This is a genomic window from Actinopolyspora xinjiangensis (assembly GCF_900104475.1).
In the GTDB taxonomy this organism is placed as follows: Bacteria; Actinomycetota; Actinomycetes; order Mycobacteriales; family Pseudonocardiaceae; genus Actinopolyspora; species Actinopolyspora xinjiangensis.
Genome location: NZ_FNJR01000009.1, coordinates 81,697 through 195,366, shown reverse-complemented (window position 1 = coordinate 195,366; position 113,670 = coordinate 81,697). Strand labels below are relative to the sequence as shown.

The 113,670-nt window shown below is 68.7% G+C and carries 106 protein-coding genes, 1 tRNA gene and 3 pseudogenes (1 of these 110 only partly in view); 52 read left to right on the top strand and 58 right to left on the bottom strand.

Features of this window, described 5'->3' with window-relative positions:
- Together BLQ75_RS15040 and BLQ75_RS15035 are read left to right on the top strand one after the other, a co-directional pair.
- Positions 1–582: the 3' portion of a hypothetical protein gene (locus BLQ75_RS15040; protein ID WP_139182993.1), read on the top strand. The gene continues 57 nt to the left of window position 1, outside the view; the window shows 582 of its 639 coding nt (coding positions 58–639); the start codon falls outside the window, past its left edge; it ends in the stop codon at positions 580–582.
- Positions 579–1,250, top strand: a complete 672-nt coding sequence (locus BLQ75_RS15035) for a hypothetical protein (protein WP_092602780.1) — start codon at positions 579–581, stop codon at positions 1,248–1,250. The genes BLQ75_RS15040 and BLQ75_RS15035 overlap by 4 nt, the downstream gene beginning before the upstream one ends.
- A 321-nt stretch (positions 1,251–1,571) precedes the next feature.
- On the opposite strand, the gene BLQ75_RS15030 is transcribed toward BLQ75_RS15035, so the two are convergent.
- Positions 1,572–1,967 (bottom strand): DUF2267 domain-containing protein, encoded by a 396-nt coding sequence (locus BLQ75_RS15030; protein ID WP_092602778.1) that lies wholly within the window; start codon positions 1,965–1,967, stop codon positions 1,572–1,574.
- A 258-nt stretch (positions 1,968–2,225) separates the two neighbouring features.
- On the opposite strand from BLQ75_RS15030, the gene BLQ75_RS15025 reads away from it, so the two are divergent.
- Positions 2,226–3,269 carry a baeRF2 domain-containing protein gene (locus tag BLQ75_RS15025; protein WP_211481385.1) on the top strand — a complete coding sequence of 348 codons (1,044 nt, stop codon included), beginning with the start codon at positions 2,226–2,228 and terminating at the stop codon, positions 3,267–3,269.
- A gap of 440 nt (positions 3,270–3,709) precedes the next feature.
- Here BLQ75_RS15025 and BLQ75_RS15020 read toward each other — a convergent pair whose 3' ends face one another.
- The 7 genes and pseudogenes from BLQ75_RS15020 to BLQ75_RS14990 form a co-directional block, all read right to left on the bottom strand.
- Entirely contained in the window at positions 3,710–5,509 is a 1,800-nt protein-coding gene (locus BLQ75_RS15020) for an IucA/IucC family protein (protein ID WP_092602776.1), read from the bottom strand.
- Positions 5,506–6,096: a GNAT family N-acetyltransferase gene (locus tag BLQ75_RS15015; protein WP_092602774.1), complete on the bottom strand. Its 591-nt coding sequence runs from the start codon at positions 6,094–6,096 to the stop codon at positions 5,506–5,508. Before BLQ75_RS15015 ends, BLQ75_RS15020 begins: the two co-directional genes overlap by 4 nt.
- On the bottom strand, positions 6,093–7,430 hold the full coding sequence (locus tag BLQ75_RS15010) for a lysine N(6)-hydroxylase/L-ornithine N(5)-oxygenase family protein (RefSeq protein WP_092602772.1): 1,338 nt from the start codon (positions 7,428–7,430) through the stop codon (positions 6,093–6,095). Before BLQ75_RS15010 ends, BLQ75_RS15015 begins: the two co-directional genes overlap by 4 nt.
- A gap of 212 nt (positions 7,431–7,642) precedes the next feature.
- Entirely contained in the window at positions 7,643–9,193 is a 1,551-nt protein-coding gene (locus BLQ75_RS15005) for a pyridoxal phosphate-dependent decarboxylase family protein (RefSeq protein ID WP_092602770.1), read from the bottom strand.
- Between the two features lie 495 nt (positions 9,194–9,688).
- The gene (locus BLQ75_RS15000; protein WP_092602768.1) at positions 9,689–11,569 is read right to left on the bottom strand and encodes a dynamin family protein; all 1,881 of its coding nucleotides are present in this window, start codon (positions 11,567–11,569) and stop codon (positions 9,689–9,691) included.
- Between the two features lie 180 nt (positions 11,570–11,749).
- A pseudogene (gene grpE, locus BLQ75_RS24725) lies at positions 11,750–12,034 on the bottom strand (nucleotide exchange factor GrpE); the annotation flags it as partial.
- A 261-nt stretch (positions 12,035–12,295) separates the two neighbouring features.
- Positions 12,296–13,840 carry a dynamin family protein gene (locus BLQ75_RS14990; RefSeq protein ID WP_211481384.1) on the bottom strand — a complete coding sequence of 515 codons (1,545 nt, stop codon included), beginning with the start codon at positions 13,838–13,840 and terminating at the stop codon, positions 12,296–12,298.
- Between the two features lie 221 nt (positions 13,841–14,061).
- Between BLQ75_RS14990 and BLQ75_RS14985 the strand changes: the two genes are divergently transcribed.
- The 12 genes from BLQ75_RS14985 (at position 14,062) to BLQ75_RS14930 (ending at position 27,648) form a co-directional block, all read left to right on the top strand.
- A complete protein-coding gene (locus BLQ75_RS14985) occupies positions 14,062–15,270 on the top strand; it encodes a sensor histidine kinase (protein ID WP_244515573.1) in 1,209 nt (402 codons plus the stop codon).
- An 81-nt stretch (positions 15,271–15,351) separates the two neighbouring features.
- Entirely contained in the window at positions 15,352–16,008 is a 657-nt protein-coding gene (locus tag BLQ75_RS14980) for a response regulator (RefSeq protein ID WP_092602764.1), read from the top strand.
- 127 nt (positions 16,009–16,135) lie between these two features.
- On the top strand, positions 16,136–17,386 hold the full coding sequence (locus tag BLQ75_RS14975; protein ID WP_092602762.1) for an NAD(P)/FAD-dependent oxidoreductase: 1,251 nt from the start codon (positions 16,136–16,138) through the stop codon (positions 17,384–17,386).
- A gap of 84 nt (positions 17,387–17,470) precedes the next feature.
- Positions 17,471–18,280, top strand: a complete 810-nt coding sequence (locus tag BLQ75_RS14970) for an HAD family hydrolase (protein WP_092602760.1) — start codon at positions 17,471–17,473, stop codon at positions 18,278–18,280.
- A 259-nt stretch (positions 18,281–18,539) separates the two neighbouring features.
- Positions 18,540–19,511, top strand: coding sequence for an ABC transporter ATP-binding protein (locus tag BLQ75_RS14965; RefSeq protein ID WP_092602758.1), 972 nt, complete (start codon positions 18,540–18,542; stop codon positions 19,509–19,511).
- Between the two features lie 298 nt (positions 19,512–19,809).
- A complete protein-coding gene (locus BLQ75_RS14960; RefSeq protein WP_092602756.1) occupies positions 19,810–20,565 on the top strand; it encodes an ABC transporter permease in 756 nt (251 codons plus the stop codon).
- 589 nt (positions 20,566–21,154) lie between these two features.
- Entirely contained in the window at positions 21,155–21,727 is a 573-nt protein-coding gene (locus BLQ75_RS14955) for a hypothetical protein (protein WP_244515572.1), read from the top strand.
- Positions 21,728–21,842: 115 nt separating this feature from the next.
- Positions 21,843–22,556 carry a tRNA (guanosine(46)-N7)-methyltransferase TrmB gene (gene trmB / locus BLQ75_RS14950; RefSeq protein ID WP_092602754.1) on the top strand — a complete coding sequence of 238 codons (714 nt, stop codon included), beginning with the start codon at positions 21,843–21,845 and terminating at the stop codon, positions 22,554–22,556.
- A 754-nt stretch (positions 22,557–23,310) separates the two neighbouring features.
- Complete coding sequence (locus BLQ75_RS14945; protein WP_244515570.1) at positions 23,311–25,128, top strand: sensor histidine kinase; 1,818 nt, start codon at positions 23,311–23,313, stop codon at positions 25,126–25,128.
- Positions 25,128–25,787, top strand: a complete 660-nt coding sequence (locus BLQ75_RS14940) for a response regulator (protein ID WP_092602750.1) — start codon at positions 25,128–25,130, stop codon at positions 25,785–25,787. Before BLQ75_RS14945 ends, BLQ75_RS14940 begins: the two co-directional genes overlap by 1 nt.
- A 184-nt stretch (positions 25,788–25,971) precedes the next feature.
- On the top strand, positions 25,972–26,217 hold the full coding sequence (locus BLQ75_RS14935) for a hypothetical protein (protein ID WP_092602748.1): 246 nt from the start codon (positions 25,972–25,974) through the stop codon (positions 26,215–26,217).
- Positions 26,218–26,316: 99 nt separating this feature from the next.
- Positions 26,317–27,648 carry an amidohydrolase family protein gene (locus tag BLQ75_RS14930; RefSeq protein WP_170837515.1) on the top strand — a complete coding sequence of 444 codons (1,332 nt, stop codon included), beginning with the start codon at positions 26,317–26,319 and terminating at the stop codon, positions 27,646–27,648.
- A gap of 192 nt (positions 27,649–27,840) precedes the next feature.
- On the opposite strand, the gene BLQ75_RS14925 is transcribed toward BLQ75_RS14930, so the two are convergent.
- The 3 genes from BLQ75_RS14925 to BLQ75_RS14915 form a co-directional block, all read right to left on the bottom strand.
- Complete coding sequence (locus BLQ75_RS14925) at positions 27,841–28,527, bottom strand: SDR family oxidoreductase (protein ID WP_092602746.1); 687 nt, start codon at positions 28,525–28,527, stop codon at positions 27,841–27,843.
- Between the two features lie 153 nt (positions 28,528–28,680).
- Positions 28,681–30,786: a PhoX family protein gene (locus BLQ75_RS14920; RefSeq protein WP_092602744.1), complete on the bottom strand. Its 2,106-nt coding sequence runs from the start codon at positions 30,784–30,786 to the stop codon at positions 28,681–28,683.
- A gap of 265 nt (positions 30,787–31,051) precedes the next feature.
- A complete protein-coding gene (locus BLQ75_RS14915) occupies positions 31,052–32,275 on the bottom strand; it encodes an MFS transporter (RefSeq protein ID WP_092602742.1) in 1,224 nt (407 codons plus the stop codon).
- A 243-nt stretch (positions 32,276–32,518) separates the two neighbouring features.
- Here BLQ75_RS14915 and BLQ75_RS14910 point away from each other — a divergent pair, with 243 nt between their 5' ends.
- On the top strand, positions 32,519–33,190 hold the full coding sequence (locus tag BLQ75_RS14910; RefSeq protein ID WP_244515566.1) for an HAD family hydrolase: 672 nt from the start codon (positions 32,519–32,521) through the stop codon (positions 33,188–33,190).
- Between the two features lie 84 nt (positions 33,191–33,274).
- Complete coding sequence (locus BLQ75_RS14905; protein WP_092602738.1) at positions 33,275–33,763, top strand: GNAT family N-acetyltransferase; 489 nt, start codon at positions 33,275–33,277, stop codon at positions 33,761–33,763.
- Here BLQ75_RS14905 and BLQ75_RS23525 read toward each other — a convergent pair.
- The 4 genes from BLQ75_RS23525 to BLQ75_RS14890 all read right to left on the bottom strand — a co-directional run bounded on the left by BLQ75_RS23525 (position 33,744) and on the right by BLQ75_RS14890 (position 36,427).
- Complete coding sequence (locus tag BLQ75_RS23525) at positions 33,744–33,905, bottom strand: hypothetical protein (protein WP_170837504.1); 162 nt, start codon at positions 33,903–33,905, stop codon at positions 33,744–33,746. The genes BLQ75_RS14905 and BLQ75_RS23525 overlap by 20 nt on opposite strands.
- Before the next feature lie 62 nt (positions 33,906–33,967).
- Positions 33,968–35,206, bottom strand: a complete 1,239-nt coding sequence (gene fxlM, locus BLQ75_RS14900; RefSeq protein WP_092602736.1) for a methyltransferase, FxLD system — start codon at positions 35,204–35,206, stop codon at positions 33,968–33,970.
- Positions 35,207–35,412: 206 nt separating this feature from the next.
- Positions 35,413–35,601, bottom strand: coding sequence for a hypothetical protein (locus tag BLQ75_RS14895; RefSeq protein WP_092602734.1), 189 nt, complete (start codon positions 35,599–35,601; stop codon positions 35,413–35,415).
- 502 nt (positions 35,602–36,103) lie between these two features.
- Positions 36,104–36,427: a hypothetical protein gene (locus BLQ75_RS14890; RefSeq protein ID WP_139182991.1), complete on the bottom strand. Its 324-nt coding sequence runs from the start codon at positions 36,425–36,427 to the stop codon at positions 36,104–36,106.
- Positions 36,428–36,940: 513 nt separating this feature from the next.
- On the opposite strand from BLQ75_RS14890, the gene BLQ75_RS14885 reads away from it, so the two are divergent.
- Together BLQ75_RS14885 and BLQ75_RS14880 are read left to right on the top strand one after the other, a co-directional pair.
- Positions 36,941–37,792, top strand: a complete 852-nt coding sequence (locus BLQ75_RS14885; protein WP_092602729.1) for a helix-turn-helix domain-containing protein — start codon at positions 36,941–36,943, stop codon at positions 37,790–37,792.
- Positions 37,793–37,803: 11 nt separating this feature from the next.
- Positions 37,804–38,013 (top strand): DUF397 domain-containing protein, encoded by a 210-nt coding sequence (locus BLQ75_RS14880; protein ID WP_092602727.1) that lies wholly within the window; start codon positions 37,804–37,806, stop codon positions 38,011–38,013.
- 614 nt (positions 38,014–38,627) lie between these two features.
- On the opposite strand, the gene BLQ75_RS23080 is transcribed toward BLQ75_RS14880, so the two are convergent.
- Entirely contained in the window at positions 38,628–39,077 is a 450-nt protein-coding gene (locus BLQ75_RS23080) for a hypothetical protein (protein WP_139182990.1), read from the bottom strand.
- An 814-nt stretch (positions 39,078–39,891) separates the two neighbouring features.
- On the opposite strand from BLQ75_RS23080, the gene BLQ75_RS14875 reads away from it, so the two are divergent.
- The 5 genes from BLQ75_RS14875 to BLQ75_RS14860 are packed head-to-tail and all read left to right on the top strand — an operon-like array spanning position 39,892 to position 42,209.
- A complete protein-coding gene (locus BLQ75_RS14875) occupies positions 39,892–40,257 on the top strand; it encodes a type VII secretion target (RefSeq protein ID WP_092602725.1) in 366 nt (121 codons plus the stop codon).
- 4 nt (positions 40,258–40,261) lie between these two features.
- Positions 40,262–40,735, top strand: a complete 474-nt coding sequence (locus BLQ75_RS24210; RefSeq protein ID WP_244515564.1) for a hypothetical protein — start codon at positions 40,262–40,264, stop codon at positions 40,733–40,735.
- Between the two features lie 45 nt (positions 40,736–40,780).
- Entirely contained in the window at positions 40,781–41,182 is a 402-nt protein-coding gene (locus BLQ75_RS24205) for a hypothetical protein (protein ID WP_244515562.1), read from the top strand.
- Positions 41,183–41,196: 14 nt separating this feature from the next.
- Positions 41,197–41,685, top strand: a complete 489-nt coding sequence (locus tag BLQ75_RS14865; protein WP_092602723.1) for a hypothetical protein — start codon at positions 41,197–41,199, stop codon at positions 41,683–41,685.
- The gene (locus tag BLQ75_RS14860) at positions 41,682–42,209 is read left to right on the top strand and encodes a DUF3558 family protein (protein ID WP_092602720.1); all 528 of its coding nucleotides are present in this window, start codon (positions 41,682–41,684) and stop codon (positions 42,207–42,209) included. The genes BLQ75_RS14865 and BLQ75_RS14860 overlap by 4 nt, the downstream gene beginning before the upstream one ends.
- 111 nt (positions 42,210–42,320) lie before the next feature.
- Here the strand turns inward: BLQ75_RS14860 and dnaB are convergent, their stop codons facing one another.
- The 6 genes from dnaB to BLQ75_RS14825 all read right to left on the bottom strand — a co-directional run bounded on the left by dnaB (position 42,321) and on the right by BLQ75_RS14825 (position 49,312).
- On the bottom strand, positions 42,321–45,563 hold the full coding sequence (dnaB, locus tag BLQ75_RS14855) for a replicative DNA helicase (RefSeq protein ID WP_092602718.1): 3,243 nt from the start codon (positions 45,561–45,563) through the stop codon (positions 42,321–42,323).
- Positions 45,564–46,092: 529 nt separating this feature from the next.
- Positions 46,093–46,545, bottom strand: a complete 453-nt coding sequence (gene rplI / locus BLQ75_RS14845; RefSeq protein ID WP_092602714.1) for a 50S ribosomal protein L9 — start codon at positions 46,543–46,545, stop codon at positions 46,093–46,095.
- Between the two features lie 197 nt (positions 46,546–46,742).
- Entirely contained in the window at positions 46,743–46,982 is a 240-nt protein-coding gene (rpsR, locus tag BLQ75_RS14840; RefSeq protein WP_043569921.1) for a 30S ribosomal protein S18, read from the bottom strand.
- A 180-nt stretch (positions 46,983–47,162) separates the two neighbouring features.
- On the bottom strand, positions 47,163–47,633 hold the full coding sequence (locus BLQ75_RS14835) for a single-stranded DNA-binding protein (RefSeq protein ID WP_092602712.1): 471 nt from the start codon (positions 47,631–47,633) through the stop codon (positions 47,163–47,165).
- A gap of 60 nt (positions 47,634–47,693) precedes the next feature.
- Entirely contained in the window at positions 47,694–48,065 is a 372-nt protein-coding gene (gene rpsF / locus BLQ75_RS14830; RefSeq protein ID WP_043569923.1) for a 30S ribosomal protein S6, read from the bottom strand.
- A gap of 242 nt (positions 48,066–48,307) precedes the next feature.
- Positions 48,308–49,312, bottom strand: a complete 1,005-nt coding sequence (locus BLQ75_RS14825) for a hypothetical protein (RefSeq protein ID WP_211481383.1) — start codon at positions 49,310–49,312, stop codon at positions 48,308–48,310.
- A gap of 549 nt (positions 49,313–49,861) precedes the next feature.
- Here BLQ75_RS14825 and BLQ75_RS14820 point away from each other — a divergent pair.
- Together BLQ75_RS14820 and BLQ75_RS14815 are read left to right on the top strand one after the other, a co-directional pair.
- Positions 49,862–50,620 (top strand): deoxyribonuclease IV, encoded by a 759-nt coding sequence (locus BLQ75_RS14820; protein ID WP_092602710.1) that lies wholly within the window; start codon positions 49,862–49,864, stop codon positions 50,618–50,620.
- Between the two features lie 186 nt (positions 50,621–50,806).
- The gene (locus tag BLQ75_RS14815) at positions 50,807–52,132 is read left to right on the top strand and encodes a glycosyltransferase family 87 protein (protein WP_139182996.1); all 1,326 of its coding nucleotides are present in this window, start codon (positions 50,807–50,809) and stop codon (positions 52,130–52,132) included.
- Here the strand turns inward: BLQ75_RS14815 and BLQ75_RS14810 are convergent.
- The gene (locus tag BLQ75_RS14810) at positions 52,059–53,612 is read right to left on the bottom strand and encodes a glycosyltransferase family 87 protein (protein WP_425286461.1); all 1,554 of its coding nucleotides are present in this window, start codon (positions 53,610–53,612) and stop codon (positions 52,059–52,061) included. The two genes, BLQ75_RS14815 and BLQ75_RS14810, sit on opposite strands and share 74 nt — an antisense overlap.
- Positions 53,613–53,941: 329 nt before the next feature.
- Positions 53,942–56,854: a transglycosylase domain-containing protein gene (locus BLQ75_RS14805; protein ID WP_244515590.1), complete on the bottom strand. Its 2,913-nt coding sequence runs from the start codon at positions 56,852–56,854 to the stop codon at positions 53,942–53,944.
- A gap of 264 nt (positions 56,855–57,118) precedes the next feature.
- Here BLQ75_RS14805 and BLQ75_RS23520 point away from each other — a divergent pair, with 264 nt between their 5' ends.
- Entirely contained in the window at positions 57,119–57,259 is a 141-nt protein-coding gene (locus BLQ75_RS23520) for a hypothetical protein (protein ID WP_170837503.1), read from the top strand.
- 316 nt (positions 57,260–57,575) lie between these two features.
- Here the strand turns inward: BLQ75_RS23520 and BLQ75_RS14795 are convergent, their stop codons facing one another.
- A complete protein-coding gene (locus tag BLQ75_RS14795; RefSeq protein WP_092602702.1) occupies positions 57,576–57,986 on the bottom strand; it encodes a DUF5318 family protein in 411 nt (136 codons plus the stop codon).
- A gap of 300 nt (positions 57,987–58,286) precedes the next feature.
- Here BLQ75_RS14795 and BLQ75_RS14790 point away from each other — a divergent pair, with 300 nt between their 5' ends.
- Both BLQ75_RS14790 and BLQ75_RS14785 read left to right on the top strand, forming a co-directional pair.
- Positions 58,287–58,874, top strand: a complete 588-nt coding sequence (locus tag BLQ75_RS14790) for a PadR family transcriptional regulator (RefSeq protein ID WP_043569926.1) — start codon at positions 58,287–58,289, stop codon at positions 58,872–58,874.
- A gap of 21 nt (positions 58,875–58,895) precedes the next feature.
- Positions 58,896–59,999: an inositol-3-phosphate synthase gene (locus BLQ75_RS14785; protein WP_092602700.1), complete on the top strand. Its 1,104-nt coding sequence runs from the start codon at positions 58,896–58,898 to the stop codon at positions 59,997–59,999.
- Positions 60,000–60,109: 110 nt separating this feature from the next.
- On the opposite strand, the gene BLQ75_RS14780 is transcribed toward BLQ75_RS14785, so the two are convergent.
- The 7 genes from BLQ75_RS14780 to BLQ75_RS14750 form a co-directional block, all read right to left on the bottom strand.
- Complete coding sequence (locus BLQ75_RS14780) at positions 60,110–61,627, bottom strand: hypothetical protein (RefSeq protein WP_139182988.1); 1,518 nt, start codon at positions 61,625–61,627, stop codon at positions 60,110–60,112.
- A 44-nt stretch (positions 61,628–61,671) separates the two neighbouring features.
- Entirely contained in the window at positions 61,672–62,424 is a 753-nt protein-coding gene (locus BLQ75_RS14775; protein WP_092602696.1) for a DUF3558 domain-containing protein, read from the bottom strand.
- A gap of 78 nt (positions 62,425–62,502) precedes the next feature.
- Positions 62,503–63,045 carry a DUF3558 family protein gene (locus tag BLQ75_RS14770; RefSeq protein ID WP_092602694.1) on the bottom strand — a complete coding sequence of 181 codons (543 nt, stop codon included), beginning with the start codon at positions 63,043–63,045 and terminating at the stop codon, positions 62,503–62,505.
- A gap of 1 nt (position 63,046) precedes the next feature.
- Positions 63,047–63,466 (bottom strand): hypothetical protein, encoded by a 420-nt coding sequence (locus tag BLQ75_RS14765; protein WP_092602692.1) that lies wholly within the window; start codon positions 63,464–63,466, stop codon positions 63,047–63,049.
- 28 nt (positions 63,467–63,494) lie between these two features.
- Positions 63,495–64,271 carry an ESX secretion-associated protein EspG gene (locus tag BLQ75_RS14760; protein ID WP_170837502.1) on the bottom strand — a complete coding sequence of 259 codons (777 nt, stop codon included), beginning with the start codon at positions 64,269–64,271 and terminating at the stop codon, positions 63,495–63,497.
- Between the two features lie 154 nt (positions 64,272–64,425).
- Positions 64,426–64,635 carry a DUF397 domain-containing protein gene (locus tag BLQ75_RS14755; protein ID WP_092602688.1) on the bottom strand — a complete coding sequence of 70 codons (210 nt, stop codon included), beginning with the start codon at positions 64,633–64,635 and terminating at the stop codon, positions 64,426–64,428.
- Positions 64,632–65,498: a helix-turn-helix domain-containing protein gene (locus BLQ75_RS14750; RefSeq protein ID WP_092602686.1), complete on the bottom strand. Its 867-nt coding sequence runs from the start codon at positions 65,496–65,498 to the stop codon at positions 64,632–64,634. Before BLQ75_RS14750 ends, BLQ75_RS14755 begins: the two co-directional genes overlap by 4 nt.
- Before the next feature lie 266 nt (positions 65,499–65,764).
- Between BLQ75_RS14750 and BLQ75_RS23515 the strand changes: the two genes are divergently transcribed.
- Positions 65,765–65,935 carry a hypothetical protein gene (locus BLQ75_RS23515; protein WP_170837501.1) on the top strand — a complete coding sequence of 57 codons (171 nt, stop codon included), beginning with the start codon at positions 65,765–65,767 and terminating at the stop codon, positions 65,933–65,935.
- Positions 65,936–66,040: 105 nt separating this feature from the next.
- On the opposite strand, the gene BLQ75_RS14745 is transcribed toward BLQ75_RS23515, so the two are convergent.
- From BLQ75_RS14745 to BLQ75_RS14735, 3 genes are all read right to left on the bottom strand, one after another.
- A complete protein-coding gene (locus BLQ75_RS14745; RefSeq protein ID WP_092602684.1) occupies positions 66,041–67,084 on the bottom strand; it encodes a glucose 1-dehydrogenase in 1,044 nt (347 codons plus the stop codon).
- Complete coding sequence (locus BLQ75_RS14740) at positions 67,081–68,958, bottom strand: glycoside hydrolase family 15 protein (RefSeq protein WP_092602682.1); 1,878 nt, start codon at positions 68,956–68,958, stop codon at positions 67,081–67,083. Before BLQ75_RS14740 ends, BLQ75_RS14745 begins: the two co-directional genes overlap by 4 nt.
- 187 nt (positions 68,959–69,145) lie before the next feature.
- Complete coding sequence (locus BLQ75_RS14735; protein WP_092602680.1) at positions 69,146–69,724, bottom strand: type VII secretion system-associated protein; 579 nt, start codon at positions 69,722–69,724, stop codon at positions 69,146–69,148.
- 355 nt (positions 69,725–70,079) lie between these two features.
- Between BLQ75_RS14735 and BLQ75_RS14730 the strand changes: the two genes are divergently transcribed.
- From BLQ75_RS14730 to BLQ75_RS14705, 6 genes are all read left to right on the top strand, one after another.
- Positions 70,080–70,511, top strand: coding sequence for a PRC-barrel domain-containing protein (locus BLQ75_RS14730; RefSeq protein WP_092602912.1), 432 nt, complete (start codon positions 70,080–70,082; stop codon positions 70,509–70,511).
- A 555-nt stretch (positions 70,512–71,066) separates the two neighbouring features.
- A complete protein-coding gene (locus tag BLQ75_RS14725; protein ID WP_092602678.1) occupies positions 71,067–71,834 on the top strand; it encodes a helix-turn-helix transcriptional regulator in 768 nt (255 codons plus the stop codon).
- Positions 71,835–71,915: 81 nt separating this feature from the next.
- A complete protein-coding gene (locus BLQ75_RS14720) occupies positions 71,916–72,326 on the top strand; it encodes a sterol carrier family protein (RefSeq protein ID WP_092602676.1) in 411 nt (136 codons plus the stop codon).
- Between the two features lie 90 nt (positions 72,327–72,416).
- Entirely contained in the window at positions 72,417–73,988 is a 1,572-nt protein-coding gene (gene purF, locus BLQ75_RS14715) for an amidophosphoribosyltransferase (RefSeq protein ID WP_092602674.1), read from the top strand.
- A gap of 165 nt (positions 73,989–74,153) precedes the next feature.
- Entirely contained in the window at positions 74,154–75,278 is a 1,125-nt protein-coding gene (purM, locus tag BLQ75_RS14710; RefSeq protein ID WP_092602671.1) for a phosphoribosylformylglycinamidine cyclo-ligase, read from the top strand.
- Between the two features lie 108 nt (positions 75,279–75,386).
- Entirely contained in the window at positions 75,387–75,839 is a 453-nt protein-coding gene (locus BLQ75_RS14705) for a DUF4396 domain-containing protein (RefSeq protein WP_092602669.1), read from the top strand.
- Between the two features lie 475 nt (positions 75,840–76,314).
- On the opposite strand, the gene BLQ75_RS14700 is transcribed toward BLQ75_RS14705, so the two are convergent.
- A complete protein-coding gene (locus BLQ75_RS14700; protein WP_043569951.1) occupies positions 76,315–76,494 on the bottom strand; it encodes a DUF3073 domain-containing protein in 180 nt (59 codons plus the stop codon).
- A 232-nt stretch (positions 76,495–76,726) separates the two neighbouring features.
- Between BLQ75_RS14700 and BLQ75_RS14695 the strand changes: the two genes are divergently transcribed.
- On the top strand, positions 76,727–77,611 hold the full coding sequence (locus tag BLQ75_RS14695) for a DUF8083 family protein (RefSeq protein WP_092602667.1): 885 nt from the start codon (positions 76,727–76,729) through the stop codon (positions 77,609–77,611).
- Positions 77,612–77,764: 153 nt separating this feature from the next.
- Here the strand turns inward: BLQ75_RS14695 and BLQ75_RS14690 are convergent, their stop codons facing one another.
- The 5 genes from BLQ75_RS14690 to BLQ75_RS14670 form a co-directional block, all read right to left on the bottom strand.
- Positions 77,765–78,733: an asparaginase gene (locus tag BLQ75_RS14690; protein ID WP_092602665.1), complete on the bottom strand. Its 969-nt coding sequence runs from the start codon at positions 78,731–78,733 to the stop codon at positions 77,765–77,767.
- Entirely contained in the window at positions 78,730–79,290 is a 561-nt protein-coding gene (locus BLQ75_RS14685; RefSeq protein WP_092602910.1) for an RsiG family protein, read from the bottom strand. Before BLQ75_RS14685 ends, BLQ75_RS14690 begins: the two co-directional genes overlap by 4 nt.
- A gap of 124 nt (positions 79,291–79,414) precedes the next feature.
- Positions 79,415–80,200 (bottom strand): 3-keto-5-aminohexanoate cleavage protein, encoded by a 786-nt coding sequence (locus BLQ75_RS14680; protein WP_092602663.1) that lies wholly within the window; start codon positions 80,198–80,200, stop codon positions 79,415–79,417.
- 217 nt (positions 80,201–80,417) lie between these two features.
- Complete coding sequence (gene ygfZ, locus BLQ75_RS14675) at positions 80,418–81,563, bottom strand: CAF17-like 4Fe-4S cluster assembly/insertion protein YgfZ (protein WP_170837500.1); 1,146 nt, start codon at positions 81,561–81,563, stop codon at positions 80,418–80,420.
- Positions 81,564–81,708: 145 nt separating this feature from the next.
- Positions 81,709–82,143: a Fur family transcriptional regulator gene (locus BLQ75_RS14670; protein WP_425286460.1), complete on the bottom strand. Its 435-nt coding sequence runs from the start codon at positions 82,141–82,143 to the stop codon at positions 81,709–81,711.
- A gap of 319 nt (positions 82,144–82,462) precedes the next feature.
- Between BLQ75_RS14670 and BLQ75_RS14665 the strand changes: the two genes are divergently transcribed.
- Positions 82,463–83,311 (top strand): aminodeoxychorismate lyase, encoded by an 849-nt coding sequence (locus BLQ75_RS14665; RefSeq protein WP_092602659.1) that lies wholly within the window; start codon positions 82,463–82,465, stop codon positions 83,309–83,311.
- A gap of 429 nt (positions 83,312–83,740) precedes the next feature.
- A complete protein-coding gene (locus tag BLQ75_RS14660) occupies positions 83,741–84,184 on the top strand; it encodes a hypothetical protein (RefSeq protein ID WP_139182987.1) in 444 nt (147 codons plus the stop codon).
- A 350-nt stretch (positions 84,185–84,534) separates the two neighbouring features.
- Here BLQ75_RS14660 and BLQ75_RS14655 read toward each other — a convergent pair whose 3' ends face one another.
- Entirely contained in the window at positions 84,535–85,209 is a 675-nt protein-coding gene (locus BLQ75_RS14655) for a heme-binding beta-barrel domain-containing protein (RefSeq protein ID WP_092602655.1), read from the bottom strand.
- Positions 85,210–85,519: 310 nt separating this feature from the next.
- On the opposite strand from BLQ75_RS14655, the gene BLQ75_RS14645 reads away from it, so the two are divergent.
- Positions 85,520–86,269, top strand: a complete 750-nt coding sequence (locus tag BLQ75_RS14645; protein WP_092602653.1) for a methyltransferase domain-containing protein — start codon at positions 85,520–85,522, stop codon at positions 86,267–86,269.
- A 225-nt stretch (positions 86,270–86,494) separates the two neighbouring features.
- Here the strand turns inward: BLQ75_RS14645 and BLQ75_RS14640 are convergent, their stop codons facing one another.
- The 6 genes from BLQ75_RS14640 to BLQ75_RS14620 all read right to left on the bottom strand — a co-directional run bounded on the left by BLQ75_RS14640 (position 86,495) and on the right by BLQ75_RS14620 (position 89,897).
- Positions 86,495–86,800 (bottom strand): DUF1416 domain-containing protein, encoded by a 306-nt coding sequence (locus BLQ75_RS14640; protein WP_043569968.1) that lies wholly within the window; start codon positions 86,798–86,800, stop codon positions 86,495–86,497.
- Complete coding sequence (locus BLQ75_RS14635; RefSeq protein ID WP_092602651.1) at positions 86,797–87,642, bottom strand: sulfurtransferase; 846 nt, start codon at positions 87,640–87,642, stop codon at positions 86,797–86,799. Before BLQ75_RS14635 ends, BLQ75_RS14640 begins: the two co-directional genes overlap by 4 nt.
- Positions 87,643–87,681: 39 nt before the next feature.
- Positions 87,682–88,131 carry a DUF4395 domain-containing protein gene (locus BLQ75_RS14630; protein WP_092602649.1) on the bottom strand — a complete coding sequence of 150 codons (450 nt, stop codon included), beginning with the start codon at positions 88,129–88,131 and terminating at the stop codon, positions 87,682–87,684.
- A 103-nt stretch (positions 88,132–88,234) separates the two neighbouring features.
- Positions 88,235–88,306, bottom strand: a complete 72-nt coding sequence (locus tag BLQ75_RS24720; protein WP_408626654.1) for a putative leader peptide — start codon at positions 88,304–88,306, stop codon at positions 88,235–88,237.
- A gap of 293 nt (positions 88,307–88,599) precedes the next feature.
- Entirely contained in the window at positions 88,600–89,106 is a 507-nt protein-coding gene (locus tag BLQ75_RS14625; protein WP_092602647.1) for a TlpA family protein disulfide reductase, read from the bottom strand.
- Complete coding sequence (locus BLQ75_RS14620) at positions 89,106–89,897, bottom strand: LmeA family phospholipid-binding protein (RefSeq protein ID WP_092602645.1); 792 nt, start codon at positions 89,895–89,897, stop codon at positions 89,106–89,108. The genes BLQ75_RS14625 and BLQ75_RS14620 overlap by 1 nt, the downstream gene beginning before the upstream one ends.
- Before the next feature lie 372 nt (positions 89,898–90,269).
- Here BLQ75_RS14620 and BLQ75_RS14615 point away from each other — a divergent pair, with 372 nt between their 5' ends.
- The gene (locus BLQ75_RS14615) at positions 90,270–91,106 is read left to right on the top strand and encodes a winged helix-turn-helix transcriptional regulator (protein WP_092602643.1); all 837 of its coding nucleotides are present in this window, start codon (positions 90,270–90,272) and stop codon (positions 91,104–91,106) included.
- Here the strand turns inward: BLQ75_RS14615 and BLQ75_RS14610 are convergent.
- A pseudogene (locus tag BLQ75_RS14610) lies at positions 91,005–92,246 on the bottom strand (APC family permease); the annotation flags it as partial. The gene BLQ75_RS14615 and the pseudogene BLQ75_RS14610 overlap by 102 nt on opposite strands.
- A 375-nt stretch (positions 92,247–92,621) precedes the next feature.
- Here BLQ75_RS14610 and mshD point away from each other — a divergent pair.
- The 5 genes from mshD to pstB all read left to right on the top strand — a co-directional run bounded on the left by mshD (position 92,622) and on the right by pstB (position 97,797).
- The gene (gene mshD / locus BLQ75_RS14605) at positions 92,622–93,584 is read left to right on the top strand and encodes a mycothiol synthase (RefSeq protein WP_092602905.1); all 963 of its coding nucleotides are present in this window, start codon (positions 92,622–92,624) and stop codon (positions 93,582–93,584) included.
- Between the two features lie 206 nt (positions 93,585–93,790).
- The gene (pstS, locus tag BLQ75_RS14600; protein WP_092602639.1) at positions 93,791–94,903 is read left to right on the top strand and encodes a phosphate ABC transporter substrate-binding protein PstS; all 1,113 of its coding nucleotides are present in this window, start codon (positions 93,791–93,793) and stop codon (positions 94,901–94,903) included.
- Between the two features lie 129 nt (positions 94,904–95,032).
- Complete coding sequence (pstC, locus tag BLQ75_RS14595) at positions 95,033–96,094, top strand: phosphate ABC transporter permease subunit PstC (protein ID WP_092602637.1); 1,062 nt, start codon at positions 95,033–95,035, stop codon at positions 96,092–96,094.
- Entirely contained in the window at positions 96,091–97,005 is a 915-nt protein-coding gene (gene pstA / locus BLQ75_RS14590) for a phosphate ABC transporter permease PstA (RefSeq protein ID WP_092602635.1), read from the top strand. The genes pstC and pstA overlap by 4 nt, the downstream gene beginning before the upstream one ends.
- A gap of 15 nt (positions 97,006–97,020) precedes the next feature.
- Complete coding sequence (gene pstB, locus BLQ75_RS14585) at positions 97,021–97,797, top strand: phosphate ABC transporter ATP-binding protein PstB (protein WP_092602633.1); 777 nt, start codon at positions 97,021–97,023, stop codon at positions 97,795–97,797.
- A 418-nt stretch (positions 97,798–98,215) separates the two neighbouring features.
- On the opposite strand, the gene BLQ75_RS14580 is transcribed toward pstB, so the two are convergent.
- From BLQ75_RS14580 to BLQ75_RS14550, 7 genes are all read right to left on the bottom strand, one after another.
- The gene (locus tag BLQ75_RS14580) at positions 98,216–99,073 is read right to left on the bottom strand and encodes a helix-turn-helix domain-containing protein (protein ID WP_092602631.1); all 858 of its coding nucleotides are present in this window, start codon (positions 99,071–99,073) and stop codon (positions 98,216–98,218) included.
- A gap of 172 nt (positions 99,074–99,245) precedes the next feature.
- The gene (phoU, locus tag BLQ75_RS14575) at positions 99,246–99,902 is read right to left on the bottom strand and encodes a phosphate signaling complex protein PhoU (RefSeq protein WP_092602629.1); all 657 of its coding nucleotides are present in this window, start codon (positions 99,900–99,902) and stop codon (positions 99,246–99,248) included.
- Between the two features lie 156 nt (positions 99,903–100,058).
- Complete coding sequence (locus BLQ75_RS14570; protein ID WP_244515557.1) at positions 100,059–102,083, bottom strand: LCP family protein; 2,025 nt, start codon at positions 102,081–102,083, stop codon at positions 100,059–100,061.
- 1,106 nt (positions 102,084–103,189) lie between these two features.
- Positions 103,190–104,068 carry a GGDEF domain-containing protein gene (locus BLQ75_RS14565; protein WP_092602625.1) on the bottom strand — a complete coding sequence of 293 codons (879 nt, stop codon included), beginning with the start codon at positions 104,066–104,068 and terminating at the stop codon, positions 103,190–103,192.
- 298 nt (positions 104,069–104,366) lie between these two features.
- The gene (locus BLQ75_RS14560) at positions 104,367–104,804 is read right to left on the bottom strand and encodes a hypothetical protein (RefSeq protein ID WP_244515555.1); all 438 of its coding nucleotides are present in this window, start codon (positions 104,802–104,804) and stop codon (positions 104,367–104,369) included.
- Positions 104,805–104,821: 17 nt separating this feature from the next.
- On the bottom strand, positions 104,822–105,967 hold the full coding sequence (gene dusB / locus BLQ75_RS14555; RefSeq protein ID WP_092602621.1) for a tRNA dihydrouridine synthase DusB: 1,146 nt from the start codon (positions 105,965–105,967) through the stop codon (positions 104,822–104,824).
- 175 nt (positions 105,968–106,142) lie between these two features.
- Positions 106,143–106,718, bottom strand: a complete 576-nt coding sequence (locus BLQ75_RS14550) for a superoxide dismutase family protein (RefSeq protein ID WP_092602619.1) — start codon at positions 106,716–106,718, stop codon at positions 106,143–106,145.
- A 146-nt stretch (positions 106,719–106,864) separates the two neighbouring features.
- Between BLQ75_RS14550 and BLQ75_RS14545 the strand changes: the two genes are divergently transcribed.
- From BLQ75_RS14545 to BLQ75_RS14525, 5 genes and pseudogenes are all read left to right on the top strand, one after another.
- Positions 106,865–107,821, top strand: coding sequence for a DMT family transporter (locus BLQ75_RS14545; RefSeq protein ID WP_092602617.1), 957 nt, complete (start codon positions 106,865–106,867; stop codon positions 107,819–107,821).
- 75 nt (positions 107,822–107,896) lie between these two features.
- Positions 107,897–107,972: transfer RNA gene (locus tag BLQ75_RS14540), tRNA-Lys, on the top strand.
- Positions 107,973–108,099: 127 nt separating this feature from the next.
- A pseudogene (locus BLQ75_RS14535) lies at positions 108,100–108,339 on the top strand (GntR family transcriptional regulator); the annotation flags it as partial.
- A gap of 186 nt (positions 108,340–108,525) precedes the next feature.
- Positions 108,526–109,302, top strand: coding sequence for an aminotransferase class IV family protein (locus BLQ75_RS14530; protein WP_092602613.1), 777 nt, complete (start codon positions 108,526–108,528; stop codon positions 109,300–109,302).
- 313 nt (positions 109,303–109,615) lie between these two features.
- Complete coding sequence (locus BLQ75_RS14525) at positions 109,616–110,308, top strand: formylglycine-generating enzyme family protein (protein ID WP_211481382.1); 693 nt, start codon at positions 109,616–109,618, stop codon at positions 110,306–110,308.
- A 266-nt stretch (positions 110,309–110,574) separates the two neighbouring features.
- Here BLQ75_RS14525 and BLQ75_RS14520 read toward each other — a convergent pair whose 3' ends face one another.
- Positions 110,575–111,126, bottom strand: coding sequence for a VanZ family protein (locus BLQ75_RS14520; protein ID WP_092602611.1), 552 nt, complete (start codon positions 111,124–111,126; stop codon positions 110,575–110,577).
- 1,369 nt (positions 111,127–112,495) lie between these two features.
- On the bottom strand, positions 112,496–112,687 hold the full coding sequence (locus tag BLQ75_RS14515) for a site-specific integrase (RefSeq protein WP_211481381.1): 192 nt from the start codon (positions 112,685–112,687) through the stop codon (positions 112,496–112,498).
- 97 nt (positions 112,688–112,784) lie between these two features.
- Here BLQ75_RS14515 and BLQ75_RS14510 point away from each other — a divergent pair, with 97 nt between their 5' ends.
- Positions 112,785–113,255, top strand: coding sequence for an NUDIX domain-containing protein (locus BLQ75_RS14510; protein WP_092602609.1), 471 nt, complete (start codon positions 112,785–112,787; stop codon positions 113,253–113,255).
- The last annotated feature ends 415 nt before the right edge of the window (positions 113,256–113,670 follow it).

Below are 113,670 nucleotides of genomic sequence, written 5' to 3'. Positions count from 1 at the left end.
GTACGCGATCGAGTTCGAAGGTGGGGAAGTGAATCCTGGAATGAGTACTTCGAAGTAGTATTATTTCGTTGGAAAAAATTCAAGCTGGATGACTTCAGTGGCCGTCAGGAGCTTGGTACTGTTCCAGTATGGTATCTGATTGGTTGGATACTGTTTATTGTGGTTCTGTTTCCTGTTCTACTCGTCTACGTTTGGGTTCGAGAGTTACTCGAAGCCATCGAGGTTATCGATGAAGCAGAGCACAAGGTCAAACCGGCGCCGGGCGTCATCGTCGTCTCCGGTTCGAAGAGCAATCCCGGTCCGACCTCGTTGATCGACACGGTGAAGCGCGCGCGGCGCCGGTTGTGGCTGGTGGTTTCCCGTTCGCGGGTGGCGGTGGTGGTGCTGAACGATCCGGAAAAGCCGCCGCGCGTGATCTGGCAGAGCGACGAGTCCGCTTCGGTCCGGTTCCACCACGCCTCGCAACAGAGCATCGAGGTCGCCTGGCCGGACGGCTGCCGGGCGTACTTCTGCCCCACGAGCGAGGAGCGCAAGCTCGTCACCCGTTTCGCCAACGCCACCCGGGACAGCGAACCACGATGACCGACACCACCCACACCACTGGCACCGCCGACACTCCCGACACCGCTCAGCGGGCGCCCCGCTACTCGCTCGTGCTGCCCGAGGGCTTCATCGAACTCCCCGGTGGGGAACCGACCGAGGAGAAGCTGCGCGCGCTCGCCTCGGCCGTGGCGGTCCGGTTCGGGCTCCCCGAGGACACCGAGATCGACCAGGGACTCGCCGGTACGGCGGCGATGCTGATGACGCTCGGCGCCTCAGCCGAGGCGGGCGGGGCCCACTACAACGCCGCCGCCGTCTTCCGCTCGGCCCGGGACGAGCGACGACCGTTGATGGTCGTGGTCAGCTGCTTCGTGTTCGATTCGCGGCGAACCACGCGGCACACGGCCGTCGCCGCGCTGGAGCAGTACTACGGCAACCAACCGGGCACGGAGGTCGAAGTGGTCGAGCTCCCGGCCGGTGAATCGGTCGTGACCCGTACCGCGACCCCCAGCACCATCGAGGTGGGCGAGGAGGCGGTCGAGGTGACCAACCACGCGGTCACGGCGTGGATTCCCGGTCCTGCCGTGTCGGAGATCCTCGGGGTTTCGGTCACCAGCAACAACACCGAGGACTGGGCCGACATCGTGGACCTGGCCCAGGGCGTGTTCGAGACGGTCGAATGGCTGCCCGACGAGGACGAAGCCGACTGAAGACACTTCACGGCGAGCGGCGCTTCCGTGTCGGGCGGGCCCGCGGTTCTCGGTCGGGGCATTCGCTGTGTGCGCCGTCGTCCGACGCCGGAACGCGAATTTCTCGCGAAATCTCCGGAACGTTGCCCCGACACCGGTATCGGGTTCCTCGCGAAGTGCGCGAGCCCCCAGCTGAGTAGGCGGTGGGCCATCGCTCCCACTCGACCGGACGCGATTTCTCGCGGAATCGCGGAGCGGGGGGTCGGTGCGGCTCCGCGAGCATCCCGGACGTGGGACGGGAGAGCCCGCGAGCGGTTCGGCGGTGCCGGGCGTTGCTGGGAGTCACTCGAAGAGTCCGGCGATGGACCCGGGCAGCTGAGCCACGGTGTCGCGCGTCTCCCCGGCGGGAGCCCACTGGCGCAGCGTGGTCAGCACCGCGCGGACCTGGTGCTCGGTCGTCTCCAGGTCGGTGGTGGCGATCTCGCCGCTGACGCGGTCCAGGAACTCGGTCTTGTCCAGTGAGCGGGCCTGGCCGCTGCGCTGTGAGAGCTCGTCGCGCAGTTCCTCGGGCAGTCCCTCCGCGAGTTCGTCCACCTGCCCCGCGCTGACGGCCTGGGCCAGCGTGGTCAGGGTGGCGCGGGCCACGCGGGAGGCTTCGTCCGAGGAGGACATGTCCGCGCGCTGCCGTACCTGTTCGGCGAAGGTGCGCATGGGTGCGCTCTGCCAGATCTCCGTCATCGGACCCCCTCTTCCGAATCGGATTCACCTCACGTGCCGGAGGGGCACGCGAAGACGCCTCTCAGGGATGGCCCTCATCGCGATGCCCACCCCGCCGCGCTCGGTAAACGTGATCTGGCTCACTTTGTGGCATCGTGTGGGTTTGCCGCGACGTGTGCGGGGCATGCACATGCCGACGGCTCTGATCGACGTGTGAGCACTTCTCGGGTGTCCGCACGCCGCTTCACCGGCAGGACGGTCCTTGGAGCTGATAGGGGGATGACGATGGACTTGACGCGGCTGCGCTCGGTCTACGAGAGCGAGGGACCGTTCGCCACGGTGTACCTGGAGGGACGTTCCCCCAGCGAGGAGGCGGGCGAGCAGCTGCGACTGCGGTGGCGCGACCTCCGGGAACAGTTGTCGGGAGCCGGAGCCGGTAGTGGGGTGCTGGACGCGCTCGAATCGAGCGTGCTGGGCGCCGAGCCCGGCGAGGAGCAGACCAACGGCCGCGTGCTGGTGGTGACCGAGGACGCCGGGGTGGTGCTCGCCGAACCGTGGGACGCGGCCCTGGGCGCGGGGGACGCGGCGTACTGGCGGCCCCTGCCGGAACTGGGGTCCTACGTGCGTGAGGCCTGCCGTTCGGTGCGGATGCTGGTGGCCATCGCCGACGAGCAGGGGGCGGTGCTGCGCCAGGAGGTGCTGGCACAGCAGCACCACCCCCGGGAGCTGGCGAGCGAGACCGTCGAGGGCAGCGCCGAGACCGGTACGCACAAACCCCGTGGTCAGGCCCTGTCGCACAAGCAGCTGCAGCGCCGTGCCGAGCAGGCCGTGGAGAGCAACGTCGAGGAGATCGTCTCGCGACTGAGCACCATCGAAGCCGAGTTCCGGCCCCGGTTGCTGGTGCTGGCCGGTGAGACGCAGGCGCGGAGCATGATCCGCGACAAACTTCCCGACAGGCTGGCCGAGCTTCGGGTGGATGCCGATCGCGGCGGTGACCAGGACGAGGCGGCCGAGCGGGCCCTGGCCGAACAGCTGCGCGAGGCGGCCGAGGCGGAGAGCACCCGCAACGCGCAGGAACGCGCCGAACAGCTCAGCGCGGGGCTGGCGCACGGGCAGGCCGTGCACGGTGACCGGGCGGTGGCGCGTGCCGCCGAGATGGGGGCGGTGGACACGCTGCTGCTGGAGTACGGCACCGGCACCGAGCGCGAGGCGTTCCTGCTCAAGGCCTGCGCCGAGACCGGTGCCCGGGTCGATCTGGTGGAGTCGGGCACCGGTCTCGCCGAGGGGGTCGGGGCCCTGCTGCGGTTCCCGGTCGACGGCTGACCCGTGGATCTGCCCTCCGGCTGGCCGGCCCTGTAGCTGGTCGCTCGGCGGAACCTCTCGCGGGCTCTCGCCGCGGCCAGGCCCGACATCGGGTAGGTACTACACAACGTTGGGCCTTCCTCGCGAGAGCCCCCCGAGAGAACCCGCGGCGGTGCCGACTGCGTGCTCGGTGGTACGCGGCTCGTGCCGCTTGCACGGGTGTGGCCGTGTGACCCCGGAACCCCGGCGATTTCTCGCGAAATCGCCGCCGCACTCCGAGGGCTCGTCGAGACGCCAGCGCGGCTGAGCAGGGTGCGTGTCCCCGGCGCGTGAGGCGGATGCATCGCAAGGCAGGGCCGCTCGCCGCGTAGGTCGTTACTCAAGAGTCGGCCCAACGCAGCGAGGCGCCGCCTCACGCACCGGCTAACCGGCCACCCGCGTGAGCTCCACTAAGACTCCGATCAGTCCCGTGCGGGAGCGTGGGGCGCGATCGGATTGTCCAGCATCCCCGCGATCTTCAGCGCGCTCGCCGGGTCCTGCAGGTTCACCATCTGCTGGTTGTTGCCGAGCTGCAGCCGGTTGAGGCAGGACAGCTCGTACCGCTCGGCGAACAGGTCGTACTCGCGGAACCGATCCCGCAGTTCGGGCGCGTCCGCCTCGTAGTCGGCCACGCACTCGGCCACCGTCCGCCAGAAGTCCCGCTCGTCCAGCAGCCCGTGCTCGTGCGTGATCGAGCACAGGAAGCGGAAGAAGCAGTCGAATATGTCGGTGAACAGCGAGAGTGCCCGCAGGTTCTCGGGAACCTCGGAGCGGATCCGCTCGATCTCGGCGGGCAGCTCGGTCTCCGGCTCGATAACCGCGACCTCCTCGCCGATGTCCTTGAGCAGCACCCGCTTCGGAACCCCGTCCTCCAGCACCAGGATGATGTTCTCGCCGTGCGGCATGAACACCACGCCGTAGGCGTAGAAGCAGTGCAGCAGCGGCCGCAGGTAGGCGTCCAGGTAGCGCCGCAGCCAGTCGGCCGGTGCCAGCCCCGAGCGGGAGATCAGCGTGCCCACCAGGGGTTCGCCGAACTCGTCCACGTGCAGCAGCGAGGCCATGGTGGCCGCGCGCTGCCCGTCCCGCAGCTTCGGCACCGGGCTCTCCCGCCAGAGCGCGGCCAGCATCTTGCGGTACGGCGAGTCCTTGGCCGCGGCCGTGTAGTACTCGTTGTGGTAGCCGACGGCGGCCAGTTCGCGCAGGATGTCGAATCCCGACTCGCGTAACAGCTCGTCACCGGAGATCAGTTCGCTCACCCAGTCGTTGATGGCCGGGGTGGCGCGCATGTACTCGGGGGAGAGTCCCCGCAGGAATCCCATGTTCAGCACCGAGATCGCCGTTTTGACGTAGTGCCGCTCCGGCGAGCTGGAGTTGAAGAACGTGCGGATGGATTGCTGCGGCAGGTAGTCGTCGTCGCCGCTGCCGAGGTGGACGAGGTTGCGGTTGGCGAACTCCGCCGCGAACGTCACGGGCAGCTTGTTGTCCCACTGCCAGGGATGCACCGGCACGAACAGGTAGTCCGCCGGGTCCAGTCCGAACTCGCTGATCCGCTTCTCGAACCGCTCGCGGGTCGATTCGTCCAGTTCGGACCGGACGAGCTCGTCGTAGTCCAGCCCAGCCGAGGCGCTGAAGCCGACCCGATCGCGGTGCGCGGCCAGCCACACCAGCCGCAGCGGCGCGCCCGCCTCCGGTGCGTACTTCGCGGACTCGGTGATGTCGAAGCCGATCCGGCCGCTGTTGGCCAGAAAGCACGGATGCCCCTCGGTCATGCCCGACTCGATCGCCTGGAACCCGGCGTCCAGCAGTTCACCCGAGCTCACCCGGGGTTTGGCGAGTTTGAACGCGTCGCTTTCCAGCGTGCTGCTGATCTCCTCCAGGTACACCGGCAGCAGCCCGTCGTGCAGCCCCAGCGTCTCGCGCAGCTCCAGGAAGAGTTCCATCGCGTCGAGCGGCAGTTCCGCGCCGTCGCGGTGCCGGGTGATGCTGTCGGCGTCGATCGACCAGTGCAGCAGGCTGCCGATCCTGGCCTCGAAGTGGTAGCGCACCCTGCCGTCGTCGCTGCTGACCACGTAGCGCCCCGCGCCGACCGGGGTGGGGGTCAGCAGTCGTTCGTGCGAGAGCTCGGCCAGTGCCTTGCGCACCAGCCGTCGGTTGACCACCCGCCAGTGCTCCGGAGTCAGGTGGGAAGCGGGTTCGTGCGTGCTGGTCCTTCCGGAATTCACCGTGATGCCTCCCTCTCGGTGGAACCCGCCTTCCCGCTCGCCAGGTAGGCGGCGCGGGTGCAGACGCTCAGCAGTGCCTTCTTCTCGGTCAGTGAGACGGTGTCGATCACTTCGAAGCCGACCTCCGCGTTCAGCGCGTGGACCGAGGTGTTGTTCACGTCGGGTTCGACGACCACGCGCCGCACCCCCGGGTCGGCGAACATCAGGTCCATCACCGTGGTCAGCACGGCCCTGGTGAAGCCGTGCACCGGCATGCCGGTGGGGGCGGCAAGGAAGTGCATCCCCACGTCGCCCCGCTCCACCCGGTAAAGCTCGGCCAGCTCGGAGCGGGCCGGGTCGTACCGCTCTATCAGGAAGGAGGGCACCCCGTTGTGCAGGCCGACGAACGCGTCGTTGCCCGGGGTCGCCTCGATGGTGCGGAACTGCCGTCGCACGTCGGCCGGTTCGGCGTCGAGCATCAGCCAGTACGCCGACTTGGGGTGGGTCAGCCAGCCGTGCAGCAGCTCGGTGTCCCGGTCGGGTTCCACGGGGCGCACGGCGAACTCGCCCAGCCGTTCGTCCGTGCGTTCGAACACGATCTCGCTCATGCCGCCGACTCCTCCTGCGCTGGTTCGGTCCGTGCCGGTGCGGTGTCCTGGGGTGCCGCGAACTCCTGGAAGGCGATCGAGCGCTCGATCGGGTAGTACTCCCGGCCGAGCATCCCCCGGATGATCCACGAGTTGCGGTAGGCGGCCATGCCGAGGTCGGGGGTGACGAAGCCGTGCGTGTGCAGCTCGGCGTTCTGCACGTAGATCTCGTCGCCGGTCGGGTCCACGCAGTAGCCGCGCCCCACGTCGAACCTCCCGGAGTCGTCCCAGATGATCCGGTGGCTGATCGGGTTCAGGAACTCCGGCACCCGGTAGCGGTAGCCGGTGGCGAACACGAGCCCGTCGGTTTCGAGGCTGAAGTCCTGCTGCTGCTCCCACTGCCGCAGCCGCAGCGTGTAGGTCCCGTCGACGGGGTCGTGCTCGGCCCCGGTCACCGTGGTGTTGGTCAGCAGCCTGGTCGGGCAGGGGCCCGCCACCCGTTTCAGGTAGAGCAGGTCGAAGATCTCGTCGACCAGTTCCGCGCTGATCCCCTTGTACAGGTTCCGCTGCTGCGACAGCAGCGACTCGCGGGTCCGCTCGGGCAGCGAGTGGAAGTAGTCGACGTACTCCGGGGAGGTCATCTCCAGCGTCAGCTTGGTGTACTCCAGCGGGAAGAACCTGGCCGAGCGGGTGATCCAGTTGAGCGTGTAGCCGTGCTGGTCGATCTCGCCGAGCAGGTCCCGGTATATCTCGGCCGCGCTCTGTCCACTGCCGACGATCGTGATGCTCGGTTTGCGCACCAGCTCGTCCCGGTTGTGCAGGTAGCGGGAGGCGTGCACGGCGTCGCCGCCGAGGTCGCGGCACGGCTCGGGGACGTGGGGCGGTGTGCCGGTGCCCAGCACCAGCCTGCGTGCCCGGTACGTCCCGGTCCGCCCGGTGGCCACCTCGGTGGTGTGCACGAGGTAGACGTCCTCGGAGTCGTCGTGGTCGATGCGGTCCACGCGGGTGCCGAACCGGACGTTGTCGAGTTTGCGCGCCGCCCAGCGGCAGTAGTCGTTGTACTCCACGCGCGGCGGGAACCAGTCGGCCCGGATGTAGAACGAGTAGAGCCTGCCCATCTCCTTGAGGTAGTTCAGGAAGGAGAACGGCGAGGTCGGGTCGGCCAGGCTGACGAGGTCGGCCAGGAACGGCGTCTGCAGGGTGGTCTCCTGCAGCATCATCCCGCCGTGCCACTCGAAGTCCGGCTTCTCGTCCAGGAACAGCCCGTCGAGTTCGGCGATGGGCTCGGTCAGGCAGGCCAGACCGAGGTTGAACGGGCCGACCCCGACGGCTATGAAGTCGTGCGTGGGGGGCATGGGTGTTTCCCTTCTCGGAGTTCGTGGCAGTGCTCGCGCGCGTGGTCGGGCGCCGTCACGTGGGCAGCCTCGCCGCGTCGCTCAGCTGGTCGGTGCTACCCGCGCGGCGAGCGGGTCCGCCTCAGCGGCGCAGCCGCCTCACAAACCGGTGTCACTCGGTCAGCGCGTGCCGCGCGCACGTGAGCGAATCGGGCTCTCGCGCGAGTTCCCGGTCAGCTCGCGCGGCGCTCGGTGCCCGCCTCGTGCGTCCCGCTCAGGTAGCGGTCGCCGTGCTCGACGATGAGCTCGCACACCTCGGCGACGTCGCGCAGCGTGGTGCGCGGGTTGAGCAGGGTGAACTTCAGGTAGGTGCTGCCGTCCACGACCGTCTCGGCCACCATCGCCGCACCCGAGCGGTGCAGCGCTTCGCGCGCGTGCAGGTTGACCCGGTCGCAGAGCTGTCCGTCGGCCTCGGCGAAGGGCACGTAGCGGAACACCAGCGCGCTCAGCTCCGGACGGTTGACCACTTCGAAGCGCGGGTCGGCGTGCAGCATCTCCCAGGTGCGCTCGGCCAGGTCCAGCACGTCGTCGAAGAGCCGCCCGAGCGTGTCCGGGCCCATGATCCGCAGGGTCAGCCACAGCTTGAGCGCGTCGAACCGCCTGGTGGTCTGGATGCTCTTGTCCACTTGGTTGGGGACCTGCTCGGTGACGTGGCGCTCCGGGTTCAGGTAGTCCGCGTGGTAGGTGACGTGCCGCAGCACGGACCCGTCCCGCACGAGCACCGCGCTGGAGCTGACCGGCTGGAAGAACGACTTGTGGTAGTCGACGATCACCGAGTCGGCCCGCTCGATCCCCTCCAGGCGCGCCCTCTCGCGGGAGACGAGCAGGCCGCAGCCGTAGGCCGCGTCCACGTGCAGCCACACGCCGAACCGCTCGCACAGCGCAGCGATCTCGGGAAGCGGGTCGATGCTGCCGAAGTCGGTGGTGCCCGCCGTGGCCACGACCGCCATCGGGACCGATCCGGCTTCCCGGCAGTCGCGGAGCCGCTCGTGCAGCTCGTCGCTCCGCATGCGGCGGTGCTCGTCGGTGGGCACCGTCAGCACCGAATCCGGCCCCATGCCCAGCAGTTTCGCCGCCTTGACGACGCTGAAGTGGCTGTCGGCCGAGGCGATGACGCGCAGCCGCGACAGCGCCGTGGCGCGGTCGGTGCCCGCGCCGTCCTCGTGGCCGTGCAGCGCCTGTTCCCTGGCCAGGAGCAGTCCCTGCAGGTTGGACTGGGTGCCGCCGCTGGTGAAGACTCCGTCGGCCTCCGAGCCGAAGCCGATGCGGGCCGCGGTCCAGTCGATCAGGCGACGTTCGATGAACGTGCCGCCCGCGCTCTGGTCCCAGGTGTCCAGCGAGGAGTTGACGGCCGAACCGATGGCCTCCGCCAGCAGCGCCGGGATCACGACCGGGCAGTTGAGGTGGGCCAGGTAGCGCGGGTGCTGGAAGTAGACGGCGTCGTGCAGGTAGACCCGTTCCAGCTCGTCGAGCGCGCTTTTGGTGTCGGGCAACGGTTCGTCCAGGTCGATGCGCCCGATGACCGGTGCGAGCTGTTCCGGTGCGACTCCGGTGGTGGGTTGGTGGTCCGGGTCCAGGAGCTCGCCGATCACCCGCTGTACCCCTTCGGTCACCGATTCGCGGTACTGCTCGGTGTTGTGTTCGTCCAGCAGGTACGACCTGGGGTCAGCGGACTCCGCCGGTGCCGATGCGGGCTTCTCGGCCTGTGGTGCGAGGAAACTCACGAACCGTCCTCCTCGGTGCTGGGTGTGGGTGCCGGATGGCTTGTGGGGGGCTGTGCGTCGCGACGGGGCGCCGGTGTCCTCTTCCGAGGACAGCCCACCGCTTCCGACGCACCGTGATCGCCGAATTAGGTTAGCCTAATTTTTCATGAACTTAGGCTAACCTATTTGTCGATCGCTGTGGCGTGAGTCCGTTCACGTCGGAGGTTCGGTCGGGTGGCGGTGTCGTCCTCGCGACGCCGGTGGACGTCGAACACCCGACACGGCCGGTTCGCGCTCCCGGAGAACGGGAAGAGGAGCCACGTCGGTCCCCTGTGGCCGCTCGGCCGTCTTCGCCCCGCCGAGCGAGTGGCGTCGATCTCTCGCGGAATCGCCGCGTGGCTGGGCGAGGACTCCGGTGTGCGTGGGTCGCTACCCGATGTCGGGCCTCCCGGAGCGAGCGCCGTGCGCGAGGTTCCGCTACCCGAGCCCCTGCCACACCGACCGGCGAAATTCTGGCTATCCGGAGCGGTCGCGCAGGCCGCGTATCCGCTCCAGCAGCCGCTCCACGTTGTCCCGACCGGCGAGGGCCTCCTCCAACCTGCGGTTGACCAGCTGCAACTGCCGGTTGCGCTCCGCGGAGTCCAGCTTCAGCGCCTGGTCCACCTCGCGGAGCTCGTTCTCTATCGTCTCCATCCGTTTGCTCAGCGCCTCGTCCAGCGCCAGTGACAGCTGCTGCTCGGCCTCGATGAGCTGCTCGGACACCAGCTGGTCCAGCGCCGAGCGCGCCTCCGCGATCGCGTCGCTGAGCCACTGCTTCATGTGCTGCTTGTCCGCGGCCCTCCTGCGCGTGCGGGCCATCCACCAGCCCGCCCCGAGACCCAGCACGATCGTCACCGGCAGCACCACGGGATTCAACGCCGCGACACCGAGCCCGGCCAGCGGCATGGCCGCCGCGCGCCCCACCCCCAGCCCGCCGGAGACCCCCATGAGGACCAGCAGTTTGTCCTCGGCGGTCGGCGGGCGGCTGTCCGGGGGCCGCAGCGCCACCGGGGAGCGGTCGCCCCGCGCGAACTGGCCGCGTATCACGTCGAGCTCTGACTCGCTGAACAACTCGGCCAGCGAGTTCCGGGCCACCTCGTCCAACCGTCCGGAGAGCAGGTTCGCCACCCGCGAGGAAACCAGTTGCAGCGCCGAGTCCACCTGACCGGGCAGCCGCGCCAGCCCGTCCCGGTCGGCCGCCTCGATCTCGCGGCGGAACCAGTTCTGCACCTCGCGCACCCGGTCGGTGACCTCGTGGCTGGTCTCCACCCGGGTCCGCTGAATTTGACCGCGCAGTTTGACCTGCCAACCGCGCGTGGAGGAGCGCCGTGCCGTGGCGAGCTCCTCCCGCCTGGCCCGCAGCGACTCGACCTCCCGCTCCCCGGCCGTCAGCGCCCGCTTCTCGCCCTCCAGTCTGGAGATCAGCTCGGCGAGCACTGTGGACATCCCGCGCATGGTGTTGGCCTCGCCGAGCATCGCCGAACGGCCCGCCACCAGCTGCCGCAGTGCGGAGCGCAGCTCCGCTACGCCGGAACGTTCCCGCAGCATCGCCGCGGTTCGCTCGTCCGGGGCGCGCTCCGCGAGTTCGGCCATCCGCGCCGAAACCGGGTATATCGGGATCTCGGCGAACCGGGGGGCGTGCTCGGCCAGCAGCTGCCGGTCCTCCTCCAGGATCCGGCGCCAGCCCCGGTGCCGGTCCGTCTTGGTCAGCACGAACAGGACGGTCTCCACGCGGTTGCTCACCTCGTGCAGGAAGTCCAGCTCACCCCGGCTGAACGGCGCGGAGGCATCGGCCACGAACAGCAGCGCCGTGGCCGATGCGGCGGCTTCGGCGGCCAGCTCGCCGTGCACCGCCTCCAGCCCGCCCACTCCCGGCGTGTCGACCACCGTCAGCTCGTGCAGCAGCTCCAGCGGGGCCTCGACCCTGACGTAGCGGGGCGGCAGCTCACCGGCGGGCAGCTCGCCCGCATCCGAGGACCAGTCGGGCAGCTCGTCGATCCCGAACCGCACCGGCTCCTGCTCGCCGGGGTAACACGCGTAACCGGCCCACTCCGCGCCGTGCTGGAACCACAGGTAGGTGGAGGTCGCCACATCCGCGTCCACAGGGGACAGATTCGGAGCGTCCAGCAGGGCGTTGACCAGTGAGCTCTTGCCCCGGTTGGTCTCGCCCACCGCGACCACTCCGGGGGTGGCGGTCCGGGAGCTCCTGATGCGCTCGATCCAGTCGGCCGCCTCGGCGTCCATCTCTCTGACCAGCGCGGACAGGTTCTCACGGGTTTGCTTGACCTGTGTGGGCAGTTGTGAGGCAGCGGCGGCGTCGGCGCCCGGCAGGTTCGCGATCGGAGAGTTCGTGTTCATGACGCGGTTCCTCGCAGCCCGTTCTCGTGCCCACCTCGGAGGTCCGGCCGGTCAGGCCGTGAACCCCGTCCCGTCCTCGGAGGCCTCCCCGCCGGAGGCGGATCCCCGACCCGACTGCCTCCGGAACTCGGCGGCGTCCCGGCTCCCCACCACTCCGTGCGGGTCTCCGCCGTCCAATCGGTACACCACCACGACGGGAGCACGCAGCATCCGCCCCCGGTCGGTGAACCCGAGGGCCTCGGTCTCGGCGATGACGCCGTCCAGGGCGCGGTCACCGGTGCCCACCGTGCCTCCCGCCTCGTGCCGGGCCGGGTCGAAGGTCTCTCCGTCGGGACGTAACGCGGTCACCCCGACCGCGCGCATCCCCTCCTCCAGCCGCTCGGCGACGCCCGCGCTGCGCGCGCGGTCGAGGGCGTACATGCACAGCTTGATCAGCGTCTCCCGCTCCGCCAGTGCCTGGTCCAGCGGGTCGACGAGCGCCTCGTCGCTCAAAATGGCCATAAGTGTCCCGAACTCGGTTGCGGCGTTTTCGACCCCCAGTTCGCAGCGGGGACCAGGTACGTGCCCCGCTGCCTGCGGGTTGGACGCGGCGGTACAGCGCCCGGTTCCACCGGGGCGGGGATTTTTCCCGGCGGACCGGTGGGACACGGGCACCGCTTCCCCGCGGGAAGAGAGCGGCCACTGGGAGCGCACGACCCGATGGGCGTGGCGGCACCCGGCGGGGTGCTAACGGCGGGCGCTCGGCCCGCCGCGCAGCTGCTGCCACAGCAGGAAGTAGGCCCGGTGCACCACGTGCGCCACCCGGCTCTGCGCCGGGGTCGAGCCCAGCGATGCGAACGAGCGCCACCAGTTCGCCCGCTCCAGCGCGAACTCGACCATCCGCTCCGGGGAACCGCCGAGCATGCCCAGCCGTTCGGCGGGATTGTCCGAGGACCCCAGCCGCAGCACCTCGTCGAGCAGGTCCGGCGGCAGCGTCACCTCCCCGGCGGAGACCAGCGTCAGCGCCTCCAGCAGCCGTAGCTGGTGGGCGTCCGGTTGTGCCAGCAGGGCCTCGACCGCGTCGTGTATCCGCCCGCGCTCAGCCGGGTCCCCGCTGCGCTGCGCCACCGCTGCCACCGAGGCCAGCCCCGCGGCGGCCTTGATGCCGTCGGCGCGGCTCCGAAAGATCGTGTCCAGCCCCCGCGAGATCTCGGAGAGCCCGGAGGCCTCGTGCAGCACCCGGCGCAGCTCACCCGCCGTGATCGCGGGGTCGGCGTCCATCGCCTCCAGCGCGCGGCGGACGCCGTACAGGTCCAGCAGTTCCAGCAGGCGGGTCCTGGTGCCGGAGGGAACGTCGCACTCCCAGCTGGTGAACAGGTCCGCCGAGATCAGCATGGTCTGCCTGGTCCCGGCGTCCAGTTCGGCCAGCCGTCGCAGCGCCTCGGCGTCGGAAGCGGTGAACACGCCCGTCTCGGCCGTCTCAGCGAGCAGCCCGATCACCGGGAGCACGTCGGCGACCCTCGGTCTCAGCTGCCGGGCCTGCCGCCGGGCCAGCAGCTCCGCCGAGTTCCACACCGTGCCGTCGCCCTCGCGCACCGACTCCGGTTCCACCGTGTCGACCTTGTTCAGCACCGCCAGCGCGTTCACCGGCCCCGCCGGGCGGTCGCCCGTCGCGGCGCCGAACGAGCTCAACGCGTGCCGATCGTCCGCCCGCACCGACTGGGTGACGACGTAGAGCACCGCCTCCGCCCCGGCCACCGCACTCCGCGAGACCGGGTCCAACCGGCCGTCCGGCTCGTCCTCGGCCCCGCCCAGCACCGCCTCGGTGCGGCTGACCGCGGAGTCGTCCGTCGAGCCCAGCCCCGGTGTGTCGATCACCGTCAGGTCGCGCAGCACATCGTTGGTCAGGTACACCTCCAGGTGCGAGACGCGCTCCCGCTCCACCCCCAGCTCGGCCGGGATCGCCCCTTCCGGGGTGAACGGCAGCGAGCGCCTGTCACCGTCCCGCAGCACCACCTCGACCCGGTCCACCGTGCCGTACCGGAAGCGGGTCACCACCCGGGTGCACTCGCCGACGTCGGTCGGCGCCACGTTGCGACCGATCATGGCGTTGACCAGCGTGGACTTGCCCGACTTGATCCTTCCCACCACCGCCAGCTGCAGCGGTTCCCCCAGGCGGTGCAGCACTTCGTCCAGCCCGTTCGCGGTGGTCGTCCCGACTCCGCCGCGCAGCTCGGTGCACAGCCGCGCCACCGCCCCCGACAGCGGGCCGCGGATTCGTCGCGTGGTCAATGGGCTCCTTCCGGTCGGGTGCGGGGGCGTCGTTCCGCCGGAACGGGTGGCCGCGTCGGACCGCTCCGTCCCACGATGTCCCCTCGTCGTCCAGGGGCGGAGCCGCACGGTCTCCGGGAAGACTCCGGTATCGCGGTCGATGAACTGCCCCTCGAGTATGACCTCGAATTCGACTCCGGAACGAGGCGAGCGTCCGCTCAACTGGCATAGCATCGGTGGACGTGCGGCGACTGAGTCTGTGGATGCGCGAGCACCCGAGCGTGGGCGACGTCTCGATCATGCTGTTGGTACTGCTGTTCGAGCTCGCGGCCGTGGTGCTGCACCAGGTCTCCACCCGGGCACCGCTGGGGCCCTGGGGGATGCTGGCCGGTGCGCTGCTGGTGTTGCCGTTGGCCCTGCGTCGCAACTTCCCCGTCCCGGTCTCCTGCTCGGTGCTGCTCGGTCTGGTGGTCCAACTGTTCGCGCAGGATCAGGGTCCCAGCCTCCTCCGTCCCGCCTCGTTGGCCGTGCTGATCATGGTCTACACCCTCGTCGCCTATGTCGGAAGGAGGGCGGCGACCGGTTACGCGGGCGCGGTGTTCGTGGTCTGGCTGCTCGCCGCCTACCTCGCGCTCGGCGTCACGGGGCCTCTCCTGCTGTTCACCGTGCAGCTGGTGCTGCTGCTCGGCTTCTGCTGGGTGCTCGGTGAGTACTTCGGCGCGCGCCGGGCCTACCAGCAGGCGGTGGAGAACCGGCTGCGGGGCCTGGAATTCGAGCGGGACCAGCAGGCCAGGATCGCCGTGGCCGAGGAGCGCAACCGCATCGCCAGGGAGCTGCACGACGTGCTCGCCCACTCGGTGAACGTGATGGTCACCCAGGCCGACGGCGCCGCCTACGCCGTGCACAACGCACCGGACACCGCCGTGCGGGCGCTGCGGACGATCGGCGACACCGGCAGGGAGGCCCTCACCGAGCTGCGCGGCCTGCTCCAGGTGCTGCGCAACGAGGCCGAGGGCGACGAGAACGCCCACCGCAGTCCGCAGCCCGGCGTCGAGGGGGTGCGCGAGCTCGTGGAGCGGGTGCGCGGACTGGGGCTGCCGGTGACGTCGCGGGTCGAGGGTGATCTCGACCGGCTCCCCACGGGGCAGGGGCTGGGGATCTACCGCATCGTGCAGGAGTCGCTGACCAACGTGCTCAAGCACGCGGGCTGGAACGCCACGGCCACGGTGCTGCTGCGCGAGGAGGGCGACCGGGTCCGGATCGAGGTGACCGACAACGGGGCCAAGGGGGTGCTCGCACCGGACACCGCCCCGAGCGGCAACGGGGTGATCGGGATGCGGGAACGCGCGGCCGTGTACGGCGGAACGCTGGAGGCGGGGCCGGTGGCGGAGGGCGGCTGGCGGGTCCGTGCGGAACTCCCGCTGCTCGTGGAATCCGCCACCACCAGGTGAGCGGCGGCCGTTTCCGGGGCGCCCGGGACTCGGCGCGCCACCGCGCCGTCCGGACCACGTGGGTTCTATAGGCTGGCCCACATGGTGCGGGTGGTGCTCGTCGACGACCAGGAACTCATGCGTGTGGGGCTGCGCATGGTGCTGGAGGCGCAGGACGACGTGGAGGTGGTCGCCGAGGCCGACGACGGTGCCGCCGCCGTCGAGCGGGCACGGGAGCTCGAACCCGACGTGGTGCTCATGGACGTTCGGATGCCCGGCATGGACGGGGTACGCGCCACCGAGCTCATCGTGGGCGGTGGGCTCGCCAAGGTGCTGGTGATGACCACGTTCGACCTCGACGACTACGCGCTGTCCGCCCTGCGTGCCGGTGCCAGCGGATTCCTGCTCAAGGACACCCCGCCGGCGGATCTGGTCTCGGCGGTCCGGTCGGTCAACGAGGGCGACGCCGTCGTCTCGCCGAGCGTGACGCGGCGGCTGCTCGACCGCTTCATCGGAACGGGTGAAGTGAAGCTGAAGGACGACTCGGTCCTGGAGTCGTTGACCGACCGTGAACGTGAAGTACTGGTCAACATGGCGCGCGGTCTCTCCAACGGCGAGATCGCCGAACGGCTCCACCTGTCCGAGGCCACCGTCAAGACCCACATCGGCCGCATCCTGGCCAAACTCGAACTGCGCGACCGGGTGCAGGCCGTGGTCCTCGCCTACGAGACGGGGCTGATCCGCCCCGGAGCCGAGTGACCCCGGCACTCCCGAGTTCGAGGAGAGTTCGGGTGACCGCCGTCCGGTGACGCCGGACCTCTCGGTGAGCGAGCTCGACTCCCAGTGCCTACCCTTCCCACAACCGCCCTGGTGGGAGGGAGTTCTCATGTCCGAGACATTCGTCGTGGTCGGTGGTGGCCTGGCCGGCGCGAAGACCGTGGAGGCACTGCGCGAGCGGGACTTCTCCGGACGCATCGAGTTGATCTGTGAAGAGGAGGCGCCGCCCTACGAGCGTCCCCCGCTGTCCAAGGAGTACCTGGCGGGCAGGGCCGAGGTGCCCGACCTCACCGTGCACCCCCGTGAGTGGTACTCCGAGCACGACGTCGAACTGCGGCTGGGCACGCGCGCGACCGGGGTGCACCCGGGCAGCCACGAGGTCGAGCTCGCCGACGCCACCCGTCTCGGCTACGACAAGCTCGTGCTCGCCACCGGCTCCCGCCCGCGCAGACTGCCGCTGCCCGGCGTCGACTCCCGGGGGGTGTACTGCCTGCGCAGGTTGGGTGACGCCGATCGGCTCGCCGCCGCGCTGCGGCGGGTGGACCGGCTGGTGATCATCGGTGCGGGCTGGATAGGTCTGGAGGTGGCGGCTGTCGCCAGGGAGTACGGGGTCGGCGTTCACGTGGTCGAGGCGGCGCACCAGCCGCTGCTGGAGGCACTCGGCCCGAGGATGGGGGAGTTCTTCGCCGAGCTGCACCGCGAGCACGGCGTGGAGTTGCACCTGTCCGCGCGCGTCGCCGAGGTCCTGAACTCCTCCGGGGTCACCGGGGTGCGGCTCACCGACGGCTCCGAGCTGCCCGCCGACGCGGTGCTGCTGGCGGTGGGCGCACGCCCGGAACTGACCCTGGCCGAGACCGCCGGGCTGGACATCGACAACGGGGTGCTGGTCGACACCGGGCTGACCACCAGCGACCCCGACATCCTCGCGGTGGGCGACATCGCCGACCTGCGGCACCCGACGTTCGGCAGGCTCCGCGTGGAGCACTGGGCGAACGCGCTGAAGCAGCCCGCAGTGGCCGCGGCGACCATGCTGGGGCACTCGGCGTCCTTCACCGAACTGCCCTACTTCTTCACCGACCAGTACGACCTGGGGATGGAGTACCACGGCTTCGTGCCCGGCGACGTCGAGGACCGGGTGGTGGTGCGGGGCTCGTTGACCGACCGGCGGTTCGTGGCCTGCTGGCTCGACGGCTCCGATCGCGTGCTCGCGGCCATGAACGTCAACGTCTTCGGGCAGAACGAGCGGATCCGCACCCTGATCCACTCCGGGGTCTCGGTGGTGCCCGAACGACTGGCCGACACCACCTACTCGCTGGACGACGTCGACGCGCTGCGGAAACGACCGGTCGGAAGCACCTGATACCGGTTTCGACCCGGTGCGGGCGCGGGGTGTTTTTCGACTCGAAGCGCCCGCGCGCCCACGCCGAGCGGATAGGCTGCTGATGTGAGTACGAGATCCAGCTGGACGCCGAGCCTCGTGGCCCTCGACGTGGACGGCACGATGGTCGATCCCGGGACGCAGCTGCTGTCCGACCGGGTGCGCCGGGCGGTACGGCAGGTCGCGTCCTCGGGAAGCCACCTGGTCATCGCCACCGGGCGGAGCATGCTCGGGACGCTGCCGGTGCTCGACGAGCTGGGAGTCACCGAGGGGGTGGCGCTGTGCTCCAACGGGGCCGTGCGGGTCGACGTGGCCACCAGGGAAGCCGTGTCGGTGGAGACCTTCGATCCGCAACCCGTCCACGCCCGGCTCGCCCCGCTGCTGCCGGATTCGCTGTTCGCCGCCGAGCGGATCGGGATGGGCAGTCTGGTCACCGCCCCGTTCGCCCCCGAGGAGCTGCACGGCCCGCAGTGGCAGGTCGGCCTCGGTGAGCTGCTCGGACAGCCGGTGCCCCGGTTCATCGCGAACTGGGCGGGGCGTCACCCCGCCGAGGTGTGGGGACGGCTCGAGGGGGTCGAGCTGCCGGGGTGCACCTACACCATCGACCACTACGAACCGTGGGTGACCGTGGTGCCCGCCGGTGTGAGCAAGGCCGCCGCGCTGGAGAAGCTGCGGCTGGAGCTCGGGGTGGCCGCCGAGGGGACCTTCGCGGCCGGGGACGGTGACAACGACCTCCAGATGCTGGAGTGGGCCCACCACAGCGTCGCCATGGGGCAGGCCCCGGCCACGGTGCGGCTCACCGCCGCCGAGGTGACCGCTCCGGTCACCGAGGACGGGCTGGTCCCCGCGCTCGAACGCTGGTTCCCGGGTCGCTGAGGCCGTCGCGAACCGCTCTCGCCCCGCACGCCACCGTCGTGCCGTGGGCTGTCGCGGCGGTTCGTTCCGCCCCTGGTCCCGCCCCCGGAGAACGTCTCCGGGAGTGTCCTCAGGGGATCACCGGGGGCACTACGACCTGAAGTGTATTCAACTTTATACCCCGGAATGACGCGCTCGCGGTGGTAGCTGCGGCAGGCTGGGGGATGACATGAGGCCGGATCGCGTTTTCGGCCGGTCGAACGAGTCCTCAGGAGTGACGATGATCGAGGCTGTGGGCCTCACCAAGCGCTACGGCTCCAAACTGGCTGTCGACGACCTCTCGTTTACCGTCAAGCCCGGCAAGGTGACCGGATTCCTCGGGCCGAACGGTGCGGGCAAGTCAACCACGATGCGCATGATGCTCGGCCTGGACCGCCCCACGGCGGGCAAGGTCCTCATCGACGGCAAGCACTACACCGAGCTGAAGAACCCCCTGCGCACCCTGGGCGCGTTGGTCGACGCCAAGTGGGTTCATCCCAACCGGTCGGCCCACGCGCACCTGAAGTGGATGGCCAGGTCCAACGGCATCCCCACCAAACGGGTGGACGAGGTGCTCGACATCGTGGGGCTGTCGGAAGTGGCACACCGCCGTGCGGGTGGCTTCTCGCTCGGGATGTCCCAGCGGCTCGGCATCGCCACCGCGCTGCTCGGCGACCCCAAGATCCTGATGTTCGACGAGCCCGTCAACGGGCTCGACCCGGAGGGCATCCACTGGATCAGGCGGTTCATGCAGCGGCTCGCGGCCGAGGGGCGCACCGTGCTGGTCTCCAGCCACCTGCTCTCCGAGATGGCCCAGACCGCCGAGGAACTGGTCGTCGTCGGGCGAGGCAAGCTCATCGCGCAGTGCAGCACCGAGGAGTTCGTGGACAGCGCCAGCAACACCTCGGTTCGGGTCCGCAGCCCGCAGGCCGAACAGCTCGGTGAGGTGCTCACCTCGAACGGACTGGCCGTCACCCGGGAGAACCAGCAGGATCAGCACACGCTGCTGGTGCCCGACGGCGGGACCGAGCAGGTCGGTGAACTCGCGGCCAAGCACGGTTTCGTGCTGCACGAGCTCACCGTGCAGCGCGGTTCGCTCGAAGAGGCGTTCATGCAGATCACCGGACAGGAAGTGGAGTTCAGCACCGGCCGGGGAAACGATCCCGCCGCTCCCGCCACGGGTGACGTGCCGGTCGCCGCGGCGGAGAGGTGAACGGACACGACGCGGCGCCCCCGAACGCAGCTCTTCCGAACGTGGCGCACGGCAGCGGCTCCGCCGGACGGCCGAGGCCGCCGGTCCGAGGGAATCCGGGTACTGGGGAAGCACGACAGGTCCACCGCGCACGCCGACCGAACCGGCCCCGGCTCAGTGACCGCCGAGACTCACGGGTCCACCGACTTCACCGGTTCCCCGCCGAGCTCGCCCCGCCTCGTTCGGGACGACCGACATCCACACCCACCCGGCGCCGCCCCACGGCGCGTCGCCGGTCACAGACATCGGGATATTCGAAATGACATTGCTGGCAGTAGAACGGATGAAGCTTTTCACCACCCGGTCCCCGTGGTGGTGCATGATCGTGGCGCTGGCCCTGACCGTGGGATTCGGCGCGTTGTACGCGGCTACGCTACCGGCCGAGTTCACATTCGACGTCGCGGCTACCCAGTCGGGCGGTCAACTCGGCATGATGGTGATCATGGTGCTGGCAGCGCTGGCCGTGACCACCGAGTACCGCTTCGGCACCATCAAGGCGACCTTCCAGGCGGCGCCGAACCGGACGGCGGTCATGCTGGCCAAGAGCACCGTGGTGACCGCGCTGGCCTTCGTGGTCGGTGAGATCGCGGCCTTCGCGGCCTGGGGAGTCAGCTACCTCATCTCGGGCAACGAGGTCCTGGCGCTGGACACCAGCCAAGAATGGGTGCAGTTAACGGGGCTCGGGCTGGTCTACGCCGGTGCCGCGCTGTACGCCCTGGCGGTGGGCATGTTGGTGCGTCAGAGTGCCGGAGCGATCTCGCTCGTGCTCGTGTGGGCACTGCTGGTCGAGTCCTTGGTCCAGCTGCTTCCCAGGGTCGGTAACGACCTCTACGACTGGATGCCCTTCGCCGCCGCCACTCGATTCCTCATGCAGAGCGGTGGGGCGGAGACGTCGATGAGCTCTCAGCTGCCCGAACCGCCGATCGGGCCGTGGGCCTCGCTGGTCTACTTCCTCGCGATCGGGGTCGTGCTGCTGGTCCTCGGGATCGTCACCGTCCGGCAGCGGGACGCCTGAGGTGCTCAAGCTGAACCTCGGTATCGAGCGTGCGGTGTCCTGTGCGGTGCCGCACGCCGTTATCGAGCCCGGGGGAGACGCTGCTCACCCCTACCGATAAGATCAAGAGAAATCGAGTTTTCCGCCGGTCGTGGTTCTGGTGGATCAGTCGGATTCCGCCACTGGAGCGCGGCTGGTCACGCACGACCGGATGACCGACTGTACGGGCGCTCGGGGGTGCCTGTGGTCGGGACGGGGGAGGGCCAGGGCTGTCATTCGGGGGATGGCCCTGGCCCCGCTTTTCTCGGAGATCCCGACTTCAGGGGCGATCGCAAGCTCGGTTCCGCGTGTTGTCGCAGCGTTCGGCCATCGTTCGGGCCGCTCCGCTCCGGCGGTTGGGGTATTGCTTCGCGAGTTTCGTCCGGATCGCCGGACTGTGTGAGAGGTCGCACTTTCTTCGGAATGTTGCGTACACCCACCGTGTCTGTGGTAACCCATAAGGTAAGTGATGTTCTGCTGAGTCGTGAACGTTTCAGGAGCACATCCCTGGGGGAAGGCCGCGAGTCGCCTACCCGAATCCGCTCGCGGCGCTCGCGGAGGAGGGTGAGCTGTGGTTCTTTCGAGTGAGTTTTCGTCGCTCAATCAAAAAGCAGTCGAGGACAACGGTGACGCCGAGGAAGTACGACTGATCCCCATCCCCAGGCTGGAGTGGTCGTTGGCCACCGAGTCGAACCGGCCCGAAGGGGAGGCGGGCTCCCCGGAGTCGGTGCGTACCGGGTGGATACACACCGCTCCCGAGGAGCAGGTGCTGGATCTGTTCCGCAGGCTCGGCGGTCCCGAGGGGCGGCTCCCCGCTCCCTGGTGGCTGCACGCCCTGCACCGGGGCGAGGTCGGCAGCCGCGCCGAGGCGTTCCGGTTCGAGGACGATGTGCACGCGCTGCTGATCGCCCGACCCGGTTGGGTGTTCGTCCCCTGGTCCACGGCGGGGGAGATCGGCTACTGGGAGTACGGTCCGTCCGACCGTCCCCCCATGGCGGTCCCCACCACGGTCACACTGACCGACCAACACCCGGGGTGGATCAACATCGTTCCCGCTCAAGTGGACGGGGCGAGCACGCCACGGGTACCGGCTCCGGGGGTCGGCGAGCTCGCCGCGATCCTGCCCCGCATCGAGTCCTGGTGACACGCGTGCCCTCCCGTGATCTGGACAGTCGGTCCGGTTCGGGGGAGGGTTGCTGAGCGCTGCGGGTCGGTGGTGTCGGCCGGCCCGGTGGCCGGGTTTGCGATACTGGGTTGCCGTGAGTGCTTCCGACCAGCAGATTCCCCACCGGCGCACGGTTGTCAGCTACGTCCAGCGCGGCGAGCGCATGACGACCGGTCAGCAGCGCGCGTGGGACCGCTACTGGGAGGAGTTCGGCCACGACATCTCCGAACTCCCCGAAGGCCCGCTCGACACCACCGGCTGGTTCGGTCGCACCGCGCCGCTCGTGCTGGAGATAGGTTCCGGCATGGGGGAGACCACCGCGCGGCTCGCGGCGGACCAGCCGGAGCGCGACCACCTCGCGGTGGAGGTCTACAAGCCGGGCCTGGCGCAGCTGCTGGCACGGGCCGAGAAGCTCGGTGTCGACAACCTCCGGTTGTTGCGCGGCGACGCCACGGTGCTGCTGCGCGAGCACGTACCGGAGGACACACTCAGCGAGGTGCGGGTCTTCTTCCCGGACCCCTGGCCGAAGAAGCGGCACCACAAACGGCGTCTGGTCCAGTCCGGCTTCGTGGCGCTGGTCGCGTCGAGATTACGTCCCGGAGGCGTGCTGCACCTGGCCACCGACTGGGAGAGCTACGCCGAGCAGATGATGGAGGTCTGCACGGCGGAGGCGCGGTTGCGGAACCGCCATGCCGATCAGCCGGGGGGCTGGGCGCCGCGACCGGACTGGCGTCCGGTGACCAAGTTCGAGAACCGGGCTCACGCGGAGGGTCGCGAAGTGCACGACCTGATCTTCGAGCGCGTCTGACCGAAGTTTCCGGTCGGGTCGTCGGGTCGCTCGCTCGGCGGTACCTCCGTTGTTTCCCGCTCCGGCCGTCCGACCTCGGACAGCGGATCGTCCGGCCTCGGGCCGTCCTCGTGGGAGCGCGAAGTGGGGAAACCGGGAGCGATCACCCCGCTGAGGGGATTTCCGACGTTTCCAGCACGGGAACCCCACGTCGATCGGCAACACGACGGGGTCGGCAACACGACGGGGTCGGTCGGCGAAACGGCGGGAAAGCAGCAGCGAAGGGGAAACCCGGCACGTCGTTCGAGGGTGACCGGCGCGATCCCGTTTCGACAGTCCTGGCGACGGTGTGCGGTTCGCTCGGAGCCCGGTGTGCGAGCCCGGGCGCGTACTCACCCCTGGCCGCTCGTCGCACTCGATCGCGCCGGATGGGAATGTGCTGTTCTGGTCGGCGGTACGGCCTCACGGGTCAACGTCCGTGGTGGAACACCTCCCAGAGATCGGGCAGGGTCGCGCTGAGTGCCATCAGCACCAGCACCGCCAGTGCCAGTACCGTCCCGATGACGGACAATGCGGTGAGCACGGTTTCGCTCCTTTCGTGCGGTCGTTCGAGGCCCCGACGCCTGCCGTGCGGAGCTCCGGACGACCACCTGCTGCTACCTTGCACCGCCGAGCGTGACTGTCCTCGGTCACGCGTTGTATCGGCCATGTGGTTATTTACGACTGACCGATCGGCCGGGGCGCACGCGCGCCCGTGCTGGTTATGGTGCGAGGTGTGCCGCATCGGTCCGACCGCCTGACCACCTCTCGGTTCGCCACCGAGCGAGCGGGGTGGGGACCGGTTCGCGCCCGGCTACGACGCGTGGTGGACGCGCTGCGGCAGCAGTGGATCTTCGCGGCTCTGCTGTTGCTGACCTGGTGCGGCGAGCTGGTCCTCACGCTCGACACCGGCGTTTCGGCGCTGGCACGCGTCCCGCTGATCACGGTGATGGTGCTGCTCGCGCTGGTCGGACGGTGGTATCCGGTCAGGTGCGGTCTGCTCGGCGCGGGCACGCTGCTGGTCGGACTCGCTCTCACCGGATTCCTCGACGTCCCCGCCGGTCCCGCGGTACTCCCGCGCGTTTCGGTCACCGAGAACGTCGCTGGCCTGCTACTCGTGGTCTACGCGTTCCGCGGCCTCTCGCGTGCCAGGGCTACGCTGGTCACCGCCGTGCTGGTGGCCGCGTGCCTGGTCGTAGTGTTCTTCCGCAACGATCCCCCTGTGGTCCGGAGCCTGGAACTCGGTCTGCTGCAGCTGGTGCTCGCCGTGGGCACCGGGATGTATTTGGGGGGTGGCCGGGAGCGCCGATCCGCGCGGCACCCGCTCGCGGAGTTGCTGCGCGGACAGTGGCCGATCACCGCTGTGCTGTCCGTGCTGCTGTTCCTGCAGGTGGCGGGCTCGGACTTCGCCCGCCTGCCCTTCGGCGGCGCACTGATGGCGGCCAGCTCGGTGCTCATGTCGGTGCTCGCGGTTTTCGCGCCGCTCCGCCCGGTACAGGCAGCGCTGCTCGGCGCGGTGAACATCGTGTTCACCAGTGTGCTGGCCTCGCTGTTCGGCGCTGTGGGGCTGGGGGCCGCGACCGGCTTTCCGCAGTCCGCGCTGGGAGGGGTGCCGGTTCCCGTCACCGCCGCCGGGATGCTGCTCATCGCCTTCGTCGTCCGAACGGCTCCGCTGCGGGAGGCCGCCGTCGCCACCGGGGCCCTCACGATCTCGGCCCTGCTCGGCGCGGCCCTCATCCCCGGAGCGCCCCCCTACGATCCGTTGTCGCCCTCGGAGCTCCTCCCCGTGCTGTTCATGGGGGCCGTCCTGCTGGTGCTGGCGGTCGGAACCGGTATGTACTTCCGTGCCCGTGACGAGGACCGGGCTCGTGCGGTGCGTGCCGCGGTGAAGGGCGCGCAGCAGGACGAGCGGATGGCGCTGGCCCGGGAACTGCACGACGTGGTCGCGCACCACGTCACCGGCATCGTGGTGCAGGCACAGGCCGCTCTCAAGGTAGCCGAGAAGAACCCGAGAGCGGCGAGCGAGGCACTGGAGCGGATCTCGTCCAGTGGCACCGAGGCGCTCACGGCCATGCGGCGGCTCGTCGGCAGCATGCGCGACACCGAGACCGAGTCCTTCTCCGCGATGGGGACGGAGCCCACCGTCGACCTGGAGGCCGACCTGCGGAAGCTGGTCGAGCGCCGCGTCCGCGACGGGACGGGCGGCCGCGTCGAGCTGGACGTGCGCCTGACGACCGACGTGCCGCAGGAGGTGGGGCGTTCGGCACTGCGGCTCGTCCAGGAAGCCGTCACCAACGCCGAGAAGCACGCTCTCGACGCCGACCTCGTCAGGATCTCGGTCAGCACCGTGGACGAGCAGCTGCTGATCGAGGTAACCGATGACGGGACCGCTTCCAGCGGACGTCCCCCGGGTGGCTCCGGGGGATACGGTCTGGTCGGGATGCGGGAGCGAATCGAACTGCTCGGTGGTCGATTGAGCGCGGGGCCCGGTCGGCGGCACGGCTGGCGGGTCGAGGCTCGACTGCCGCTGGCGGATGTGGGGGAAGAGCGGTAATGATCCGGGTGCTGATCGCCGACGACCAGGAGATGGTCCGTGCCGGATTCCGGATGATCCTGGACAGCGAGGACGACATCGAGGTGGTCGGGGACGCGGGCAACGGTCACGACGCCGTTCGGCTGGCCCGGGAGCTGCGCCCGGACGTCTGCCTGATGGACATCCGGATGCCGGGCATCGACGGGCTCGAAGCTACCAGGCTCCTCACCGAGGACGGGACCGCCGAACCGATCAGGGTCGTCGTGGTGACCACGTTCGACCTCGACGAGTACGTGGCCACCGCGCTCAACAACGGTGCCAGCGGTTTCCTGCTCAAGGACGCCGGACCGGCACTGCTGGTGGAGGCGGTGCACGCCGCGGAACGCGGGGACGCCCTGGTGTCGCCGCAGATCACCGTGCGGTTGCTCAGACACTTCCACGACTCCGGTTCGCACCGACACCGGGAGGCCGACAGACCGAGGGAGGAGCTGACCGACCGGGAGGGCGAAGTGGTCCGAGCGGTGGCACGCGGGCTGACCAACACCGAGGTGAGCGGGGAGCTGTACATGTCGCTTTCCACGGTCAAGTCCCACCTGGCCGCGGTGCAGGGAAAGATCGGCGCGCGCAATCGCGTGGAGATCGCGGCCTGGGCGTGGCGGACCGGGCTGATGGAGGAGTGACGGCGGGGGACACCGCTGAGAATGGACGGCTCCGACTGCCCGCCGGCCCACGGCACGTCTTTTCGGGGCCAGGGCTACTCCGGACCGATGACCGAGCGGAGGCGATGGAGACCGGCCGATAGTAGGAGCGGATCTGGCCGATTTGCCGAGGTGAGCGGTCCCGGAATCCGCGCATTCTGAAGGTATGGCGCAACACGTACAACCGCGATCCCTGCTCCTCGGACTGTTCCGTCCCCGCTCCGCCGGCCGTTCCCCGGAGGCGGGGGAGCAGCCGGAACCCGAGCCCGGAGGCCGGCCGGGCGCCGGAGTCCGCGAGTTCTCGCCCACCGCGCGGCGCCTCCGCGAGGGACTGCTCTGGGCCGTGCTGGCCTGCGGGATGCTCGCAGCCGGGATGGTGATGTTCCACGCGGTGAACACCCTCGGACCGTAGGAGCGGCGCACGAAGCGGCGCTGTCCGGGAGCGATGCTGGTGCCATCCGACGGGACGGCAGGCTCCCGCTGGGGAGTCGGCGCGTTGGACAATGCGGTCATGCCGATCACTCGACGTCTACGTGCTCCGGTCGTGCTTCCCTGCGACGAGACCTGTTCGGTACAACGCGACGCCGTCGTGGACATCGACGAGCAGGGCAGGCTGGGATACTGCGGTCCACGTGCCACGGCTCCCGAGCCTGACGCGGACACCGTCGTCCGGGACTGCCCGGGACTGTTGATGCCGGGACTGGTCAACACCCACGCGCACACTCCCATGACCCTGCTGCGCGGTATGGGCGGCGACCTGCCGTTGCTCCGCTGGCTGCGGGAGGTGGTCTGGCCCGCCGAGGCCAGGTTGCGTCCCTCCGACATACGCGCGGGCATGCAGCTCGGCAGCATGGAGATGCTCACGGCCGGGGTCACCACCAGTGCTGAGATGTACTTCGCACCGGAGTCGGTGGCCGACGCTGTGCTCGAAGTGGGCTCGCGTGTGGTGATCGCCTCCGCTGTGATCGATATGCCCGACCTGGGTGGTCTGGGTGGTTGGCAGGGCATGGTGGACCGGATCAGCCGATGGATCGACAGTGACGGTCTGCGGTTCGGTCCCGGCGAGCGCGTGGAACTCGCCTACGGCCCGCACTCCGCCTACATGCTGCCGACGGAGGCGCTGTGTCGGATAAGTGAGCAGGCGCGGGAACGCGGTGCGCTGGTGCACACCCACGTGGCCGAGACCGCGGAGGAGGACGCCGAGCAGCGTCGTTCGCACGGCTCCGTGCCGAGGATGCTGGCCGAACTCGGTGTACTGGAGGGCCGTTTCCTGGCCGCGCACGGGGTGCACCTCGACGACACCGACATCGCCGTTCTCGCTGAGCACGGTGTGAGCGTGGCCCATTGTCCGGGGTCCAACGCCAAGCTCGCCTCCGGCACCGCCCGACTCGTCGAGTTGCTCCGGGCGGGCGTGCCGCTCGGACTCGGCACCGACGGCCCCTCCAGCAACGACGACGTCGACCTCTGGGAGGAGGTCCAGTTCGCGGGCATGCTGGCCCGGCTGCGGGAGGGGGACGCCGACGCGGTAAGGGCCTCCGAGCTGCTGCTGGCGGCCACGCGAGGTGGTGCGCGTGCGCTGCACCGTTCCGACATCGGCGCGCTGGAGAGCGGCCGATGGGCCGACGTCGTCCATCTGGATCTGGACACCCCGGCTTTCGTGCGCGGCTCCGAGGCCACCGACGAGCGCATCCTGTCGAACCTGGTTTGGGCGGCCGGGGCCGAGTGCGTGCGAGACGTCTGGGTGGCGGGCGAGCAGGTGGTGGACACCGGGGAACCCACCCGCGTGGAACGGGACACGGTGCTGAAGTCCGCACGTGCCGCCGCCCGCCGGATAGAGGGCTGAGGCGAGCTCTCCGGAGGGGCCGGTTCGGGTAGGTCGCGGCGGCGGGCCCCTGGGGAACCCTCGCCACTGGTCGTGGAGGCGTCGAACTCCGGCCGCCCCACAGGGGCCGCGCGGTGCCTCGGCGGAACGGGGCCTCGTGGGTGGCCGCTCGACGCCGGGGCGCCGCACCGCTCGCCGACCGGGGGATGCCGGTCAGCCGTTCGGCCGGAGCACTATCTCCGTCATGTGCGCGTCGTCCCCGGCGCGCACGCTGGAGACCACCGTCTCGGCGACCGACTCCGGTCGCAGGTAGTGCTCCGGGTCGAACGAGCCGCCCTCGGACTCGCGCACCTCGCGCTGCATGTCGGTCGCGACGCGTCCCGGGAACACCGAGGTCACCCGGATGCCGTTCTGGGCTTCCTCGCCACGCAGCACGTCGGCGTAGGCGCGCAGCGCGAACTTGCTGGCCGCGTAGGAGCCCCAGTTCGGCTTGGCGGCCATGCCCGCGCCGGAATTGATCAGCACCACGTGGCCCGAGGCGGCCCGCAGCGCGGGGAGCAGTGTCCTGGTCAGCTCGGTGACGGCGAACAGGTTCAGCTCGAAGGTGCGCCGCCAGGAGTCGACCCCGGTCTCGGAGACCGAGCCGAGCTCGACCATCCCCGCGCTGTGCACGAGCACGTCGAGCTTCTCGATCCCGGCCGCGGCCGCGGCTATTCCCTCGTAGTCGGTGAGTTCGGCGGGCCAAGGACTCGCGCCGGGGAGGTCCGCCGCGATCCCGCGCAGCGCTTCCTCGTCACGGCCGCCGAGGAGAACGTCGTGGGATTCGGAGAGCTGGTGGGCCACGGCCGCGCCCACCCCGCGTGAGGCGCCCGTGACCAGTGCGATCGGTCGTGAAGTCATCCCGATTACGGTAGCGCCGCCACCGGTGTGGGCACCGCGTCCCCCGGCCGTGCCGGGGCGTTCTGGCCCCGGCACGGCCGGTCGGTTGCCGCGTTCCCGTCACCGGCCCGGCTGGGGACTCGGTTGTGTGTCGGTTCGCTCACCACCCGTGGTTCAGCGGCGTCCGATCTCCCCGACGCGGTGACCGTGGCTGCGCCACACCGCCACCAGCGAGGGCCTCGGCTGGGAGTCGCCGCCGTCCGGCCAGTGCGAGCCGGGGTTCTCCGGCCCGGAACCGTTGTCACCGGGGTGCTGGACGCAGACGGTAACGAGGTCGTCGGTGATGATCGGCCCGCAGGTCTCGGCGCCGTTGGGCACGGTCAGGAACTGCTTGACGTGCCCCCGCTCCGAGCCGCTCACCGGTACCGCGAACAGGCCGTCGTGGGAGCCGAGCTCGTTGCCGTCCGTGGCGATCCACAGGTTGCCGTGCCGGTCGAACGCCACGTTGTCGGGGCAGGAGATCGGGCTGACCTGGTCCTTGTCGAAACCGCCGTAGTAGGTCCCCGCGTCCTCCGGGTCGCCGCAGACCAGCAGCAGTCCCCAGGACATGCGGGTCGAGGTCGGATCGTCGTGGTCCTCGCGGATCTCCATCACGTGACCGTGCTTGTTGCCGATCCGGGGGTTGGCCTCGTCGACCGGTGCGTGGCCCGCCGCCCCGCGGTTGGAGTTGTTGGTCAGCGCGCAGTAGATCCGCCCGTTGGTGGGGTTCGGTTCGATGTCCTCCGGGCGGTCCATCTTGGTCGCCCCGACCCGGTCGGCCGCGAGCCGGGTGAACACGTAGACCTCCTCGGCGGTGAACCCCGGGACGTGGGAGGTGTCGCCGGTGGCCAGCGGCAGCCACTCACCGCTGCCGTCGAACTCGCCGTCGGAGGGCGGCTCGCCGCTGCCGTCTATCTCGGAGGCGGGGCTGTCGCCGGAGAACCGTGCCACGTAGAGGGTGCCGTGGTCGAGCAGCGACATGTTGTGCCTGCGCGCGTGGGCGCTGCGGCCGTTCTTCATCCTGCCGCTGGAGACGAACTTGTAGATGTAGTCGAACCGTTCGTCGTCTCCCATGTAGACGGCCACCCGGCCGTCCTCGGTGGTGCGCACGGTGGCGCCCTCGTGCTTGAAACGCCCCAGCGCGGTGTGCTTGACCGGGGTCGAGTCGGGGTCGTGCGGGTCCACCTCCACGATCCAGCCGAACCGGTTCGACTCGTTCGGTTCCCGGCCGGCGTCCCAGCGTTTCTCGAAGCGCTCCCACTTTCGGGTGCTGCTGCCGGTGCCGACGCCGTAGCGCCGCATCCGTTCCCTGGTCAGCGGGTCACTGACCAGGTCGGCGTTGGCGAAGTACTGGTGGAAGTTCTCCTCGCCGGAGAGCACGGTCCCCCAGGGGGTGACGCCCCCGGCGCAGTTGTTCTGGGTCCCCAGCACCCGCTTTCCGCTGGGGTCCTCGGAGGTCTTGAGCAGGTCGCTGCCCGCGGCGGGGCCGCGCATCTCGAACTCGGTGCGCAGCGTGATCCGCCTGCTGTACCAGCTCGGGAGCGGGGTGAGTCCGCCGCGTGCCGGATCGCGCCTGACCAGCAGGACGGACATGCCGTGCGCGGCCCAGGCGGTCCGCACCTGCTGTTCGGTGGGGTTGTCCGGGTCGTAGTCGGCGAACATGTGCGTTTCGCTGGTGTACTCGTGGTTGACCACCAGCAGGTTGTGGATTCCGGCGCGGTCCAGCGGGATCAGTCCGGCGAAGTCGTTGTTGTAGCCGAACTGCAGCTGCTGGGCTTCGGGGGTCTGGTTCCGGAAGTCGAACTCCGGGGCCGAGGCGAGGACGGGGTCTCCCCACCTGATGACCACCTGCTGCTCGTAGCCGTCGGGGATGACCACGCTGTCCCGGGTGTTCGGCTGCACCGGGTCGAAGTCGGTGCCGACGGCGGTGTGGCCGCCGTGGCCATGACCGTGGCCGTGCCCGTTGCCGTGGCCCCGGCCCGGTCGTGCCGCCGCGGTGCCGCCCGCCGCGGCGGTCACGCCGGCCGCCACGGACAGCACCGCGCCCGCGCGCAGCGCGCCGCGTCTGTCCATGACCCGCCGCACCACGTCGCCGAAGTAGCTGTTGTCGGACTCGTTCGGCGCGTCGTGGGCGCAGGCGTTGCCGCAGCGGTATTCGCAGGTCACGGCGGAACGGCTCGCGGAGAAGTGGTTCAGCAGCGGGAGTGGGAGCACGCGTGGTTCGGCTGAGTTGGCCGACATTTCCTGCCTTTCCACGGCTTCTGTCAGTGGGACGTGCCGACACTATGCGCGGCAGGCGATGCTCCGGCTGACTGAATGTGAACAACGGGAAAATTCGTGACGGTGAGTCGAACCAGAATCATGCGTAACGGTGAAATGATCATCGCACGATCGGAGGTTTGTGTGGCCGACGATCACCCAGAGTTTATCCCGCTGTTTCGTGGCGAGGCCTGGTCGATCCGTTGTGGACTCCCGTGCCGCTGGCGTGCTCCGTTGGCTGTGGGACTCAGAACTCCTCGCCGACCACCGCGGCCTCCTCCGGCACCCGGTGCGGATCGGCACGTCCCGAGCGCAGCCCGACCGCGAGCAGCCCGGCTGCGACCAGGCAGGCCACCGCGCCCACGGCGAACGGTGCCCTGGGCCAGTCCAGCCAGGTGGCGATGTGGCTGACGAGCGTCGCGGCCAGCGCGCCGCCGAGCCAGCGGCAGAAGTTGTACCCCGCGCTGGCGACCGGGCGTGGAGCCCTGCTTACGCTCATGGCGCTGCCGGTGAACAGGGTGTTGAGCAGCCCGGACACGAGGCCGCTGACCACGATGCCCACGATCAGCACCGCCTTGCTGTCGACGGTCATGATCAACAGCAGCACCGCGTAGAGCAGCACGGCCAGCACCGTGCCGCCCAGCTCGCCGAAGCGGTTCGCCAGCCTGGGGGCCAGTACGACACCGGCGAAGGCAACGCACACGCCCCAGCCGAAGAAGATCAGCCCCACGGCTATCGCGCCGTACTCCAGCACGAACGGCGACCACGCCAGCACGGTGAAGAACGCCGCCGTGTACAGCGCGGATCCGACCGAGGTGCGCAGCAGCGCACCGTGCCGCAGCGCGCGCAGCGGGTCGAGCAGTCCGACCGGCTCGCCGCGACCGCCGCTGTCGGAGGGCAGAAAGCCCACGGACAGGATCAGGGCCACGGCCATCAGGACGGCGGTTCCGGCGAACGGTCCCCGCCAGGAGATGTTGCCGAGCAGCGCGCCGAGTAGCGGGCCGGTGGACAGGCCGATGCCGAGCGCCGCCTCGTAGAGCAGGATCGCCGCCTGCTGCCCACCGCTGGCGGCGCCGACGATCACCGAGAGCGCCGTCGCGATGAACAGGGCGTTGCCGAGCCCCCACACCGCTCGCAGCGCCACCAGTTGCACCACCGAACCGGCGAGCGCGCAGGCCAGGGTGGCGAGCACGATGAGCACGAGACCGGTTACCACGGTGCGCTTCGCGCCGAAGCGCGCGCTGAACGCGCCGGTGATCAGCATGGCCACCACCTGCACGCCCAGGTAGGACGAGAACAGCAGTGTCACCTGCTCGGGGCCCGCGTGCAGTGCCTCGGCTATGGAGCGAAGGATCGGGTCGACGAGGCCGATGCCCATGAAGGCGATGACCGCCGCGAAGGCGGTGATCCAGACGGCCTTGGGCTGTCCTTTGAACACCTCGCGCAACCGGGTGGCTTCGGACCCGCTCATGGACTACGCGCTCCTCGGCTAGACAAAGTATTTCGTTTGAAATGCTAACTTTTTTCGCGGGGGATGCCCACCGGGAATGAGCGAACTCACCGTCGACTCCGGGAACCCGGGCGTCGGCCGGGGAGGAGATCACCAGCGCTTCCGAAGCACCGGTTCCTCGGCGGGCCGATGCCGGGTGGTCGGACGAGGGCGACACGAGTCCGGCCGCGCCCATCGGGACCGGTCGGCCATACCATCGGTGGCGTGACGATCGCTAGTGATGGTGTGCGCGCGGTGCTGTTCGACCTCGACGGCGTGCTGGTCGACTCCGAGCAGCTCTGGGACCGCATCCGGCGCGAGGTCGCCGAGGAGCACGGCGGGCGGTGGACCGAGGGTGCCAGCGAGCACATGATGGGGATGAGCACCCCGGAGTGGGCGGAGTACCTCGTGAGCGGGTTGGGCGTTCGCCTCTCACCCGCCGAAGCCGCGGACACGGTCATCGAACGGATGGCCCGGCACTACGCGACTGACCCACCGGTGCTGCCCGGCGCGGTCGAGACGGTACGGGCCGTGGCCGAGCGGTACCCCGTCGCCATCGCCAGCTCGGCCCCGCCGCGCATCATCGGCGCGTTCCTGGAGACCGGCGCCCTCACCGACGTGGTGCGCCACACGGTCTCCAGCGAGCAGGTCGGGGCGGGCAAACCGGCCCCGGACGTCTACCTCCGCGCCGCCGAGGAGGTCGGGGTCGAGGCCGGTGAGTGCGTGGCCGTGGAGGACTCGGCCAACGGGCTGCGCTCGGCCGCGGCGGCCGGTGCCACCGTCGTCGCCGTGCCGAACCCGCACTTCCCACCGGCCGAGGACGCGCTGCGGCTGGCCGGGCGGCGGCTGAACCGCATCGACGAGCTGCCCGGAGTGCTGGCGGAACTGTCCGGCTGACCGGAGTCCGGGCGGAAGCCGTTCCTCGGCCGCCGTGCGCTGCCTCGATTGCTCCGGGGACGTTCCATCGGAGAGGCTGGTTGGGTGCGTATCAGGGAGGCGACGGCCGACGACTGGCCCGCGATCTGGCGGTTCATGCGCGACATCATCTCCGCCGGGGAGACGTTCTGCTGGGACCGCGACACCACCGAACCGAGCGCCCGCGCGGGATGGATGCGGTTGTCACCGGGGCGGACCGTGGTCGCCGTCGAGGCGGACGGGACCGTGGTCGGCACGGCCGAGACCCACCCCAACCACGACGGGCCCGGTGCGCACGTGGCCAACGCGGCGTTCATGGTCGATCCGGCCCACGCCGGGCGCGGCTACGGCCGCGCGCTGGGCGGGCACGTGGTCGAGCGGGCCCGCGCCGACGGCTACCGGGCGATGCAGTTCAACGCCGTGGTGGAGACCAACACCGGAGCGGTGGCGCTGTGGCGCTCCCTGGGCTTCGAGGTGTTGACCACCGTGCCGGAAGCCTTCGAGCACCCCGAGAAGGGCTTCGTCGGGCTGCACATCATGCACCGCGCGCTCTAGCGGGATCTCCGCCCGTTTCCCCACCGGTCGCGGCCGTGGCGGGACCTGCCGCGCGGTTCGCGGCGGCGACGACGGTGACGTCGAGGTCGAAGTCCGGGTCCGGCTCGGTACTCGACGACTCCAGGGTGGTGGGTGTGGACATGTCGGACACACTCCTTTCGTGGTGTTCGAATATTTCGGTTTTCTGGTCCTGACCAGGAAGAGTCAGGGCCAGAAGATCACGACACGGGTGTGGTTCCTGTCGAGCACGAGCCCGTGATTCACCCGCTCATCGGGGGTGTGGGCGGGGCGGACCTCGATGACGGCGCCGGGGCCGTGGCGGTGCTGGCGGTCCCACTGGCGCATCAGGTCGACGTGCTGCTCGGCGAGTTCGCCGCCCCGAGGACCGTGGCCGTACACGCCGAACTCGATCCGCTCGTCCTCGGTGGTGCGGACCGTGGCGCGGTAGGCGAAGCTGTTCCCGTCAACCGCTGCCGGAACTCCCCGGCGGGCCGGACGTCCCACGAGCCCGCGGTCGACGGCGGCCTGTTTCGCGGTCAACATGCCGCAGCCGGGCAGCGTGGTCGTCAGCCACAGGGTCAGGTCGTCGATCATCTCCTGGGAGCCGACGGTGATCCCCGACCACCGCTGTTCAGGAGGTGTGGTCAGCGCTTCGCTGAGCCCGGCGGTGTCGAGGTGCTGCTGCTCGTCGAAGCGCAGCGCCACGTCCTCGTCGAGCAGCGCCACGTGCTCCTCGCGGGCTCCCATCCCCTGCACCGGCACGAATCCGCACGGGTGCACGCTCCGGCTGGTCAACCGGTCGCCCGCGCGTTCCAGCGCGATCGACCGCATCACTCCCCGCAACCGAAGGGGGACGATCAACCTGCCGCCCTCGGCGAGCTGATCCAACCAGGCGGGCGGGATGTCCCACACCCCGACGGTGACCAGAATCCGGTCGTAGGGCGCCTGGTCGGCCACGCCGTGTTCAGCGTCGGCGCGGACCACCCTCACCTGGTCGTAGCCGGACTCGGCCAGTCCGCGCCGGGCGCGCTCGGTTACGTCCGCGTCGATGTCGACCGTGGTCACGTGACCCTCCGAGCCGACGAGTTCGGCGAGCATCGCCGCGTTGACCCCGCCGGAGCCGATCTCCAACACCCGCATACCGGGCCGGACCTCGGTCTGTTCCAGCATGTCGGCCTGCATGCTGGGAGCCGACACGGTCGACAGTGCCATCCCGTCGTCGTCCCGCTTGACCACCACCGACCGATTGACCCCGTAGGCCTTCATCAGTGGTTCCTCCGGGGAGAACAGATGCCGAGGCACCACCCGGAAAGCCCGCTCGACCGGATCGCTGCGCACCGCTCCCAGTTGGCGCAATTCCTCGACCATGGCCGCACGCAGCGCCTCGGGTCGCGCGCCGTCCTCCGCGACACCGTCACCAGCCATGTCACGTTCCGCATCCATGTGAATAACTCCTTCACGTTCTTCCAGTACAGAAACCGTCCGGTCCTCACTGGGCGTGTCCGGTCAGTGAGGGATTACCAGAGCTCGTTTCCCGGCACGCGGCGGTTCCGACCAGAACGGCGCTCATCGACTGTCTGTTTAGGACATATTTGTGCCGCCGATCGTGAGGTCGGGGCGGGTGGTCGCTGTGTGGTGCCGACTCCGTTCTAGGGAGCGGGGCGGTCGCTGTGGGGCAGGGTGGTCTCCGACCGCTGCTGCTGTTGTCGCACCGCACGTCGTCGTGGAGTGGTGCGTGGTGGGAAGTAGTCGATCGCGTGCAGGCACGGTCCGCACACCGAGCGGTGCGGTTGCTCGGGCGGGTCGTAGCCGCTGCTGCGTTCGTGCGGACCGTGCACGGCATGTCCGCAGTCGACCCTCGCTGATGTGGTGCCCGGACTGACGAACCGCTCGCAGGCGTGCCACTGGGCCTCACCGCTGCCCGCGATCCACGTTCGGTCAGTGGTTATTCCTCTTGGTCGTGGGATTTCCGCCGTGACGGTCGCGGTGGCATCGCCAGTGGCATCAGCCCGGCGGCGAGCAGCAGAACCCACACGGAGGCTTGAGCCAGTTCGGACATCGACGTTCCTGATCGGTACCCATCGGGAAAGAGTGGACAAGCAGAGATCGATCAAATTGGCCATGCGTTCCGGTTCTCGTTCGGATCGTTCGAGGTGGGTCGAGCATTGGGTGCGGACGAGCGAACCGTTCCCGGAGGAGCGCGCGGTGCTGAGACCAGGGCGGCGAGCTGTCGCGGCACGTCCTGGTCTCAGCGTTCGTCGGAAACGAGCCCGGCCGAAACAGGCCCGGCCGAAACAAGCGCGGTCGAAACAGGCGACGCGTCTGCCGAACGGGGTGGACTCACCCGGATTCGAGGACCACGCCGCGGTAGCCGCGTTCGCGCATCGCCGCTTCGCAGTGCTCGCAGTCGATCACCGGTTCCGTGATGCTGCTTTCCCCGTCCCGTCGCGGCACGGTCGGGAACGGCACGATCACCGAGGTGCCGCACAACGCGCGGATCTGGGTTCGCAGCCGGTGCCCACTGGGGTGTTCACGCAGCGCGTGTCGCCGTTCGTCCGGCGGCCACTGCTGCGGCACCACCACCAGGAACACCGTGACCGCACCCGGATCGGCAGTACGCGGTGCTTCCTCGTCGCTTGTCCCGAGGAATTCAGGCGATAGCATGAGCATGCTCCTTACGCAGTAATCGGTACTGGACGGAGCCGTCCCCGCGTGGTGCTTGCCGGCTGAAACGCGGGAAGGGCTGCTCGTCCGGTGGTTGCCGCCACCGGACGAGCGGTTCGAACCTGCGGGAGCGCGCCACGTGCGTCGTTCGGTGCCTCGCGAGCGCGCTCCTGGCGACTTCTAACTGGCGGGATTCGGTCGTTCGGCCTCGCTGCCGGGACAGTGCCCCGGCCTCCTCCCGGCGAAGATGACTCCGCCGCCCGGCCCGAGTCGGCTCGGGAGGCCACGCACGTCATGCCGCACCGCTGAACCAGCTGGACAGCTGCCGTGAAGCACGGCTGTTTCGCTGGTGTTCTCAGCGAGAGCAGTGCCGTTCATCTCAACCCCGATCGTCGCTTGTAGACTGGATCATGCCACCGAATGTTTTGTATGTGCAATATTGCGCATTCGATAACTTCAAAATTGCCCTGTTCGTGTTAAGCAGAGGTCTTCCCCTCGATGTGAGGTGCCCACATGACCAGCCGGAAAAAGCCCGGTGTGCAGCGACGGAGACTCGGTTCCAAACTCCGGCAGCTCCGTGAACAGGCCGACATCAGCGTCGAGACCGTGATGGATGAGCTGGACTGGAGCAGGTCCAAGCTCAGCCGCATCGAGACGGCGATCAACACGATCACCGTGCCCGACGTCCGCGCCCTGTGCGGGTTGTACGGCGCCGACGGCGAGCTGACCGACCAGCTCGTGCGGATGAGCAAGCAGGCCAAGAAGAAAGGCTGGTGGCACGCTTACAGCGACGCGTTGACCGACTACTTCAACGACTACATCGAGCTGGAGTCCGAGGCGACCTCGGTCACCAACTACCAGATCGACCTCATTCCCGGTCTGCTGCAGACCAGCGAGTACGCCCACGCGGTGATCGAGGCGTGGACGCCGGACATCACCAAGGACGTCGTGGACCGGCGCACCGAACTGCGGATAGCCCGGCAGCGGCAACTCGACGGCGAGCTGAAGTTGTGGGCGGTGATCGACGAGTCAGCGCTCCGCCGCCGCTGCGGTGACGACTCCGTCATGGCGCGCCAGCTTCGCCACGTCCGGGAGATGGCCGAGAGGCCGAACGTGACCGTGCAGGTCTTGCCGTTCGAAGCGGGGACCCACATCGCGATGGGCACCGCGTTCACCCTGCTGGACTTCGGAGGGGTGTACGACCCCGTCGTCTACATAGACAATCTGACCAGCGCGCTTTACCTCGAGGAGGGGCACGAAGTGGAACGCTATACGCTGGCGGCGGAGCATCTTCGTGCTGTGGCGCTCGACCCTCGGCGGTCCGTCGCGAGGCTCGAAGAGATACAGGCCGAACTCTCCCGCTAAGGAGCCTCACTGTGAACAGCCCGGACCTGGGACAGGCACGGTGGCGCAAGTCCACCCGCAGCAACGGTGGAGGGGAATGCGTCGAGGTCGCCCAGAACCTGCCGGGGGCCGCTCTCCTCCGAGACAGCAAGCTCGGTGCCGACAGCCCCGTCCTCGCGGTCTCCCCGGAGCGTTTCGCCACCTTCGTCGCCGCGCTCAAAAGCCACCGCCTCGACGGCTGAACCCCCGCGTTGAAGTCCCGCTCGGTGTGCCATCGGGCGGGATTTCGCATCGCTCGCCCTGATCGGGGCCGCGGTGCGACTCCGTGCGGCAGCGGGCATTCCGCCGATTCCCCGACGTGTGGTCGGGACCGTCGGCTGCCGAGGCCACGACGACCGCTGCCCGGAACCGGCCGGGAAGTACCGCGCCCAACACCTCGAACCGTGGAGTCGGCACCCCCGCCCCGCCACGACGTGCGCGCCTCGGACGCCCCGCGCCCCGGAGATGAGGCGAGGCGGAAACCTCGACACCTTCACGATGCCCGGTCGAGCGGTGACCGTGCTCCACTGGCCGCATCAGGGACGAAGGAGCCTGGGAAAGGAAACTGGTGCCAAGCCCTCGTCGCCGCTGGTCGCTGATCCAGATGATCCTGGTTTCGGCCGGTTCGTAAAGTCCTGGCACAGATTGGGCTGTTGTCGGGAATACAGGGCTCGGAAGTCCTACAGGGCCTCGTTCTACGGGGAAGCGCCTTCCGTAGGAGTACGACCAAACGCTCGCACCTCGCGCAGCGTCTTCGTGCCCAGCGACCGTAGATCCTCGCCGAGTTCCTGGTCGCCCCGGTCGCGTTCCAGGCCCTCTATATGGCCGTGGTGTCGTCGGGAGGTGGGAACGGAGGGAGTGGCGGCACGCCGTCCTCCTCTGTCCACAAGCTCCACTGTCCCGTGGCGGGTACGTAGGGTTGTCCTTCTTGCCGCGCGATGGGGCGAGTGAGGCATCCCCGGCAGGAGACTGGTTTGTCGTAGACGGGGGTGAGTGCTTCGTCTCCGTCGGGGCGGTCGTGTCCTTGGTGGCACGCAGGTGCCGGTTGGGTGATTCCGTCCGGGCGTTCGCGCCATCGCACGGCGTGCACGACCGAGGAGCTCCCGATCCGCAGTCCCGCGTTGCGGAAACGCGCTTTGTCGAGCCGTTCCTGAGCCAGCGCGTTGACGTAGCGAGAGGGAACATCGACCGAGGTGGAAGACCGGGCGGCACTGCGGCGACCGTGATCGGTGTCGCGATGACGACTGCGGTGAGAGGGCGTGCTCATGCGAGAAAGGTATCGCCATGACCAGCTAAAATGATACGAACATTCGTGTGTGGCTCTGTGCGTCCTCACCGTTCCTGCCACAGGGCCAGCACAACCCGCGCCAACGTGTGTGCCGTTCTCGCGAGGTCGGTTTGTCGCGAAGCTGGTGTTCGAGTCGGTCGCAGGTGAGCCAGCGTGCTTATCTGCTACCGTCCGGGCTCGCTGGAACCATCATGCCGGTACGGTGACCTGCATCGACTGTCTTAGCGCACGATTCCGGGCAGGTGTTCCGAAACCCTGTGCCGAGAGATCCTCGCCTGTCGGCGCCTCAGGCGTACTGGTGTTTCGCAGTTCGTCAGTCTCGACGATCCTTGGCGACGAACAATGTCGACAAACGGTACGGTAAGGCCGTTTCGACATCTGCCGTTTGACAGGCATCTTGATCGTCGTTGTCGGGAGATCCTGTACCAGTACTACTCAGTCCCCGTCCCCCAGCCGGTAAGCACCCCGGTCGTGGCGACATCGCCCCGCGCCGCAGTCAGCACGACGCCCCGCGCCGACCAGCAGCGGTGCCGGCTGTCGTTCCGGCACGTCTCGAATTCCCGGTCACGACCTCCGTCGCAGTCGCTGCCGTGAGGGAAGCGGGGAAGGCCGCCCCGAAGCTGCTGCGGGAGCCGCCTTTGGGTGGCCACCGGCGGCGGAAACCTCAACCTCGCGCGTGCCCGGCACGGAGGCAAGTGCCCGCGTGGTTTCCCGCTCTTTTTCATTGATTCCGCTCCGGAGTCCCGTTCCGAGCTCTAGTATGAGAGCTCTACGCCGACCGGAGGACAGGAACATGGCACACACGGGCAAGGAGTTCGGCACCGACCTGTACGGGCTGAAACAGGTCGCCAACTCCGATCTGCCGACGGTGTCCGCCGCGTACGACAGTGCGGTCGACAAGTGCGCGAGCGCGCGGGACGGGGTGTCCGGTATCTCGGGCGTGCCCGAGCAGTTCGTCGCGGAAGGGGGCGCCGTGGCGGACAAGTACCAGCGGGCGCACGACTCCGTCATCGGCCTGCTGCGCAAGACCCGGGAGAACCTGGACGAGACCGCCGAGGCGTTGAACCAGGCGGCCGAGCAGTACGCGGAGGACGACCGGGCCGCGGCGGCACGGCTGCAGCAGCTCCTCGACGACCGCGGGACACCGAAACCGGAGTGAGCACATGAGCTTCGACGACTTGATGCAACGGGCGCGGGAGATCGAGCAGCGCGCAGCCGAGGTCGAGTACACCCAGCAGACACGCAAGGCCGAAGGGGGAGGTCCCAGCGGGAACGGGGTCGACTACCCCGAGATCCGGCAGAAGTACGAGGGAGCGGCCGTACCGCACTTCGAACCGTTCACGGGCATTCCCGACCCCGCCTCCTACGACGCACCGATCGAGGCGCTGGGAAGCGCGATGGAACAACTCTCCTCCGGAGAGATGAAGGACCCGATCAGCGACGGGAACATCAAGGCGAATCCCGACCTGACCCGCGTCGGCTCCGCCGGGGACACCTTGGAGGACTGGACTGGCGAGGCCGCGGACAACTTCAAGCGCAACTTCCTCGACCCGTTCCCCGCCGTGGCCAAGAACCAGTTCCTGCTGCTCGGTGTGCTCAAGGGTGCGCTCGAAGCTGATCAGGAGCGGTGGCGTTGAGCGCGTGACGACATCGAGTCCATCGCGAAGGAGACGCTCAACGGTTTGGACAACGTCGAGAGCTGCGGGAAGAACGAGCTGAAGTTCACCTTCTCGGTGGCCGCGGCGGTGGCGGCGGTCGGGACGATTCCGTTCACCGGGGGAGCCTCGGCCGCGCTGATCCCCGCCGTGGGAGCTGTCGGCGCGGTCGGTTCCGCCGGGATGGACGCGGCGAAGATGGTCAAGGAAGGCGGCTCGGTGGAGCAGGTCATGCGGTCCATGAAGGACTCGGCCGACGAGCTCACGAAAGAGATCCGCAAGTCCGGGGGCAAGGTCTCCAGCGCACTGGACGGGGTTCCGGGACAGCTGGAGGCCGATCGCGACGCGTTCGTCGCGGCGCGCCCGGCGCTGGCTGGCATGGACGACGGCGAACTGACCAGCGGTGCGGGACTCGGTGGGGCGACCTAGGAGGGAATGGCGCAGTGGGTGAACTGGCGGAACGACTGGACCGGATCCGGGTCCGGGCGAGCGCTCCCGGTGTGGACCTCGAAGCCGAGTTGCGCAATCGGAGCGAGGTCACGCTCACGTTCGGGGAGAGCGCGTACGAGTTCGTGGACGAGCGCTTCCTGGAACGTGCCCTGGCCGGCTTGGCCCGGCGGCTGTACACCGGGTGGGTAAGGCAGTACCGCGAGGCGATCAGCACCACGAACCTGAACATCGAACCGAACGACCAGCACGACACCGACTTCGAGGCGGAGATGCAGGCGGTCGAGGTGAGCGTCGAGTCCGACGACGGGCGCATCGCCATATCCACGGTCGGAATGCAGGACTTCAGCGCGTCGATCCGTCGCGGGACAGTGCGCGAGCTCAGCGAAGGCGAGTTCGTGTCACGGGTGGCCGAGCTGACTCCGCGGCTGATCCAGCGTTTCCAGGCCGAAGTCGCCGAGCTGAAAGTGCGGTACTACGGATGACCGGTCGTGTGGTGCGGTTCCTCGCCGCCGTGCTGGTGCCGCTGGGTGTGTCGACGGCGTGTGGCTCCTCGGACAGGCCGCGTGAACTGTCACTGGAGGACGTGCGGCCGTGCGACCTCATTTCGCGGGCGGAGCTGCGCGATCTCCGGGTGGAGTCACCGCCGCGACCGGTTTCGGTCGTGGAGGGCTCGGACGAGGAGGGCACGAGTTGCCGGTACTCGCCCGTGTACGGCGGCACCGTCTCCCTCGCCGTCGTGACGAACCACGGAATCGACCGGTGGACCAACGGCTCCATGGCCTCCTCCCGAGCGGTCGAGCTGCCCCGTGTGCAGGGATACCGCGCGATCAGGCTCGAGTACGGCGAATCCGAGAGCGGGCCGCACGACAGCTGCACCTCGTACGTCGACGTGGCCAGTGACCAGTCGCTGAAGGTGCACGTGAGCGAGAACTCGGCGGATGACCCGCCCACGTGCGAGACGGCTCGTCGGTTCGCGGGCAACGCGGTTCGGACGCTCTCCGAGTGACGTGCTCGCCACGCGCGTGGCGGTGGACCGGGCTCCGATGAGGACGAGGAGCACCCGTGCCCGCGCCGCGCGCGTGGCGGGGCCGCGCCGCCGGAACCCAGTCGTCGGGAGCTATTCCTGGGCCATGTCCACGAACCGGCTGTAGTGCAGCTGGTGGGCCACGGTGATCGTCTCGGTGGGGCCGGCGCGGTGCTTGGCGAGGATCAGGTCGGCCTCGCCCATTCGGGGGTCGTCCCGCTCGAAGGCGTCGGGCCGGTGGATCAGGATCACCATGTCGGCGTCCTGCTCCAGGCTGTTGTGCATGATCACCGAGTTGGACACGAAGTTGTGCGTGTCGGCCACCGTGGCGTCGTAGACCGGCCGCTGGCCGAGCGAGGTGATCTCCACGATCTCGTCCCAGTGCACGTCGTCACCGGTGCTCTCCGCCGGTTCCGGTGAGTCCGGGGGCGGCGGCGGTGCCCCCTCGACGGTGTCGGCGAGGGCGGTGCTCGCCCCGGAGCCGGTGGCCGATCGTGCCCCCACCGCCGCGCGCGTCGCGGCCGAAGCCCGTACCGGGGCGATCTCACGGGCGAAGCGCAGTCGGCTGTCCCTGCCGTCGAGCGAGACCCGCCAGCGGTCCGGCCCGTCCACCGGAGCGGCTCGGTGCAGGCGGGAGCGGATCGCGAACCGCGACAGCAGCAGCTGGATCCCGTCGGCCAGGCCGCGGCCGGTCACCGTGCGGCTGCCGAACTCGTCCCCGAGCTCGACCGCGAGTTCGGACGAGCCCTCCGGGACCGGCTCGGTCCCCCAGAACAGGCGCAGGAACAGCGCGAGCTGCTCGCGCGGCAGCGCGAACACCCGGCGCGGCACGCTCGCCGAACGCGTCGCGGCCTCCGCTAGTCGGGCCACTTCGGACTCCGGGACCGGTTCGGCGCACAGCGGCTCCGGAACCCTGCCGGGCACCGCCACGTGGGAGCCCGTGGTCAGCTCGCCGAGCGAGGTCCACCCCCACGGGGTCAGCATCGGGTGGTTCGCGGTGGCCTCGACCTCGCGGCCGGAGGCCAGCCTCACCCGAAACGCCTCCTTGACGCCGCTGCTGAACACGTTGGTGATCGGTCGCGCGACCATCCGGTGGTGCTCGTCCACCGACCAGACCAGCGGCCGCTGCCCACCGGCCATCAGCTCGTCGAAGGTGATCTCGGAGCCGTCGTCGGCGCGCAGCAGCCTCGTCCCGCCGGTCAGGCAGCCCGACTCACGCAGGTCGGACAGCTGCGGCTTGCGGTCGTTGCGCTGTTCGGGACCACGGTTGAGCTGCGAGATCGCCACGATCGGGACCTCCAGCTCCTTGGCGAGCAGCTTGAGGCTCCTGGAGAACTCCGAGACCTCCTGCTGCCTGGACTCCACCCGCTTGCCCGAGGTCATCAGCTGCATGTAGTCGACGACTATCAGGTTGATGTCGTTGCGCTGCTTCAGCCGCCGCGCCTTGGCGCGGATCTCCATCATGGTCAGGTTCGGCGAGTCGTCGATGAACAGCGGCGCCTCGTTGATCTCGCTCATGCGGCGCGCGAGGCGGGTCCAGTCCTCGTCGGTCATCCGCCCACCGCGCATGTCGCCCAGCCGGATGCGGGCCTCGGCCGAGAGCATGCGCATCACGATCTCGGTGCGCCCCATCTCCAGCGAGAAGATGACGCTGCCGAGCCCGTGCTTGATCGAGGCGGCGCGGGCGAAGTCCAGCCCGAGCGTGGAGTTGTGCGTGGGGATCATCGAGCGGCTCGCGAGGTAGAGCCGGTCGGTCGAGTCCACCTCCACGCAGCGCACCGGCACGCTGTCGGTGGGCCGGACGGCGGTGACGCGCCGCGTGTGCCTGTCGCCGCCCCGGTGACGCTTGTGCTGGTCGTCGAGCTCGGTGCGCCGGAAGATCTGGTCCTCGCCGCTGTCGAAGACGACCAGGGTGCTCGCCACCCCCGCCTCGGACTCGGCGTCCACGGTGGCGGTGCACGGGTACCCCAGCGTGAGGACGAGCTCCCGGAGCCGCACCGAGAGCGACTCGCGGACCCGCAGCAGCACGCGGCCGTCCTCCCCGACGCTGCCCGAGGCGTCCGCGAACCCAGCCAGCAGGGAGCGGCGCTGCTGCTGGCTGCCGCGCAGGTACTCGGCGGGCACGTCGGGCTCCCGCCAGGCCCCCAGTTCTGCCAGCTTCTCGGCGGTCTCCTCGTCGATCCGCACGGTGCCGTCCTCGTCCCGGGGAACCTCCGGCTCCAGATTGGTCAGCACGTCCTCGTGCACTCCGGACAGCTCGCCCGTCTCGGCGTCGCCCGCCGCCAGCCAGACCCCGAGCAGGTAGGGCGCGACCGGCAGGTCACGCTGCGCCAGTGCGAACGGGTCGTGCCCCGGCAGTTCGACGTCGAGCCTGTTGGCGATCCGGTCGCGCAGCCCGGCGGTGGTGCACACCGTGCCATCCCGCAGGCTCCACTGGTGCCGCTCGTCGGCGACCACCAGCGTGCCGTCCGAGAACTCCACCTCGTAGCAGGGGTGACCGTGCATGACCTCGGTGGTCCTGGCGACCCGGACCGGTCTGCCGTCCGCGCCGAGCAGCAGGTCGCCTACGGAGACCGCGCCCATGGTGGTCCAGCCGTCCGGGGTGGGCAGCGGGGTGTCCAGCGCCAGCGCCTTGCCCACACCGGGACGTGCCGCCACGATGATCATCTGGCCCGGGTGCAGCCCGTTGGTGACACCGTCCAGGTCCACGAAACCGGTCGGGATCCCCTCGGACTCGCCGCCGCGCGAGGCGATGGCGTCGATCTCGTCCATCGTGGGCTGCAGCAGGTCCTCCAGCGCGGCGTAGTCCTCGCTGGTGCGCCGTTCGGTGACGTCGTAGACGGCGGCCTGCGCGCGGTCCACCACCTCCTCGATCGCGGCGCCCTCGGAACCGTTGTAGCCGTACTGCACGATCCTGGTGCCCGCCTCCACCAGCCTGCGCAGCACCGCCTTCTCCGAGACGATCTCGGCGTAGTAGTTGGCGTTGGCCGCGGTGGGGACGGCCTGCAGCAGGGTGTGTATGTAGGCGCCGCCGCCGACCTTGGCGAGTTCGTTGCGGCGTTCGAGCGCGGCGGACACCGTGACCGCGTCGGCGGGTTCGCCGCGTCCGTACAGGTCGAGCACGCACTCGTAGATCACGTGGTGCGCGGGGCGGTAGAAGTCCTGTGGTTGGAGCACCTCGACGACGTTGGCGATGGCGTCCTTGCTCAGCATCATCCCGCCGAGAACGGACTGCTCGGCGGCCACGTCCTGGGGCGGTTGCCGTTCGAAGGCCGCTCCGTGACCACCGTCGTCGTCGGGGGGCGGTTCCGAACCGCGCTCGTCAGCCAACGCCACGGCTTACTGCCACCTCCTGGACGCAGAGTCCGGCCCCGAGGGCGGGCCGAGTTCCGGCATACGCGTCGCCGTGCCGACCCGACGGAGCGCCGGGGCCGAGTCGTTCCGGCGGATACTGGCGGAGATCCCGACGGCGTCCGGCCGCTCGCGGCCCGGCGCGTCGCGAGCGCCCACTGTCGTGTCCGCGATCTCGAAGGTGCCCACATCATACGGGAGCCGCTTCGGCACCCGGGCGGTTCGACGGGACCGCGAACGGCTCGGGCAGGACGGGCCCGACGGCACGAGACACACGTGTCCCCCTGCGGGCGCGCGTTGTGGACAACCTGGGGAAAACTCTGTCCATGCGGTCGTTACCGCAGGAAACGGCCTGTGGACAGGTTGTGGACAGGTTGTCCACCGTGACGGGACCGAACGGTGCGACTCGCCCCTGGCCCCACCGGTGCGAAAGCGGGCACGGCTCACGAGTGGAGCCGAACCGGTTCCGCGCGGTGGACGGGTGTGCCCGCCGCGCGGAACCGGGGTGACGAAGTCAGCTGCCGGGAGTGACCTCGACATGCATCGAGGCGTAGACGTCGGGGTGCAACCGCACTCCGACGGCCATCTTGCCCAGCGACTTCACGTTGCCCTTCAGCTCCACCGAACGCTTGTCCAGACTGGGACCCCCCGCGCTGCGCACGGCGGAGACCACGTCGGACTCGGTGATCGAGCCGAACAGCTTGCCCTTCTTGGAAACCTTCTTGGAAAGCCGCACCAGGCCCAGGTTCTGCAGCTCTTCCTGCAGCTTCCGGGCGTGCTCCAGGTCGCGGACCCGACGGTTCTCCTGCGAGCGGCGGATCGTCTCGACCTGCTTCTGCGCACCCTTGGTGGCCAGGATGGCCATGTTCTGCGGCAGCAGGTAGTTGCGGGCGTAGCCGTCACGTACCTCGACGATGTCACCCGAGGAACCGAGACCGCTCACGTCCGAGGTCAGAATGATCTTCACGGCGTGTCTCCTTTCAAAGCCGAACCGAGCTCGACCCCGGCCCCCACCGACCGGCACCGACGATCCGGTCGGTTCCCACTCCCACGTGGCGGTTCCCGAGGAGCGGTCGGGGCAGCGAATCCGCGCCCTGGCGACCGACTCCCCTCCGGAACGGCTCGGCCACGAGAGCTCGCGGGGCCGCGGCGAAGGTCCCGGTCTTACCGGGCGGTCGAGGTGTACGGCAGCAGCGCCATCTCGCGGGCGTTCTTGACCGCGATGGCGATGTCGCGCTGGTGCTGACTGCAGTTGCCGGTCACACGCCGCGCACGGATCTTGCCGCGATCCGAGATGTACTTGCGCAGCAGCGTGGTGTCCTTGTAGTCGATGCTCAGTGCGTTCTGGTCGTCACAGAAGGCGCAGACCTTCTTCTTCGGTTTGCGCACGGGCGCCTTGGCCATGTGCTTGCTCCTTCGAAGAGAGCGAGAACTCCGTAGAGGGTTTTTCGTTCGACCGAGAGCCGGAGGCGTCCGCCGGGAGGCTTCCGGCCACGGTTGGGCAGTTCCCGGGCATTCGCGAAAACGCCGCGGTCACGGCGGGACGATGTCCGGTCGCGGGGCGACCCGCTCGTCCCGCCCGGATCAGAAGGGGGGCTCGTCGCTGAAGCCGCCGCCGGAACCGGCCGGAGGGGCCGAGTTCCAGGGGTCCTCGCCGCCGGCCCCGCCGGAACCACCGCCGGAGCCACCACGGCTGATCTTGTTGACCTTCGCGGTGGCGTAGCGCAGCGAGGGGCCGACCTCGTCGACCTCCATCTCGACCACGGTGCGCTTCTCGCCCTCCTTCGTCTCGAAGGAACGCTGGCGCAACCGTCCCTGCACCACCACGCGCATGCCGCGGGTGAGTGTCTCGGCAACGTTCTCCGCGGCCTGTCGCCAGATGTTGCAGCGCAGGAAGAGGGCCTCGCCGTCCTTCCACTCGCCTGCCTGACGGTCGTAGAACCGCGGCGTGGACGCGACGGTGAAGTTCGCGACCGCCGCCCCCGAGGGGGTGAAGCGCAGTTCCGGGTCGGCTGTCAGATTGCCGACCACTGTGGTTACAGTTTCACCGGCCATCGCCTGTGGACTCCGTCTCTGTGCTGGGGTCGGGTGGCTGTGCCGCTCGTGGAGCGGTTATCAGGCCGACACCTCGCCCCCGCCACGGTTGGCCGCCTTGGCGGCCTTGGCGCTGGCGCGGGCCAGACGGGCTTCCTTGCGCGGCTGGACGATCTTGCGCAGCATTTTCGTGCGCAGCACGTTCTCGCTCAGGTTGAGCTGCCTGTCGAGCTCGTTGACCGAAGCCGACTCGGAGTTCAGGTCCAGCACGACGTAGATGCCCTCGGAGCGCTTGTTGATCTCGTAGGCCAACCTGTTGCGGCCCCAGACATCGATCTTCTCGATGCTGCCGCCGTCGTTGCGAATGACCTTGAGGTAGTTCTCCAGGGACGAGGCGACATTCCGCTCGTCCAGGCTCGGGTCGAGGATGACCATGAGCTCGTAATGACGCATAACGACCACTCACCTCCTGTGGACTCGCGGCCGCGGACTCTCCGCGGCAGGAGGGTCGCCATTCCGGCGATCCGGCACAGCGTAGCAACCCGGCGATCCGGCCGGTGACCTGGGTGTCCTCGGCGCGACCGAGTCGCGCGCCCGCTTCGGAACGCCTCGTCGTCCGCGCGTGACGGAACCGGTTCGGGGCGCCCGATGCGTCCGCCCGGAACGCCCCGGCGAACGAGCCGTGGCGGAGGGGTTCAGGCCCGCCGCAGCACCCAGGTCCTGATCAGCGCGGCGGTCACCCCGGCCAACGAGACGGCCGCCAGCAGCACCGGCAGCGCAACCCGCCGGCCGGAACCCGTGGGCAGCGCGTGGGCGCTCCCGGCCTCGCGGACCCGGTTCTGCTGGTTGTGCCTCTCGGTTTCCCTCAGGTCACCGGTTGTGGCCTTCCCACCGGGCGTTTCGCCGAAGCTGCTGTCCGACCACGGCGGCAGCGACCCCGGCACGTAAGCGTACTCGGAGGGGGCCACCTGCTCGGCGGACCCCGCTGAGTGGTTCGACCGGGCGCCGCCCGAGCCCTGCTCCGACTGCCGGTTCCCCTCGTCACCGGCGGGGTCCCGGTCCTGCCGGGGCGGTTCCGAGGGCTGGTTCTCGGGTGTCCGGTCCGGCTCGCCGGACTCGCTCGGCGGGGTGGTGGTCGGCTGCTCCGGAGTGGAGGGTGGCGGGTCGCTGGGCTCGGGCTCCGGCTTCGGCTGCCCCGGCACGTTCACCCCGCCGAAGCAGGTGAGCGCGAGGTTGCCCACGTGGAAGTTCATGGTCTCGCCCCGGCCCTCCACGGCGGGCAGGCCGGCGACGCGTTCCGCCAGCGCGTCGGCCAGGTCCGAGCCGGAGAAGTGCCGCTCCTCCTCGGCCACCTCGCCCACGGGCACCGGTGCGGTTTCCAGGAACTGCTGGTGGATTCGCTCTATCCGGTCGAAGTCGAACGGGAACGTCAGCCCGGCGGCGTCCTTGACCCGGGAGTCCAGCGCCCGGGGCGAGACCACGATCGGTTGCCCGTGTTCGGTGCTGGTCACGTCCTCGGTGCAGGTCCCGATCACCACCGGATCAGCGGCCGCGGCCACACCGCCGCCGAGGAACCCGCTCGTCGCGACCACGGCACCGGCGACGGTCGCCGCCGCGGCGCGTCGCAGCGCGGCGGGTGCCCGTTTCCGGGCCTCGGCGGTGGATTCCTCGGCCGGGTGGTCATCGTGCCGACTGCTCATACACGTACCCCTCACTCCGTGCGTGATCTCCGGTTCACCGGACGCCGGTGGTCCGAGGCGGTCGGTTCCCGGAGAGCGAAGCCCTCACCCGAGTCAACGCGTGAGTGCGGTCACGGTAACGCCATAGTGTGAAACCGTTTCGAGTCGGAGGTCCGGGTGGCCGCCCGGTGGCAGGCTCGGACCTTGGTACGGCGAAGTGGAGCAGTGCGATCACCCCCGCCGCCCAGCGGCTCCGTTGGGGAGTCGGGCACTCGTTCGCCGCTCAGCCGAGTCGTGCTCTTCGGCGCGCGAGTGCCGAACGTCCCTCCTCGCCGTCGGAACTGTTGCTGTTTCCGCGAGTGGCCCCCATCCACTCCCGCGAGTCGAACTCCGACCACTCCCGCGGCGGGACCGACCGCTGATGCTCCCGCGTGCGCTCTCGCGAGGACTCCGGAGACGTGGTGTGGTAACTACTCGATGTCTCCGGACCCGCTCACGAGCCGCGCGAGCGGTTCCGCCACCCGCACCGCCACGCGAACCGGCCCGAGGCACTCCTACTAAGCTCGGGGCATGCAGATCGGTGCCCACGTTCGTGACGACGATCCCCTGACCGCCGCGAGCGAACGCGGCGCCGAGGTCGTGCAGTTCTTCCTGTCCGATCCGCAGGGGTGGAAGGCCCCGCAGCCGCATCCGCAGGAGGAACGGCTCCGCGAGTCCGACCTGCGCGTCTTCGTCCACTCGCCCTACGTGATCAACGTGGCCTCGCTGAACAACCGCGTCCGCATCCCCTCCCGCAAGTCCGTGCTCTCGCAGACCGCCGCCGCCGCGCGCGTCGGTGCCGAGGGAGTGGTGGTGCACGGCGGCCACGTCACCAAGGACGACGATCCGGCCGAGGGGGTCGCCAACTGGCGCAAGCTCTTCGAGCGCCAGGCCGCCGAGGGCGGTTTCGAGGTGCCGGTGCTGATCGAGAACACGGCGGGCGGGGCCAACGCCATGGCGCGCGGCTTCGACGACCTCGCCCGGTTGTGGGACGCGGTCGGGGAGTTCGGCGCGGGGTTCTGCCTGGACACCTGCCACGCGTACGCGGCGGGGGAGGACCTGGTGGGCATCGCGGAGCGGGTTCGTGCCATCACCGGCCGGATCGACCTGGTGCACCTCAACGACTCCAGGGATCCCTTCGGATCCTGGCGCGACCGCCACGCCAACATCGGCTCCGGCACGATCGACCCCGAGGTGCTGCGGGAAGTCTGTGCCACCGCCGACGCCCCCGTGGTCGTGGAGACACCGCCGGAAGGGCAGGCCGCCGACATCGCCTACCTGCGCGGTTGACCCCCGGCCCCGGGCGCTCGGCGATTTCTCGCGAAATCGCCACCGCCGCCGGGGCCTCGTGACCGGAAGGACCGCGACCCCGACCCTCATCCGGGAGGGCAAGTGCGCGACCGAGCGGTGACCGGGCGGACGTCCGGGCTGTCCGCGCTGGCCCTGGCCGCGCTGTGCGTGCTGACCGGGCTGACCATGCTGCTCGGCTACGCCAACAAGGCCCGCTGCACCGGCCCGGAGTTCGACGAGTCCGGCGTGTCGGGCCCGGAGCTCGCGCTGCGCAACTTCCGCGACGTCTGCTACTCGGACCTGCAGCACCTGTGGGACGTGCGTGACCTCGACCGCATGGGATTCCCCTACGCCACCGGGGGGATCACCGAGGACGGCGGGCTGTACGGCGACGTCGTCGAGTACCCGGTACTGCTGGGAGTGCTGATCTGGCTGGGTTCGCTGTTCGTGCGGACCGACGCCGGGTTCCTGGTGGCCTCCGCGCTGTTGCTGGCGCCGTTCGGGCTGCTCACCGCGTGGTGGTTGGGAAAGCTGAGCCGCTGGCGGGCGCTGTGGTGGGCGCTCGGCCCACCGCTGGTGCTCTACTCCTTCCACAACTGGGACCTGGCCGCCGTGGCGTGCTCGGTGGGGGCGGTCTACGCCGTCCACCGCGGCCGGGCCACCGGACCGCGACGCCCAGCGCTGCAGGCTGCCGTGCTGCTGGGCATCGGCGCCGCCTGCAAGCTCTACCCCGCGATGTTCGCGCTGCCGCTGGTGCTGTACGTGCTCACCGGCGGCACTGCCGGTGTCCGTGACGCTGCCGGTTCCCACGATTCCGGCACGCGCGGTGGCCGGTTCGACGTGCGCGGCGCGCTCGCGGTCCTCGCCACCACCCTGGGCACGTTCGTGCTGGTCAACCTGCCCTTCGCCCTCATCGGCCCCGAGGGATGGGCCGCCTCGTTCCGGTTCCAGCTGCGACGTTCGGTGGACGTGACCACCAACTCGGTCTGGTACTGGGGACTGCGCCCCGCGCTGGAGCAGGACCGGTTCGAGGCCCTGGTCGGTGTGCTCTCCCCGGTCCTGGTGCTCGGCTCGTTCGTGCTGGCCTGCGCGGTGGGACTGCGTCACCGCGCCCGAAGCGGGACGTTTCCGTGGGTGGCGGTCTCGGCCGCGATGCTGTGCGGCTTCCTGCTGCTGCACAAGGTGCACTCCCCGCAGTTCGCCCTCTGGCTGCTGCCGTTCCTCGTGCTCGTGCCGGTGCGCTCCGGGTGGCTGGTGGCCTACCTGCTGGCCGACCTCGCCATGGGGGTGGGGTTCTTCCGCTGGATGTACCTGATCAACACCGACCAGCCCTACACCGTGTACCAGTCGCTGGCGGCGCAGGCCGTGATGATCGGAGTGTGGGGCAGGGCCGCGCTGCTGGTCGGGCTCTTCGTTGCCTTCCTCGGGGCGTCCGGGTTCAGGTTCCCCGGAAGCTCGCCCGCGCCGGAGACCGCCCCTCAGCGGGAACGGGGGCGAACCGCCGGGGGATAGGCAGCACGAACCGGTCGGAGGCGTTGTCCAGGAACCCGCCATGCGGATCGGCGTTGGGCCTGCGGCGTACCCTGTCCAGCTCCGGACGCAGCATCTCCCGCACGATCAGCGCGCAGATCAGCACGACCACCGCGTCGCGGACCACGACCGCGCCCAGGAACCAGCCCTCGGGCAGTCCCTTGTTGGACGTGCCGAGGAAGTAGTACATCCGAGGCGCCCAGACCGCCGCGTCGATCAGCATCCAGGTCACCAGCAGCCGCCAGCGCGGGATCGCCAGCACGGCCAGCGGCACCAGCCACAACGAGTACTGCGGGCTCCACACCTTGTTGGTCAGCAGGAACACCGCCACCACCAGGAAGCACAGCTGGGCCAGCCTGGGCCGCACCGGCGCGGACAGCGCCAGCACCCCGATCGCCGCGCAGCCGAGCAGCAACAGCACGAAGCTCACCGTGTTCAGCACCGACGGGCTCTCCTGCGGCCCGAGCGGACCGTCGAAGCCCGGCCAGTCGCTGAAGTACATGACCACGTTGTACAGCGAGTCCGGATCGGCGGGGCGGGTGCTGTTCAGCCTGAAGAACTCCCACCAGCCGCGCGGGTACAGCAACATGATCGGCAGGTTCACCGCCAGCCACGCGCCCAGCGTGGCCAGCAGCGTCCGAACCCCCTCCCGGATTCGGCCGGAACGCAGGCACAGCACCAGGATCGGGCCGATGAACAGCAGCGGGTACAGCTTGGTCGCCGCGCCGAGCCCGAGCAGCACTCCCGCCAGCGTCTCCCGCTTGCGCGCCCAGGCGAGCAGTCCGGTGGTGGCCAACGCCGTCGCCAGCGCGTCGAAGTTGGTGAAGGCGTGCACGAACACCAGCGGCGCGGTGGCGGCCAGCGCCGCGTCCCACGCCCGGAACTTGCACAACCGGTACAGCGCCCAGACGGTCACCAGCCAGGCCGCGGACAGCCAGAACGCGCTGATCTCGAAGTAGACCGCACCCTCCACAGTGGCGGGAAGCAGCCCCTGGGAGGCCAGCGCCATCCAGCCGTCGGTGAGCTTCGCGTTGGCCCACTGGAACAACCCGGTCAGCACCGGGTACTCCATGTAGCGGACCTGCTCGTAGCGAGTGCCCGGGTTGTCCACCCAGGAGGTCTTGTACGGGAAGGCCCCGTCGGGCGCCAGGTCACCGGCGCCGTAGCGCGGGATCAGGTCGGTGTAGCACAGCGCGGTGTACTGCCGGTGGTCGCGCCAGTCCAGCCTGGGACCGTCGGTGGTCTCGTAGGTCTGCGCGCAGGGAGCCTTGAACAGCCAGGCGGCGGCCAGCAGCAGCACCGCCAGCAGCAGGATCACCCGCAGCGGCGTCCAGAACCACTGCCTGCCCACCTGGGCGTGCCTGCCCAGCGGCCCGCCGAACGGCGCGCTCAGCCGGATCGCCAGCGGCTCCGTCCAGGTGGGGGCGACGCGACGCGCCCTCCCCAACGAGGCGTTGTCCACCCGCGCCGGCGGCGCGTCCTCCGGTTCCCCGGCCTCGGTTCCGGCGGGTGCCCCGGCCTGGACGTGCGAGCGCCCGCCACGGTTCTCCTCGGAAGAGGCGCGCTCGCTTCCCGCTCGTTCGGGCTGATCCGGCTCGGACACGGTTCGCATGTTACGGAGCTCCGACGACGCGGAGCGCGGCCGGTTCCACGAACCGACCGCGCTCCCGGCGTGGTTTCGGCCTCCCGACAGTAGCGGGACTCCGCCGGGCGGAACCGCCCGTCGGCTTCAGCTCCTCCGGTCCTCCGCTCGGGTGACCGGATCAGCTTCGGGAGGACACTGGGAGGTGACTACCCCGAATCGGGGCGCCTGGCCCCTTCGTTGTCCTGCGCGTTGACCTCGTCGTCGTTCCCGTTGCCGTCGCCGTTTCCGTCACCCGGGCCGTCACCGTCACCCGATCCGTCGCCGTTGCCCTCGCAGTCCGAGAACCAGGGGTTGTCCTGGCAGTCCTCGTTCGGCTCCGAGGTCTCCGACCACCCGCTCGACGGCGGGGTGGAGCTGGAATCGGATTCCGGTTCGCTGGACTCCGGCTCGCTGGACGGCGGAGTGCTCGACTCCTCAGTCTCCTCCTTCGGCTCCTCCGAACTCGGCGGTGGCGGCACGCTGAACTGCCCGATGGGGTCCGGTTCCTGGAACCGCTCGACCGGCTTGCCCGCCAGATAGGCGTTCATGAACTTCTGCCAGATCTCACCGGGCTCGTTGGCGCCGTAGATGTCGCTGCCCGACGCGTCGGTCAGCGGTTGCTTCGAGGTGGTGGACTTGTTGAGCACGACCGCCGTGGAGATCTGCGGCGTGTAGCCCACGTACGAGGCGGTCTCGTTGTGGGAGGTGTTGTTGAACTGGTGGGTGCCGCTCTTGGAGGCCACCGGCCGGTCGCCGGTGAGGTCGAGCCCGTATCCCTCGGCCACGTCCCGCATGCTCTCGGTGACGTTGGCCGCGATGTTGGCACTGCGGGTGGAGCTCTCGTCGAAGGCCGTCTCGGTCTCGGGGGAGAAGTCCTCCTTGACCTCGCCGTCGTTGTCCACGATCTTGTCGACCAGGAACGGCTCGGCCCGCTCCCCGTCGGCCAGCCCGCCGTAGCCGTTGGCCAGGCTCAGCGTGCTCACCGGGAACCGGCCCAGCGCGATGCCGAGGTCCGGGTTGCCCGTCCTCGCGTCGGCGAGCACCGGCTTGGTCTCACCGTCGTCGGTGACCTTCTCGCGCGGGATGCCGGCCTCGTAGGCGGTCTCGGCCACGCTCTGCGGACCGAACTTGTTGGCCATGTTCACGAACGCGGTGTTGACCGATTCCTCGGTGGCCTCGCGCACCCCGCAGCGTTTCGGGTGGGTGCACCGGACACCGCCCGCGTTGCCGAACTCGGTGCCGCCGATGGTCTGGTCGTCCGAACCGTCGTAGGTCTCCCCGATGCCGTGGCCCTGCTTCAGGCCGGTCGCGGTGACGAACGGCTTGAACGAGGAGCCCACGGGTTGGCGCTGTTTGACCCAGTCGTAGCCCTTGTTGCCGGGGTAGTAGGCCCGTACCGCACCGCTCTTGGGATCCACCGCGGCGAGGGCGGGGTTGATCTCTTCGGGCTGGTCGGCCATCACCTGCCGCACCGCCTCCTGGGCCGCCTGCTGGGCCTGCTTGTCCAGCGTGGTGACCACCTGAAGACCCTGGCTGGTCATGTCGTCCTTGGTGTAGCCGCGTTCCTCCAGCTCTTCGACGATGCGCTGCTGGATGTGGATCTGCGCGGTGGTGGTCTTCGTCTTCCACGCGAACATCGGCCTGGTCTGCGGCATCTCCAGGCTCTCGTACTCCCGCTGGCTGAGCCAGCCGTTGTCCCGCATCTGGCCGGTCACGTACTCCCAGCGCTTCTCGGCCCGCTTGGCGTCCACCCGGGGATCGTTGCCCCTGGGCAGCTGCACCATCCCGGCCAGCAGGGCCGACTCGGAGGCGTTGAGCTCGCTCGGGTCCTTGCCGAAGTAGGCCTCGGCCGCGTTGTCGATGCCGTAGGCGTCCCTGCCGTAGTAGGCGGTGTTCAGGTATGCCTTGAAGATCGTGGTCTTGTCGTACTGGTTGGTCAGCTTGAACGCCCGCACGATCTCGGTGAACTTGCGCTTGATGGTGTGGGCGTCGCGGCCGGTACTCAGCTTGATGTACTGCTGCGTCATGGTCGAGCCGCCGCCCTGCCCGCCGGAGAGCTGGTTGTAGACGGCGCGGCCGATGCCGGACACCGAGAAGCCCGGGTTGCTGTAGAAGTCCGCGTCCTCGGCCGCCATGGTGGCGTGCCGCATGTCTTCCGGGACCTCGCTGAGGTCGTCGATGAGCACGCGTTCCTGCCCCTCGTCCGGCGAGAACTTGTTCAGCAGGCTGCCGTCGGAGTACTTGACCACCAAGCTGGTGTTGTAGTTCTTGGCGACCTTCGACGGCGGGATGATGTCGAAGGTGAAGTAACACCAGGCGAACACCGCGCCCGGAACCAGGATCGCCAGCGCGGCGGCGACGTAGCAGGTACGCCGCAGACCGCGCCAGATCCTGCGTCTGCCGCGCTTCTTCCTGGCCAGGGCCGTCATATCGTCGTCATCCGGGTCGTCGGGATAGTCGAGTTCGTCGTCGAACCGGTCCTCGAAGTCGTCGTGGTCATCGTCGGGGTAGGGGTCCGCGTCCGAGTAGTAGCTGTAACCGCCCTGCGAGGCACGGTGCGTGATCAGCCCCGGGTCGTTGTCCAGCGGAGCTTCCGGCTCGGCGCGGGTGGCCTCGAACTCGGACGGCCGCTCCGGTGGTTCGGAGCGGGCCGACCGCGTGGTCTCGGGCTCCTCGTCCCGGCTCGCGCCCTCCCGCGGATTCCCGTTCGTTCCCGCCGGATCCGGCCCGGACCCAGCGGCGCCCGCGGCGGCACCGGCGGCTCCGGCTGTCGGGCCACCGGTCGGCCGATGTTGCCGGGTCCGCTCGTCGGGGGGTGTGTTCGCGCCGCTCACGGAGGCGATGTGCTCGGTCGGTGCCTCACCGGGGCCGTTGGGGGGCTGCCCCGCGCCGGGAGGCTGTGCGGGCGGAGGGCCCTGCGGTGCTCCCGGCGGCGGGGTCTTCCTGGTCGGAACGTCGTCGGGGCTCCCGCCGGGCGGAGGTGGCCCGGCGTTGCCCGGTGGTGGCGCGGGAGGGCCGGCGGGTGGTCTGCCCGAGGCGTCACGCGGTGTTCCCGAGTCGTCCACAGCCGGTTGCCGCACCGTCGCGTCGGGATCCCGCGGGTGTTGCGGACCGCCCTGTGGGAAGCCGGGAGGTTGCTGCGCGCCGCCGGGCCACTGCGTCGTGGCGTCCTCACCCGGCCACGTCGGACCGCGCTGCGAGGAGGGCTCCGGCGCCGGGGGTTGCCCAGCGGGAGCGCCGCGCGGTGGACCGGCGGGAGGCGTTGGAGGCTGCCCCTGGGCAGGCCCTCCTTGCGGGGGGTGCGGTGGTTGTCCGGGTGCGGGCCCGTTCGGTAACTGTCCCCCTTGGGGGCCCTGCTGTCCCGGATGCGGCTGTGCCGAGGGGGGCGGTCCGCCCTGCGGCGCGGGGGGCTGTGCGCCCTGCTGGCCACCGGGCCACCGGTGCTGCGGTGGTTGCCCCCGAGGCGGTTGCTGCGGTGCCTGTGAGGACTGCGGTGCCTGGGGGGGCTGCGGCGGCGGTGCGCCGCCGTGCTCCGGTGGCGGAGCCGGGCGGTTCTCCCTGGGGGGCTCGTTGCCGTGCCCGGCCCGTTCCCCCTGCTGCTCACTGTGGGGCGGCCGGCCGGGGTGCCGTCCGCGCTCCGGTTCCCGGTCCCCGGCAGCCGGTTGTTCCCGGCCGTCGTCGGACCGGTCGTCACGCTCGTCACTCACGAGAAGTCGTCCTCCGGGACAGGCGTCAGCGGACGCCGTGCGATGCGTTCACGTCTGCGGGTGCCACTCGTCCGCTACCGATGATGCTGGGCGCTCATTCGGCAGCGGTCCTGCGTCCCCGACCGCGGCCGTGGTGGCCCCCGGTCCCGAGGACGTATGACTGCACCAGGTGGTTCCAGTTACATGTACGGCAAACCTCGACGACGAACACGTTGAACTCTTCGAACATGGTGGCCATACGCGCCAGTTCCGCGTTGCTCCGGGCCGAGTTGTCGGCGTGTTTGAGCTGCTCGCCGAACACCCACGAGACGTAGGTCACCCGCTCCTTGCGGCACACCGGGCAGATCACGTCACTGGGCTCGCCGTGGAACTTGGCGGCCTGCAGCAGATACGGGCCCGCGTCGCAGACATCCGTCACCCTCACCCGGCCAGCGTGGAGTCGCGCGAGCAGCGACCGACGCCGCAACGCGTAATCCACCACTTGCCGTTGGGTCCGCACGCCCACAGCGTACGTGCCCTGTGCCCGAGCTCCATGGGCCGTTCGGGGCAGAGCCGGGGCGCGACCCCCTTCGAATCGGGGGTGGTGATCGCGCGATCAGGTCCGCGAGCTGCTGAAAAGCTCGGGGACGGAGCTCGGGTGCTCCGGCTCACGGACCGCCGTCGACGGCGACGCCGTGCCCCGCCGTCGAGCGCGCACCGCACGCCCTCGCCCGGCCCGATGAGGACTTCGAATCCCGATGTATCGGGACGATATAATCAACACCGGGTGCTGCTCGACTGGGCTTCGTCCGCGGGAGGAGGGCCGATGCTCGAACTCGCGGTGCTGGGACTGCTGCACGAAGCGCCGATGCACGGTTACGAGCTGCGCAAGCGGCTCCAGGAGATCCGTGCGTTCTCCTGCGGAACGGTCTACCCGACGTTGCGGCGGATGCGGCGGTCGGGGCTGATCGAGGAAACCCAGGACGAGCAGGACGCGCGGCGGTCACGGCGAGCTCGGCGTGTCTACCGGCTCACCGAGCGGGGAAGGGACCGCTTCGTCGAGCTGGTCGAGGACTGCGGGCCACGAGCGTGCCAGGACGAGGCGTTCGACGTGCGGCTGGCTTTCTTCGCGCGGACCCCGGCGCCGATCCGGATGCGGATTCTGGAGAGCCGCCGTCGGCGCGTGGAGCAGCGCCGGGAAGGACAGCGGGCGATCCTGGCCAGAGCCGACGAGCAGTGCGACCGGTACACGGCGCAGCTGCACCGCCTGGGCCTGGATCACAGCGAACTGGAGGTTCGCTGGCTGGACGAACTGATCGCGCACGAGCGGGCCGAGCAGGGTGCCGGTCGGCCCGAGACCGCGGGTGATCGGCTCGCCCGGGGCTTGGACAGGGACACGACGAACGGGACATGACCGAGAAGGAGGCCGGCGACCATGGGCGGAGATCGTCACGACGAGGCGACGACCGGCAAGGTCCGAGTGGCGATCGTCGGTGTGGGCAACTGCGCCGCGTCGCTGGTACAGGGTGTGCAGTACTACGGGCAGATGGACCCGAGCGGTCGGGTCCCCGGCCTGATGCACGTGGACTTCGGGGGTTACCATGTCGGTGACCTGGAGTTCGTCGCAGCGTTCGACGTCGACGCGAAGAAGGTCGGCCGCGACCTGTCCGAGGCCGTGGTTGCGAGCCAGAACAACACGATGAAGATCGCCGACGTCCCGCCGCTGGGCGTGTCGGTGCAGCGCGGCCACACGCTGGACGGGCTGGGCCAGTTCTACTCCGAGACCATCGAGGAGTCCGAGGAGCAGCCCGTCGACATCGTCGAAGCGCTGCGCGAGTCCCGGGCCGACGTGCTGGTTTCCTACCTGCCGGTGGGCTCGGAGGAAGCCGACAAGTTCTACGCGCGGGCCGCGCTGCGGGCCGGTGTGGCGTTCGTCAACGCGCTGCCGGTGTTCATCGCCTCCGACCCCGAATGGGCGCGCGAGTTCACCGAGGCCGGGGTGCCGATCGTGGGCGACGACATCAAGTCCCAGGTGGGGGCGACGATCACCCACCGGGTGCTCACCAAGCTGTTCGAGGACCGCGGCGTGCACCTGGACCGCACGATGCAGCTCAACGTCGGCGGCAACATGGACTTCCTCAACATGAAGGAACTCGACAGGCTCGAGTCCAAGAAGACGTCCAAGACGAACTCGGTCACCTCGCAGGTACGGCGTGACATGGGTGACCGCAACGTGCACATCGGTCCTTCGGACTACGTCCCCTGGCTGGACGACCGCAAGTGGGCCTACATCCGGCTGGAGGGGCGTGCCTTCGGAGACGCTCCGGTCAACCTGGAGTACAAGCTGGAGGTGTGGGACTCGCCGAACTCGGCGGGCATCATCATCGACGCCATCCGGGCGGCCAAGATCGCGGCCGACCGCGGGATCGGCGGTCCGGTGCTGTCTGCCTCGTCCTACTTCATGAAGTCCCCGCCGGAGCAGTACTCCGACTCGGAAGCCTACGAGGCGGTGGAGTCCTTCATCGCCGGGGAGAGCTGAGTCCGGCGCTCGGCTTCGCGCCACGGCGGCGCACCGCCCGTTCCGGTGGGCGCGGCCGTGGCGTGGCCGTGGCGCGGCGGTCTCCCGTGAAACCGCCGCGCCGGGGACGGTCACTCACCGATGACCGGAGGTGCCGTGGGCGGCATGTCGCCGAGGAAGATGTCGTAGGGATCCTCCCCGGCCTCGTACTTGCGCTCGTGCTCTCCGTCCTCGTCACCACCGCCGGAGCCGCCACGTCCCGGTGCCGCGGCGGCGCCGTGGCCGGCCGGGTTGCCCTGGCCACCGAACCCCCGTCCGTGTCCCCCCGGGTCGTATCCGGCGGAACCACGTCCGTAACCACCGGTTCCGTAGCCGCCCGAGCCGCGACCGCCACCGGTGCCGCCGCTCACACCGCCGAGGAACTCACCGGAACCGCCGCCCGATCCGGGAACACCGCCGCCCCGTGGAGCCGATACGGCCCCGGGGGAGGTGCCTCCGGCCGCGCTCGGCTCGGGGCCGTAACCCGTGGAGCCGGTGCTCGCCGGGACGTTCCCGTGCTCAGAAGGCGTGCGCCGCCCGTCCTCACCGCGGGTGGAGTCATCGGGGGAACCCGTCTTTCCGCCGGAGTCCTCGGCATCCTCTCCATCGGGCCAGGAGGGGTCGGGCCAGGAGGTGTCGTGCCTGTGGCGCCTGCCGGGCCGGGGGCGGTCGTCCTCGGAATCGGAGCCGTCGGGGCGGGGATCCTCCTCTTCGGAGTCGCGCCGATGGCCGTCGGAATCCGAACCGCCGCCGCGTCCTCCTGATCGGTCTCCGTCGTCCTCGGTCCCCATGCCACCCGTAGGCCCCGCCGTACCGGTCTCCGCCGCGGCGCCGCCACCCGAACCGAACAGTGGAGGTCGGGGAAAACGCGGCGAACTCGCGGCGGTTTCGTCCAACGCCTCGTCGTAGTTGCGTACCACCCGCGCGGCTTCCCGCTGAGCCTCCTGCTGTTCGGCGTACTTGTCCCGCATCGCCTGTGCCTGTTCGGCATAGGCGGCCGGATCCGTGACGCTGTTGAGCCGCTCGGCCGCTTCTCGGGGGTCGAAGTGCACCACCTCGGGCATGGAGTTCTTCGCGGTGGCGGCCGCATCGGACTGCATGACGACGTTGCGGGCGGCCAACTGGGCGTTGGTCCCCACCTCACCGGCCCAGCGGCCCACTTCCGCCGCGAACCTCCTGGCGGCGTCACCCGCCTCCCCCTGCCAGCCGTCGCTGCGGTCGATCGCCTGGGCTATCTCCTCGTTGAACTCCACCAGCCCGTTGCCGAGCTCCAGCCAGATGGTTTCCAGCTCCCCGACGGTGCCGGGCTCCACGCCCTGGGTGACCATCCGGTAGAGCCTCTCGTGCGGTACTCCCTCGTAATCGACAGCCGGTCCGGCCGGTGCCTCGCGCAGGCCCGCGCCCTGCTCCGCCATACGTCTGGCGTCCGATCTGACCTGCCTGTCGGTGCCGGACGTGGCTTGGATCGTGCCGGTGGCCATTGTGATCAGCCTGCTCAGCAGGTCGTCACCGGAGTGACGCTCCGTGGCACGGGTGTACTCCTGCCGGTAGATCTCCTCGGAATTCGCTGCCTGCTCGTAGTCTCCCGCGTTGACGTCGTAATCGTTCAAGGCGTTCTCCAAAAGACCGCGCTGCGAGTCCGTCGTTTTCCACTCTAGGAGTTGGAAAGGTTTCCGGTGACCATTTTCGCGATTCGATCGCCCAATTTTTCCGTAGCGGTGTCGTCGCCCAGGACCGTGGACTGCACGTCCACTCGCGAGTTTTCAGTGACAGCGATTCCGATCAGGCAGTTGCCGTACTCGCACTGGATCTTCGAATCGTGTCCGGCGACCCGGGTTCTCTCGGCCTCACCGGTCATACCGCTGAAGGAGTTCAGCCCCTTGTCCTCGTGTATCACGATCAGCGCGCTGGTGCTGGGGCCGCTACCCTTCGGGGGGTTGAATTCACAGCTGCGGCTCTTGCCTTCCTCCTTGTTGGCTGTGGCCCTCGGTAACCCCAGTTCGTCGCGTTGCGCGGGGGTCAACAGTGCGCACGGATCCATGTCCGCCAGCGTCGCCTCGGGCCGTTTCCCCGCAGTGTCGGAGCCGTCGCCTCCCCCTGGGGAGGGTGCGGCGCTACCGTTGCCCGTCCCCGTGCCACCGGAGTCATCGGTCTCGTCCGAGCCACCACCGCCCTCGTGGGAGGGGGTGTTCGGCCGCGGGGTCGCCGAAGACGTGGTGTCGGAGCCGTTTCTCTCCGATTCGGTCCCGGAGGATGCCTCGGACGATGCGGTGACGGAGGAAGTGGGCGACCGCTGGGGCGAACCGGTTTCGTCACCGCCGCAACCCGCGGTGGTCAGCAGTGCGAGTGCGGCCAGTGGTGCGACGATGCTTCTGACGGTGTCGGCCTTCGAGTTGTGCTGCGTCATGATCCCGTGAGCCTATAACCATCGCCGTCCACCCGGAACCGTCCGTTGTGCGTGATCGGTGGTGCCACCTCGCGCTCGTCACTGTCGTGGGAGGTTTCCGATCACCATTCTGGCCACATTGGTGGCCAGGTTTCTGTTCTGGCTCTCTCTTCCTATTATGCTCCCTTGTACGTCGACTCGTGAATTTTCGTCCACTGATATTCCGATCAGGCAGTTTCCGTACTTGCACGCTATCTTGACGTTGCGTCCCGATATGGTGTCGTCGACCGGTTTCCCGTTGCTGTCGGTGAAATCGGAAAGACTCTGCTCGGTTCGGATGCTCGTTCCCACCGTCACGATTTCGGATGCTTCCGCCGGGGTTTGGAAGTCGCAGGATCTCGTAGGTCCCGAGGTGTCTTTCCCCGCTACTCTCACACCCAGTTCTTCTTGTTGTTTCTTGCTTAGGAGTGAACACGGATCGGTTTCTTCCAGTTCGTTTTCCGTCGGGGAGTCGCGGGATGTGGAGCTCTGTGGTGTGGACTCGCTTCCGAGGTTGTCGACTCCTTGGTCCTGTGATGTATAGCCGCACCCTCCGATGAGCAGCGCCGCGGTGACCAACGAGATCGCTGTTGTTTTTCTCATTTTATTTCTCGTGGGTGTTTTCGGTGAGTCGGTCGAGTCTCGCTGCTTGATCGTCGTCGACGTCCTGGTAGTTTTCCATCGATTCCTTGACGGCTTCGATCGTTTCCTCGATCACTTGCATGAAATTTTCCCAGTGCGAGTTTATTCCGTCGTTCAGGTCTGTCGCCAGAGACGCGAAGAAAGGTTTGAACGTGTTCGCTCCCGGTGAGGATCCCAACGGTGGTTCCTGGCCGAGTCTCGTCAAATTCAGACGGATACGTGCTGCCCAGTTGAGACGTTTCTGAAGTACCGTCACGAGCGCCCGGCCGCTCTCGGGGTCGGCCGCGAATCTCCCCGCGGCCGCGGCCGCGCGCATGTTGGCGGCCGCGAGCAGGAAACCGCTCATGGCGATCGTTCCGGAGTCCGAATCCGGAGACGTCATGTTCTCTCCTTTCCGCGGAAAGAGCTGTTCACCGCCGTGGTCCGCCCGTTGTCAGGTGGTCCCGCAGCAGTCGTCCCAGCTCCGAGTTGTCCACGGGAGTGAAGGTGGTCCTGTTGTGGTCACACACCGGTTCGTCGCGGACGGCGTAGCAGCCGAGTTCGGTGTCCACCCAGGACAGCGCTGGTAGGTCTCGCGGACCGCCGGACGGGCCGGTGACGCGGGGAGCGAAGTGCCCGGAACCGTTGCGCCGCGCCGCGAACACCCGCGCCACGTCCCGCATGTCCGACGAATCACGTGCCGCCCGCCCGTTGTGCAGCAGCACCGGTTCGGCCCCCTCGTCCGCCCCCGGTTCGTTCGAGGCCGCACGTGTCGTGCTCACCGCGTTTCCCGCGGCGGGGCGCATCACCGGGAGCATTCCAGCCAGCCGGAAGTGCCAGTCCTCGGCGGAAAGCCAGGTGAACTCCACGGTGTCGCCGAGCTGTTCGGCCAGCACGACTCGGTCTCCGCCGCTGACCGCACGGGCGAGCCACTCGCCCCGGCTGTCGTTGGCCAGGATCCCGACGGCCACCTCGGGCTCGCCCAGCAGCAGGACGGCTTCCCGTACCTCGTCCTTGAGGCGGTGCTCGTCCGCCAAGCCGTTGGACACCAACTCCTCGTGTGCCCGTTCCGCGACGTGCGGCGTGGCGACCCGGTCCCCGCCCGGATACGGCAGCTGCAGGGGATAACCTCGTACCGGTACTCCGAGCAGGCGCCCCAGCAGTTCCAGCGTCAGCCCGCGAATGGTGAAACCGGTCCGCTCGGTCACAGTGCCCCCAGAATTGGTCGAGGCCGAATTCTGAAGTGATATTCTAGTGAGCGAGCGGTCATGACAGAACCGAAACACCGAATCGTGTGGAAAGATCGCTCGAACAGAGCAAGACGGTTCGACTCCGTGTCGGTGAAGTACTGGCCCGAAAGGTTCAGTGGTCGAACCTGCCGTCCTTGAGTGCTCCCAGAAAGGTGCCGAACCGGGCGCGTTCGAACATCAGCACCGGTCCGGCCCCACCGAAGTTGTCGTTTCGCAGCCAGACGGCACCGCTGCGCGGTGCCACCTCGACACACTGCCCCTGGGTGGCGCTGTAGCTGGACTTGCGCCACTTCGCGTTCCCCGCCTTCCGCTGTGCGTTCAACGGATGAGCTCCTCTCTCGCCTGTCGGAGCAGCCTTCGTGACTCGCTCTCCTCCAGGGACCGCGCGAGGAGGTGTTCCATGACGCCGATGTACTCGTCTATTTCGTCGGCGTCCTCGTAGTACCTTCCGCCCAGCCGGTCCTCCAGGTAGACCACTCCCGGATCACCGGGGATGGCGAAGTCCATCAGCGTGAAGGGGCCGTGCAGCGCGGGGTGCACGCCGACGTCCGCGCCGAGGATTCGCACCGTGATGTTGCTCCTCGCCGACATGTCCAGCAGGTGGTCGAACTGCTCCCGCATGATCCGCGCGTCGCCGATCCGCCTGCGCAGCACCGACTCGTCGATGACGGTCGTCAGTTCGAGGGGAGTGCCCTGCCGGGCCAGGACCTGTTGTCTGGCCAGCCTGAGCTCGGTCCTGCGGCGTGCCTCCTCCTCGGAGAGGTCGTCGTCGTGCCCCCGCATCAGGGCTCCGGCGTACTCGGGGGTCTGCAACAGCCCCGGGAAGATCATCGCCTCGTAGGAGCGGATGCTGTGCGCTCCCTGTTCGAGACCGAGGTAGATGTCGAACCCCCGGGGGACCTCGGCCAGTCGAGCGAGATCGGAAGCGTGCGGGACGTCCTTGAGCATGGCGATGACGTCTCGGAACTCCTCGACGCGCTCGGCGGCTCCGTAGTAGGGCAGCAGCACCTCCACGTCCGCGGGGCGGGGGAGGTTGCGCATCGACTCGAAGTGGTTGATGCGCACCCGGGAGCAGCCGAGCTTCTCCGCCGCCTCCTGCTGGGTGATATCGGCGGTCTTGCGCATCCGCTGCAGCTCGAAGGCGATCATTCGGCGGTACACGGCGGGGCTGAGCAGTCGTGTCATGTGATCACTGTCGCTGAGTCGCCGTCACCGCTTCAGCCGGGTCGGGGGGCGAGCCGCCGCCGGATGGTGCTCCGGGCCGGAGCCTCGTGCGGCTCCGGGGTGCCCGAGCGGATTGCGGGCCGACGCCCTCGGCTCGGCCGGTGAGGGAAGAGCCAGGGTTTTCGCTTCACTCGGTAGGGGAAAAGCGTGCCGAACAGGAGCGCACGAACGAGTGAGGAGCAGCGAGGGGGATTGCCAGTTACTGTAACTCAGTTACTGTTACTGCCGTGTGGCAACCGGATGCGGTGTTCTGGGACGTGCTGCGGGCCGTGCTGGTCGCGGCGACCGTGCTGAGCTGGCCGTTGCTCTGCGTGCTGCTCGGGCGGCTCGTGGGCGAGCGGCGGGTGGTCCCGGGCGTGCGAGTGGAGGGCGAGTCCTTGGAGTCCGAACGGCGATGAACCGTTCCCGTACCGGGCCAGGCGGGCAGCGGGGGACGGGGTGCGGTGTCGCGAGCGCCGGCGGAGCCATCCGCTCGACGGGCGCACCGGCCAGCCCGGCCCCGCTCAGTCCGACAGCCGCACGGTGACCTTCACGTCGTCCCGCTCCGCGCGCAGCGCTCGCTGCCAGTCGGACAGCGGCACCCGGCGCGAGATCAGGCCGTTCAACCAGCCCCTGTCCGCGTCGTCCAGCGCCTGGACCGCCCCGTGGTAGTGCCGCAGATTCGCGCTCACGCTGCCGAGCAAGGTGGCGTTCTCCAGCACGAGCCCGTCGTTGACGGCCCCGGTCGGCACCCGCGTCGTCTGGTCCTCCCCCGAGAGCCCGAGCAGCACCGTGACCGCGTTCCGATCGGCCCGGCGCAGCACGTCGAACACCACCTCACCCGAACCGGTCGTCTCGAACACCAGGTCGGGAGCGGAGTCGAGCTCGTCCAGCGAGTTGTGGTAACCGGCCCCCAGCTCGCGCACCAGGTCCGGTTTGACCCCGCCGGAGGCCCGGTCCATCACGTCCACCTCCAGCTCCCGCTGCCTGCCGAGCAACGCGGCCAGCAGCCCCACCGGCCCGGCCCCCGTGACCAGCACCCGGCGGGGTGTGAAGTAGGAACGCCGCATGACGAACTCGGCCTGCTCCCAGGCCTTCTCGACGATCGAGGCCGGTTCGGTGAGCACACCGAGCTCCCCGAGCGACCTGGGCACCGGGACGGCGAACCTGGGTTCGACGGTCCAGCGCTGCGACCCGAAGCCGTCGAGCCCCCGGATGCCGCACTCGGTGAACTCGTCGTTGCGGCAGAAGTCCCACTGCCCGGCCGCGCACGCCGAGCACGGCCGGGGATCGGGTCTGCGGACCACCCCCACGACGTGATCGCCCTCCCGGAAGCCGCTGATGGCGGGGGCGTGGCGCACCCGGCCCAGCGACTCGTGGAACAGCACCATGCGCTCCTCGCCCGGCGGCGGCGCGCCGTGATCGGACTCCACGACCTCGGTGTCGGTCGGGCACACTCCCGCCAGCAGGCCCTCGACCAGCAGCTCACCCGGTTCCGGAGACGGATCGGGCAACTCGTCGACGGCCGAGGAACCCGGTTTTCCCGGAATCACGGTCGCCGCCCTCAACGCCGGCTCCCTCCGTCGCGTCGACTGGACTCCCCGCGAGTGTGCCCGCCGTAGAGCACGGCTGCCGAGTTGACCAGGGCGAGGTGGCTGAAAGCCTGTGGGAAGTTGCCGGTGAACCGCTCCTCGTGCGCGTCGTACTCCTCGGAGAACAGTCCCACGTCGTTGCGCAGCTCCAGCAGTTGCCCGAACATCCGCTCGGCCTCGTCACGCCTGCCGCACAGCGCGAGCGCGTCGACCAGCCAGAACGAACAAGCCAGGAAGGAGCCCTCCCTGCCGGTCAGGCCGTCGACGGAGTTGGTCCCCCCGACGGTGCTGTAGCGGTCCACCAGCACGCCGTGCCGCAGCCGCCGCTCCACCGCGCGCACCGTGCCGCGCACCCGTTCGTCGTCACCGGGCAGGAAACCCAGCGCCGGGATGAGCAGCGTCGCCGCGTCCAGGGTGGTACCGCCGTAGTACTGCGTGAACGCCCCGATCTCGGAGTTGAACCCCTCGCGCAGCACCTCCTCGTGCACCGAGTCCCGGATCTCGCGCCAGCGCTCCACCGGGCCGGGCAGCCCGTCCTCCTCCACCGCCCGGACCGCGCGGTCGAAAGCCACCCAGATCATCACCCTGGAGTGGGTGAAGTAGCGATCCGGGCCGCGCACCTCCCAGAGCCCCTTGTCCGGCCGCTGCCAGATCCCCTCCAGGTGCTTGAGCATCCCGCGCTGCAGCGACCACGAGTCCGGAGTCTCGGCGACGCCCCGCTCGCGGGCCAGGTGCAGCGCGTCCATCACCTCGCCGAACACGTCCAGCTGCAACTGCTCGTAGGCCGCGTTGCCGATCCGCACCGGGGAGCTGCCCCGGTAGCCGGGCAGCCAGTCCGGCTGCCACTCCAGCAGGTGCCGTTCCCCGCCCACGCCGTACATGATCTGCAGGTCCGCCGGGTCCCCGGCGACGGCGCGCAGCAGCCAGCGACGCCACGCGGCGGCCTCCTCCGAGCACCCGAAGTTGTCCAGCGCCAGCAGCACCAGCGTGGCGTCCCGCAGCCAGCAGTAGCGGTAGTCCCAGTTGCGGTTCCCGTCGAGCGCTTCCGGCAGCGAGGTCGTCGGGGCCGCGATGATGCCGCCGGTGGGGGCGTAGGTCAGCGCCTTGAGGGTGGCCAGCGAGCGGTACACCGGTTCGCGGTGTGGACCGGTGTAGTTGATCCGACGCGACCAGTCCCGCCAGAAGTCCTCGCTGTCGCGTGCCTCCTGCACCGGGTCCATGGGAGAGGGAAGCTCGTCCGGGTCCGGCGACCACTGCAGCACCCAGGAGTAACGCTCACCGCCGCGCACGTTGACCGTGGTCTCGTGCGCGCGTTCGTCCTCCTTGCGGACCGGGAGAACGTCGCCGCGCAGCACGACGGTGTGCGGGCCTGCCAGCGCGAGCACGTACTCGTCCAGCACCGGTTCCCGCTCGCGGATGGTGCGCACCCAGGGCGTCGAGTGGCCGTAGGCGAATCGCACCACCCAGCGGACCCCGATCTCGACCTCGCCGGAGATACCCTCGACCGTGCGCACCACGCAGGGTTCGTCGTCGTAGTTCTTCTCGTGCGGTGGCATGCTGTCGACCACCCGCACCGTCCCGCTTTCGGTGTGGAAGTCCGTCTCCAGCACCAGCGAGTTGTCCCGGTAACGCCGTTCCACCCGGTGCACGGCCCCGGTCGGCGCGATCCGCCAGTGGCCGTGGTGGTCGTGGCCCAGCAGCCGGGTGAAACAGGACGGCGAGTCGAACCTGGGCAGACACAGCCAGTCGATCGAGCCGTCCCTGCCGACCAGGGCCGCGGTGCGTAGGTCGGACAGCAGCGCGTAGTGCTCGATCGGACCCGGGCCGCTGCGTTGTTGATCCTCTGCCACGTTCCCGAGACTAACCGTGACGGGCCACCGTCCGAGGTGATGGACAACACCGCTCCGCGCCGTCGCCGCCCGCGCTCGTGTGGGGGCGCGGGCGACGTGGCACCACCGCCGGGGAGAACCGTCGCCTCGCCGTCCGAACGGCCGGGCCCCACCCCTCCGGGGGTGCTCGGAGGGGTGGGGGACGGACTCACTCCGAGGTGGCGGGCCCGGCCAGCAGGTCGTACGGGATCACCGCGCGCACCGGGTCGTCGAGGTTGAGCCCCAGGTCCAGCCCGTTGAGCAGCTCGGGCAACCTCGCGCCGGGCACGGTGCGGTACGCCGGCCAGTCCTCCGGCACCCGGTTCACGGAGGTGCAGGCGGGCACGAGCCTGCTGCCGTCGTCCAGCTCGGCCTCGTAGAGCGCGTCCTGCTCGTCGTCCTCCTCGGCGTAGAGCAGCAGCTCGCCGGTCAGCACGGCCGCGGGCAGCTCGGACTCGGAGGCGTGACCGGTGGCGATCAGCAGCAGTACCCGCTCCAGCTCGTTGCTGGGCTCGAACGTGCTCGTGCCCGGTTCGTACTCGTCGTTGGGGTGGAAGTTCTCGTCGATCTCCCCCGACTCGTCGATCCGGAACGCTCCGACCACGCCTTCGGGGGGAACGTTCTCGCCGGATGCCTCGTAGGCCGGGTCCACGATGTAGAGCCAGCTGTTGGGGGTCTGCTTCGCCTGCTCCCGCATCTCGTCGGTGATCTGTGGGGCGTAGGGGGGAAGTGATTCGGCGGCTGCCATTTCGCGACGGCCCTTTCGGATGCGGTGATCGGTTCCTGGAAAGTTTCCGAGATTCGGTACCGGGGTCCTGAGCCCCGGTCGCGGCGGGTCCGGTTCCCGAGGGGGGACCAAGGTTCTCAGACGTGCGCTCGGAAGCGAGCCCGACGGTCCCACCGGCAGTATGCCCGGGCAGGACCGTTCCGGCCTCATGGTGGGTTCGCGGTGTTCCGGGCGTCAGCGGTGCGGAGTCGGTTTCGATACGACAACGGCTCTCTGCCGCACGGGTGATCGGGATGCCTCGTGTGGGGGTGGGCGTGCAGACTGAACAGTCGATGCTCGTGTCGGGGCGAGCAGGTGGGTGGGAGGTGGTTCGCTCATGATCGGACAACGAGAGGCGTTGCGATTGACCGGTTGTGAGGCGTTCGATCCGCGTGGTAGCCGGATCGGCGTCGTCGGCCAGGTGTTTTTGGATGCCGATACCGAGCAGCCCGCTTGGATAACGGTGCAGACGGGACTGTTCGGTACCAACGAGAGTTTCGTTCCGCTCGCCGGAGCCGCGTTCGACGGTGACACGCTCACCGTCGCGGTGGACCGGGGAACGGTTCGACGTGCGCCGCGGGTCCCGCTCCGGGACGGTGATCTCGAACCGGAGCAGGAGACGGAGCTGCGCGCGCACTACGGGATGCGCTCCGGAGTGAGCACCCCGGAGTCGGTGCTGTGGCTGGAGGGGACTTCCCGTCCCTCCGGGCCGGGACTCGCACGAGCCGCTCGGACGCGGTTGTGGCGGTGGGGCGCCGCCATCCAGTGAGGGCTCGTCGGGAGACCGGATTCGAGGCCGGTCGTACCGGCCTCGGTGGGCCGGGGAAGTCCTCCGGCCTGTTCCGTCGCGGCGGTCCGCCACGATGTGGTCGGGCTGTCGCCGTGGCGCCGTCGGCGTGGCCGCTCCCGCACAGCCGGGGAGCGGGCCCTCCGGCGGTGTCGCCGTGACACTCCTCGGCGCGGTGTCCGCTCCTCGTGCCGCGTCGCTCGTGAATCCGCTCAGGACTCCCGTCGTGGAGAGAGTGCGTCTTCGGGGCTCGCCGAATCCGACACGGCGCTTTCGTCCGAGGTGCGGCACCCCTCCGGATCTCCGGGAGTGGTCCGCCGGTTGATGGTCCGCGACTTCTCTCCGAGGGCGGTCGCCGAGGCCCAATCGGACTTGAGTCCCTCCTTCGATCTAAGACCTGCGGCTGGACGGCCTCCCCCTAAAGTCGGTTCCGCAACTGATCCGGCTCGGATACTTTGCTGCGCAGGAGAGGACGAAGATCCGAACCTGGCCGGGCACCCACTGAGAGGGGTAATCGTGCCGAGAATCCATGCCGGAATGCCGCGACCCGCGGATCCGACACCCCGGAACCAGTCCCGGAACACCCCCGCTGCCGAGCACGACGCGCACACCAGAGCGCGGCGGGCAGTGGAATCGGTCACCCGCACGGCCCAGCGTGAGGAGGGAGTGCTGCGAGTGGTGCACGGTGCCGAGCGGATCGGCAGCGCGGCGCACCGGTTGCAGTGCGGGGCGACCCGCCTCGTGCGCGGTGTGGTCAAACCCCCCTACGCCGCCACGGAGCCGCTGGACGCCCTGGAGTGCCACAAACTCGCCGAGGGCGTCGATTACCAGGTGCTCTACGACCGTTCGTCGCTGGCCCGCCCAGCCCAGCTGGACACCACGACACGTATGGTGGACTTGGGTGAGCAGGCCCGAGTGGTCCACTGCGCACCCATGAAACTGCTCGTGGTCGACGACAACTTCGGGCTGCTCCCGTTGACCGCCGGGCCGGACGAGCTGGAGAGCGCGGTGCTGCTGCGTGACTCCGCGATGCTCGCGGCCCTGATCCGGGTCTTCGAGGACCTGTGGCGCCTGGCTGCCCCGTTGCACGCGCTCGGGGCGGAGACGGAGACCGACGTTCCTTCCGACGAGGAGCGCTGGATACTCTCGCTGCTCGCTTCCGGGGCCACCGACGAGGCCATCGGGAGGTTGATGGGCTTCAGTTCCCGTACGGCGCACCGCAGGGTGCGGGAGCTCGTCACCCGGCTGGGAGTGGAAACCAGGTTCCAGGCCGGGGTGCGGGCGGTGAAACTGGGCTGGCTCTGAGCCACCGCTTTTCGTTCCGGAGGCGTCCATTCGTGCCGGGCGGCGACGGTCGTTCGGTGAACGGCTCGTAAGCTGCCGGACATGCCGGCCCGACGAGAAGTCGATCCCGCCGAACTGCGCACCGCCGTGTCCGTCACCCTGCCGTGGCTGAACGACCGCGCGCCGCGCCCGGAGCGGAGCGAACTGGCCGAGGCGGTACGGCTGAGCCTGCGAACCCTGGAACGACTGGCCCCGGGACGCACCGTGGAGGTGCGGGTACCGCCCTTCTCCGCGGTGCAGTGCGTTCCCGGCCCCAGGCACACGAGGGGGACACCTCCCAACGTCGTCGAGACCGATCCGCACACCTGGCTGTCGCTGGTCACCGGAAAGCTGAGCTGGGAGCGGGCGGTGGAGGCGGAGCTGGTGTCGGCCTCGGGGGCCCGGGCCGACCTCTCGCGATGGCTGCCGCTGTTGCGCATCGCCGAGCCGGGCGAGGAGGTCGCGGAGGAGTGACCGGCCCCACTCTCGGGAGGTGGGTACCGTGGTGTGACACGCGGTTTATACTGAGGTGCAACTCCGACTCCGTCCTTCAGGGAGTTTTCGGTGGTCACCGACCTGCCATATCCGGGCAGCGCCGAGGCGGTCGAGCAGGACACCCCGCGAGAGGAATGCGGTGTCTTCGGCGTTTGGGCGCCTGGCGAGGAAGTCGCCAAGCTCGCTTTCTACGGTCTGTTCGCACTACAGCACAGGGGGCAGGAAGCCGCGGGGATCTCCGTCGGCGACGGCTCGCAGATGCTCGTCTACAAGGACCTCGGGCTGGTCAGCCAGGTCTTCGACGAGCAGGTCCTGGCCTCGTTGCGGGGCCACGTGGCGGTGGGCCACGCCAGGTACTCCACCACCGGTGGCAGTACCTGGGAGAACGCGCAGCCCACCTTCCGGACCACGGTCACCGGTCGCGGGCTCGCGCTGGGGCACAACGGCAACCTCGTCAACACCGCCGAGCTGTTCGACCGCGCGGTCGCGGAGGGGGCCGACACCGCCTCGGGCAACGCCTCGTCGGCCGCCGGCTCCTGCCAGCGGGCCACTTCCGACTCGGATCTGGTGTGCGGCCTGCTGGCCGTCAACGCCGCCGACAAGGGAGTCGAGCAGGCCGCCATGGAACTGCTGCCGACGGTGCGCGGCGCGTTCAGCATGGTCTTCTCCGACGAGTCGACGCTCTACGCGGCCAGGGACGCGCACGGTGTCCGCCCGCTGGTGCTCGGTCGCCTGGAACGCGGCTGGGTGGTCGCCAGTGAGACGGCGGCGCTGGACATCGTGGGTGCCTCCTTCGTACGCGAGGTGGAGCCGGGGGAACTGCTGGCCATCGACTCCGAGGGACTGCGTTCCCAGCGCTTCGCCAACCCCGAACCGAAGGGGTGCGTGTTCGAGTACGTCTACCTGGCCCGGCCCGACACCACGATCGCCGGGCGCTCGGTGCACAGCACCAGGGTGGAGATCGGCCGCAGGCTGGCGCGCGAGCACCCGGCCGAGGCCGACCTGGTGATGCCGGTTCCGGAGTCCGGGACCCCGGCGGCCATCGGGTACGCCCAGGAAGCCGACATCGCCTACGGCAACGGGCTGGTCAAGAACGCCTACGTGGGGCGTACCTTCATCGAACCGTCGCAGACGATCCGCCAGCTCGGTATCAGGCTCAAGCTCAACCCGCTGCGCGAGGTCATCCGGGGCAAGCGGCTGGTGGTGGTGGACGACTCCGTCGTGCGGGGCAACACCCAGCGGGCGCTGGTGAAGATGCTGCGCGAGGCCGGGGCGCTGGAGGTCCACGTGCGGATCGCCTCGCCGCCGGTGCGCTGGCCCTGCTTCTACGGGATCGACTTCGCCTCCCGGGCCGAGCTCATCGCCAACGGCCTCGACCTCGACGGGGTCCGGCAGTCGATCGGTGCGGACTCGCTGGGATACGTCTCCCTGGACGGGCTGGTGGCCGCGTCCGAACAGCCCCGCAACCGGCTGTGCGCGGCCTGCTTCGACGGGAACTACCCGATCCCGATCCCGGAGGAGGACCGGATCGGCAAGCACCTGCTGGAGGGACCCGCCACCTCCGGCGGTGACGCGGCGACCTCCTCCGACCCGGTGTTACCGAGTGGTTACGGAGCTGAGGACGCGGTGAGCAGGCCGTGATCTCCCCGGCTTCGGGGCAGCCGCCCGGGAGCAGGCTTCCCCGGCCGTGAAACGTTCCGCACTCCGTGCTCGTTGTCCCGGTCGCCCGCGCTCCGGCGTAGCGTGGGCGGTACCGCACGGCCACGCACATTGGATTCAAAACGCGCACCAGATCTGGAGCAAGACGTGTCCGAAGACCTGCTGGCAGGGTCGAATTCCGGTACCGGCGATCCGGAGGGCTCCGCCGCCACCTATGCCGAGGCCGGGGTCAGTATCGAGGCGGGTGACGAGGCCGTCGAGCGGATGCGTCCCTGGGCGGAGCGCGCCACGCGTCCCGAGGTGCTCGGTTCCATCGGCGGGTTCGCCGGCTTGTTCCAGCTGAAACTGGACCGCTGGACCGAACCGGTGCTGGCTTCCTCCACCGACGGGGTGGGTACGAAGCTTGCCGTCGCCCAGGCCATGGACATCCACGACACCGTGGGCATCGACCTGGTCGCGATGGTGGTCGACGATCTGGTGGTGTGCGGCGCCGAACCGATGTTCCTGCAGGACTACATCGCCACCGAGTCGGTCGACCCGGACCGGATCAGCAGCCTCGTCAAGGGGGTCTCCGAGGGGTGCGTGCAGGCGGGGTGCGCGCTGCTGGGCGGTGAGACCGCCGAGCACCCCGGCATGATGGCGCCCGGGGAGTACGACATCTCGGCCACGGGGGTCGGCGTGGTCGAGGCCGACGACATGCTCGGACCTGACCGGGTCCGCCCCGGCGACGTCCTGATCGGGATGCGTTCCTCCGGCCTGCACTCCAACGGTTTCTCCCTGGTACGCCGGGTGCTGCTGGAGCAGGCGAGGATGCCGCTGTCCGGGCATGTGGAGGAGTTCGGGCGCACCCTCGGTGAGGAGCTGCTGGAGCCGACGCGCATCTACGCCAAGGAGTGCCTCGCGCTGGCGGCCGAAGCCGAGGTGCGGGCCTTCGCCCACATCACGGGTGGTGGGCTCGCCGCCAATCTCGAACGGGTACTGCCCAGCGGTCTCAGCGCGGTCATAGACCGGGGGACCTGGACCCCGGATCCGGTCTTCGGTCTGATCGGGCAGCGCGGCAGGCTGGAGAACGCCGAGATGGAGCGCACCTTCAACATGGGGGTGGGCATGGTCGCGGTGGTGGCCGCCGAGGACGTGGATCGGGCGCTGGCCGTCTCGACCGCCAGGCACCTGCCCGCCTGGGTGCTGGGCGAGGTGACCAAGGACTCGGGCGATTCCGAGGTCGAAACCGGTCAGCGTGTCGTGCTGCGGGGCAACCACCCGAGGTTCTGAGGCTTCCCGAGTCGTTCGGCGCGTCCCCGTTTCAGCCGTCCGTGCATGGAATATACCCCATCGGGGTATGTGTTGGGATGGCGGTGAATCCCGATCGTGGAGGGGTCGATGTCGACGCACACGGCTTCCTGGGCCATGGCGGCCTCGGCGACGCTGCACTGTCTTACCGGATGTGCCATCGGCGAGGTCGCCGGCATGGTCATCGGAACGGCGGTTGGCCTGCACAACGCGGGGACCATCGCGCTCGCCGTCGTACTGGCCTTCGTGTTCGGTTACAGCCTCACCATGCGTGGAGTCCTGCGGGCGGGGGTGGGTTTCAAGCGCGCGCTGCGGCTGGCGCTCGCCGCCGACACCCTCTCCATCGCGGTGATGGAGTTGGTGGACAACCTGGTGATGGTGGGGATTCCCGGAGCGATGCACGCCGGACTGGCCGACTGGCTGTTCTGGGCCGCGTTGGCCTTCGCGCTGATTGTGGCGTTCCTGCTGGCGATGCCGGTCAACAAGTGGATGATCGGCCGAGGCAAAGGGCACGCCGTGGTTCACGGGGCGCACGCACACTGACACCCGCACACCGCCCCGATCGGCAGCGGTCGGAGGGTACGGCAGCGGCTGGTGAACCGGCGCTGCCGAATCGGACGGCGGAAAACCGAGGGGCGGGGAGGCCGCACAGTGTGCGGGAAGGCGTGGCTGTCCGGGCAGGGACAGCACGGTGACGCGTTCGACCGTTTCGGAATCGTCATCCTGTGGGAGAGCGATACGCCGGACTCCGACGGGACCGTACGAACCCGGGTGGAGCCGGTTTCACCGGGAACGAGCGGAGATCGACGCTGCGCGGCGCCGGCGAACCGTGCACGGAGCCCACCGGGGTGCCCCACCGAATTCGGTGGGGCACCCCGGCATGGTCTCCGAACGATCACTCGCTCAACCCGACGCACCATCCCCGCCGGGTCGTAGTGCGGGCCGCTGACTCGCCCGTCGACGGGATGCCGAACTTCAGCCGGTCGAATGAACCTGTCGCCCGCCGGCATGAACGCGTTCAGCGTCGGCGGTCGTCGTCCCTGTCGTCGTCGTAGTAGTAATCTCCCTCTTCGTACCACTCAGGGGTGTAGTCAGAGGAAAGCTCACGCTCCAACGCCCCGAGGTCAACACTGGGGGAATTGTATTTCAGCTCGCGGGCCACTTTCGTCTGCTTGGCCTTGGCACGGCCGCGCCCCATGGCTCGACCCCCTCGCGCAGGGTTTGCGGGGCGGCCAGGGGAACGGCGGCCCCGCATTAATCTCGACAACCTTTTCCTGTAACTACCGTACCGTGCCGATGCGGTTCTTCGCGACGTGGTAGGCCAACCGGCTCCACCAGGGCCGGGTGATGCGAAACGCAACAGGTCCGGGCGGTGTCACTCGGGGCGGGCACTGCCAGGAGCCGCTCGTCGGCATGGCAACATACACGCTGTGCCGGAGCCGTTCGTCGCCTACATGAGGGTGTACGAGCCCCTGTCATCGTTCGAGTCGCCCCGACGTGAACAGCTCTCCGAAGCGCTGGAGCAGGGTGCTGTGGATCCGGTCGGGGTCGGGTCTCGGGAACAGAACAGGTGGCTGCGTACCCAACTGTCCATCCGTCCGCGTCTGCTCCCGGGAGAGGCCTTCGACGGCACCGCCCAGGGGCCGGAGGAGCTGCTGGCGCTCGATCCGGAGGACGTGCCGACCGGCTCCTCCTCCGAGGTGGGGCCGGGGCCACTCGTCTGTCCGCTGGACCTGCGCGGCCGAGCCGCCGCCGCGCTGGTCGGTTTCATCGGTGCGGCCGACCCGCCGCTGCGCACGGCGGCCCTGAACGTGCCCGAGGAGACCGCCAAGTCCAAGGCCTCCGCCGTCGTCCAGGAGCTCTCCGACAGCGCGGTCCACGTGATCTCCTCCACCTGGACCATCCCGCTTCCGTGGTTCGCCGTGGTCGATCCGGAGGAGCGCGTCGTCGTCCACGACGAGCACGGCAGGATCGAGCGGCTCTACTGGCTGACCTCGATGGCCGATGCCCGCAGGCGGGTCTCGCGGGCCCACACCGTCACGCGGAACACCCTCGGGGACGAGGGGCCGCCGAAGATTCTGCGGGAGACCGGTCGCTGGCTGGAGCGGTTCCACCCCCACTCGGCGGTGGAGCTCGACTACGGCGGCCTGGTGCGGATGATGTCCGACGAGGACCTGGAAGCCGACACCTCGGCGGCTGACGTGCACGCGATCGTGGACGCGATGGAGCTCGGCCACACCACCGAGGTGGGGGAGCGTTACGAGGCACTGCGGGAGTTCTGGGCCGAGCTGGCCGCGCACGAGCGGTACAACTGACCGGAAAGCGCGCGGCCGCCCCCGAGGGCGCCGCTCGCCCGACGGTCCCCTGCCGCCACACGCGCCGGAGAACGGACTGTCCCGGACCCGGGAACGGTGTCCCGGGAAAAACCGGTCGTGTCCGGGACCGGCACAGCCCGATCCGGCCGTGCCTCAGTCGAACAGGCCCTTCAGTGCGCGGACGGTCCCCATCGGCTGGCCCCCGCCCAGCACGCTGCTCTCCGCCAGTGCCGCCAGCTCCTCGTTGTCGATCCCCAGCGAGCGCAGTGCGGCCACCACCACAGGCAGCCTGGCGCGTGCCGAGCCGTCCGCGACCTTCACCGCGACCGCGTGCCCGTCGGGCAGCGCCACCGCCAGCACCCCCTCGACCCCGGACTTGCTCAGCAGCCCGGGAACCGCGCGCATCAGCAGCGTGTCCTCGCGCTCGGTGCCCGCCACGAACCAGGGGTGCGCGCGCATGGCGTCGGCGACCCGACGCTCGGCGGTTCCGGGAGCCGCGGTGACCATGCTCCGGAACGTGCGGGCGAGCCCCGTCAGCGAGAGCGCGAACAGCGGGGCTCCGCAGCCGTCCACCGAGACCGAGGGGATCGGTTCACCCGCCAGTTCGGCGACCACCTCGTGCAGCCCGATCTGCAGCGGATGCCCGCGGTCCAGGTAGTCCTCGGTGGCCCAGCCGCGCTGGGTGCACGTGGCGAGCATCGCCGCGTGCTTGCCCGAGCAGTTCATCGTGATGCGCTGCCTGCCGAATCCCTCCGAGGCGCGCCGGTCACGCTCGTCCTCCCGCAGCGGCCAGTCGGTGGGGCACCGCAGCGCGTCCTCGGTCAGATCGTGGCGGTGCAACAGCTCCCGAGTACGCAGCACGTGTTCCGGCTCCCCGTTGTGGGAGGCCGCGGCCATCGCCAGATCGGCCTGCTCGGCGAGCTCCAGCCCCGCCCGCACCATGCCCACGGCCTGAGCCGGTTTGTTCGCCGAACGCGGGTACATCGGTCGATCGACCTCGCCCACGCGGTGCGACACCTCGCCGTCCGGTGCCAGCACCACCGCCGAACCGTGATGAAGCCCCTCCCGGATGTCGCCGCGAACCAGCTCCACCAACGGGGCGTGTTCACCCTGCTCGCTCAATGCCCGTCCCTTTCCGCAGCCAGTAATTCGTCCACCGACGCGACTCCCTCGCGGTATCGGCGGGCGATCTCGTCGTTGAGTTCGTCCACCACGTGCTGTACCTGCTTGCGCCGAGTGGAGACGGACTCCTCCTCGGACTCGAAGGCCCGCAGGGCCGCGTCGAGCTTCGCGGCCGACAGCGACATCACGTCGGACAGGTCCACGTCCGACACCAGGGCCTCCACGTGCCTGCGGTGCGCCTCGACCCGCGAGGGTTCCACAGTCTGGTAGCGCCCCGAGCCGGTGGCCGGTCCGACGGCGTTGTCCGAGAGGATGCCGACCAGCTCCTCGACCACCGTCGCGGAACCGTTCTCGGAGCGCCTGCGCTGCTCGGCACGCACGATGTCGATCCGCGCGTGCAGCATCCGGCGCAGATAGGACAGGTCCGTCTCCTCCTGCGCCGCCTCGTCCCGCAGCGAGCGGACTTCGTCGAGATCACGTTGTTCGAGACCACCCGCGTAGCCCGGGTCCAGAACCCGGTCGATGCGCCGGCGGCCACCGGGGCGCACTTCGATCACGGCCACATCCTCTGCATCAGGCGCTGAGCTCGCCGGAGCCGGGGCTCCGGTGCTCGAAACTACCCACATCCTAGGGCAGACGCTCCACCACGTGGTGTGATCGGATGATGTGCCGCCCCGCGTTTCACCCGGACAACCCGAACACCCCACGAACGTGGGATACCGACAGTGGCAACCGCTGAGCTATCTTCGCCACTCCGGCGGCGCGGGCCACCAGCTGGGCGTTGTCCCGGACCGGCACCTCCGGCGCGTACTCCAGGGTGTCGGCCATCCCCACCCGGACGTGACCGTCGGTGGCCAACGTGGCCAGCAGCATCGGCACTGCCGTCCCGTCCAGTCCCGCCACCGTGTAGCCGACCCCTTCCGGAAGCCGCGCCACCGCCGCGCTCAGCGTCTCCAGGTCGCCGCGCATCCCGGCTCCGGCGGAGGAGCCGAAGACCAGCACCGCGTGCGACGGGCCGGTCTCCTCGGCACAACGCAGCCGCAGCGTTTCCAACTGGTCGAGCTCCCGCACCTCGTGGTGCACCGCGATGTCCCGGGAGCTCGCTCCGGCACGCAGGTCGGAGACGAACTCCTCCGGCGCGTCCACCGGGCAGGTCAGCACCTCGGCGCCGGAGTCCAGCAGGGTCGCCAGGGTCTCCGAACGCGCGTAGGCGGACACCCGCACCACCAGGTCGGTCCGGTTGCGTATCGCCGCCACCACGTCCGGCACCGAGGTGTCGTGCCGGGGCTCCAGGTCGACGACCGAGGCCCCCACCCGCGCGCAGGAGGCCGCCGCGGCCGCCACCTCCTCACTGCCGACGGGAAGCGCGGGGACGTCCGCTTTCGCGTGGGCTCCCGTCACCGCGACCGTGATGATCGTTCCCGGGCGCTCCGGTGAGCCGGCTGGATCGGTTGACGGCGCTGTCATGCTTCGATCTTGGCACAGCGGCCGCTCGCGGTGACCCCGCGCCGAGGGCGATCCCGCACACTTCACCGACCGGTTCCGGTGGCCTCCGCACGGTGGTCGCACCGGCCCCGCCGCCGAGAGAGGCGACGTGGCGGGCTCGGGAGCATGCCGGGCCCGGGTACGTGTGGCGAGCCCTCACCCGCCGCGACGGGCACGGGCAGCGGGGTTCCGGTTCCGATCAGTGCCCGCGAACCCGCTGCGCCGCGATCCTGCCCGGCGGTTCTCCCGTGTCCGGCGGCACCGAGTCCGGGTCCACGGCGGCGGCGACCTGGCGCTCCTGCTCGGCGTCGCCCGCCAGCAGCTCCTCGTCGACCGGAGCCGAGCGCTTCAGCAGCGCCAGGGCCACGGGCCCCAGCTCGTGGTGCAGCACCACGCTGCCCACCCGCCCCACGGTGCGCTCGCCGCGCAGCACCGGATCACCGGTCTCGGGACGTATCTCCACCGAACCGTCCAGGTGCAGCAGCAGCATCCGACGCGGCGGCTTGCCCACGTTGTGAACCTTGGCCACGGTCTCCTGACCCCGGTAGCAGCCCTTGGCCACGTGCGCGGCGGTGTGGATCCAGCCCAGCTCGTGGGGGATCGCCCGCTCGTCGGTGTCCAGGCCCACCCGTGGGCGCAGCGCCTCCACGCGCAGTGCCTCGTAGGCCATGGTGCCCGCCCGGCGCGCGCCCTGGTTGGTCAACCGCATCCACCAGTCGACCATCGAGTCCCGGGGCACCAGCAGATCGGCGGTGAAGACCTGGCGGAACGGCACGTGCCGGACCAGTCCACCGCCGGGCAGGCCACTCACCCCGTAGGGTTCGTTCGGGACCGTCACCCCGGACGCCTCCAGCACCTCGCCCGCCCGAGGGCCGATCACGGTGAACACCGCGAACTCCTCGGTGGCCTCGCGCGGCTGGACGTCGGACCAGAACCGCATCGCCTCCAGGTACTCCGGCAGGGACTGGGTGCCGTCCGTGCCCATGCTGGGCAGCGCGCTGGTCGCCGTGGAGCCCGCCTCGCAGTCGAGGTAGACGACCTCCCCGTGGTGGGCCACCATCATGTGGCTGTCCACCCGCCCCTGGCTGTCCAGCACCAGCGCCTCGGTGCCCCGGTCCTCGTCCAGTTCGGTGAGGTGCTGCGAGAGCACCAGGTGCAGCCAGCTCAGGCGCTCCCCACCCGGAACCGCGATCACCTGGCGGTGCGAGCGGTCGACGACCACCGCGTCCCGGGTGGCGGCGCGCTGTTCCCCGAACGGGTCGCCGAAGTGCCACGGCACCCCGAAGTCCGGGGAGTCCTCGGGTGCGGGGACCGCACCGGGAAGTTCGAGCAGGGGTGAGTTCATTCTTCTCCCATCGCGGGATTCCGGCGGCTCGCTGCCGGTGCTTTCTTCTCGGTGTTGGCGCGGTACCTACTCGACGTCTTCGTCGCGGGAACCGACGGAGGCTCCGGCGGCGAGGGCACGCCGTGAGATCGGAGGTGGACCCCGGTCAGCCGCCTTCGTCAGGGTCAGCACCGTGCGGATCTCCGGTATTCCCGCCCCGGTCCGCCTCGTCCGCCCGGCACGCCGCGCAGGTCCCGGACAGCGCGAGGTGGCTGGCGTCCAGCGCGAACCCGCGCTCCCGGCGCAGCAGTCCGCCGAGCTCCTCGAACCACTCGCAGGGGACCTCGTCCACCTCGCCGCAGTGGTGGCAGACCAGGTGCACGTGCTCGTGCTCCTCCGCCGAGTAGGTGGGAGCGCCGTGCCCCAGGTGGGTGTGCCGAACCAGCCCGAGCTGCTCCAGCAGGTCGAGGGCGCGGTAGACGGTGGTGATGTTGACCGTCGGCGTCGTCCGCTGGATGTGCTTGCACACCTGCTCCGGGGTGGCGTGCTCCAGTTCCCGGACGGAGTCGAGGACCAGCTGGCGTTGCGGTGTCATGCGCATACCCCGCTGGTGCAACGTGCTGCGCAGCGCGGGTTTGCCGTTCCCCTGCCCCCGCCCGGTTCGCGACCGCCTCTCGTTCGGGGGTCGTTCCTCGTTCTGCCTCATCTGAGTTCCCCGTGGGTTGCGGCGTGCTCCACGTGCCAGGACGCCTCTGCCGAGTCTCGACCCGATCGTACGACCGGCGTGACCCGTACGACCCGCTCGGGCGCGAGCAGACGGCCGTGGCGAGGTACGCCCGTTCCCGGTCGGGAGCGTGCCGTCGCCCCACCGGGTGAGTACTCCGGCGAGCGGAGCGTCCGAGCCCTACTAGGCTGCGGGTATGCGCATCCTGGCTCTGCTCGACGGCACCCTCGTCGATCCCGACACCCCCCTGCTGCGTTCCCACGACCTCGGGGTGCAACGCGGGGACGGGATCTTCGAGACGATCCTGGCCGTCGACGGTCACCCCCGGGAGCTGGAGGCTCACCTGGACCGGTTGGAGCGGTCGGCGCGCCTGATGGAGCTGACGCTGCCGGACCGCGCGAAGTGGCAGCACGCCGTGCGGACGGTGCTGGGGGAATGGCCGTGGGGCAGCGAGCGGGAGGCGGCGGTCAAGCTCGTGTGCACCCGCGGGCTGGACGGCGGGGACGGCACCCCCACCGCCTTCGTGTCGGGGCAGTCGCTGTCGGAGGAGCTGATGCGCAAGCGCGCCCGGGGGATCTCGGTGGTGACCCTGGAGCGCGGCATCGACCCGGGGATGATGGAGCGGGCCCCCTGGCTGTTGCTCTCGGCGAAGACGCTGTCCTACGCGGTCAACATGGCCGCACTGCGCGAGGCGGAACGGCGCGACGCCGACGAGGTCGTGTTCACCGCGAGCGACGACTCCCTGCTGGAGGGCCCCACCTCCAACGTGGTGCTGGCGGAGGACGGCAGGCTGGCGACCCCGCCGCCGAGCTCCGGCATCCTGCGGGGAACCACCCAGGGCGCGTTGTTCCGGGCGGCCGAGGAGGCGGGCTGGCGGACGGCGGTGGAGCCGATAGCCCGCGAGCGGCTGTGGCGCGCCGACGGGGTCTGGCTGGCTTCGAGCATCCGCAAGATCACCCAGGTGCACACGATCGACGGCACGTCCGTGGCCACCGACTCGGGACTGCACGAGCGGATCTGCAAGCTCTACGAGTCGCGGTACTGACGGTTCCGGGGCCGGTCGCCGCTCGACCACGGCTGATCGGCGGGTTGTGGGACCGGGAAAACCGCGGGTGGCTGTTTCCACCGCCGTGATTCCGTCGTGAATTCCGGCGCGGGGCGGACCGCTGTGATCATCGGGAGGATGCGCGGAAACAGTCAGCCGTGGCACCGCCGGTGCGGGGGCGGCCGGTTCATCCGGCGGAGTGTTCGAGCGCTCGGCGACCGTGGCCACCGACACCTGAGGGCGGTTTCCCGTGCTGCCGGACTCCTTCCCCGAGCCGCACACGATCGCGTGGTGTTCCGGCGCTCACCGCTGTACGGCCTGAACCGTGCCGGTGCCATCGATGACGGATGCGCCGAGGTCGTTCGAAACCGCCGGAAGGAAGGTTCGCGGTGGTGCTCCCCGGAGTTCGGGAAAACGCGGGAGGAAGAAATGGTTTTTCTGACGTTTCCGCTGTTGCCGCTGCTCGTGTTCGGTCCGCTCGCTTCGGTGGTGAAGCTGCTGACTTCCATCGACCGGAGAAACCCTGTCGCGATCTGGTCGTACTCCGTCGTGGTTTTTCTTTCCCTCGCCTCGCTGGACTATGGCTGGGGGTTCCTGCACACGATCACCGTCCCCGACGCGGGGGAGGTGTGCTTGTCCTCGCCGAGGGAGGGGCCTCGTGGGGGTGGTTTCGATCGGGTCGATTACGGTCTCTTCCCGCCGAGTGCCGAGTGCGTGTGGGCGAGCGGCGGTACTTCCGATCTGGTTCCGGGCTACGTGGCTCCGCTGCTGTACGCGTTGCTGGCCGGAGCTGCCGTCTGCGCGGTGGTGGCCGCGCACCTCGCCCGGAGAGCCCGCCGAGATCCGTGGCAGCGGGAGGGCGCCACTGAATGACCGCGCGTTCGCCCCTCAGCGTTCCGGAACGGTTGTTCGAACCGGGCGCTCGCCCGGAAATGGAGAGCGGCGCCGTGTTTCCGGTGCGAATACGGCGTCGAGGTGGCGGGCCACGTGGCGTGAGTGGTCATTCGAGTCGCCCCGCGTGGCTCCCGAGCCGCCAGCCACGAAGGCCGAACCCGCTCGCCGAACCAGGGGGTTCTGCCGACCGGACTTCGGCGGTCCGTCCCGGGCGATGGTCGGTCCGCTCCTCGTCGCGCCGAGAAGTGTCTCCGGGGGGCACGGGCGAACGGCCATCCCGCAGCCCGAGAAGGCCGGTCGGAGTTCCGGCGTCGGCGCCGTGTCGGTCCTCAGCCGACCACGCGTTCCAGCTTGGCGGAGAGCCGGGGCTGCAGCTCGTGCTCGGAGGTGGCGCGCTCCTCGACGTAGGCCAGCGATCCCTCGACCACGCCGTACAGCCGGGTCGCGGCGGTCACGTCCTCCGAGGTGGGCGTGCGCAGCACCGCGTCGGTGGACAGCTCCCAGCTGGTCTGGTTCCGGGGATTGCCGAAGAACATCTCCGCGATGCCGGAGGAGTGCACCAGCAGCAGCTCGATGCTGTCGTCGGGCTGCGGACGCCACCAGCCGAGCTCGCGGAAGGCGGGCTCCACGATCTCGCCGCCCTCGCCGTCCAGCTTCCAGGCGCGGCTCTCGTAGTACAGGAACGGCCTGCCGTCGTGCGCGAAGGTTACCTGCTGCAGGAAGCGGTACTTCTCGTCCAGCGAGGGGTGGTTGGCCTCGCCCTCGCCGCGCCAGACGCCGATCAGCGGCAGCAGCCCCAGGCAGGCGCCGTTGAGCTCCGGTCCCATGCGCAGGTTCGCGGTGTCACCGACCCCCGGCAGGTCGTCGAACTCGGGAATGTTGCGCCCTCGGGTCTTCTCCGCGCGTTCGGCCTGGGCGCGCACCGCCGCGTCACCGCTGCCGGGCTGCGGTTGACCGTTGGACGGGCCGGACTGTTCGGACGGCTGGTTGGGCGTGGCAGACATCGCCTCCGAGACTACCTCGAAGGCTGGTCGCACTCGTCGCCGCTCCCCGTTCCGGGGTCCGCCTCATCAGTCGCTGTGCAGGCGATACACCACGTAGACGGCGAACCAGACCGTCGCCAGGGCGGCGATCCCCACCAGAGTGACCAGGCCGTAGTGCAGGAAGTCGATGAGTGTCACGGGCGTAAGCATAACCACCACCCGCCCGTCGTGGGGTGTGGTCTCAGGCATGATCTGCCGGTACGACACGGCGTCCCAAGCGCGTTTCGGTGCTCAGCGGGGCTGGGACCGGCGCCGGAGAGACAGGGATCACATGGAGTTCGCGACACTGCGGGACAAGGCGATGGCCTACCGGGAATGGTTACTGAAGCGCAAGTCTGAGATCGACCCGGACTTTCCCTGGTACCCCTTCGACACCCTCGCCAACATGCTTCACCTGGACGGGTTGCTGTCCGGCCCCAACCGGACAGTGTTCGACCGGCTCGCCGGGCAGCGGATCGCCGACATCGGCGCAGCCGACGGTGACCTGGGGTTCTTTCTGGAGTCCCAGCTGGGGTGCGAGCTCGACGTGGTGGAGACCTCGGCTCCCAACTACAACGGGCTGCGCGGAGCGCGCCTGCTGGCCGAACGGCTCGACTCCGACGCACGCATCCACGACGTGGACCTGGACAGCCAGTTCCGGCTGCCCACCGAGCGCTACCGGGCCGTGCTGTTCCTCGGGCTGCTGTACCACCTGAAGAACCCGTTCTACGCGCTGGAGACGTTGGCCGGGCACAGCGAACTGTGCTTCGTCTCCACCCGCATCGCACAGCTCAGCCCGGACCACGGCACCCGCTTCGCCGAACAACCGGTGGCCTACCTGCTCCACCCGACCGAGGCCAACGACGACCCCACCAACTTCTGGATCTTCTCGGAGGCCGGGCTGCGCCGGTTGTTCGACCGCACCGGCTGGGAGGTCCTCGACTTCACCACCGTCGGGTGCACCGAGGACTCCGACCCGGCCGCCCAGGAGCGCGACGAACGGGCGTTCGCCCTGCTGCGTTCCCGCGTCCTCGCGGGCTGAACGTCGGTTCCGCTGTTGAGCGTCACCGGGGAGAGGCGAGCCAGTGGTGCCGACGTCGCCGACTCGGCACCACCCGCCGGTCCGCCCCGCCCGGCTTTCCCACGCCGTTCGGGCGTCGACCTCTCGGGCCGGGGTGTCGTCCCGGGCCGAGAGGGCACCCACGGGAGGGTCGAAGGCGGGCCGGGCGGTACCTCACCACGCGCCGGCCCGGCCCCGAAGCGGTGGTCACGCCACGGCGATGTCGACCTCGTGCAGGCCCGGTCCCGTGGCGGCCACCTCGGACTCGCCGCTGCCGTCCCGGTGCAGCGCCCGGACGGTCCACGTCCCCTCGGCCGCGTAGAACCGGAAGTCGCCGCTGTCGGCGGAGACGACCTCGGCGGTGAAGTCGCCGGCGGAGTTCAACAGCCGCACGAAGGCACCGCCGACCGGCTGCCCTCCGGAGCGCACCTTGCCCGCGACGACGGTCTGGTCACCGGTGTCCGCACCCGCGACCGACTGGTCGGGTGCTCCGCATCCGCTGCTCACGGTCACGCCTCCTGCTCACTCGGGTTCTCGATCGGCACGCCGACCAGCGAGCCGTACTCGGTCCACGAACCGTCGTAGTTCTTCACGTTCTGGTGCCCCAGCAGCTCGTGCAGTACGAACCAGGTGTGCGAGGAACGCTCGCCGATCCTGCAGTAGGCGATCGTGTTCCGGGAGTCGTCCAGCCCGGCCTCGTTGTAGACCTTGCGCAGCTCGTCCTCGGACTTGAAGGTGCCGTCCTCGTTGGCGGCGCGGCTCCAGGGAACGTTGATCGCGGACGGGATGTGGCCGGCGCGCTGCGCGGACTCCTGCGGCAGGTGCGCCGGGGCGAGCAGCTTGCCGGAGAACTCGTCAGGTGAGCGCACGTCCACCAGGTTGCGCTGGCCGATCGCGTCGACGACCTCGTCGCGGAAGGCGCGGATCGAGTTGTCCGGCTCCCCCGCGACGTAGTTGGTCGCGGGACGCTCCGGGACCTCCTTGGTCAGCTCCCTGCCGTCCAGCTCCCACTTCTTGCGCCCGCCGTCGAGCAGCCGGACGTCGCGGTGGCCGTAGAGCTTGAAGTACCAGTAGGCGTAGGCGGCGAACCAGTTGTTGTTGCCGCCGTAGAGGATCACCGTGTCGTCGTTCGAGATGCCCTTGGCGGACAGCAGCTTGCCGAAGTCCTCCCGGCCGACGAAGTCGCGCCGTACGTGGTCCTGCAGCTCGTTGCGCCAGTCGAGCTTGACCGCGCCGCGGATGTGCCCGCCGTCGTAGGCCGTGGTGTCCTCGTCGACCTCGGCGAACACGACTCCGTCGGTGTCCAGGTTCTGTTCGGCCCAGTCGGTGGTGACCAGGACCTGCTCACGACTCATCGAGCGACTCCTTCGTTCGTATCGGCGAAGTGTGGATTCTCAGCGGATTCGGGTGGCCGGTCCCACGGGGACCAACCTCCGGGCCAGTGGGTACAACCGGCAACCGAGGCAGTAGCCGAAAGCGGCGTTGAGCAGCGCGGCCACCAGCGCCAGCGCGTTCGTCGTCACCCCCAGGGCGGTCCAGCCCCCGGCGTATCCGACGGTGGCCACCAGGGTGCAGGCGAACCCGATTCCCTGGGCGAACCGAACCGGCGCGGGGTCCTCGTACGGCCGATCCGGGGCGTCGGACAGGTGGGGCCGTACTGCGTGCCGGTAGAAGTGCCCCCACGGATTCATGCGCAGTCCCACGAAGGAGCACAGCGCGAACAGAGCGGTCTGCGCCGCCAGTACCCGCCAACTCCCGGTCAGCAGGCCAACGACGAGGATGCCGCTGGTGATCCATGCCGTGAAGCGGACACCGCGTGGATCGATGCGGGCATCACTGGGCATGAGGTCTCCTGGCCGGTGGAAGGGGTTGCCGAATCCGCCGGGACGGGGTGGGTCGACACGTCGGTGTGGGGACCGCTCGCATCCGGTGCCGCCGCCCTTGTCGTCATCCGCGACACAGGCTGCTTCCGACGCGGCACAGATCCACCGCGCGCCTGGAGGTCAGCAGTACATGCACACTTCGGAGGTTACCCGTCACGAGTGGCGAGCGGAAAGATTGTTCACCTGTTGGGATGGTTCCGGGGATTCGGCCGGAAACGCCCCGTCGCGGGCGGCCCGCTTCCCCGGGGTCAGCCGCGACGGCACGGCCGTTGTTATGTCCGAAGTAGACGGTTCAGGGGGTGGGCGGCCCGCGTCGCTCGCGGTGGAGCCGCGGCGTGGTTCCACGTCCCGGCCGCCGGACGGAGGTCTTCCGGAGTGTCGTTCCCGACCCGGGCTCGTCTCCGGGGTGAACCGCCGCGCGGACGGTTCTCAGGGAAGGTGGGGACGCAGGGCCTCGGTGAGGCCCTCCCGTCGGGGGACTCCCGAGAGCCGGAACAATTCCCTGCCCGCCGCATCCAGCGCGAGAGTGGTCGGGGTGGTGTGTACCCGTAAGGGGCCCGACCACTCCGGACGGTTGGTCAGGTCGATCTCCACGTGCCGCAGGCCCGCGGTCCGCTCGGCCATCGTCGACAGCAGGATGCGGGTGTGTCGACACGGCGCGCAGAACGTGGTGGACAGCTGCAGCAGGGTGACCTCGGGCGGGCGACCGTGCGTCCGGTCGGGCGCCACCGCCCCGGACTCGCGTTCGCCGCCGGTCACCTCGTGGCGCAGTACCTCGGCGATCTCCTCGGGAAGCTGATCGAACACCGACCGGTCAACTCCGTTTCCCCGCTCGTTATTCCGCCTGGTGATCCTGCCCTCCCGTGCGCGCAGTACCGTGCCGAGCACCACGGTCACCAGCAGCGCGATCAGCAGGGCCCACCATCCCGGCGGCATCAGCCGCCGACCCCGTCGCCGTCGACGACCACGTTCTCGGCGGTGCCCGCCACCACCAGCGCGCCACGCTCGACCCGTACGGACGTCGGGCGCACGTCGAACGGCAGTCCCCCGGGGTCGACCGAGGTGTCGAACCGCCGCAGGATCGCCTTCTCGAAGGGGCCCGCCAGATCCACGCGTCCGACGGCGCTGTTGTCCAGCTCCAGCTCCTCGGGCACGATCCGCAGCTCGCCGTCCCGGAGGTGCAGCCCGCCCGTCACCGCCACCCGGTTGGTGGTGCCCGCGATGTCGACCTTCCCCCGCATCCGCACTCTGGTCGAGGAGTCGTCGCCCGATCCCCCGGCCGTCGCTGCCGAGGCGTCCGATCTCTCGGCCGGGATTATCCGCAGGTCCCGGACCGGGAGGACTCCGTCGAGGTCGGACTCGTCGATGCGAATGCTGCCGGTGACCTCCTCGACCCTTATCCGGCTGCTGTTGCCCGTCAGCATCCCGAACGTGGACAGCCGCGCGTGGTGCAGCCGCGCCCGGACGTCCACGTCCCGCAACGGCCCCACGTCCACGCCGGGGACGCGTAACCGGACGTCGCGGAAGTCGCCGCGTGCCGCCTGCGTCAGGAACGGAAAACCGGTTATCCGCACTCCGGGATCGCGGTTTCCCTCGAGTTTCTGCCCCATCTTCTTGGAGACCTGATACTCGGCGGCCGCCGCGGCACCGAAGTCGGCCGCGAGGAGGAGACCGAGGAGCACGACCAGCGTGATCGTGAACTTCTTGAACGGAAAGGCACGTCGCACCGGTTTCTTCCGTTTCTGTCTGGTGCGCCCACGGCAGACACACGGGTGCTTTCGCCCCAATGGTAGGCCGGGCGAGCCGGACCCGGTCGCGGCAGGAAGCGGCGGTGGTGCCCGCGTACCCGGACGCCGCCCGGTCGCACGGGCGGCACCGCCGCTTCCCGGCACACGCGCCGGTCACCGGGCCGTTACTCTCCGACGACGCGCGCCACCGTTGCGGCGGTCGTGTGAGTTGTGTTGCGTTAACTGTGCCGGTCCACCGTGTTATGGGTATCCTCACCGTCATCGGAGGCAACGGCGCCTCGACGACCGGCCACGGCGTCCCTTTCCGTATCGCCCACGTCCGGCGTCCGCGCCGGTTTACGGAGGCATTGTATGAGCTCCGATCTGCTGTTGTTGAGCAACGAGTCCGACTGCGAGTCCGTGCTGCCGGCTCTGGCCCTGCTGCCTCACCGTGTTCGGGTGATCGCCCCGGACAGCTCGGCGATGGCCACGGCCACCGGGTACGAGCTCGTCGTGGTGGACGCTCGTCACGACCTCGCCGAAGCCAGGAAGCTGTGCCGGATGCTGTCCTCCCCGGATTCCGGGCTGCCGGTGTTCGCGGTGGTCAACGAGGGCGGCCTCGTGGTGGTCAACGCGGAGTGGGGTGTGGACGACGTGCTGCTGCCCACGGCGGGCCCCGCCGAGGTGGACGCGCGGATCAGGCTGCGCACGGCGCGGCGCGGTGCCGATTCCGTGGCGGGAGGCCCGGTCACGGTGGGCGACCTGGTCATCGAGGACGAGACCTACACCGCCAGGCTCAAGGGGAGGGCCCTCGAACTGACCTACAAGGAGTTCGAGCTGCTCAAGCACCTCGCCACCCACGCCGGCAGGGTCTTCACCCGTGTGCAGCTGTTGCAGGACGTCTGGGGTTACGACTTCTTCGGTGGCACCCGCACGGTGGATGTGCACATCAGGCGGCTGCGGGCCAAGCTCGGCCCCGAGCACGAGGCCATGATCGGCACTGTTCGCAGCGTCGGCTACAAGTTCGTGCGGCCCTCCCGGACCAGCAGCAGGGAGACAGGCGGTTCACGACGGGCCGACTCTGCCGCCCAGCGGGTTGGGCAGGAGTTTCCGCTGGAGGCGGAGCAGCAGGCCGACGAGGAAGCAGCCGACTCCGGCGACCACGGCCTGCCACGGCAGGCTGAACGCGAGTACAGCGCACCCCAGTAGGCCCACCGCCGGGAGCGCTCGGGGGAACCACCGCTGATCCCGGGGCAGGCGCCACGCCGCCGAGTTGGCGACGGCGTAGTAGACCAGCACCCCGAACGAGGAGAAGCCGATGACCGACCGCAGGTCACCGGCCAGGACCAGTACCGCCACCACGGCCGCGACCCCGAGTTCCGCGTGGTGCGGGGTACCGAACCTGGGGTGAACCCGGTTCAGCCAACGCGGCAGGTCCCCCTCGCGTGCCATCGCCAGCGCGGTCCTGCCCACGCCAGCCAGCAGCGCCAGCAGCGCGCCCAGCGCGGCCGTCCCCGCCGCCAGCCGCGCGGCGGGGGCCGACCAGGGGAGCGGTCCGCCGCGCACGGCCTCGGCCAGCGGGGCGGTGGACCTCGCCAGCTCGGCCGGGCCCAGCGCTCCGAGCAACGTCACGCCGACCACCAGGTACAGCACCACCACCGAGCCCAGCGCGATCGGGATGGCCCTCGGGATGGTCCGTTCCGGGTCGCGGACCTCTTCGCCGAGGGTGGCTATCCGGGCGTATCCGGCGAAGGCGAAGAACAGCAGACCCGCGGCCCCGGTGATCCCCCACAGCCCGCCCCAGCGGAGCTCGGTCCCCGGCGGGAGGTCCGTGACGCCGGGTAGGAGCGGTGGGGTCCGGTCCGGGAACCAGATCGCCACCAGCGCCACCGCCAAGCCGGTGAGGGTGATTCCCAGCAGTCCCCTGGCCAGCCGTGCCGTCCGGGTGATTCCCACGTAGTTGGTCCCGGTCAGCAACAGCACGGACGCCACTGCGGCGACACGCGGGTGGTCGGGAACCAGGTAGTTGGCGGCCGTCAGCGCCATCGCGGCGCACGAGGCGGTCTTGCCCGTGACGAAGCCCCAGCCCGCCAGGTAGCCCCAGTTCGACCCGAGCCGTTCGCGTCCGTAGACGTAGGCACCGCCCGCCGCGGGGTGGCGCGCGGCCAGGGCGGCCGAGCTGGTGGCGTTGCAGAAGGCCACCGACGCGGCCAGCAGCAGTGCGGGCACGAGGTTCCAGCCCGCCCGCGACGCCGCCGGGGCGAACGCCGCGAACAGTCCGGCGCCGATCATCGAACTCAGTCCGATCGTTACGGCGTCGGCGGTGCCGAGGCGGGCTTTCAAACGCATGGTCACTTTCCACGGGAGGTTGTCGCTCGGTTTGCTTGGGTGGTCATGTGGCGGAACCTCTCGCGCGGCTCTCGCTGTGGGTGCCCCGACATCGGGTAGCGACTACACAACGTCGGGACCGTCCTCGCGAGAGCCGCGCGGGAGAACCCGCGGCGGGGCCGAGTGCGGGGGTGGTGGGAGTTCGGCCCCGCGCTCTCGGCGGCCCGGCGATTTCGCGAGAATTCGACACCACCTTGGAGGCAGGGCGCGGCGCGCCGCGGTCGTCGTCTTACTCGCCGCGACTTCGGTGTTCGTGACGATGGTCTCTCCTGTTTCTTAGTCGTGGCGCGACACGCGGGCAACCAACAGTGGGCGAACATCGGTAATCTCGGCGGTGTGGTGCATCTGACGTGGCGAAACGGGCTGGACGAGGCCGAGACCGCCGAGGTCTTCGAGCTGCTTTCCGAAGCCGAACGAGTGGACGGTGTGGCTCCCGCCGGAGAGCACGTGGTCATGCGGTTGCGTGCCCACCGGGGAGTGAGTGAACAGATCGAGCCGGTGCAGGCCGACGTCGGTGGCTCGGAGCACTTCGTGGTGCGCGCCGACGGTGGTGAACTGGCGGGCTACGCCCACCTGGACACCGAAGGGGAGTCGGAGGGGCGGCCGTTGGTGGCCGAGCTCGCGGTACATCCCCGTTACCGGGGCAACGGGGTGGGAGGCCAGCTGATTCGCGCGTTGCTCGAACGCTCCGAGACGCTGGCCGAGTCCGGCGAGGAGGACTCCGGGCGGCTGCGGGTCTGGTCGCACGGCCTGCTCGGCGGTGCGGTGCGGTTGGCGGAACGGTTCGGGTTCACCCGGGTCCGCGAGTTGTGGCGGATGGGCCGTGAGCTCACCGGCGGCGAGCTCGACGAGCCCGTGCTGCCCGAGGGAGTCACGATACGCGGTTTCCGGGTGGGTGAGGACGAGCCGGAGCTGGTTCGGGTCAATCACCTCGCGTTCTCCTGGCACCCCGAGCAGGGCGGGATGACCGAGGCCGAACTGCGCGAGAAGGAGGAGCTGGACTGGTTCGACCCGGCGGGTTTCCTGCTCGCCGTCGACAGCGCGGACCGGTTGCTCGGTTTCCACTGGACCAAGATTCACCCGGACGGCAGCGGTGAGGTCTACGTGGTCGGCGTGGATCCGAACACTCAGGGTAGCGGTCTCGGTCGTGCGTTGACCCTGGCCGGGCTGCGGTATCTGCGTGGTGTCGGATGCCCCCGCGTGATGCTCTACGTGGAGGCGGACAACGGTCCCGCCGTCAGCGTCTACCGCCGCCTGGGCTTCGAGCGCTGGGACGTCGACGCGCAGTTCGGCCGCTGATCGGCGGTGAGCACTCAGGGTGTCCGGAAATGCCGGGCGGGTGAGTGAGTTTCGGGTTCGCTCACCCGTCCAGCTGTGTCCTTGCTTACTTAGCGTGCCGTGTTCACCTTTTGTTCACCTGGATGGCGGTCGATGGCTACCCGGCCGCCTTAGGGTCGCCCTCGGAACGGCACACGCCGTCAACTCCGTTGCCTTGGAGGAACGACGTGCAATTCGGGCGGCACAGCGTCGCGCTCGGGTTTCTCGCGGTGGGTGTTCTCGCGCTGAGCGCCTGCGGAACCGATCGCAACGTCACCACGGCCGATCTGAACTCCGAGCTGCGACAGCTCGAGGTCGACTGCGGAGAGGCCTCCGTGGAGGCAGAGGGTTCCTCCGCGCAGAAGAACGCCATGGACGTCTTCGCCAGGGACTTCGGGGTCAAGTGTCAGGGCAGGCAGCTCAACTACACCGCCTCCGGCTCCGGCAAGGGGATCTCCGCGTTCACCGCCGGTCAGGTCGATTTCGCCGGCTCCGACGAGGCACTGAGCGGGTCCGAGGCCGAGAAGGCCGCGAAGCGTTGCGGCGGGAACCCGGCCTGGAACATCCCCATGGTGTTCGGTCCGCTGGCGATCACCTACAACATCCCGGGGGTCGACGACCTCACCCTCAGCCCCGAGACGATCACGGGGATCTACCAGGGCGAGATCACGCGGTGGAACGATCCCGCCATCCGGCGGCTCAACCCGGGAACCGAGCTGCCGGGCATCGAGATCGTCCCGTTCTACCGCTCCGACGAGTCCGGCACCTCGGCGAACTTCCAGGAGTACCTGTCCATCGCCACCGACGGCATGTGGCAGGGAGCGGGCAAGACGTTCCGCCCCGGCTCCGGTGTCGGCCAGGGCAGGGCGGGCACCGACGGGGTGACCTCCTCGGTCGAACAGACCGAGGGCGGGATCACCTATGCCGCCTGGGCCTTCCCGAAGAACGCGGGCCTGGGCATCGCCGCCATCGACAGCGGCAACGGCCCCGTCGAGCTGACCAGCCGATCGGCGGGCAAGGCCATCGACGGTGCCGAGATAGCCGGTAGCGGTCACGACCTCCGGCTGAACCTGGAGTCGATCTACGGCAACGACTCCGCCGGGGTCTACCCCCTGGTGCTGGCCACCTACGAGGTCGTGTGCTCGGCGGGATACGACGAGCAGACGGCCCAGTCGGTGACCGCCGCGCTGCGCGTCGCTGCCCACGCGGGCAAGGAGAACCTGGAGCAGGCGGGATACGTGCCGCTGCCTCCGAAATTCCGTGAGAAGGTCCTCGACGCGATCGAGGCGATCCGGACCTGAGCCCGGTCGTGCCGGGCCAGGTGTCCCCAACCGACGTCCTCCCGGAGGAGTGCGTGTTCGTTCCGCGCGGCAGCCGCGGCACCCGAGCACTACCGGGAACTTCCGGCAACTGAGAGGTCGCGAACAACGGTGACCGAGTCGACGAACTCCGAGCGGCGCTCCGCACCGCCGGGCGAGACGGGGAACACCCTCGTGGAACCCCCGGAAACGCCGGTGCCGGAGGAGCCGGTGACCCCGCCGAGCGAACCGGGCGAGAAGAAGGTGGTCCGCCTCGGCGATCGGGTGTTCCAGAGCGTGGCAACCGGGTCCGGGATCTTCGTGGTCGCCATCATCGCGGCCATCGGGCTGTTCCTGCTCGTCCGGGCCATCCCCGCGTTGCACGCCAACGAGGCCAACTTCCTGCTGTCCGGGCAGTGGAGGACCGGCGATCCGGAGAACATGGCCTTCGGCATCATCGATCTCGCCTGGATCACGGTCGCGAGCTCGCTGGTGGCGCTCATCCTCGCGATGCCCGTGGCGGGCGGGATCGCGCTGTTCCTCACCCAGTACGCCCCCAAGGTGCTGGCCCGTCCGTTCGCCTACGTGGTGGACCTGCTCGCCGCCGTGCCCTCCGTGATCTACGGCCTCTGGGGCGCGCTGGTGCTGGCACCGGTGCTCAAACCGGTCGCGGTCCGGCTCAACGAGACCCTCGGATGGATACCGATCTTCGCCGACGGCAACGTGCCCGCCGGCAGCGGTTCCAACGTCTTCACCGCCGGCATCGTGCTCGCGGTGATGATCCTGCCGATCATCACCGGCGTCGCCCGCGAGGTGTTCGCGCGGACTCCGGCGGTACAGATCGAAGGAGCTCTGGCGCTCGGCGCGACCAAGTGGGAAGTGGTGCGCACCACCGTCTGGCCGTTCGGGCGCAGCGGGTTCGTCGGGGGAGCGATGCTCGGTCTCGGCAGGGCGCTCGGCGAGACCGTCGCGCTGACCGTCATCCTCAGCTACACCTTCGAAGGACCGCACTACAGCATCTTCGACGCCGGTGCCACCTTCGCCTCGCGGATCGCCCTCGGGTCCGCCGAGTTCAACAACAACCTCACCGTCGGTGCCTACATCGCGGCCGGACTGGTGTTGTTCATCAGCACCTTCGCCGTCAACGCGATCGCCCGCTGGATCGAGAGCGGCAGCGCTAGGGGGAAGGAATGAGAACCGACACCGCCGACATCGAGCGGCCCGCCAGCGCCCCCGCCTTCCAGCACCTCGGTCTGGGGCGCAGGATCAAGAACCACACCGCCACGGTGCTGTTCGGCCTCGCGTTCGTGGTCGCGGTCATCCCCCTGCTGTGGGTGCTGTTCACCCTGGTGCGACGTGGTTTGGCGCCCATGCTCAGCACCGAGTGGTGGACCCACTCGTTCTACGGGCTGCTGCCGAACGATCCCGGCGGCGGGATCTACCACGCGCTGGTGGGAACCCTGGAGCAGACGCTCGTCTGCGCCGTGATCGCGGTTCCGCTCGGGGTGACGGTCGGCATCTTCCTCATCGAGTACGGCAGGAACTCCAAGCTGGCCCGGACCACCACGTTCATGGTGGACATCCTCAGCGGGCTGCCCTCCATCGTCGCGGGACTGTTCATCTACGCGCTGTGGATCACCACGTTCGGGTTCGACCGCAGCGGTTTCGCGGTGTCGTTGTCGCTGGTGCTGCTGATGCTGCCGGTGGTGGTGCGGGTGACCGAGACGATGCTGACCATCGTTCCCGACGAGCTGCGGGAGGCCTCCTACGCACTGGGCGTGCCCAAGTGGAAGACGATCCTGAAGGTGGTGCTGCCGACCTCGCTGTCCGGCATCATCACCGGCATCATCCTCGGGCTGGCCAGGATCATGGGGGAGACCGCGCCGCTGCTCATCCTCGTCGGCTACTCCAGGGCGATCAATTTCAACCTGTTCGACGGGCCGATGGCCTCGTTGCCGCTGACGGTCTACACGGCGCGCAAGACCTCCACGGAGGCGGGCGAGTACCGGATGTGGGGAGCCGCGCTCACCCTCGTCCTGCTGATCATGCTGATCAATCTGCTGGCAACACTGTTGTCCAAACTGTTCTCGGTAAAGACCAGGTAGGGCGGTAGCCGAACCATGGCCAAACGTCTCGACATCAAAGACCTCAACCTCTACTACAATAAGTTCCACGCGGTGCGCGACGTCACGCTGCAGGTGCACGCCCGCAGCGTGACGGCCTTCATCGGCCCCTCCGGCTGCGGCAAGTCCACCGTGCTGCGCGCGTTGAACCGGATGCACGAGGTGGTTCCCGGTTCCAGGGTCGAGGGCAGCGTGCTGCTCGACGGGGAGAACGTGTACGCGCCGGGGGTCGATCCGGTCCAGGTCCGCCGCACCATCGGGATGGTGTTCCAGCGCGCCAACCCGTTCCCCACCATGTCGATCAGGGACAACGTGGTGGCGGGGCTGAAACTGGCCGGCGTCAAGGACAAGAAGCGCCTGGAGGAGGTCACCGAGCGCTCGCTGCGCGGGGCCAACCTCTGGGAGGAGGTCAAGGACCGGCTCAACAAGCCGGGTGGCGGGCTCTCCGGTGGACAGCAGCAGCGGCTCTGCATCGCCAGGGCCATCGCGGTGCAGCCGGACGTGCTGCTGATGGACGAGCCCTGCTCGGCGCTCGACCCCATATCGACGCTGGCGATCGAGGACCTCATCGCGGAGCTGAAGAAGGACTACACGATCGTCATCGTCACGCACAACATGCAGCAGGCCGCGCGGGTGAGCGATCAGACGGCGTTCTTCAACCTGCCCGCAGTGGGGGAGCCCGGTCAGCTGGTCGAGATCGGCGAGACCGGCAAGATCTTCTCCAACCCGAGCCAGAAGGCCACCGAGGACTACATCTCCGGCCGCTTCGGTTGAGGGGACCGTGTCGGGTTGGCCTGCCTGGCGGTGCTGGTGGCGGAACCTCTGGCACGGCTCTCGCCGCGGGTTCCGGAGACATCGGGTAGGTACTACGCCACGTCTCCGGCGTCCTCACGAGAGCCGCACGGGAGAATCCTGCGAGTGTGGTGGGGGTTCTGGTCGGGAGTGTCAGGATCGGGCTGGTGGGCCCGGGACGACTCAAGAGAATCGCGGTGGTGCGAGCTGTGTGAGTGGGTGTTTCGGCGCTGGGAGCGCGCAGACCACCGGCGAGATGTCATTGGCTGAACGGATACGGCAGCGCCGGACAGCCGCTGAGTTCACAGCCGAGCAATCCGAAACGTGTATCGGGATCCCGATCGGATTTTCGTTGGCGGTAGTGGTCGTCCTGCCCGCGAGGAACTCTCGCGGGGCCGGGTCACTCGCGGTGCTCGTCCGCGATGCTCGAGATCAGCATCGTCGATTCCTTCGGGGACAGCGCCAGGGCGCACACCCGTTCGAAAGCCGCCAGGTAAGGGGCCGTCTCGGCCGGTTTCTCCCAGAAGCGAGAGTTCGTGGAGTCTCCCACGTGCACCACCTGCGGGTCGCCGGTGTCCCGGAACGAGAAGGCGGTCACCCGGTCGCCGAGCAGCGGGTGCGTCCCGCTGTCGAAGGGCAGTACCCGAATCGTCACGTTGCGTCGGTAGCTCATCAGCACCAGGTGCTCCAGCTGGGCGCGCATCGCCCGCCGGCCTCCGACGGTGCGCCGCAGCGCGGACTCGTCCAGCACCGAGTACAGCTCCAGTGGTTGGTCCCCCAGCAGCCGCTGCTGCCGGATCGCCGTGACGGTGAGCCGTTCCGAGACCTCGTCCTCGGTTATGGCGTCGCGCTCGGTCGTCAGCAGCGCGGAACCGTACTCCTCGGTCTGCAGTAACTCCGGGAGCGGATCAGCCCCGAACGTGCTGACGGCGGTAGCGGCCGTTTCCAGCCCCAGGTACGTGTCGAAACCGTTCCGGCGCGCGGTGCTGGGGTAGGCCTGCCACCAGCCGCGCTTCTTGGACCCCTCGGCCAGTTCGAGCAGGGTGGTGACCTGTTCGGTACTCGAACCGTAGAACTCGGCCATGAGCCGGACATCGGCGGTGCGAACCGGGACACGGCCGAGTTCGATCTGGCTGATCTTGCCCTGTGAGCAATCCAGGTGGGCCGCGACCTCGCGGTGGGTCCGTTGCGCGGCCTCACGCAACTTGCGGAGTTCGCTGCCCAGACGTCTGCGGTGAACGGTAGGACTCTTACTCACGTCGGCAGCCTCGCACACCGCCGCCGCGAACGGCCGTCGTCAACGCCGACTAATAATAGTGTTCACTCGATCGGGTTGAGTGCTGTTCGAGTGCATTCGCCTCGGAGTGACGACCCCGCCGGAAACGTCTTTCCACTCTGACCGAAAGAAGGATCAGATGGAGGATTTCTGATCACGGACGGTCACTGTTCGGCATGGTTCCGGTTACCACGTAGATGATCCGTCGCGCCACCGACACCGCGTGGTCGGCGAAACGCTCGTAGAACCTCCCCAGCAGGGTGATGTCCACGGCCGCCGAGACGCCGTGCGACCACTCGGACCCCATGACCACGCTGAACAGGTGACGGTGCAGGTCGTCCATCTCGTCGTCGTCGACCTCCAGGTCCCGCGCCTGCTGCACGTCCTGGGTGCGCAGGATCTGGTTCAGCCGGTTCGCGAGCTTGACCGCGACCTGCCCCATCTGGGAGAAGTAGGTCTTCACGTCCTCCGGCAGCACGGGCTGCGGGTGCCTGCGCCTCGCGGCCTTGGCCACGTGTAGCGCGAGGTCGCCCATCCGCTCCAGGCTCTCCGCGGCGTGGATCGTCGAGATCACGGTACGCAGATCACCCGCGACCGGTGCCTGCAGCGCCAGCAGCCCGAAGGCGTGCTCCTCGCAGCGCGCCCGCGCCTCGTCGACCTTCATGTCGTCGTCGATGACCTGTTCGGCCAGTGACAGGTCCGCTCCCAGCAGCGCCGTGGTGGCCTGCTCCATCGCGTTGCCGACCATGGTCGACATCGCGGCGAGCTCGTCGGCGAGCTTGTCGAGCTGTTCCTGATAGACCTCACGCATGGCATCCAGCCTACTTCGTGGGGGTGTTGCGTAGGGTTCCCGGCGGTTAACCAGCGGTGAACGCGGCTTGATTTCTCATTCGAACGGACCACCGCCCGTTCGGTGGGGGTCACGTTCGGTCAACCACCGTCGGTACAGGCGCGGTCGCCGCCCCGGTCAGCCGTTGACGCCGCCGCACTTGTCCTCACCCGCGTTGACGGTCGACAGGCCCTCCGGAACGTCCACGTCACCACTGTCCGGCTGGCGGATTCGGTTGTCGAAATCGGTGCCCAGTTCCAGCCGCACACCTTCCCCCACCGACTGGTCGGCCACGAGCTCGGCCGAAGGCACGGCGGAGGCCAGCAGCTGCGCCTGCTGCTTGTTCGGCTCCGAGTAGCGAATAACCGTCCGCTCCAGCGGTGATTCCAGGTTTCCGAGAGTGCCGATTCCGAAACCGAACCCGCGCAGTTCGCTCGCGGTGTCGCTCGCCAAGCCGCTGCGCGCGGTGCTGTTGAGCACCGTCACGCTCACCTCGGACGGTTCCGGCTTCGCGGCGTCCGACGCCTGGCCCTCCTGCGAGAACGCCATGGGCGAGGTGTTCGCCGAGGCCCCTTCCGAACCCTGTCCGCTCTGCTGCTCGTCAGGAGAATGGATCGGGACGTCCTCGATGATGGCGCGAAACAGCGAGTGCGCCCTGGACTTCGCCAGTACCTCGTTGCCCCGGGAGTTGGCGGTCCCCGTGGTGGGGATGGTCACGAAGGTGACCTTCTTCGGGTCGAGCCCGTCCAACGACTTGCCCAGCGCGATCAGCTTGTCGCTGTCGACATTGTCACCGAAGGTGTTGGCGATGACGGCGTTGGCCAGGTTCGCGAGCTTGCTGGGATTGAGCAGCACGTTCGCCGAGGTCATCTTGCGTAACAACGCGCTGAGGAACAACTGCTGCCGTTCCATGCGGCCGTAGTCCGCCGTCGGGTCGTTGACCAGCTTGCGCGCCCTGACGTACTCCAGCGCCTGCTGAGGACCGAGGTCGTGCCATCCCGCCGTCGCGAGGATGGTCCCCAGCTCCTCGTCGATCATCGGCTTGTTGGTGCAGACCCGGACACCACCGACCGCCTCGACCATGGACTTGAAGCCCTGGAAGTTGATCCCCAGGAAGCTGCTGATCTTGAGTCCGGAGAGTTGCTGCACCTGCTTGGTCACACAGGCGGGGCCGCCCTCCCCGAAAGCGGTGTTGAACTTGACGTTCTCCAGGGGAGGAACAGTGCTGTCGGTGTACTTCCCGGTGGCGGAGTCCCACTTCCTGCAGGTGTCGGCCTGGATGTCGATTTCCAGGTCACGCGGGATCGACACGATAACCACGCGACTCCGGTCGGCGGGGATGTGCGCGATCATGGTGGTGTCCGAGCGCGCACCCGGAACCCCTTCGGCGGTGCCGATGTCGTCCCCGGCCTTCGCGCCCTGGCGGGTGTCCGAACCGATCAGCAGGAAGTTCAGGTCTCCTTCCTGCAGGTGCGCGTCCTCGATGGCCTGGGACTGCTGATCCAGCGCGGAAATCCGGTTGAAGCTCGCGTCCAACCACGTCTTGCTGCCCCAGCCGACTCCGGTCGTGACGAACACGACAACGGCGGCGACCACGGCGGCCACCCGGGCCAGCGTCCGCGTTCGTCTGCGGCGCTTGCTCCTGCGCCACTCCACCCGGGAGGAGTTCGCGTCGCGGTCCTCGGCGAAGTCGAACGGCATGTCCTGACCCGGTTCGGGCTCCTTGCGGTCGCCCAGCAGCCAGGCGTACTTCTTGCGGCGCTTCTCCTCCTCGGCCGCGAGCTCGTCGTGCACGGCGGAGAAGCGGGCCAACGTCGCGTCGATGGCGGCGCTGGCCTCGTCGTCCGACGCCTCCTCGGAGTTCTCTTGTTCCGAGTCGGAGGAACCCTCCGGTGCCGCGTGCGGGGCGGCTTCGGAGTTCTCCTCAGGCCGCGCCTCCGCTCCGTTCTCCGCCTCACTTCCGGAAGTCCCCCTCGGGGGGGCGATGTCGCTCCGCGTCGCCGACTCCGGCAGCGGAGTCGCCGCACGGGTGCTCCCGTCGAGCACGGCCTCCGTGGCCGGAGGGGTGGCCGAGTCCTGGGGCCGGGGTTCGTCCCGTTGGGCCTTCCGCCGTGCCTCCTCCGCCGGGAGGGCGGCGTGGGGCGGCGACACTTCGCCCCGCACGGGGGGGTGCTGCGCGGTGGGTTCCTCGGACGTGGTTCCCGATGGCGGAGCGGGCGACGCGGACGGCGGCACGTCCCGGTTCGGTACCGCACTCACCGGCTGACTCGGACGGGTGCGGTCCCCGCTGTCCCCGCCCGCCTTCTCGGCGGAGCCCGAAGGGAATCCTGCTTCCCGAGGGGGTGAGGGCGGCGCGATCGGGTAGGTGTGTGAGGAGGTCGGTGCGGTCTCCTCTGGGGAGGGGCGTACTGTGTCGTCTCCCGAAGGGGGGGGCGGACCCAGGGAAACGTCGCCCACCGGGGCTATTCGCGCGGTGTCGTCGTTCTCGACCGGAGGAACCGGGGCGGAACCGATTCCACCCTCCGCTTCCCGAGAGGAGTCCGCGCCGCTCGGGATTCGCCACTGTGTCTGTTCGGCAGGGGGCTGTCGAGTCCCCCCGTGCTCCTGCTCCTCCCGTGCCCGGCGCCTGCGTCGTGCGCGGCGGCCGGGGGCGTGTGCGCCGTCGTCGTGCGCCGGAGCCTCCGGTGTGGGGTCGACGGCGGGGCGCTCGGTCGGTTCCGAGGGTGGCTGGTTCGGAGCGGCGTGGGAACCGTGAGCCCCTTCCGGTGGGACGAACCCCGATTCGTCCGCTTCGATCTTTCGGTGGGAACCGGTGGTCTGGGTCTTTCCCTTGCCGTGCCTGGACAGCAGATCGCCGACGCGGGTGCCGCCGGTTCCGTCGTCCCCCAGCGCCCTTCTACGCCTGCGCGAAGCGGCACGTTTGCCGGTTTCGGCCTCGTTTCCGGTCTCGTCGCCAGGACGGGCCCACTCCGAGTGGGAACTTTGGTGCCCCGAACTGCCTTGGCGGGGATTATCCGGCACCCGTGTTCCCTCCCACCTTGCTGTCATTAGCGTTCATTCGGACGGTTGGCGACCCCCACCCCCGAAGCTGTATCGCCAGACTTGGTCAAGATGCTACGGCTGATCGCCCGGACTGACGATAGCGGCGCCGGATTCTTCACAATCAGTGCACGGCACAACCGTGTTATGTCGGATAAATCACAACGCGTGCTCGCCCGGTCGGATCAGCGATGTCGCCCCGAAAGTCCCCTGATCCGAAGTGGTCGCTTTCAGTAGCCCTGCTGTGACGATTCGGATTCCCTGGTAATTCCCGTCAAGCGGACCTCACCTCCCTCGCGGTAGGCGACCACGTTCCGCCCCGCCTGTTTGGCCGCGTAGAGCAACACGTCCGCACCGAGAATTTTCTGCTCCGTACTGGTGGACGCATCCGGCCTCTCGTCCCGAGGGTCGTAGGTCAATCCGATGCTCACGCTTATTCGAAGCCCGTGGGCCACTCGTCGCCACGGAAAGTTCGCTATCCGCAGCCTGGTCCGTTCGCACAGTGAAACAGCGCCCGTCGCGGTGGTGTCCGGCAGCACCAGTACGAATTCCTCTCCGCCGTAACGCGCGCAGAATCCTCCTGTGGGAAGCTCTTCCTGTAGTAATTCGGCGACACGCTGCAACACGCGGTCGCCGAGCACGTGTCCGAAAGTGTCGTTGACCTGTTTGAACCAGTCCAGATCCACCAGGGCGATGCCGAGTCCGCCGGTGGTCTCGCTCAGCAGGTTCGTGAGTCGTTCGTCCAGGTAACGACGGTTGTAGCCGCCGGTCAACGTGTCGCGCAGGCTCTGCTCTCTGGCACGGGCGTGCTCGCGGCGCAGCCAGTTCACCTCGTGCCGCAGTTGTTCCGGCACCGGTGGGGCCAGCTCACTGTTACGCAGGTCCAGCGCGGCCCGCAGGTGGTGGTAGGCCTGTTGCCAACGTCCGCGCGAGGCGAGCAACTCCGCGATGGCCTCGTGCAGCTCGGCCAGCCCGGTGACCGTGGCGGGGTCCGTCGCGTAGTGCCTGCCCGTGGTGTGCTCGGTACAGGGAAGGTCGTGCGGCCGGGCTCTGGCGGCTTCCTCCCGCCAGGTCTCCGACCTGGCAATGCCGTCGCGAAGTCCGGACATCGCACTCACCTCCCGTACTGGTGTCGTCGGGTGAGCCGCCTCGCTTGAGCCGGTCCCGCTCAACCGGAGCTGAATTCGCTCAACCGGCGTACCCGAGTCGCGAGGACGGATCGGGATGGGCGATCGTCCGGCTCCGTCCCCGGGATGTCCGACCGCTCCGGTGTCCGCCCGTGCCGTCGCTTGCCACTCGCCACTCGAACCGTGTGAGGAACTCCGGGCCTCACCCGCGATTCAACACGTTTTCACGCGATGACGCATCGTGGCGAAACGAAGACAGAGCGTTGTGACGTCGTGTGGTTCAACGGGGGCAGGGCGCGAAGCCGTACCACTGACCACCGAGCCTGACCAGGTGTTGTGAACCGAGTTGCCTACCGACGATCGCCCCGTTCCGGCGTACCGTGACCTCCACGCCGATGACCCACACACTTCCCCGTGGCCGATCGCCTGCCACGGTGAACTCACCGTCGGGGCGCAGGGTCGCCGGTGCGGGTTCCGCCGTGACCGTCATCCCGTCCAGTGAGCAAGACGAGTCACGGTAGTCGGGGTGCTGGGTACGGCGCAGGAAGACTCGCTGCTCCTCCGGACCGAGTCGGGCCGCCGCGTTGTTGGCCCTGAAGTAGGCCGTGACCGAGCGAACGGGGCCCGCCTCCCACGAGTACGACGTGCCGACGGGCCGGTCCCCGGCCAGGCAGCCGAACAGCACCGGCAGTGACAGCGAGCAGACGAGCGGCGCCAAGCCGCGACGTGGGCGGATCAACCCCCGCTGTGGTCCATGTCCGCGCCGACCGGAACCGAGTTGTCCTCCGGGTCGTCCAGCCATCCCTCGGGCAACGCCACCTTGCCCGGGGAACCCTGCCTACCGCGCGGTCCCTCCGCCTCGGCGGGGAAGGGAACCTCCGGATCGAGCTGATCCAACAGCCCTGCCAGCTCGTCGAGGGTGGTGACCACGCCGAGCCTGCGCCGGAGCTCCGAGCCCACGGGGAAGCCCATGAAGTACCACGACATGTGCTTGCGCAGGTCACGCAGCGCCTTCTCCTCCCCCATGAGCTCGGTCAGCAGACAGGCGTGCCGGTAGACGATTCCCCGGATCTCGCCGAGATCGGGAGGTTCGGGGATCGGCTCGCCCCGCAGCTCGGCGTGCAGTTCCCGGAACAGCCACGGCCTCCCCAGGCAGCCGCGTCCGACGACGACACCGTCACAGCCGGTGCTGTCCATCATTTTCCGGGCGTCCGCCGCCCGGAAGATGTCACCGTTGCCCAGCACCGGGATGCCGCGCACGGTTTCCTTCAACCGGGCGATCCGCTCCCAGTCCGCGGTCCCGGAGTACCGCTGGGCAGCCGTTCGGCCGTGGAGAGCCACGGCCGCCGCCCCGGCCTCCTCCGCGATACGACCCGCGTCCAGGTGGGTGGTGTGCTCGTCGTCGATCCCGACCCGGAACTTCGCCGTGACCGGGACACCGGCGGGCTCGGCGGCCCGGACGGCGGCGGAGATGATCTCCCCGAACAGCTTGCGCTTGTAGGGCAGGGCCGCTCCGCCGCCCTTTCGGGTCACCTTGGCGACCGGACAACCCCAGTTCGTGTCGATGTGGTCGGCCCAGCCTTCCCCGACGATGATCTTGACCGCTTCGGCCATGGTCGCCGGATCCACGCCGTAGAGCTGCATCGAACGCGGGTGCTCCCCCTCGTCGAAGCTCATCATCCGCAGCGTTTTCGCGTTGCGCTCCACGACCGCGCGGGCGGTGATCATCTCGCAGACGTAGAGCGAGTCACGACTACCGTACTCCCGGCACAACTTGCGGAAGGCGAGATTCGTAATGCCCGCCATCGGAGCGAGTACCACGGGTGGATCGACCGAATACGGCCCGATCCTAAGCGGTGCGGTGGCTGACGCGAGCGACATGCCTCCATTATCGGTGCCGGTTCCCACCGATCAGTACCGGGCGGCGGAGGGCCGGGGTGGCGTGCGCGCCTCCGGACGCACACACGCGGCCGGCCAGCGGGCCCACGATCGATTCGTCCGAAGGGGCCGAGCCGGCCGGTCCGGGTGAACCGTTCCGGGAAGTGCGGGGAACCGTTCAGAACGGCACGTTCAGGCAGGCCAACCGCGCACCGGCCTCGCCGGCGACTCCGGGGGAGGTGCGGGTGCGGTGCTCGTGGATCACCACCGAGGACGCTTCGCCCCGGTGCGGGGTCCAGTCACCGACGGCGCCGGTCACGGCGTTACCGGACGCGTCGGTGCGGAAGTCCAGCCACACCTCGTTGTGCGGGTTGGCGTAGGTCGGATCGCCGGAGACGCCTTCCGGAGCGGGAACCTGCTGGAAGTGCGGACCGGCGTCCGAGCCCTCGGGGCCGCACGGACGGGTGTGTACGTGAGCACCGTAGGCGCGGTTCGGCCGCAGCCCCTCGACCACAGCCACCACGGCGGTGCGCTCGTCCGGCAGGCCGTTCGCGAACACACCCATCCGTGCCCCCGGTGGCACCGGCTCCGGCGCGTAGGTGATCGCTTCCGCCGTTTCGTGGTACGAGGTGAAGACCCCGTGTGCCACCGCGCGGTCGGAGCTGTCACCGGAGACGGGTTCGGCATGTGCGGCGGTGGGGGCCGCGAGTGCCAGGGCGAGTACGGTCAGCACGGCGCTCGTCGCGGATCGCATACGCCGAGTTCTACGCGATTCGCCGGGCCGGTTGGTGATCCTTCGCTCTGACGGGTGAAGTGGCGTGTCCGTGGCCGGGGCGAGTGTGACGAGGATCGTTCCCGTCGAGGGCGCGTAACGCTGCGCGATCGCGCTATGTTGATCGAATGACTGATTCGGGGCGCGACCGTACCTGGTTGGTCGCGATCGCCACAGCGATGTGGGGGACCGACGCACTGTGGCGGATGCCGCTGGCGAACAGCCTGCCGAGCACGACCGTGGTGCTGTGCGAGCACCTGATCGTCACACTGCTGCTGGTGCCGCTGCTGCCCCGCGCGTGGCGCGCCTTCGCTCGGTCTCGGGGTCGGCACCGGGCGGCGGCACTGGTAGTGGGGGCCGGTACCTCCGCGCTGGCCACGATATTGTTCACCGCCGCGTTCGGCTACGGCGATCCGGTCACTCCCGTGGTGCTGCAGAAACTGCAGCCGGTGTTCGCCGCGTTGGCCTCGTTCCTGCTGCTGCGAGAGGGGTTCCGCCGCGGATACCTGGCCTTCGCGCTGCCCGCGTTGGCGGGTGCGTGGCTGCTGGCGTTCCCGGACCCCGTGCAGGTGAGCGTCTCGCGGTTGGTTCCCGCGCTGCTGGCGCTGGGTGCCGCCGCCCTGTGGGCCGCCGGAACGGTGTTCGGCCGAGTGCTCAGCCGTGAACTCGCTCCCGTGGAGGTGACCACGTTGCGCTACTCGATCGGGCTGCCCACGGTGGCGCTGGTGCTGTTGCTCCGGGACGGTTCGATCCCCGAAGGGCTCTCGAACATCGGTGACGCACTGGCGGTGGGCTGGGCCAACATCGGCGGCCTGCTGCTGCTCGCGTTGATTCCGGGGCTGCTGGCACTCAGCTTGTACTACCTCGGGCTGCGTACCACCCCGGCGGCCCGGGCCACACTGGCGGAGCTCTCGTTTCCCGCCACCGCGGCCATCGTCGGAGTCGGCGTGTTGGGGGAGACGCTGACTCTCACCCAATGGGTGGGTTTCGTGCTGCTGGTCGTGATGATCACCGGACTCGGCTGGAACGAACGCGCCGGTGGCAGGAAGGTCGTGGAACCGGAACCCGCGCTCGCACGCGGTTGATGTCGGCTCGCCGGGCGGAAACACTCCCGCCCGGCGCTGCACAAGATCAACGGTTCCCTGTAGCCTGTAGCTTGCGGGCCGTTAGCTCAATGGGCAGAGCAGTGGACTTTTAATCCACGGGTTCAGGGTTCGAGTCCCTGGCGGCCCACCAAAAGGCCAGGTCAGAGGGTTGCTAAGTGATCAGTTCAAGATCACCGCCACACTTTACCCACACAGAACTACTCTGACTCGCTGTCGAAGACCGTTTCCAGCGCTGTGGCCGTGTCCTCGGTGACCGCCTTCCCAGCAACCGCGGAGTCGCCGAGAAGTACGAGGTCGCACTCGGGACCGCACAGAAGGCGTTGAGCGCCCTGGAGGAGGACGGTTGGATCACGACCACACCCTCCGTGGGGACGTTCGTGAACTCGGTCCCCGAACCCGTACCGAAGAGCAAGGACCTCGCTTCGGCTGTCGCCGAGTTACAAGCCACGGTCGCGGACCTGTCCGCCCGCTTGGACGCCCTGGAACAACAGCGGTGAGCCCGCTCCCGGAGTTCTTTCCGTCGCGCTGTCATGGTTCAAGATTGCGGCATGAACCGCCCGTTGGGTACTGGCCTGCCCCCACCTCTCCACTGAACTTCTGCCGAATCTGACGTGCTGAACTTTCCCTGAACTTCGGTGCAGCACAGCTTCAGTCAGCGCACGTGGAGTGGGAAGGTGGCCGGTATGGAACTGAACGGCACCCCCGCCACGCTTGACCAGATCAAGACCCTTGCGTTGACGAACTACGGGCACTTCACATCGATGCTGGTCGAAAGTGGCAAGGTGCGCGGTCTGTCGCTCCACCTGCAACGTCTGGCACATGACTGCCGCCGTTTGTTCAATACCGAGCTCGACACCGACCGGGTACGCGCCTACGTCCGAAACATGCTCACCGGAGAGGAGCGGACCGTGGCGCGAGTGACCGTCTTCGATCCCTCCCTAAATCTGGGAACGATCGGCTCCGATGCCGAGCCCCACGTGCTCGTGACCGCCCGCGAAGCCAGCCGTGGAGAGCCGAGCCCCTGGCGGTTGCAAGCAGCTTCGTACTCCCGCGAGGAGCCGAAGGTGAAGCACGTCGGGCTTTACGGCGCGATGCGGCACCGGCGGACCGCGCAGCGCGAAGGTTTCGACGATGTGTTGTTCCTCAACCCGGACGGGACGATCTCCGAAATCGCGACGTCGAACATCGGATTCATCCGTGACGGACAGACCATCTGGCCACGGTCCGAGATGCTCCCCGGTACCACCATGCGCCTGATCAACCAGGCTCTCGACAAGCCCATCACCACCGAGCCCGTGACCCTCGCCGACCTCGCGAACATGGAAGCTGCCTTCGCGACCAACGCGGCCACCGGAGTTCGGCCGATCGCGTCGATCGAAGGCGTCGAGTGGAACACGGACCACAAGGCGATTCACGAACTCCGCGAACTTTACACCGATATCCCACCTGAACAGGTGTGACGCGAGGGATGGAGCCGTTACTCTCCCCTGTAGAACAGCGGCACAGGGGAGATGCGGCAATTGGCGACAGTTCAGCAGTGGACGGGAATCGAGGTCCGCGCGCTACGTAACGCCATGCGGATGAGCCTTCGGGAATTCGCCGCTCTCTTGGCGTCAACGAACGAATGATCTCGAAGTGAGAAGCAGCGGGGGAGAACGTCACCCCACGTCCAGTGAACCAAGCAGCGCTGGACACCTGCCTGCAACGCAGCGACTCCGACACGGCAGCGACTCCGACACGCAAGCCCGATTCAAGTACCTCACCGATGGGCGCTTGGTTGGTGGCTCCTCCGAAGCGACCGAGCTGATCGGCAGCACCCAGGTACGCCACCCGAGCGACGGCAGCCTGATGGTCAAGGTCGATGCCAGCGTGTTTCTCTCCGGACCGAGTAACGAGCCGGTCTGGGTTCCGGCCTACTACATCGACGTACACCCGGTCAGCAACGCCGAATACGCGCGGTTCACCGCAGCGACCGGACACACCCCACCGGGGCACTGGCCGGAGGAGCAGTATCCCGCCGAACTCGCCGACCATCCCGTGGTGTTCGTGACTTGGAAGGATGCCACCGCCTACGCGCATTGGGCGGGCAAGGAACTTCCGACGGCGCAGCAGTGGGAGAAAGCAGCCCGCGGTACCCGTGGCATGGTCTACCCATGGGGCGATCAGCCGACCCCGGCCAAATGCAACGTGCGGGAAAGCGGTATAGGCGCCACTACACCCGTTGGCCGTTACCAAAGCGGCGTGAGCCCATACGGCACCTACGACATGTGCGGCAACGTGTGGGAGTGGTTCTCCACCGCGTCCCGGCCAGGCCGTCGAGAACTACGCGGTGGCGCCTGGACGAGCCCGTTCGACCGTGCCACGCCGTCTTCGTTCAACGACGCGGCCGAGACGATGTGCGACGACGACACAGGTTTCCGATGCGCGGTCTCAGCCGAAGCGATGGAACGTCTGTTGAACAGGTAAACAACGAGCCACACGCGCAGCCCCAGTGTGCGTGTGTGTAGAGTTTCTTTTCTTCATCAAGGGCGGCCCGACACCACGGCAGAGGCCGCCGAGGAAGCTCACCCTCGGCACATCGGTACGACCTGGCACCGGGGCCGGTCGGGCACGTGTTCCCGCGAAATCCGGTCCCGCTACGGACGCCCTCACCCGGCCACTTCCTACGGATACGCCACCGTGCCCGCGACGTAGCCACCCACCCAGCTGTTCACGGCAAAAACAAGTATATTTCAGCCCTGTTCGGCAAAGTTCTTGTTTTTGTTGGTGTAAATAATCGAAAAAAGAAAACGAAAAAGCAATCCGAAGGTGGCTCCCAGTATTCCTCCTGTTAGATTGTCGAATCCATCTTGGATAGTGCAGCTTCTTCCTATGGCTGGAATCAGCATTTGCATCGTCTCGATTATGGCAGGGATCAGTGGCAGCGCAAGCGGTGAAATCCACCATTTTCTAAAAGAAAGCGCTGCAAAAAAACCAAATGGTGCAAGCATCAAAGAATTCGCCGACTGCTCAGTAATGGATGGAAGGTCTGCTAGTCCGGTGTTTGATGGGAAATGAATCGCGCAAATTACTGAACCGCTGTTGACCCCGGAAGGAGAAAGAGTTACGGCAAAAACAAACGCAAGCGCCGCCGAGCTGACATAAAGAGGAACCTTAAATCCGACGCTGTATCGAGCCAAAAAAAAGCTAAAGACGAGAGATATTGCAAGGATGATTATGAATATCGCTATCGTTGCCGGGGTGATGAGTGATTTGACAAATATGGACAACATGTCCTTGATCATACAGCATTACTATGCAAGCAGTGGTGCTCACCTGAAAAAAAGCACCACTGCTGCTTAAATTATATTAACAAACGACCCTGGTAGAAAATACATAGTCTGCGTTTATATCGTGCATAACACCACGCATGCAGGTATTTTGCCTTGGAGCGTTAGGGGTAAAGGTTTCTGTTACTGTCTCTCCAGAGTCGACATACCAAGTTCTGGAACTCCAGCGAAGGTCATGCGGATTAGTACCGTCAGAGTTTACGCGTTCCCATCCGAACCTGATATGTGCAGTGGCTCCGTCGCTTTTACTGTAGCTGTTATTGACATTGCTGATAGTTGCATCTGTCCCGTAAAAATTCGTGACAAAATAACCATTGCTTAGGTCGTTGTTTCCGCTTCCAATCCAAGCTGGAATTTTAGCGTTATCAGAAGAATTAGTAGTATCCTGGGGGTAGCATTAGCAACGGCGGTGGGTGCTATTCCCACAAGGGTAGCAGCTGTTAACCCCACGAGTGTTTGTCCAATACGACGCAAAAGCACTTGTTGCTCCTTTTGACTGTTCCTGCCTTGCGGAAGATTAATTTACTAATTTTTCCTGTGATGGAAATACTTCGATCGAGTGTTGCGCATGAAACTAAAATAACATGTGATATCCGTTATTTTATATTGACAGAGTGATTGTCTGTCGTGCTAAACGATGAGCCATTCAGGCTAATGGTTTCACTGGAGATTGAGTATTTAATGTTGATCTTTCTGGGGGTGTTTGTCTTCGGGAATCAACGATAATGTTCACTAATATCGTTATGTAAAAAACGCTTATGCCCTCTGTCTCGACGTGTGGCGATGACTGACCAACGACGACAGAAAATGCGAAGGACCGTCCCCTAATCTCTAGCTAGCAGTGAGTCCTCTCTCACGTCCGCGGTTGGAGGAAGGCGGCCAAACCGGGGCGTCAAGAGAGCCCTGGGGACTCCAAGAGTAATGCCGGGTTACGTTCGTGGCTGGTTGCTCTTGACTCCCCGGCTTACCCGTTGGAAGCGGCTGGGTGCCGGATGTGGGAGGGGACTGGAGCGGCTCTCGGTTAGTGGCCGTGTTTTCTGCGCGGAGTGGAGATCGAGCTGTCGGTCAGCTCAAGATCATGAGTGCACTTTACGTGTACGAAACGATGACAGACAACGACTGACACCCACCCGCAACGGATATGCTGATCGATGTTCCGTCACAGCGCACGACAGTGATCGAGCCTCGCCGACAGCGGATGACAGCGATGGATCATTACTCCACGGGTTCAGGGTTCGAGTCCCTGGCGGCCCACCAAAAGGCCAGGTCAGAGGGTTGCTAAGTGATCAGTTCAAGATCACTGCCACACTTTACCCACACAGAACTACTCTGACTCGCTGTCGAAGACCGTTTCCAGCGCTGTGGCCGTGTCCTCGGTGACCGCCTTACGCCCCAGGTACACGTCCTGAGTCAGCGACGGCCGCGAGTGCCCCAGCTGATCGGCGATCCGGCGAGCACTCAACCCCGCCTCATCCGGCACCGTGGCCGCAGTCTTGCGGAACACGTGCGAAGTCACCCGGGTAAGCTGTCCCTGTCGTGAGACGTAGTCCGGACCAGACTGTCTAGGTGCTGTGTTGGATGGTGCTTCGGCGTTGATCTGAGAGGCAGGGACCATGAGCAAGCGGGACTACTACGGCGATCCGCAGGCCCCGGCCGTCAACAGTCTGGTGGTGGCGGTGGCCGTGGTGGTCCGTGACGAGTCCGGCCGTGTGCTGTTGATCGAGCGCACCGACAACGAGCTGTGGGCCCTGCCCGGCGGGGCGCAGGATCTCGGCGAGACCACCCGCCAAGCCGCCCTGCGCGAGGTTGCCGAGGAGACCGGGCTGACGGTGGAGATCACCGGCATCGTCGGCATCTACTCCGACCCGCGACACGTGATCGCCTACGACGACGGCGAGGTCCGCCAGGAGTTCTCGATCGTGTTCACCGCCCGACCGGTGGAAGGACGACTACGGCCCAGCGGTGAGAGCCGCCGCGTGCACTGGATCCAACCCGCGGAGCTGGATTCGCTGACCATGCACCCCACGATGCGGATGCGCATCGAGCACGCGTTGCAGGAACGTTCCGAGCCGTATCTCAGCTGACCACCGCCGAATGGGCCACTGATCGACTCATCCCCGGTGTGCGTGTGTAGAGTTTTTTTCTTCATCAAGGCCGCCCCTGCGGCAGGGACCTCCGAGGAGATTCACTACTCGCACGCCGGTTCGGTTCGGCGTCGTGGGTGGTTGGGGGTGTGTTCTCGTGAGGTCGGGGCTTCGTAGGGGATTTCTTTGCCGGGCGACTTCCTGTGGGGTGGGTTGTCGCGTCCGTCGCGTGGTTTCTGTATCTGGCTGTGCCCGTTTTGCCGCGCAGTAGTTGGTCAGGTGTTTTTGCGGATGAGGCCGGTGTATCCGGCGACGAACAAGGTGGCGAAGGCCCAGCCGAGGATGGTGAGCAGGTAGTTGCCGAGGTAGAGGGCTTGTCCCCAGGTGTTGGTGGTGGCGATCTCGCAGCGTTGGC

Excerpts from the sequence above, each read along its gene's own strand:
- BLQ75_RS24210 (WP_244515564.1), top strand. The coding sequence starts at position 40,262 with ATGAGCTTCGACGACTTGATGCAACGGGCGCGGGAGATCGAGCAGCGC.
- BLQ75_RS14625 (WP_092602647.1), bottom strand. The coding sequence starts at position 89,106 with ATGCCGCCGGGATGGTGGGCCCTGCTGATCGCGCTGCTGGTGACCGTG.
- BLQ75_RS15000 (WP_092602768.1), bottom strand. The coding sequence starts at position 11,569 with ATGAACACGAACTCTCCGATCGCGAACCTGCCGGGCGCCGACGCCGCC.
- BLQ75_RS14980 (WP_092602764.1), top strand. The coding sequence starts at position 15,352 with ATGGTGCGGGTGGTGCTCGTCGACGACCAGGAACTCATGCGTGTGGGG.
- BLQ75_RS14670 (WP_425286460.1), bottom strand. The coding sequence starts at position 82,143 with ATGCGCATGACACCGCAACGCCAGCTGGTCCTCGACTCCGTCCGGGAA.
- BLQ75_RS14920 (WP_092602744.1), bottom strand. The coding sequence starts at position 30,786 with ATGTCGGCCAACTCAGCCGAACCACGCGTGCTCCCACTCCCGCTGCTG.
- BLQ75_RS14820 (WP_092602710.1), top strand. The coding sequence starts at position 49,862 with ATGCAGATCGGTGCCCACGTTCGTGACGACGATCCCCTGACCGCCGCG.
- BLQ75_RS14655 (WP_092602655.1), bottom strand. The coding sequence starts at position 85,209 with ATGTCTGCCACGCCCAACCAGCCGTCCGAACAGTCCGGCCCGTCCAAC.
- BLQ75_RS14615 (WP_092602643.1), top strand. The coding sequence starts at position 90,270 with ATGAGCTCCGATCTGCTGTTGTTGAGCAACGAGTCCGACTGCGAGTCC.
- BLQ75_RS14720 (WP_092602676.1), top strand. The coding sequence starts at position 71,916 with ATGCCGGCCCGACGAGAAGTCGATCCCGCCGAACTGCGCACCGCCGTG.
- BLQ75_RS14860 (WP_092602720.1), top strand. The coding sequence starts at position 41,682 with ATGACCGGTCGTGTGGTGCGGTTCCTCGCCGCCGTGCTGGTGCCGCTG.
- BLQ75_RS14890 (WP_139182991.1), bottom strand. The coding sequence starts at position 36,427 with ATGCTATCGCCTGAATTCCTCGGGACAAGCGACGAGGAAGCACCGCGT.
- rpsR (WP_043569921.1), bottom strand. The coding sequence starts at position 46,982 with ATGGCCAAGGCGCCCGTGCGCAAACCGAAGAAGAAGGTCTGCGCCTTC.
- BLQ75_RS14730 (WP_092602912.1), top strand. The coding sequence starts at position 70,080 with ATGATCGGACAACGAGAGGCGTTGCGATTGACCGGTTGTGAGGCGTTC.
- BLQ75_RS23080 (WP_139182990.1), bottom strand. The coding sequence starts at position 39,077 with ATGAGCACGCCCTCTCACCGCAGTCGTCATCGCGACACCGATCACGGT.
- BLQ75_RS15015 (WP_092602774.1), bottom strand. The coding sequence starts at position 6,096 with ATGAGCGAGATCGTGTTCGAACGCACGGACGAACGGCTGGGCGAGTTC.
- BLQ75_RS14510 (WP_092602609.1), top strand. The coding sequence starts at position 112,785 with ATGAGCAAGCGGGACTACTACGGCGATCCGCAGGCCCCGGCCGTCAAC.
- BLQ75_RS14645 (WP_092602653.1), top strand. The coding sequence starts at position 85,520 with ATGGAGTTCGCGACACTGCGGGACAAGGCGATGGCCTACCGGGAATGG.
- BLQ75_RS14665 (WP_092602659.1), top strand. The coding sequence starts at position 82,463 with ATGCGCATCCTGGCTCTGCTCGACGGCACCCTCGTCGATCCCGACACC.
- BLQ75_RS14700 (WP_043569951.1), bottom strand. The coding sequence starts at position 76,494 with ATGGGGCGCGGCCGTGCCAAGGCCAAGCAGACGAAAGTGGCCCGCGAG.
- BLQ75_RS14770 (WP_092602694.1), bottom strand. The coding sequence starts at position 63,045 with ATGAGAAAAACAACAGCGATCTCGTTGGTCACCGCGGCGCTGCTCATC.
- ygfZ (WP_170837500.1), bottom strand. The coding sequence starts at position 81,563 with ATGAACTCACCCCTGCTCGAACTTCCCGGTGCGGTCCCCGCACCCGAG.
- BLQ75_RS23525 (WP_170837504.1), bottom strand. The coding sequence starts at position 33,905 with ATGTCCACACCCACCACCCTGGAGTCGTCGAGTACCGAGCCGGACCCG.
- BLQ75_RS14545 (WP_092602617.1), top strand. The coding sequence starts at position 106,865 with ATGACTGATTCGGGGCGCGACCGTACCTGGTTGGTCGCGATCGCCACA.
- BLQ75_RS15025 (WP_211481385.1), top strand. The coding sequence starts at position 2,226 with ATGACGATGGACTTGACGCGGCTGCGCTCGGTCTACGAGAGCGAGGGA.
- BLQ75_RS14790 (WP_043569926.1), top strand. The coding sequence starts at position 58,287 with ATGCTCGAACTCGCGGTGCTGGGACTGCTGCACGAAGCGCCGATGCAC.
- dusB (WP_092602621.1), bottom strand. The coding sequence starts at position 105,967 with ATGTCGCTCGCGTCAGCCACCGCACCGCTTAGGATCGGGCCGTATTCG.
- fxlM (WP_092602736.1), bottom strand. The coding sequence starts at position 35,206 with ATGGATGCGGAACGTGACATGGCTGGTGACGGTGTCGCGGAGGACGGC.
- BLQ75_RS14750 (WP_092602686.1), bottom strand. The coding sequence starts at position 65,498 with ATGACACGACTGCTCAGCCCCGCCGTGTACCGCCGAATGATCGCCTTC.
- BLQ75_RS14835 (WP_092602712.1), bottom strand. The coding sequence starts at position 47,633 with ATGGCCGGTGAAACTGTAACCACAGTGGTCGGCAATCTGACAGCCGAC.
- BLQ75_RS14940 (WP_092602750.1), top strand. The coding sequence starts at position 25,128 with ATGATCCGGGTGCTGATCGCCGACGACCAGGAGATGGTCCGTGCCGGA.
- BLQ75_RS14565 (WP_092602625.1), bottom strand. The coding sequence starts at position 104,068 with ATGTCCGGACTTCGCGACGGCATTGCCAGGTCGGAGACCTGGCGGGAG.
- BLQ75_RS15035 (WP_092602780.1), top strand. The coding sequence starts at position 579 with ATGACCGACACCACCCACACCACTGGCACCGCCGACACTCCCGACACC.
- BLQ75_RS14705 (WP_092602669.1), top strand. The coding sequence starts at position 75,387 with ATGTCGACGCACACGGCTTCCTGGGCCATGGCGGCCTCGGCGACGCTG.
- BLQ75_RS14725 (WP_092602678.1), top strand. The coding sequence starts at position 71,067 with ATGCCGCGACCCGCGGATCCGACACCCCGGAACCAGTCCCGGAACACC.
- BLQ75_RS14960 (WP_092602756.1), top strand. The coding sequence starts at position 19,810 with ATGACATTGCTGGCAGTAGAACGGATGAAGCTTTTCACCACCCGGTCC.
- BLQ75_RS14885 (WP_092602729.1), top strand. The coding sequence starts at position 36,941 with ATGACCAGCCGGAAAAAGCCCGGTGTGCAGCGACGGAGACTCGGTTCC.
- BLQ75_RS14785 (WP_092602700.1), top strand. The coding sequence starts at position 58,896 with ATGGGCGGAGATCGTCACGACGAGGCGACGACCGGCAAGGTCCGAGTG.
- BLQ75_RS15010 (WP_092602772.1), bottom strand. The coding sequence starts at position 7,430 with ATGCCCCCCACGCACGACTTCATAGCCGTCGGGGTCGGCCCGTTCAAC.
- BLQ75_RS15030 (WP_092602778.1), bottom strand. The coding sequence starts at position 1,967 with ATGACGGAGATCTGGCAGAGCGCACCCATGCGCACCTTCGCCGAACAG.
- BLQ75_RS14825 (WP_211481383.1), bottom strand. The coding sequence starts at position 49,312 with ATGAGCAGTCGGCACGATGACCACCCGGCCGAGGAATCCACCGCCGAG.
- BLQ75_RS14680 (WP_092602663.1), bottom strand. The coding sequence starts at position 80,200 with ATGACAGCGCCGTCAACCGATCCAGCCGGCTCACCGGAGCGCCCGGGA.
- pstA (WP_092602635.1), top strand. The coding sequence starts at position 96,091 with ATGAGAACCGACACCGCCGACATCGAGCGGCCCGCCAGCGCCCCCGCC.
- pstB (WP_092602633.1), top strand. The coding sequence starts at position 97,021 with ATGGCCAAACGTCTCGACATCAAAGACCTCAACCTCTACTACAATAAG.
- BLQ75_RS14660 (WP_139182987.1), top strand. The coding sequence starts at position 83,741 with ATGGTTTTTCTGACGTTTCCGCTGTTGCCGCTGCTCGTGTTCGGTCCG.
- BLQ75_RS14735 (WP_092602680.1), bottom strand. The coding sequence starts at position 69,724 with ATGGCAGCCGCCGAATCACTTCCCCCCTACGCCCCACAGATCACCGAC.
- BLQ75_RS14975 (WP_092602762.1), top strand. The coding sequence starts at position 16,136 with ATGTCCGAGACATTCGTCGTGGTCGGTGGTGGCCTGGCCGGCGCGAAG.
- phoU (WP_092602629.1), bottom strand. The coding sequence starts at position 99,902 with ATGCGTGAGGTCTATCAGGAACAGCTCGACAAGCTCGCCGACGAGCTC.
- BLQ75_RS14765 (WP_092602692.1), bottom strand. The coding sequence starts at position 63,466 with ATGACGTCTCCGGATTCGGACTCCGGAACGATCGCCATGAGCGGTTTC.
- BLQ75_RS14550 (WP_092602619.1), bottom strand. The coding sequence starts at position 106,718 with ATGCGATCCGCGACGAGCGCCGTGCTGACCGTACTCGCCCTGGCACTC.
- BLQ75_RS14875 (WP_092602725.1), top strand. The coding sequence starts at position 39,892 with ATGGCACACACGGGCAAGGAGTTCGGCACCGACCTGTACGGGCTGAAA.
- BLQ75_RS14520 (WP_092602611.1), bottom strand. The coding sequence starts at position 111,126 with ATGATCAAGGACATGTTGTCCATATTTGTCAAATCACTCATCACCCCG.
- BLQ75_RS14635 (WP_092602651.1), bottom strand. The coding sequence starts at position 87,642 with ATGAGTCGTGAGCAGGTCCTGGTCACCACCGACTGGGCCGAACAGAAC.
- BLQ75_RS14530 (WP_092602613.1), top strand. The coding sequence starts at position 108,526 with ATGGAACTGAACGGCACCCCCGCCACGCTTGACCAGATCAAGACCCTT.
- rpsF (WP_043569923.1), bottom strand. The coding sequence starts at position 48,065 with ATGCGTCATTACGAGCTCATGGTCATCCTCGACCCGAGCCTGGACGAG.
- BLQ75_RS14965 (WP_092602758.1), top strand. The coding sequence starts at position 18,540 with ATGATCGAGGCTGTGGGCCTCACCAAGCGCTACGGCTCCAAACTGGCT.
- BLQ75_RS14935 (WP_092602748.1), top strand. The coding sequence starts at position 25,972 with ATGGCGCAACACGTACAACCGCGATCCCTGCTCCTCGGACTGTTCCGT.
- BLQ75_RS14930 (WP_170837515.1), top strand. The coding sequence starts at position 26,317 with ATGCCGATCACTCGACGTCTACGTGCTCCGGTCGTGCTTCCCTGCGAC.
- BLQ75_RS14925 (WP_092602746.1), bottom strand. The coding sequence starts at position 28,527 with ATGACTTCACGACCGATCGCACTGGTCACGGGCGCCTCACGCGGGGTG.
- BLQ75_RS14775 (WP_092602696.1), bottom strand. The coding sequence starts at position 62,424 with ATGACGCAGCACAACTCGAAGGCCGACACCGTCAGAAGCATCGTCGCA.
- BLQ75_RS14915 (WP_092602742.1), bottom strand. The coding sequence starts at position 32,275 with ATGAGCGGGTCCGAAGCCACCCGGTTGCGCGAGGTGTTCAAAGGACAG.
- BLQ75_RS14815 (WP_139182996.1), top strand. The coding sequence starts at position 50,807 with ATGCTGCTCGGCTACGCCAACAAGGCCCGCTGCACCGGCCCGGAGTTC.
- BLQ75_RS14630 (WP_092602649.1), bottom strand. The coding sequence starts at position 88,131 with ATGCCCAGTGATGCCCGCATCGATCCACGCGGTGTCCGCTTCACGGCA.